The following is a 106220-nucleotide window of genomic DNA, read 5'->3' as shown; positions in this document are numbered from 1 at the left end:
ATGCATGCGCCATTTCTTTCCGCCCGGCATTCAATGGCTAACATCCCATCCTTTTCTGAAGAGCATCTCTAAAAACTCGATTCCCGGGCAGACTCTCCACCGCTGGCCACAAGTTCCCGTATGCGGCGCACACAACATCTTGCCGCACCTGTCCGGCAGGCAGGAAATATTCTCATTTGACAACCGAGGAGCAACAACCCATTGCGGCAAGTTTCGAATTCTTAGAGATGCCCTAAAGAGCGAAGGCTCGGCAACTATACAGCTTTAACATATACCTGTCCATGCTAAATTATCCTCGTATGGGCATGACGACAAAAGGGTTTTTCATCCCCGTTACCTTCTCGCTCCATTGACGTAAGCGGCAGTAAGTTCGTGGGCAGGCGATTAAGAATCTGCCGGCGATGACCAAATTCGACCAGGCATCCGGCATGCCCCTTGACCCAAAAAAATGCCGCATAGTTAACGATGCGGCGCGGCGGTACCAGTCAGCGCATGCTGACGGGAACGAAATATTGTGCTTCGACCAGACCATATACCGGCTCCGAACGGGCAAATTCTATAAAATCCCGAATCAACCCTCTCGGTACTTCTCGCGTTACCAGATTGAGCGGCCGCGACAAAGGGAAAGTACCCTTACGTACATTAGCCACCGTAGCCGCAATGCCGTCCAGCGGCAATAGCTTAATCGCCGTGCCACGCATTATTTCATATTCGGCCGCACCTATTGAAACATAGCTGATGGCATTCGGATTGCCTGCCACGGTCTTTATTCCCTGTGCATTGTCACCGATGATCACTTGCGGCTTGATATCCCTGTTCCTTAATTTCAAATAGCTCAAAAACAGCTCAAGTGCTGAGCGTCCCTCGGCTTTGTTGACCACGGTGATGGGTGCATCCCACCCACCTACAGTCTTCCATGTGGTGATTTTTCCGGTATAAATATCGATAAGCTGCTGCCGGCTTAGCGCGGTGATCGGGTTGTTCGCGTGCAGGATAATTCCGACGCCATCCCACGCAATCGTATGCACATGAAGATCATACTCTTCCGGTTTCAAAGCACGGGATACCATGCCAATGCTGGCAAGTCCGTTGCGGGCATCGCTAATGCCACGCGCGGAACCACCGGTCTGCACATCGACTCGCAGGCCGGGATGCAGTAACTCGAAGCGCCGGGCGATCTCTCCCGCTAACGGGGCAATCGTGCTGGCACCGGTCAAAACCAGTTTTTGTGAAGCGGCATTACCAGACAGGCTCCAGCCAGATCCCAGTAGTAACGCCGCTGCTAACATCGCATACTGCGTTGTTGACAATATTTTCATGCCCCTCCTGCTAACCTCGCCGCCAAGTGTGATATTTTTCCACCCAATCAAGCAGGCGACGTGGCACATGTGCACGCCTCCATTCGCCTGCGGCGTATTTGTTGGCCTCCGACCAAGTCGGATAAGTATGGATCGTGCTGAGTATTTTGTTGAGGCCGAGACCATGTTTCATCGCCAGCACGAATTCTGCCAGTAGGTCACTGGCGTGCTCGCAAACAATGGTCACACCTAAAATGCGATCTTTACCCGGCACGCTGAGCACCTTGACAAAGCCATGTGCCGCTTCATCGGCAATAGCGCGGTCAAGGTCCTCCAGTCCATAGCGTGTCACCTCATAGGAAATACCCAGCTTCTTCGCTTCATCCTCCGATAACCCAACCCGGGCAACTTCCGGGCTGGTAAACGTGGTCCGGGGAATCACTGAGTAATCCACCTTAAAGCGTTTCACGGCGCCAAACAGCGCATTCACCGATGCATACCAGCCCTGGTGCGCCGCAACATGGGTGAACTGGTATGGCCCGACCACATCGCCGCAAGCGTAGATGTTGGGATAAAGCGTCTGCAGCCACGCATCCGTTTCAATGGTACGCTTGGGTGAAATTGGAATTCCCAATTCCTCCAGTCCAAAACCCTCGGTCCGGGCAGTTCTTCCCACTGCGCACAGCATGGCATCAAACGGAAGCATTTCTTCGGTTCCGTCCTGGTAACGCACCATCAAGCATTGCTGACCGGAGTCGCGCTCACAACGAATAGCCTCGGTTTGCGTCAGTACACGCACGCCATCGGCGCACAACGCCGCTTCAATCAGCGCAGCGGCATCCGCATCTTCACGCTCCATCAAACCCGTTCTCACCACTTGCGTGACCTGACAGTCAAGGCGTGCAAACGCCTGCGCCAACTCGCAGCCAACCGGTCCTCCTCCTAGCACGACGAGCTGCTCCGGGCGTTCAGTAAGTGACCAGATAGTGTCGGACGTATAATAGCGCACCTGCTCCAACCCCGGAATCGAGGGGATAGCGGGAGAGGCGCCGGTGGCGATAACGATAGCGCAAGTGGTTATGGTCTGTCCATTGACCTCCACCGTCCAGGGCGAAGTAATGCGCGCATTGCCATGAATGACTTCCACCCCCAGTTCCGTATAGCGCTCCACTGAATCATGCGGCTCAACCGTGCTGATGATTCGATGCACGCGCGCCATCACGTCGCCGAAATTGTAGTCGACGGTTACACTGGCGATGCCAAGGTCTTTGGCGTGCCGAGCCTGTCGCAGAAAGCTGGCCGAACGAATCAGTGACTTGGAAGGTACACACCCGAAATTGAGACAGTCGCCCCCCATCTTGTAGCTTTCGATCAATGTCACCTTGGCGCGCGTGCTGGCTGCTATGTATGAGGTTACCAAGCCCGCCGCACCAGCCCCGATAACCACCAGATTGCGGTCGAATCGGCTTGGCCTGGACGACCTGGACCAATGTCCGTGCACTCTGCTCTCCTTGACACGCTCCAGCCCCAGCCGTGCCAGCCACGGGAAGGCAGCCAGCAGAATAAACGATCCGATTAGCGATGGCGACAAAATGCCGGACAAACTTGTGAGCGTGCCCAACTGGGTCCCGGCGTTAGCATAAACCGCGGTGCCAGCAAGCATCCCTAATAGGCTGACCCAGAAGAATGTGCCGCTCCGGATGACGGTCAGCCCCATCAGGAGATTGATCACGAAAAAAGGAAATACCGGTACCAGACGCAAGGTGAAGAGGTAAAATGCGCCGTCACGCTCAATGCCGGCATTGATTGCAGCCATATGGCCGCCGAAGCGCTGATGCACGGCGTCGCGAAAAAGATAACGTGCCGTCCAGAAAGCCACGGTTGCACCGATACTGGCGGAGATGACTGCCACTGGAATCCCCACCCACGGCCCGAAGATAGCACCGCCGGCCAACGTCATCAACGTTGCACCGGGCAGGGAAAGCGAGGTTATGACAATATAAGCTGCGGTATAGAGGCCAATAACCTGCAATGGCCGCACCTGAAAGGCTTGTTGCAATTCATCCCGGCTGCTCTTGAGCATTTCGAGACTGAGAAACCGTTGGAGATCAAAGGCAAAGAACAATCCGGCCAATAGCACCAGCACGATGAGTAACCACCAATGTTTCATCTTGGGCGTCTCTGAAAATCAAAATTCGCGGACAGCAATTCATTTTCCCGTTTTCATTTCGCTACAGGTGGCGCCATATTTGAAACAGCTATGGCAGCGATGGTGCTTCATGCTCACAGGTATTTGCAGAGCTTCCGTCAACGTTTCACCGAGGATGTAATCCGGATCGTCATCAACCAGGGTGCATGCATAAACCCGCATCCGGCCGCCACTCTTTGCCACCATCTTGCTGAATGCACACATGAATGAGCGCCGTGTCTCCTCGGTCTGGAAGGCCGTCATACAGTGTTCAGTAATTTGTGGAGGGGTCACGCGCGCGCCAGGCGGGTGAAATTCGGGGAATTCGATACGCGGCAGATCCTCGGGTAAACCAGCAGCGCGAAAAATGCCGGCAAAACGCGCCGTAGCCACATCTGGCGCAATGCCAGACAAGAGCTGGTTCGCCACCGATACCCGGAACCCCATGTCATGAAGTTTTCGTAAGCCCTCCAGCGCGCTTGCAAACATTCCCTTGCCGCGCCCCGCGTCATGCCGTGCGGCGTCAGGATAATCCAGGCTAATGCGGAAGCTCAGCGCATGCGGCCGCTCACGTAATGATTCCAATTGTTGCAGACGCTTGAGTAACGGTTCGGTTGCGTTGGTCAGCACCAGGCAAGGCCGATGCATCAATGCGTAATCGAGAATACCTATTATGTCCTTATTGATGAAAGGTTCGCCCCCAGTGAAGGAAAATTGCTTGACACCAAGATCGAACGCCTCGTCCACAAACGGGATGGCGTCGTCAAGCCGCAACAGCTGCAAGCGATCATCTCCCGGTCTTGAGCCTTCAAGACAGAAAGGGCAGGCGAGGTTACAGGCGGTACCCGTGTGAAACCACAATTCCTCCAGCGCATGCGGCTGGATGAAACCGCGCGGTTCATCGCCTGGTGTACGCTGCCAGTATTCAGACCGGCCGGGCTGTGCGGCGCTGGTGGGAATGACTTTCATGGTTTACTGCTAGCAACATCCGCCCGTACGATTATTTTCGGCATCGTTTGCGGTGTCGTTATAGGGCAGTCCTATACCGCAGCCGGCGAAAATGCCATAGTGCCGCTCAAAGTTACCGTAGAACTCAAAATGTTCAGCAAACCGGGTATCGTGCAGCATGCGCCAGGTGTTGCCACAGACCGGGAAATGCTTTCCGGTTTCTATGCGGTGGTGCTTGTCCAATACAAACAAGTGGGGATGATGCGGTATCGTGCCGCGATAAACCACCGACTGGCCATAGTCTTCGCAGGCCGGCTCAAGATTGTCCAGCTTGAATAACCGGTAGGTAGCGGAATAGAAGCGGATGTTCCCGGTGCGCGCCGCCAGTTCCGCTTTGCCAATGGTAATTTTACGATCATCCACCAGGCGCGGATCGGCAAAGCCCTGCTCACGGGAAAGCTGGTTAAAGTCATTCCAGTAGAGCGCTCCACTCAAGCATTCGCCGTAGAGTACCGGGTCGCGGGTAAGCCCCTCGGGTACGCGACGATCGGTATAAATATCGGAAAAATACAGTTCACCACCTGGCTTGAGGACACGCCAGGCTTCGCGTAACACCGCCGCCTTGTCGGGCGCAAGGTTGATCACGCAATTGGACACGATGACGTCCACACTGCTATCCGCCAGCTCGAGCTCGCACAGGCGCTCGATATAGCCATGCAGAAAAAGCACATTACCGGCGGCATGACCAAACGCCTTGCGATGATATTCCTCATGCCGGCGTGCGATTGTCAGCTGCTCTTCAGTCATATCCACGCCAATTACCTTGCCACGCTCCCCCACCAGTTTGGATATCATGTAGACATCACGACCCGCGCCGCAACCCAGATCGAGTATGGTCAGACCTTCCAGAAATTCGGGGAGCACCAAACCGCAGCCGTAGTAGCGCGTCAGCACCTCATTGTGCACCTGCGCCAGTATCGGCTTCACATAATCGGGCAAGCCCGCGTCGGGCTTGCAGGCGCTGGTCTGGAGATCATGCGAACTGGTCAGGGTTTCGCCGTAATATCGTTGGACAATGTCATGCATGGTAATCGCCTCGTGATGGAAATCAGGTCGTTGTAGAGCGGTAGCGAGCTGCAAGTTGATCAGGTGCGGCGCCGCACGCAAAGGCCAGCGCCAGATTGCGATTTACCCAGGTACGACGCCACCAGCCATCGCGATGCCAGCGGCGCGGATCGACAAAGAGCGGCTCACGCAAGGGTAAAAAGCCCCCCAGGCGACGCAACCCGCGCACCAGGGATACCTCTTCGAACAAGGGCCAGGGCGAATGGCCGCCAGCACCGGCATAGGCCTGACGTGTCATGAATAGCCCTTGGTCCCCATAAGGAACACCAAACCGGCAACGGAATGCGATAGCCGGTTCCAGCAGGAATGCTGGCCAGGCGCGAGGAGAATCGAATCGAAATCGAAAATAACCTCCCACTGCGCCACGCTTGATAGCGAGGTCCATTGCCATCACCGGATCGGGTGGCAAGCGGTTGTCAGCGTGCAAAAACCATAGTACGTCACCTTGGGCCAGCGCCGCTCCCGCCAGTAGTTGCCGCCCCCGGCAGGGTTCGCCCGCCAGCCAGCGTGCGCCATATTGATCGCACACTTTGCGGCATGCCTTGTTGTCGGCGCCATCCACCACCACGGTTTCCAGCGGCCGATGTGGCAGGCTCTGCAGCTGGTTGAGCAGATCGCCCAGTTTCGCCTCGTCGTGGTAGCAGGGGATGATCGCACTAAAACTCGACATGGTTCGCTTCTCTCTGTTGGCCTTGTTGGACGAAATCACAAGCCAACGCGTGCAATATACGCCGTGCCGGACGTTGATCCGTCCTCAGCGCCACCGCCAATCGAACAAGATCGTCGTGTTCGTCCACATCGAAACTACGCCCAAGGATAGCAACGGACTGCCCCGCCGCACGGCAACAATCTGCCAGTGCTGTACCCAGGCGGGCAGTGCTCCACGGCAAACCACCCAGCATCGGCCACTCATGGCGGCTTGCCATCAGCACCACGCCGCCGTCGTCCGCTGGTATCAGCACGCTGTCATGGAAAGGCAAGGCTTCGTTGACTGCGGCATAATCGGACGCCATAAGCGCGGGTGCATCACTGCCGATATAAACCAGTTGTTCGAGTCCCATACCGCGCAATTCGCGATCCAGAATGTTCAGCCGTTGTCCCAGGTTACCCGCCGCTTGCGGCTGTATGCGCACGCTCTGTCGCGACCGCGGCAAAAGCGTATCCGCCCAGGCATGATCCGAAGGATGCGCCGGGGCAATAACCACCGGACCGGCCCAATCGCCCGCATCCTCCAGCGCACAGGCGAGGAGTGCTTCGGCGATTCGCGTCGCCGCCTCCCTCCCCAAGCTTGCGGCGAGCCGTTGCTTCGCGATGCCTGATGCCGGTCGCTTGCAAACGAGTATCAGAGCAACCTCAGTCACGTCAGTTGCCTGTTGATGAACTTGACGTAGTAAATAAAGCCGTTGATCGACAGCATGGATCTCTCATGAGTCTCCTTACCCACTACATGGGTGTCATCAGAATCATATGAATGCCTTATGGTGAATCGCAGGTTTCCTACATGATAGACAGCATTTTCCCCTGAAGCACGGAATTTTTTCCTTCGGCCTTGGATCCATGCCGGTATTCCCAAGACATATCAGTAAGCGCAAAACAGAGGTGCCCCTCGCACGGCTGAATTGAGGCTAACGCTGGCAATTATTCGGGAGACGCTGAATGAGTTCCCAAGTTCACCAAGGAGTATGGCGGCGACCGGTGCTGGCTCCCGAATACATGGGACGCTGCCGGCGCAGGCTACAGTCCACGTAATGGCAGGACGCCGGAAGCTCAACCAACGGGTGTCAAACTAAGGATTTGGATGAAAAGTAATAGCTATGACTGTTTGTGAATTTGCCGCTGCCGGTACCACTGCTCCAGCATCATTAAGACCCAAACCATGGTGCCGTGATAACCTGCATGCTCATCCAGATGATATCCAAGCAGCTTGTCGATAAAATCGGCGCGTATGACATTTCGTAACTTGAGGTCACTTAAACTATCGGAAGCCAGGGCCTGCAATGGTTTGTGATGTTGGAGCCACACACCGAAGGGCAAGCCGAAACCATGTTTTTGCTTGGCGATAATTTCTTCCGGCAGAAACCCTCGCAACGCTTCCTTGAAGAAATAACGTAACTTCGTACCTTTAAGCTTAAGCTGGGGCTCAAGTCGTAAAGAGAACGCGGTAATCTCGTCGCTGATAAGAGGGAACCCCACGTCTATTCCCGCCAATTCGCAAGCTTTTGCCACTTTAGGCAAATCATTGTCGGCGAGCGTGAACTTGCGATCAAAAGCAAGCATGCGGTTTATCAGGCTGTTAGCATCGCTCTGATGATAGACTTCATCCAGGAGGCTAGCGGGATAGCCTGCATTGACAGTATCCAGGAACTCCCGGGTAAAGACTTCCCCATGACCATAACGCTCCAGCAGGTTATAAGTTTCTGTGCGCGCCGGCATCGCAATTGATGCCTGCTCGATGTAACTGCGGGCCTTGCGCACCAGAGGCAGGGCAGCTCCGCCGGGCATGCCAAAAACCAGCGGCTCGACCACTCCCTTGCGCATCACTGAAGGCACTTGTTCATAAAGGGAAAAAAGATATTGTTTAGCGTAGCGCACATTGCCGCCGAATAACTCATCTCCCCCGTCGCCACCCAGTATTCGGCTCAGACCGTCTTCTTTAGCCATACGCGCGCAATAGAAAGCGGGTATGGCGGAGGAATTACCGAAAGGCTGATCAAAAATCGCGGCAACCTGCGGAATAGCAGTCACGATGTCATCGGGAGTGACATAGTATTCTTTATGCCGGGTGGAGAAATGCCGCGCCGCAATACGCGCGTACTCCATTTCGTCATAACCCGAGGCATCGAAACCAATGGAGTAAGTCCGGGCTGGCTGGCCGCTGACTTCTCCCAGTATTCCGGCGATCGTCGAACTGTCGGTCCCACCGCTTAGAAAAGCTCCGGCTTCCTCGTCTCCAATTGCCTCCCGCACGCTTGAGCGCAATACAGTCAGAAAATCCTGCTTAAGTTCCTGAAAGGGACGCTTCTCATCCTCAAGAAATCGCATTTCCCAGTATTTATGAGTCTCTATGCGCCCCTTTCGGTAGACCAGGTATTCACCAGGCAAAAGACGCTTTTGTTCCTGATAAATCGTCCCGGGACCGGGCACCATGTGAAAATAAACATAGTTATAGATGCCCTGCGGAGAAATTTCGGACTTTATTTGCGGATGCAAAATGATGGTATCCGCCGATGAACCGAACACCAGGCATCCACCTGAGATCTGGAAGGAAAGCGGGTGAATACCCATGCGGTCTATGGCTACAATGGCTTCATTTTCCCTTTCATGCAGGATACAAAGGGAAAATGCCCCTGTCAGACTCTCTAAGACTTTCTCTCCTTTTTCCCGCCAGTTGTCAGCCAGGATTTTTGCCATGCCATCGGTACGCACAAGCTGGTTCAGACGGGGGTCGTTAAAGCCGGCTCGTCCCCATATTGCCACGAGAAGCCCTTCCTTCTGATAAACCTGCGCGCCATCGCCAGTTGCAGCAACCGCCAGGGCGCTATTCCCCCCGGCCAATGTTCGAGCCTCGCCGCCATCAAAACGGGTCAGCGGTCCAGCCATTCGCTGGACAAGCTGCAAGTTCTCATTGATGTGGGTGCCGTAGCCTATCCAGCCACACAACCCACTCAAAATAATCCCCTCATTTTCCTCAGCATTACCGTTCCATTATTTTTGGTTAATGATTATTTGATGCCGCACCTGCGGCCACGGCATACAACATGCATTCTCTTCCAGATGGGTAAACATTTTATTACGGACAGCTTAGCAGCCTAGACCAACACTTCAATGGGTGCGGGATGGCTGAGGAATGCGGTAGGGCTTGCGGTCAGGCCGTAGGCGCCTGATTGAAAGACAACCATCAGGTCCCCCATCTCGGCCTTGGACATTTCCATCTGATCCGCCAAGAGATCCAGCGGGGTGCAGAGCGGACCCACCACCGAGACAATTTCACGTTCATTACCGTGCACCTTGTTACCGACAACAACCGGGTAATTTTTGCGGATTACCTGGCCAAAATTACCCGAGGCGGCGAGGTGATGATGCAACCCTCCATCCGTCACCAGGAATACTTGTCCTCTCGACTCCTTGCGCTCCAGCACACGGCACACATAGATACCGGCCTCTGCAACCAGATATCGCCCCAGTTCGATTACGATGTGTGCCTCGGGAAGTTGCCGTTTTACTTCGGGTAGCAGACGCCGCAAGTTCTTGCCCACCGCTGCGACATCTAAAGCCTCGTCGCCGGGAAAATAAGGAATACCAAAGCCGCCGCCGATGTTCAGCAGACGAACCGGGGCGGGCGCATACCGAGCCAGAGAAATACCCAGCTGGAAGGTTTTTTCATGAGACTCCTGGATGGCCGCCACTTTCAAGTTTTGCGAACCGCTGAAGATATGAAATCCTTCGAAATCAAGTTCAAGTTTACCGAGCCGGGTGAGCATGGCGGGGACGCGCTCCGCATCCACACCGAACTGCTTGGGTCCTCCACCCATCTTCATGCTGGAGGACTTGAGCTCGAAATCAGGATTGACGCGAACCGCCACTTTCGGACGGATGCCGAGTTGAGCGCCCAGACTCGCAATACGTTCCATTTCCTGCTCGGACTCCATATTCAGGACAATGCCCGCGGCAATCGCGCAAGAGAGCTCACCATCGCCCTTTCCCGGCCCCGCAAAACTGATCAGATGCGGCGGCAGGGGCGTATCAAGCGCAACCCTCATCTCACCTGCCGAGGCCACATCAATTCCATCCACCAGGCTCGCCATGTGCTGTACGATTGCAGGCATGGGATTTGCCTTCATGGCATAGTGAAGGTGAATCTCGGCAGGCAGATGCTGACGCAGGAAAGCAACCCGTTCAGTAATTCGCTGCCGGTCATACGCATAGAAAGGTGTCCTGCCCACCCGTTGCGCCAGACGTGTAAGGGACATGCCCCCAATCTGGAGGCAGTTATCATGAATTGGAAACTGCGTCACGGGAGCATGCTTTGGACGGGTATTACTCATGCGCCGTTTTCCATAAAAGCATTTTGTAACGTCTGAGCGAGTAGTTTACGGTCTATCTTGCCGTTGGGATTGCGCGGTAAATTACCTTCCCTGGACTCGATCCGGCTGGGCAGCATGAAAGCGGGAAGATGAAGTTTGCAGGCCGCCAGCAATGCATCGTGGTCCAGCGTTGCATCGTTTCGCGACGTTACGACCAGAACGATGGCCTGACCCAGCACTGGATGAGGAATTCCAATGGCGGCAGCTTCTCCCACGAGTTCCGTAGCATAGATCACTTCTTCCACTTCCGTGGGACTGACACGATAACCCGATGTCTTGATCATTTCATCACGGCGGCCAATGAAATAAAGAAAGCCTTCTTCATCCATGCGCACCGTATCTCCCGACCATACCGCCAATTCCGGAATGGGCAGCCCGGACTGACGGGAAGGGACGGGTTTAAAACGCTCGGCGGTCTTTTCCCGGTCATTCCAGTATCCCATGGAAACCAGGGCTCCACGATGCACCAACTCCCCTGGCTCTCCAGCCGCGCACAGCGAGCCATCTTCGCGTAGTACCAGCACTTCGGCATTGGGTATGGCCTTACCGATGGAATCGGGGCGCCTATCCACTTCCTCCGGAGGTAGAAAGGTCGAACGGAACGCCTCGGTGAGGCCATACATCAGAAATACCTTGGTATTGGAAACTTTGCTGCGCAGCAAATCAAGAGTCGCTCGCGGCATTGCTCCGCCCGAATTCGTAATATAGCGTAACAAAATGTTCGCTGGCCAATTCAACTGGGCCAGTTGAATCCACAAGGGGGGCACCGCGGCGAGGCCCGTGATACGCTCCCTCTCGACAATCTCTATGATATCCCGCGGCAACAGATAATTCATCAGAACGCTCGTCGCGCCTACATGAAAAGCGGTGGTCAGTTGACTCAGCCCGTAGTCAAAACTCAGCGGCAGTACTGACAGGATCCGGTCATCGGGATCATTTCTCAGGTACTGAGCCACACTCGCCGCCCCGGCTACCAGGTTGCGATGGGAGAGGACCACACCCTTTGGTTTGCCGGTACTGCCGGAAGTATAAAGAATCGCAGCCATATCACTATCGATACTGTGATGCGCCTTGCCATGCCCGCCGACAGTGAGGGCATCATCCCAGGATATGACATTCAAGCCGGCGATAGCCGGCGCAATCGCCCCTGCGTTGACCACCATCACGGTATGCAGATCATGGCACTGCGATAGAGCCGCGGCAAGCAATCTCAGCCGGTCGGCCGACGTGATCAGGATTCTTACATTGCAGTCGCGCAGGATATAGGCCACCTGTTCCGGCTTAAGAAGAGGGTTCACGGGTACGAAAACACCTCCAGCGGCCGCGGCACCGAACAGCGCGGCAACTGTTTCCGGGCGTTTCTCAAGATAAACCGCGACGCGTTCCCCTCGATCAAGTCCCAAAGCAAGCATAGCCTTACCAGCCGAGTCGATCGTCCTGGCCAGAGCCGCATAGTCTATCCGCGTACCGTGATAAACCAGCGCTTCGCTGTCAGAAAAGTGATCTGCGGACTTAAAAATGAGCTTATGAACAAGATCTGCCATTGAAAAAAGCCTGTCTATCAAATAGTGATGGGGAACAAATTATATTAAATCCGGTAGCCGGGCAGGTGGAAGGTACGATTTTTGAGGTTGCCGGGCAAGGCGCAACGACGTGGAATAGGGTTATCCCATTCCAGGGCATTGCGAACAATGCGCCATATGCCGCAAAAATCTTGAAACTCGGCCTGGAGCGAACCCACCATAAAGGTGAATGGCACGTGATGCAAATAGTATTTGTATATCATAGCGCCGAGCTTGACAAAATGAGTGAAAATTAAGCGACCAACTGCCGAATCTAGGATTACTGATCAGGGGAAGCTTGCTTACTTTAACCCGTAGCGGTTCATTAGATCATAAATGGTGGGACGGCTGACACCTAATAATTCCGCCGCCTTGACAACGTTGCCATCCACTCTTGCCAGCGCTTTCATCAAGGCATCACATTCCGCCTTTTCACGGATCTGGCGCAGGTTAATGGGTTCCATCGGAGTAATTGAAGCCTGCAGCCCGAGATCTTCCGCGTTTATCACGGGACCATCGGCCATGATAACGGCACGCTTGATGCAGTTCTCCATTTCTCGGACATTGCCTGGCCACGGATGGCCTTCAATCGCGGCGAGCGCCTCTTGGCTGAAATTCAATGAGGGGCGTTTTTCCTGAACCGAGAATTTATTCTTGAAGTGATGCGCCAGCAACGCGGCGTCACCCACTCGCTCCCGCAGAGGAGGAATGGTAATGACGATTTCACTCAGGCGATAATAAAGATCTTCACGAAAGCGCCCTTCCTCTATCAATTTCTTCAAGTTCTGGTGCGTTGCACATACGATACGCACGTCCACCGGGATCTCTTTTCGTCCGCCAACTCTTTCAATCACTCTCTCCTGCAAGAAACGAAGAAGTTTTGCCTGAAGCGACATGGGCAGATCACCCACCTCATCAAGAAAGAAAGTGCCCTCGTTGGCAAGCTCGATCTTACCCAGCGTCAGCTTGGCTGCGCCCGTATAAGCGCCTTTTTCATAGCCGAATAATTCACTTTCTAAAAGTGCTTCGGGGATCGCCGCGCAATTGATGGCCATGAAACGTTTCCCCTGCCTGGCACTCGAATGGTGAAGAGCTCTTGCCAGAATTTCCTTTCCCGTTCCGCTCTCGCCCAGCAGGATTGCCGTAGCGTCCGATGAAGCCACTTTCTCCACATTGCGGCATACTTTAATCATCCCCGGATCACGGGTGATAATGCCATTTATGGGTAAATTTGTCTGAATCTGCAATAACCTTCGATTCTCCTGCTGCAATGCATACAGATAGAAAGCTCTTTCGACTACCAGGCCCAGCATCTCGGGGTCGAAAGGTTTTTGGTGAAAATCGTAAGCGCCCAGACCAATCGCTTTTAACGCATTCCCATGATCCTGATTACCCGTAAGAACAATCAACTTGGTGTCCGGCGCAAGCTCAAGTATCTGTTTTAGCGTAGCCAATCCTTCGGATGCCCCATCCGGGTCGGGGGGAAGTCCCAAATCCATGGTGACAACCGCTGGCTCATGCCGTCGAACCAGCGCAAGCGCACTTTCACGATCTCCCGCCACCAATACTTCATAGCCATCAAAGCTCCAGCGGAGCTGTTTCTGCAAACCGGGATCATCCTCGATCACCAGCAAACTCCTTTTATCCTGACTCACTCGCGCCTCTCGTTCGTTCATTTTCGGACTTCATTGCATGAATTCAATCTTGCCATAATTTCGGAGCGCCTATCCGCAGAGAAGCCACGCAATACCATCGCTTTTCCAGAATTGACAGTCATGGGAAAACTCACCTTTGCTGCCACCAGAAGTTATCCAGTTTCAACTTAAACACCGGAAATTGAATAAAAGTTGATCTTACCTAATGACTTCAGCCGCACGGTCGTTTTGATGAAGAGGCAGGATTACACGGAAAATAGTGCCCCCTGATTCACTACTGACAACCTCAAGTTCTCCTCCCAGTTCAGACACATACTCCTTACTTTCAAACACTCCTATCCCCATGCCTGCTGACTTGGTCGTCTCGAAAGGCTTGAAAAGCTTCTCGCGAATGAACTCTTCGCTCATACCGTGTCCTGTGTCCTTTATTTCAACTATCGCAAAACCTTTTTCTCTTCTGAGCCGAACCCGAACCTCGCCGTCTCGCGGGGTAGCCTCAATTGCGTTCTGTATGAGATGGCCTATGACTCGTTCAAGACGCGACGAGTTGGCATATACCGCCACGCTGGAATCCAGTATTTCAAGAATTGGCTTGGGTTCGGTAGTGGATTTACTCTTTGCCGCCTCTTGCAATAACCCGGCAATAAACAGCGGGGCGGCTTTCTCCGAGGAATCACCACTACTTAATTTTTCTAGAAGGCGCTTCATTTTCTGCACGGATAAATATACCGTTTCGAGCATATCCTTCTGAAATTCCGGATTTTTTTTATGTTTTTCAGCATTGGAAAGCAAGAGCGATAACTGGGAAACCAGATTCTTCAAGTCATGCACCACAAAGGTTGACATGCGATTAAAGGATTCAAATTGACGCGCCACCAGCAACGCGTTGGCCGCCTCGTGTTGTGCAAGATAACTTGCCGCCTGATTACCGGCAACCTTAAGCAGATCGCTCACTTCCCAGTTCAGCTTAACGCTACTTCTCGGTTCAGCCAGCACGACAAAGCCAAGTAATTTCCGGTGCTGAATTAGCGGTACTACCAGCCGTGCTTTGGGAATGGCCTGTAACCATTGAGGCAAGGTGATTGCCAAGTATTTTTCCGGATTAGTCGCATATTCCTGTAATTCGATGACCCATTCCTTCTGTTCCAGAAACTTGCAGAATGAACTATTAATAGGTTCAAGCCCTCCCGCCATGGGCATATTCCAATGAGCCACAGGTTCGCAATCGCCGGATTCCCGGCTGATCCACAAGCCACCGCCAGGACTTTCCACCAATTGGGCCAGGGCCTGGATGACACGCTCACCCAGCGCATGCTCACCCCTCGAAAGCGTACGCGTAAAATGTAGCCATTCCTCCCGATAGTCGTAGTTATAGCTGAAAAAATGTTTACTGATGAAGACCCTGAGCCAGGAGCGTAAGGTACCGGAGAACATCACGAGCAACAACAGGACCACAGCACCAAACAAGAAAGTGACCTGCATGACCGTGCCCCAGCTTCCACCAAAAAAACGAAGGTAGTAACCGGCGGCAGCCATCGCCAGTAAATAGGCGGCAGCGCCAAACAGCGCCACTGAATAGAACAGAATACGGCGCGATACCGTGATGCCCAATGACCATTGTGGATTCCGCGCAGCCGACACGGCAATCAGCGGAACAACCAATGCGTTGACGATGCCACGCGCCGTCCAGATCTCGGGGTTCACATGTTTGAGCAGCAATGCATCGCTGTATAGATAAAAATCATAGACAAAAATTCCGCCGATTCCGAGGCAGGCGAACTTTATTCCCCATCGCTGTTTTATCGGGGTATTTCTATAAAGCTGTTCCACCAGGATCATGCCAACGATTGCCATTGCCACGCTTCCAGCAATGCTATTATTAAAATCGATGGTTTGATGCGACGAAAGATTGAAGTCTCCGTGAGCGTAGAGAGCCACGGCGAGGCACGCCAGGTAAAGCACTACGATAACCGCTATGGCCGGCCTGATCCTTGAAATAATGGAGGAGGATTCTACCTGCCGATAAGGTCCCAGCAGTACTATCAGAAAAGCAGTCCAGCCCGCGTTTCTGAGGATCTCCACAATATCTGTCAGAAGTGAAAGGGAAGGCGGCTGATTGGCCTGATAAGCAAGCGTTGCCGCCCAAAGAGCGGAAAAGAGGCACGCGACGGGTAGTATGATTCCGTGTAACCGGCCCCGCCAGCGAGTTAACAAAAGCACAGCCAGAAAAAAATATGCCGCAGCGGACATTGTGTAACTGGCTGTCGCGATAGTGGTCAGCATGGCTTGTTGCCGCGTCCGGGAATCATCTCCCGCCCTTGCCGAGAACCACAACCTCAATGGTATCTATCAAGATAATGATATCAAGGAACAAACTGTGGTTCTTCACATAGTACAGATCATACTGAAGCTTTTCTATGGCATCTTCCAGCGAGGCGCCATACCCATAGCGAACTTGAGCCCATCCGGTTATCCCCGGCTTAATGCTGTGTCTTACATTGTAATAAGGAACTTCCGTGCAGAGCTGATTCACAAAATAGGGTCTTTCCAGACGTGGACCGACAAAACTCATCTCGCCATTCAAAACGTTGAATATCTGAGGAAGCTCATCAATTCTCAGCTTCCGGATAATCCTGCCCACCCGGGTTGTTCGAGGATCGTCTGCAGCCGCCCATTGGGGTTTTCCACTCTTCTCCGCGTCATTTCTCATACTGCGAAACTTTAGAACCATGAAAGTTCTCCCTCCTTTGCCGACCCTCTCCTGCCGGTAAAAAATAGGAGCACCATCCTCAATCAGAATACATAGGGCGGTAACCAGCATTACAGGTAACGTAATGACCAGAAGGATCCCGCTTGCGATCAAATCGAAAGCTCGCTTGATGCCCGATCTAAGAGGGCTCTGATCGAACCCTCCGCCAAAAACCAGCCAGCTCGGGTAAAGAGAATTTACTCGAATCTGGCCATGCTCGCGCTCAAAAAAAGCCGCTGAGTCTGTCACTTTGATCCCGTTCAACTTGCATTCCAGCAAATCCTGGATAGGAAAGCAGCCGCCACGCCGCTCCTGAATCGCGATGATGATTTCGCTCGCACCGTATCGGTTAGCCAAGGATATCAAAGGCTCAACCTTCGGCAAGACCGAGGAGGATGGCACCTGGAGATCTTCATCCTGCAGCGGAACAAAACCGATGATTTTGAATCCCCCGCGGTGAGGATCTTTTTTGATTTGGCTGATGAACTCCTTTGCCTTATTACCGATGCCGAGCACGATGGCCCGCGACTCCAGAATTCCCAGGCTGGACCATTTAAGAAACGCCGCTCGTGTCAGAAGAATCCCGGACAACGCAAGTAGCATCACCAGCCCGAGTATGCCGCGACCGGAATAAAGATCGGGCAGCAGATAAAAAATCAAAGTCATGATTCCAAATCCCAGCAGCATCGACGGCATGAGACGGAATAAAGTGTCTTTGATATCCAGCCGGGAATCCAGTTGATACATTCCCATTGCCGCCATGCTCAGAATCATGACGGAAGTGAAAGTACCGGCCACTGGAAACAAGGAAGAGAGGGAGAAAGGCAGCAAGTCGATTTGACTAAAGAACCGAAGGCCGGTACCCAGGTAAAACACCACCATCAGCACAAAAACCTCTGTACTGACAAGCAAGACTGTAGTTCTGGAAACGTAATGATTATAAATACGAAACAATTTTGGGCCCCTCCTGGTACCTTGCAGACAAATAAGGCACCCCTGCCACATTCTGGTATTCTTATCGGTGAGCCGCAAAATGAAGTACCCGGCGTATGGCCTGCTAGCAGGCACATGCGTGAGATTCAACTCTTCAATCTGTGGAATAGTCGATCCTAAAATTCTTGCATTTGTTGCTGACGTGCCCGCCAATCACGCAAAAGAGTGATTAATGCATACCCTGCTATGTAAGCCCATGCGAATTTTTTCCTCGGAAAAAATTGTTTAACGCACCCATCACATCGCTTATGCAATCGGGCGGATAAGTTGCTGCAATGATCATCTGCTTCCCCTATTGCGCATTTTCAAGCATTACGTCAGCTACAAATAAGCACACTTCGATTTCGGGATAAGTCATCCATATTAGATACTCCATACTGAATGATCCTTTAAGGAGCAGCCCTCGTTGCGACCGACCGTATCCGCATCATATCAATTTCGTCGGCAAGAACAATTGGACTTTAGTACGCCGATCAAGGACTGGATAAGTGTTATCGAGCGATGATCGGGAATGGGTGACGCTCAATACAATTCGCCGGACGGCGGGAAAAAAACAGTTTAAACTAAAAAAGTTTCGGATATTTGAACAGCTGAATACTTGGATATGTCCGGAAATGAAAAACCGGGATCAGTGTCCTATACTTGTCGAATCCCGAGGTGGCATGGAGCCCTTCACAATTAATGCGAGCTTGAGCCGATCAGCAACGTCCAGCTTACGAAAAACTTCGGTCAAATGCGCCTTCACCGTACGCTCGGTAATATCCAGCCGTCGTGCAATTTGTTTGTTGGATTCGCCGTCCCCGACAAGCGTGGCGATTTCATATTCACGCCGCGTAAGATTTGCAAGCAAATCGCTGACAGCTTGCTTGATTTTGTTCTTCTCCTGCGTAATCACCACCAGTTCGTTCAGGAGATGCCAGCTGAGTGTACGCCGAATCCATAATTCACCTTGCTGGACAGCTTCAACCACGCTTTTAAGCTGCCCCGGCTCAATGTCACCTCTACAACAGCCTCTTATACCCGTCCTGAATAACCCCCATTCGATCTCATCAGAAATGACATGACTTAAAACAATCACTTTGGTTTCCGGATTCAATTTCATCAGACCCGAAATCCCGTTCGGCCCATCCAGCTTAGGTAAATCATGATCAAGCAGGAGAACTTGCGGCTTTATCCGCACCAATTCACTCCTGACCGAGTCCAGATTGGTTGAGCAGAAAACAGGAGCAAGACCACGTACGCCCTGCTCCCAGCGAAACAGGTCATCCTGAGATGGGCTCGCTAGCAAGATCAAGTATGTCTCCCATCAATGTTCATGATTAGTGCAGTACCTTGTCCATGATTTTACCAAGCATTTTGCGGGTCACCCAGATCTCGCCTTGATCAACGACACGCACCGCCTTTAAGAAGTAAAGCGGATCCGCTTCATGGTTCAGACAACCGCGTGCACCATTAGCCAGCGCCTGTAGAATCTGCTCGTCCTGGGCCGATTTATCGGTTAATAATACTACAAGCGTTTCAGGACATTCGCGCTGCAAGGTCCCTAACAGGGCGAAGTTGTCCTCGGTCAACTGGTCAAAATTGATAAAAAGAATACGGGGGTTGAGCTGACGGATTTTTGCAACCACTTCTTCAACTGATGTCATACCTGCATGAGACTCAAGTTGAGGGTTTGCGGACGCATCGCTTTCATCCAGTATAGTATTTTTAAGCACCTTTATGCCTTGCCCGCCTTGCAGGGAATGTTCCAGTTTTGCGCGTCTTCCCGGATCCGTATCGGCGATTGCCACAGTAACCGTTTGCATGGATTCTCCTCCCCGCTCATTCATCGTTATCATCGCTATAAAGGCAGTTAAGCCAGTTCCATTTTTTCGCAGTCAGCTTCCAGTTATTCTTGTCCAATCGACAAGACGGTCTTTAACGCTTTCGACACAATGATATCGTACCTTATGCCGGAGATTTTGATAACCGGCGGATCGAGATTACGCCGGTCAGATTAATTATAAAAGCGCCTTGCGGATTAAGCTCGGATTTTCCATTTATTACTGTTTGCGCCGCAACAATTCAAGAATGTAGTTTCCGGGAATAGCGTAGGTTATGCCACTTGGATTGCTGAGCGCCGCTTCTTTCTTCCCCTTTACAAATACCATGTTGACAACACCGTATACAAGCCCGGTTGCGGGGTCGTAGAGAGGGCTCCCGCTGCTACCCGGATAGGCGGTGCCATCGAGCTGAAAGACCGCATAAGCGGATTTTTGTAGCTGCCCGATCAATTTTGCATTGAGTTGCCTTGAATTGTGCGCGGGCAATACAATGGGCGTAATCGAGGAAACCATGGCGCGATGCGTGACGGGATAAAATCCCAGAATCATCCCAATCGGAAATCCCGTGAAAATCAGAGTCTGCCCCTCCCGGACTGCGCTGGCGTCCCCGATCTTCATGGCGGGTAATGCCGGGCCACTGATTTTCAGCAAAGCCAGATCATGCTCCTTGTCGACATCAACAATAATCGCATTTCTGAGTTCCGGCTCTTTTCCCTTGCCGGTAATCACCGTATACGACTCCTTGTTCGCGACGTCCAGCACCTCGGGGATAACATGAGCACTGGTGATGACATGAAAACCATCGTCCAGCACAAAACCGGTGCCCAGGATACTAACCGGCGGTGAACGTGTTCTCTGAACGGTTCCTACCCCCACAATCGATGGTTTGGTGTATTCGATAGTCTTGACAAGGTCGCTGGCCCAAAGTGGAGTAACGAACATTAACCCCAAAATTGAAAAGCTTTTGATACGAGCAGGGGAGAAAGGCGGGAATGCGCGCCAGGCATTCATGGTCTTTTAATATCCGTTTCCACTTTCACCGGCATAATTTTTTTCCTGGATACGAGATCAGGATTATTTGCAGCCTTCCATCTTGTAGATGAAATAACCGTCCTTGTTTATTGCATCGGCAACGTTATTGGGTGCACTCTGACTGTGGCAAAAACTACATTCTTTGCTGGTAACGGTCGCATCATCTTCACCAATTGAAGTCAGCCATTGCTTCGCATACTCGACCGCCTTCTTATCATCCTTTACCGCTGTAAACACATCAAAATGCATCGTGTGGCCATCTTTTGCCTTGACGTAAGTGTCGTATACATGAATTTCCATAACGATTCCTTTTTTTAACGGTGAGAGGTCTTGGAAGAAATTAAGGGAGCTTCTCGATAATTCAAATAAACCCATACATAGACTATCACGGCGGCGGAAAAAGTGGAATGCAGACGCTGCTAATAGGAATGGCGGCATGGGTAATCCATTCGACTTGCTGCACGAGCGAAATCCCGATAATGGCTGGGCGTCTGCTAGTTCCATCGCATCATTCCTGTCATAAAACTGTTACAAAATTGCAATAAAAGTTACATCTGGTTCCATTAGTCTTGGTTTGGTTCCATAAACAACCGAGAAGAGAGCGAATCAGATGAAGTTATCCAAGCTTGCGGTAGCGATAGCGGCCATTTTAGGCGCGGGTGTGTCATTCGGGGCCTATGCCATCGACCTGTATGTTGATACCAAAACTGAACAAATTTATGCAAAACCCGGGCCTGGCCGCGTCCATATGGGTTCTTTTGTGAGACAGGACGCGCAAGCGAAGGTGCCAGACAACACGGCGAGCAGTGCAGCGGCGGTTATCCCCGTGGACAAAACCGATGCGGCGGAATTAACCGCGGTGCGCCGGGATATAGAATTGAAAGCCAAAATGATGGGCGCGCGGCTTACCAGTGATCTGGCATCACTCGAAGAACGAGTCAAGGAAACCGAAAAAGTCCATATTGAATTCCATGAGGGGGCTCCGCATTTTGCAAGTAAAGATGGCAATTTTACGTTTGCAATCAATGGTCGAATGCAGGTGGGTTCGCAATATAATTTCATCAATGACGTTTTACCCGCCACGGGCGCCAACCTGCCTAACGAATTGAATAGCGGCGTGACACTTCGCCGTGCCCGTCTTGGTGTTGAAGGTACTTTTTACAAGATCTGGGATTACAAATTCGAGTATGACTTCAGCCGGGGTAATGGTTCGGTGGAGTCCGGAATAACCGATGCTTTCCTGCGGATGAATGTCACCAAGCCATTCTCGGTAAAAGTCGGCTCATTCAAGGAACCGTTCAGCCTGGAGGAAGCCGCCAGCAATCGCTTTCTTACATTCATTGAACGTCACATGTCGGTTAATTCGTTCGTTGACAATCCCAATACCTATAAAACCGGCATAGGCGCCAACTATGCGGTGCCGCGTTTCCAGTTTGGAGTCGCTTTTCAGACCGAGCCGGTTGGCGCCTGGTCCGCCGCTTCCACCACGGTCAATGCCGCCGGTAATAATAGCCGCAACAACGGCTCGGGTGATCAAGGTTGGGAAGGCATTGGCCGGATAACGGGAAGACCGTGGATGGAAGATGAAACCAAATTTTTGCACGTAGGTATTTCAGCGGGACATACCCACGTCAATACCCAATACCTGGCTAATGGCACGATCAATGTAGGGCCCAATCAAACCGGTGGGGGCGGTGGAATGGCATTCTTTGCCTTTCCCGGAACGAATGTAGACCGTACCAACGTGCTGAATACCGGCAACCTGAGCATCGGAAATAAGGGCGCACCGGGCTCGCGCCGAATAGACAGTTATGACCGCTTCGGTGCGGAGGGCTGGCTGGTTCACGGCCCCTTCTCGGCTCAGACGGAATATTTGCGAACCAATATAAATGGGCAGGGCTATGACGGCGAACATTTTACCGGCTATTATGGTTTTCTCAGTTACTTTTTAACCGGCGAATCCAAAGCCTACCACGTTAGAAATGGCGCCGCGAACCGAATAAAACCCAAGCAGAATTTTCAATGGAATGGCTCGGGCTGGGGGGCTTGGGAAATCGCCGGAGGCTATGATTATATTAATCTGAATAGCGGGGTGGTTAGAGGAGGAAAGATGGATATGGTCCGGTTTGGCTTGAACTGGTACCCCCATACGCATGTCAAAATCCAGAACAACATTACCTACGTCTTGAACGTGGACACAAGCGGATCCCCCATTCCTCGTACCGCCGGCTTTAATAACGCCGACTTAAGCTCCTTCCTCACACAGGTTCAAGTCGACTTTTAAGAGACAGCGGGTGGCTAGCCTAACCTAACCTGAGCCTTAGGAGGTTTCCGAACGATGCCCGGATATCTCCTCAAAGTCAAAAGAATCTCTACCTGAGCGAGAATTCCACGCGGCTACCGGATTTCTTGCCGCCGGCTTCAGCCTCGACTTTGGGCTCCAGTATAAACATGCGCTCAGCGGGCACACCACCCTGCTCGACCAGCCAAACCTGTGCGGCCAAGGCACGACGCCCGGCAAGATCTCGCATTTCGCTGTCACCGGCATTGATGTTGGCCAGCATCAATTGCTCCATTTCCGGCACCGGCAGGCTTTTCGTTAGGCCCACCACATTTTTTGGTTTAGCGAATTTTTCATCTTTGTAAGCAAGTGTCAGATATTTGGCATATTCCTCAGGTTTCAGTTCGATATCTTCCAGCGAGCCACTCGCCTCACCTTTTTTTACATTTTCCGACAGCTTTTGGGCTTTTACCTTGCGCTCAAGTATCGTGCGCTTCAACCCTTCAGGATCGTGTTCCGGGTCAGCCCTGCCCGTAATCTCGAGCTTGAGCGCCGGCCGGTCCGTGAGCGCCTTGGATAATGCCTGAAGGCGTTTTTCGGCTTCGGGTGTAATTTGTGCCCTGCCGGATGAATAGTCTATCGTCGACAACTCTTCACCATCGCCGAGGAGTGAACCCAATAATGCAAAAGGCGCGGTAGCCGCCTTCGTCAGCAGGTTAAGGATCACCTTGATAATAAGTCCGCCAATACTGAATTGCGGGTCGTTGATGGAACCGCTGATCGGCAGATGGACATCGATTTCACCATGCCTGTTCTTTAGCAATGCCAAAGCAAGGTTTATCGGGATCGACAGTGCGTCCGGACTTTCAATTTTTTCGCCCAGAGTCAACTGGTCAAGAAAAATATTGTTCTCGGCCCTCAGCTCACCTTTTTCAACGTGATAATGAATATCGACCGATAACTTGCCCTTCTCGATGGCATAACCGACGTACTTGCCCGAATATGGACTGAACGTCGGCATATCGATGCCCTTTGCGCTCGCGGTGATGTCAAGGTAGAGCTCGCTGCTTAACGTATCGATCTTGCCGGCAATTTTCAGCGGAGCGGTCTTGTCCACCGCCCCGCGAATATCAATTTCTCCCGGCTTTTTCGGATCCAGTGGCCCCACGCGCCCGGCAAGACCCGTCAAATTTGCTCGATAATTGGGCTTGATGAATTGATCGTTGAAAATAATATTCCCACCCTGCATCATTACTTGGCCGATACGAGCAGACATGGGTTTAGCTGCCGGCGCCGGAGAAGAAATTGGAGCAGCGGAAGTGGTTTTCTGGGCGGCGCCGGATGGAGCAGCCGATGCGGTTTTCGCGGGTGGTCCTCCCTCATTGTCTTGCGGAACGATATCCTGGAGATTGAGTTTGCCTTCCGGGGTAAGTATGACAAAGGCAAAGAAATCAGCAATCGCGACCGAATTGATGTTGACGCGCATCGGTTCGTTGACAAACTCGATGCCGCTAATGTCAAGACTTCGCCAGCGCATAAGATTCGTCGCAGTTACCTTGTCGAGAACGCTAAAGTTCGTAAATCGGGTGTCGCCGTTCAACGCCACTTTCAAGGGCGACCCGTCCATCTTGACCTTGCCCTGGAAGGATGCGGCGCCACGCGTGAGCAGGGCATTGAACCGGTCACCGGCCCAACCCTGCAGCGCGACAAGATCTATGTCCTTGGCATCTACAGCGAGATCAATCGCCAGCGGTGCCCAGGCCAGGGAGCCATTTGTTTCAAGACTGCCCTTCTGATTTACCAAGGCTTTTAGCACCAGCTTCAGTGGCTTGGCGCCGGTGAGATCAATATCGTCCACGGTTAAATCCAGCGGATCTACCACCATTGGTGCAACTTTTGTCAGTGTACTGTCTTCAAAACGCAATGCGGCGGCCACCAGCTTCAGTGTTCCAAGTCGGGCTACCCATGGCTTGCTGGCGGCCTTCGCCTCGATAGGTGTCGCTGCCGGTACCGGTACGATCTTCTCGGGAGTCGGCGCAAAAAATTTAACCAGATCAAGACGGCTATCGGCTTCGCGGCGCACTGACGCTTTAAACCGGTCGAATGTTACCGTGCCGACCACGGCGCTTTGCTGCGCGGGATCGATCACAGCGTCTTCCACGCTTAGTTTCGGCAGGCTCAGTACCGCCTCCGAATCACTCTTGCGGATCATTGCCGCATCCGCCAGAACCAGTCCGGCCAGCGAGGGCTTCTGGCCATTCAAATTGATCTCAGTCAATTTGACGTCGAGCCGGTCGAATTTTGCGGCATAGGGGACTTCCACCGTCTGATTTTCGATCTCGAACTTGCGCAGTGCAGCGTTGCCTGTCAGAACCATGCTTGGCGGTTCACCATCCACCTGGGAAAATGTCAGTAACAGATCACTGTCAAAACGTCCCGAAAGCAGGCTGATACCCACCGGGATCGGCGAATACTCGTCGATCCGGGTCAGATCGATATCATTGAGCTTGAGTTCAAGTGTCGCTTCGCGATTCTTGGTAAACGGACGCACCTTGCCGTTGAGAGCAAGCGGCGCGCCATTGATCCGGGCGCTGAAATGCGGCTCGACCCAGGTTTTCTCATCGCTTTCAAAATTAGCAACGAACGGTATCCCCACACGGATTTCGGAAATTTCCTGATGGCTATTCTTGACCCGGTCGACGAATTCGAAACGACCACCTTCAATGGTGATGTTACTCACTGAAAACATCGACTTACCGCCATCGTCTGGACGTTTCTTGAGATCTTCTATCAAGTCCGTGATATTGAAACGTTGCTCGCCTTCACGGATGATACGCACCGCGGGTCCCTTCACCGACAAAGAACTGATCACCGGAGCCCGCCGGGCGATAGAGGCGATGCTAAGGTTGGTATACAGTTCGTCGATGGACAACAAGGCTTTGCCGGCGTCAACACTCGCCTCTTTTTCACCCACACGGAAACCACGTACCGTCAGTTCCAGTGTATAGGGCTGAATATCAATTGACTGTACCGTCACGGGCCGCTGGACAGTCTCTGACAGCAGCGTTTCAAGTTTGGTCTTGGCGTAACCCGGCAGCCACAAATAACCAAGCAACCCGAAGAGAATGATGATCGCGGCCAGGACACCTAAACCCATTCTCAAACGTTTGTTGGAAGCGAAGCGACGGAGAAATGAAGTCATGGTCGTGCAATTTTCTTGTTGGAATGAGTGATTGGGCAGCGTGCAGGGATAGGAACTTCACCTTTCAACTTTACGCGCAGCGGGAGAATGGGTCAATGACCAAGAAAGGAATCAGATCGAAGAGGAGGACCAGGACTTGCGATGACGCGGTGGAAATAGCCTGAAAGTAATTGCGACCAGAAGCGCAAATAGCACATAGACGGTCGTCAGCACCCACTCCGGAACATCGTAGAAGAGGATGCGATGCAGCCACCGCTGAATGAAATTATCACCGGTTTCCGCGCGACGCAACGAATCTTCCCATAAGGTAAGCGGACACGCCATACCAATGAGGGATTCGCCAACGACAAACAGGATAGCTGCCAGATGCGCAAGCCGAAATCGAAGATTTCGCACAAAACCCCACCCCATCCACGCGCCGATCCAGATTAATGGCAAGCTGCCAACAACGAACATTACAAACCCAAAATGAATGATCAGTATGATGTCGGCGAGCGGCATGACGGTCCCCCTGATTTGTCCGGATTAGCCTAAATCCGGCGGTAGCGAACTCACCAAAGAAATGAAGCCAAGTGACGTAAAAATCTTTCTGGATCATACACCAAACTGAAAAATGAACGGTGAACGCCGGATTCAGAATTATTAGTTTTATACAAAACTTGCTGGGAACTCATTCGCGTGAAATACCACATGCGTGTTTGCTCTTCCCGGAATCTCCCTTAATCAAAAAGAATAAGCATATTCTATTAGGTTATTTCGATTTGTTTTCGCCTGCCGGTATAGTTCCCCGCAAATAAATGAGGACGAAACGCGGTCTATGAAAATTCGCAACCTGGATCTGACACAAAATCCTATCAATCTGGAACATGAGCAGCTGGGGCTTCCCCCGGTTGAAGAACCCATCTCCCATCCTGCGGGAACGCACCCGCTTCTCCGCACCGCAATGTGGTTCATCGTTCTGGTATTAATGGCGCTGATACTGTTTTTGACAGGCCGCTTTTTTCTTTCCAATAATTGGTTGGGTGGCTGGCAAATTATCGGCGAGACGCTTGGTGGAAGCATCTTCTGGAGCGCGGTAACGGTTGGATTTCTTGCGCAAGTTGTAGATGGTGCCTTGGGCATGGCCTATGGCGTTACGGCGACCACATTTCTGCTGGCAACGGGCGCCAGCCCGGGGGCGGCAAGTGCCAGCGTTCACATTGCGGAGATATTCACAACCGGAGTTTCGGGCCTCGCCCACGCCAGATTCGGCAATGTGAATAAACAGCTGTTTATACGCTTGCTGGTACCGGGTATTCTGGGCGGGATATTAGGGGCTATTCTGGTGACCCAGATCGACGGCGCCATGTTCAAGCCCTATATCTCCGTTTATCTATTACTATTGGGAATATATATCCTCAGCAAAGCATTTCGGCCGCTGCGTCTACGCACGCACGCCCCAAGGCATGTGGGAAAGCTCGCGTTATTTGGGGGATTCGTCGACGCCGCTGGCGGAGGCGGCTGGGGACCTGTAGTAACGTCAACTCTGGTGAGTTCGGGTAACGATCCGCGGACCACCATCGGCTCGGTCAATTTCGCGGAATTCTTCCTGACATTAACGAGCGCAGCGGTCTTTACATTGTTGATGGAGACCACCACATGGCCCATCATCGTGGGCCTGGTATTTGGAGGACTCTTTGCCGCACCGTTCGCAGCGGTGCTATGCAAGAAACTTCACGCACGAACGTTATTAATACTGGTGGGAACATTGATCATCATCACCAGCCTTTACAATCTTTACCGGGCGATTGCTGTGTAGGCAAACAAAGGCAGCTAACCGTAAACATACGATCTTCACAACCGGTCCTTGATTAAAGTAGAATAAATACCGTTGCTCAAGTCATTCCGGGTTGAGCTTCAAATTACGACCAAATCAAGCAGGACGCTTCTTATTCATTAAAACAAGTACTTTGAGTACGCGAGAAGCGATAGGGTCATCTTCACAAAATTCCCACATCCACACGATGTTTTCTTGACATGTATTATGTTAGTTTTCCAGCATGAATTCATTCGTGTCATTTTTAAGTAAAGATACAGGCGCCGGAAACAGCATGAGGCGTTGGCGGAGTAACGGGAGCTTAAAACTCCCATCCTTTTAATGAAATTTTTTTGATATCAAATAGAGAAGGGGAGAATCAGGTGCTGAATAAAATACGTATCTCAACGGCATTAGTGCTATCAGGCCTAGTACTTTCAGGTCCAGCTACGGCTCAACAGTTTGCGGATGATGTGTCGGATTTTGCAGTATGGGGAAACATCACGGCTACGGGAAATTTTGGCGCTTTCAATCCAAACAACCCGACCTTGGCAAAAGTCAAATGGTGGGCTGAAGGACAGGGACGCTTTGCCGACGATGCATCGAAATTTTCCCAGGCAATCGTACGTCCTGGCGTAGGGTACCAGCTTACCGAAACTACCAGTATATGGGTAGGGTACGCATGGACACCGACTACAACTCCGTATGTCAAGAATACGTACGATGAGCACCGCGTCTGGCAACAAGTGCTATGGAGCGATAAATTTTCATGGGGAAGACTTACCGCCCGCGGCCGCCTGGAAGAACGTTTTGTTCCCGACCATATAGGGACAGCGTCCAACCCAGGGGATCCATCGCCCGCAAATTCGACGATGGCTGCACGTTATCGGCAATTGATAAAAGCATCGATCCCCCTCTCCTTTGCGCCAGGCTTCAGCTACATAATCCAGGATGAAGCTTTCGTGAGCCTTAACGATACCGATTGGGTTCCGCGGAGAGGTTTTGATCAAAACCGGTTCTTTACGGGGCTTGGCTATGCCTTCACTAAGCAAATTACAGGCGAGGTGGGTTATATGAATCAATACATTATCCGGCGAGGGGCCAATTATATGGGACATGTTTTATCGGTTAACCTGCTTATGAATTTTTGAACATTGCTTTCACCGGAGTTTTCAAAGAGAGAGGAAGTTTATTCTTCCTCTCTCTTTTTACTTATTGAGTAAACTTATAACCCTGGCTTCATCCATTTCCGCCAGTGTGAGGCTTAGTTCGTACAGCTCGACTGTCGCGGAGAAGTATCCCAATAGGACTGGTATCTGAGAATTTAAAAAGGGTAAACTTTATGAGTTCATATGTATCCACAGCTCCTGCTCTCATCGAAAAATACAAATAAAAATCCCCGCATCACTCTGACTCTTCGGGGAGGGACTCTGTTGATGCTTCTGGTATCAACGAATCTACCTGCCGGGAACTTTCCTGATCCAGGCGGTTACGATCTGTGTATTCGGGAATCCATGAAGGGAATAACCAGCGATCGCGCTGCCGCCATCGCCATGCGCGCTTGCCGCGAGGAGTCGCCGGAGAGCGAGCTCACCGAAACCGACCTCCCGGCCGATGCTTTCAGTAAGCTCGTCACCCATGCCGGCTTTGGTTATGGCGCCTTCAGCGGCAGCATTTACAATGGCAACGGTGATTATACGGTCACCCAAGTTACCGTTCTTATCGCACCCGTAGCCCCAACGAAAGGGGCTGAGGCATCTGTAAACGGCAAGGAATATAATATTAAATTAACCGTGCAACCGCTTGGCAAAGGCGCACTTTCGATGCTGATTCCATCGGATAATACGCTGGAATACTCATGGAAGGTAGTGAAAGCGCGCGGCTATAAAACCCGATAATTTTGCAACCAGCTTTATCTTTACAACAGCGGCTTGATCATGGACTCAAGCTTGCTGTGACTGAGGCGGCCCAATTTAGTGCCGATGATATTTCCGCCGCGGTCGATAACGACGGTAAAAGGCAGTGCTCCCTGGCGATTTCCTGCCGCGCCAGCCAGATCGAGGGCTCTCATATCACCCACCAACACCGGATAATTGATGCCAATCTCCTTACTGAAAGCGGCTGTTCTTTCTTGCTGATCCACAGCAATACCGATAAATACCAATCCCTTAGCGCGGAATCTTTCCTGGAGTTCAATGAACTCAGGAATTTCGTCACGGCACGGTTCGCACCAGGTCGCCCAGAAATTGATCACCATAACGTTGCCACGCCATTGTGAGATAGATTGATTCTTGCCTTGCAGGTCGGGCAAGCTCGCCGCGAATAATGTCTCGGCTCCGCCATTTTCAGCAGATTGAGGGTTACTGGTTAGCTGCGCACGCAACAATAAACCGGCCGTCACTGCCATTATTGCAACACCCATGTACATGATCACCTGCTGTGATTTCGTCATTTAACCTAAATCCGGTAGTGGTAGCGAATTCACCATAGAGGTGAAGACCAAGTAATGCAAAAAGTCTGGTTGATCATAGTACTAAACATAAGAAACGAACGGTCGGCTGACGGGCGCCATGGCGTCTCTAACCATCGACCCTAAATCAATACTGCATTGAGCACCGAGAGAAAACTTTCTGTGTCCTGATATCCAATAAGCCTGATGCGTGAAATTTCACGTCCCTGACGATCGATAAAGAGGATACCGGGAGGGCCGAATAGCTTAAAACGTTTAAGCAGCGCCGTATCATCAGATGTACCGGCGGTGACATCAACCTGCAGCAATACCACATCTTTTAGCCGGGACTGCACTCTCTCATCGGTAAATGTGAAGCGCTCCATTTCTTTGCATGAAATGCACCAGTCGGCGTAAAAATCCAGCATCACATACTTATCCCGCGCCCGGAGGATATGCTGTTCAAGCTCCGCTACCGATTTCACACGCTGGAATGGCAAATGCTCGGTTTGCACCATGCTCTTCTTCGTTCCACCCCCATCAACATTCGAAACATTCAATTTTGAGAGAGGTTGCAAAATGTCGCGGCTGCCAGATAAAACACCTACCAGCAGGGCAACACCGGTCAGCAGCGCGATCATGCCCAGGCCTTTCAGAAACTTCCGAAAACCCGAAGCATCGGGCCGTAGCGGATCAACGGCATGCAAATAAATGGCCGAGACAATCAATAGCGCCGACCACAATAGCATATGCGCAACCGCCGGAATGACTGGCGATATCAGCCATATGGCCACCCCCAGCAATAATACGCCAAAAAATTGTTTGACTGACTCCATCCAAGGCCCCGCTTTGGGCAACAGGGCCCCGGCGGATGCCCCCAGCAGCAACAGCGGCACACCCATACCCAAGGCCATGACGAATAACGCCGAACCACCCAGCATCACGTCCCGGGTCTGGCTGATGTAAAGCAGCGCTCCGGCCAACGGAGCGGCTACACACGGTCCGACAATTAATGCGGACAGCGCTCCCATACCAAATACACCCGTCAGTTGCCCCCCCTTTAGATGCCCCGCCTCCACGGAAAGTTTGCTTTGAAGCGAAGTAGGTAATTGCAGTTCGTAGAAACCGAACATGGAAAAAGCCAGTGTTATAAAGACCAGCGCAAAGGTGCCCAGTACCCAGGCATTTTGCAAAGCCGCTGACAGCATCGCACCGGAAAGTCCGGCTGCGACACCTGCGGCAGCATAAGTGATCGCCATCCCCATGACATAGGCTAGCGATAAAATGAACCCGCGGGTCTTGGTAATGTGCTCACCCTGCTTGGCGATAATACCCGACAGAATGGGGAACATCGGAAAGACGCAAGGCGTGAATGACAGAAGCAGGCCGATGCCGAAAAAACCGGTCAGAATCAGCCAGAAGTTGCCGCTTTCGAACATTCGCTCTATTTTGAGAGATTCGGTCTCAATCGCGGGGGATCGATCCGGGGACGCAAACAGGTCCGCAGCGGCGTCGGGTTTTGCAGCCGAAAAAGGGGCTGCCGCCACCGCGTCATTGCTTACCGCGCTGGCGACGGCTCCTACCGCCGCCTTTGCGACAGGGAGCGTCAGTTCGATTACTTTATTGATAGGCGCATAACAGACACCTATAGGTTCATTACAGCCCTGATAAGTGGCGACAAGGGTTAATTTATTGGTTGAGGCCGCACCCCGCTTCAACGAAATTACTGCTTCGAACGGCTTATGAAAAACCTCCACCTGGCCGAAAGTCAAATCGCTTTTTACGGCTCCCTGAGGCAGCGAGATTTTCTCGATTGAAGTTTCAGCATCTTGCGGTTTGAACGCAACCTTATCCCGATAAAGATAATAGTTTTTTGCCGGCTCGAATTGTGCCACCAGCGTATTCTCGTCGCGCACCCTGACCGTCAGCTTGAAAGCCTGATCCGGCGGCAATAATTCCTGTTCGTCCTGATCGAAGTTTGCGCCGAGTTGCTTCAACCCCGAAAGGAAGCCGGACGATGCCCTCTCTTCGGCGAAGGTATTCATACCGAAAAAACAGAGCAATAATAAGATATACCGGATCAAGCGCACGGGTAACCTGGCAGCGTTCATTTTTTATCTGAGACCAACGTTTCGTCGGCAATCCACTTCAAATAAGCGGGCAAACCATTCGTTACTGGGACAGCAATGATTTCGGGTAGTTCGTAAGGATGCATCGACATTATCAACTGCTCTAACCGGGCGTAATGCTGCGCCAGGGTTTTGATGAGAACTGGCACCTCGCTGGCGGTTTCGTTTTTCCCCTGCCAGTGGTACACGGAAGTACAATCTGCCATCACATTGACGCACGCTGCCAGTCGCTCCTCTATCAGCCTGTGAGCCAGTGCCATGGCCCGTTCTTTATCGGGCAAATGGGTAATGATAAGTATGAATTCCATGGCAGGGCAAAATTTTACCGGCAGTGATCATTAAACGATTTCGTTAGAATCAATCGGCAGGCGGAATTTTACCTACTTTCCGCAACCATTGCTGCGCTGCTCGTAATACATCCGGCCACGGTGGGATAGCGCAGGTTTACATGCAATTCATGCTTTATGCGGGTATTCGCGAGCCGCCGCGATTCCCGCATGAACGATAACATGCCGGGGGATATTAAGCCTTCGGCCTGGGCGCGGGCAATACGCGGTGGTCTCGGCAGATCGAATCGATCCGCTATCAAATCAAAATATTCACCCATTTTCAAGTTCGAATCATCGCAGGCATGATAAATTCTGCCTGGTTTCGCGTGGCGCAAGGCGGCAAAAATAATGCGGGCAAGGTCGTCAGCATGGATGTGGTTGGTATAACTATCCTCTTCCGGCAATAGTGCCGGGGAAGCGTCGCGCAAACGGCCAAGCGGAAGACGGTTCGATGCGTAAATGCCGGGTACCCGCAAGATCGAGACATTCGCATGATTGCGCAGACCCCAGCTTCGAACCTGCCTCTCCGCATCAACACGACGCAATGCACGTCCGGTTTGAGGATTGATCAATCGAGTCTCATCCACCCAGGCTCCATTGCAATCGCCATACACCCCGCTGGTGCTGATGTAAATAAGCCGTTGTGGTAACATTGCCCCCTTTCTCTTTGGCCGCTTTGTCAATGCTGCCAGGAGATTCGCGGTGCGGGTATCTCGTTCACCATGATCAGGCGGGGGTGCCAGATGCAGTACCGCATGCGCCATTCCCGCAAGCTTTCCGAGGCTGCCGGAGTTGTCGAGATCTCCGGACACGGGTGTAATGCCTTGCAAACGCAACGCGGCACGATTTTCCGGTTTCCGGCAAAGGCCCAGCAACCGGTATTGCGCCTGCAACAAGGGCGCCGCGCGCAAGGCAATATCGCCGCAACCCACAATTAAAAGTGTTCGTTTCATCGTATTTATTTTATTTACTGCCCGTAATTTTTTATCTTTTTTGACTCACTCGTAACCGAATGTCGCATCGGATAACCATTAACCCCAGCGGGCACGTTTTATCTGCCCAGCCTGGCGAAACAGTGCTACAAGCCGCGCTACGCGAAGGATTCCCGCTCCCCTACGGTTGCCGCAACGGAGCCTGCGGCACTTGCAAGGGCAAAATCATACAGGGAACAGTCGATTTCGGCAGCCATAATGAAGACACGTTGACGGAAATAGAGAAGCGGGCGGGCATGGCATTGTTTTGCTGCGCCGTACCGTTGTCGGAACTGGTAATCGAGTGCCGCGAAATCGGGGCGATCAAGGATATTAAGGTTAAAACCCTGCCATGCCGCGTACATAAGCTGGAACGCGTCGCGCCTAACGTAATGGTTATTTCCCTCAAGCTTCCCACCAACGAACGATTACAGTTTCTCGCCGGGCAATATATCGATATTTTCATGAAAAACGGAAAACGTCGGAGTTTTTCGCTGGCTAATGCGCCTCACGATGATGAACTGCTGCAGCTGCATGTCCGCAACTATTTCGGTGGCACGTTCGCCGAACATGTGTTCACACACATGAAGGAACGGGACATCCTTCGTTTTGAAGGACCGCTCGGTACATTCTTTCTGCGCGAAGATTCAGACAAACCGATTATATTCGTGGCCAGCGGTACCGGCTTTGCACCGGTCAAAAGCATACTTGAACACGCCTTCTACGTGCGGAATCTGCGTGGCAGCGAACGGCAAATGGTACTTTACTGGGGCAATCGCACAAAAGCCGATCTGTATATGGCGAATCTGGCAGGAAGCTGGCAGCAGGAGCACGACAATTTTACTTTTATCCCGGTACTATCGGAAGCACTGCCGGTGGACAACTGGCCCGGAAGAACCGGCCTGGTGCATCAAGCCGTATTGCAAGACTTCGAGGATCTCGCCGGATATCAGGTATACGCCTGCGGCGCGCCGGCAATGGTCGAAGCCGCCCATGAGGATTTCACCAGACTGCGCGGCCTGCCGGAAGATGAATTTTTTTCCGATGCGTTTACCGCTTCCACTGCTTCGACAGGCACACCAGGATCCTAAGTTTTTAGCTCGCTCGTATTCCGCTGGACTTATCCCATATGCTCCAGCCGCTTCAACGCAAGTTCCAATCCTTTACTATAGTGATTCTTTGCCAACTCGGGCCTGCCGATCTTCTCATTTAATTGCGCCAGCATGAGATGGGTTGGATGGCTGGGTTCCACCGACAGGCTCGCTTCCAGATAATTCTGGGCTTTACCCCACAGTTCGCAATGAACGCAAAGTTTGCCGAGAGCAAGCAGCAGACACGCGTCATTAGGGTGAGACTCAAGCCATGCCTCGGCGCGCTCAATCTGCCTGATTGTATCGGTTTCCAGGCATTCCGCATACAACCCTACCAATTCGGAATCCCATTGTCTATCCAGACTTTGCTCGATAATCTGATGAGCGGTTACACAGTCGCCTATCGCCGTACACGCACGGGCCGCGGTAGCGGCCACTTTGCTGTCCTTCTTATCCACCGAAGATATCGTTTGCCAATACTCTTTCAATGCGTGCGGATTCAATATCCTGCTTTTGAGATTCTCGACATGGGCGCTGCATCGTAATTGTTGTATCAGCGCCTTATCGAAAGCATTACGCTGTTCCAGCTGCCGGAGCAGATCCAATACCGCATCCCAGTTTTTCGACCCCTGCTGCGCTTTCAATTCCAGCCGCAGTGCAGCAGTGTGTTGACGCGCACCCGTGGTACGTAGGGATTGCAGTATTTTCAGCGCTTCTCCCGGCCGGCGTTCATCCAGCAGTAGTTCGGCTTGCGTCATAAGGCGTAGCACTACTTCTTCTGGCGCAATATTTTCCGCGATGGCAATAAACTCATCACGCTGGGAATACTTTCTTAGTTCATGCGCAGAACGCGCGGCGACCATGGCATTGATCGCACCAGCCATGGGCGACTCTCGCAGCTCCAGCGCGGCAGCGGACGCTTTCTCCGCCTTGGCGTAACGGCCCTCAAGGAAGGCCTTGAGACCATCCAGCAACATCTCCCGTGCTTTTTCGCGGCGCCGGCGCAAGCGGAACTCGCTTACCTCGGTGGGCAGTCGCAGGGCGATGATCGCCAGCCGTACTACAAAATAGGCAATGAAAACCAGCACTACCAGCAAAACCGCCAGCAGATTGAGCGATAGCTCGACACGATAAGGCTGCGCCACCACCAGCACATAACCAGTGTTGTATCGGGTTGCAAGCGTTACCGCTACCGCCACGGCAAACAACGCCAGTAGCCAGAGCACCCACTTCATCCTAAATCCGGCAGCGAACTCATCACGTCAGTGAAGGTCAAGTAACGTGGAAAATCTTTGTGGATCATAATGCTAATCTGATAAAAAAGCGATCAAGCGCCGGGTTCAGGATCATCTATTTCCCCGTTCGTGCGCAAGACGATAATTACGCACCGCATCGAGGCTCGCAGAAATACGGGGCAATTCGATGCCAATTTGACTGTCTTGCAATTGATGCAATACTTCCAGCATATTGACGACCGCTTCCGATTTGCTGTCGTAATACCGGTTGATCCAGTCAAGGGAGGTGTTGATATCAACCTTGAAGCTGGTCCCATCGCGGGCAAGTAGCGCATGCCGGGCAGACAATAAGCGCAACTTTAAATTCTCACGCAAAAAATAAGCCTGGGAGGGAGATAACAGCGCAACGTCCGGCTTATCCATGCGCTGGATACGCACTAACCGCTTTATGTCCTCCCATGCTTCATGCAGAAACTTGAGCCATGCATTTTCCACTGCTGGAGCCTGAGCCAGGGAGGAGCCGGTTTCCGGCGGACGAAGCTCCATCGCCAATGGCAATGTTTCGGATGCGGCAGCGAGATTATCCAGACGCAGGCTGATTCCTACGGTATCGACATATGGCGCTGCTTTCAGGAGATCCATGTCTTTTGCCAGGATTTTACGCAAGGGGGATAACTGCGGGCGGTCAAGACGTTGCAGGCGGGCATCGGCCTCTTGCATCGCGATCAGGGCGGCCTTGACATTACTTGCCAGCTGCAGCTGTTGACTGGCGATAAGCAGCAATTGCTCCACTTCCTCCAGCGTCACCTCGTCACGATTACGTGTCAGCTCCTGGTAAAGCGCCTCCAGGGCGAGTTGCTGACTCTGCGATTCGGCCAACTTGGCTTCGAGCAGACTGAGTTTTGTTTCCGCACGGCGCCCTGCCTCGGTCGCTTCGGTTGCAAGATTGCGCGACTCTTTACCCGAAGTATTCGCCTCAGCCAGACGTTTTGCCAACTCAAGTTGCAAACCCGCAATCTGATCACGGGTGTCGTACCACTGCCACGCTACAATGAGGGTAAAAATCAGGATAAAAATCAAAACAGGATTGATGCGCTTTGGCAATATCTTAGGCATTCCCTCGCGCAATCCCCGCGGTTTATCGGTCTCGGCCTGTTGAGTTTCCGCACTCATGGTTTTCTTGAAGGACAATCGCCGACGCTGGCTTCTGGCTGGAAGTAATTTAACAAGCCTTGCAGCAGCCCTTCATCTCCGGCAGCGGTAAGAATGACTTGCTCCAGTCCGAGTTTTCTTGCAGTTTGTGCTATGCGCTCATGGGACACGAACAACGGTGTTTTCCTGAGCCATATTAGACCCTGCTCGCCAACCATATCGAATAAATTACGTAGCCCTTCACTACTTGTTATGGTAATTGCATTTATCTCGCCTCTTGCCCCGGCTCGCAGTAGCGGGGCAGTATCGGTACCAGGCTTGACACGACGATAACATTCCGCATATTCCAGCATGGCACCCCGTTTCAGCAGGCTATTCCCCAGCAACTCACGGCCGCTGTCTCCGCGAAAGATGACGACGCGTTTGCCTTGAGCATGTTGCAATTCGGTCATTTCGAGTAACGCTTCGCTATCAAAACGTAAGGCTGGCGCGATCACCTCAGAGACGCCAAAATTTCCTAGCGCCCTGGTGGTTCCCTGGCCAACCGCCGCGACTTTCAGGGCTGGCGGCAATGACCGTTTTGCCCGGATCAGGCTCATCGCTTTGTTGACCGCGTTGGGACTGATAAAAATCGCCAGATCAAATTCGTCGAGGCGCGCAATCAGATTCAGTAACGGCCGCTGGTCCCCTATGTCGAGGATTTCAAGTAATGGAAATAAGACCGGGTTACCCCCCGCAGAACGAATCCTGGCGGCAAGACCATCCGCCTGGTGCGCCGGACGCGTGACCAGGATACTGATCCCGGTCAGCGGCTTGCTCACGGGTGGCTCACGGGTGCAACCATGGTCGATTCCAGCGCCGCGAGAATTTCTGCCGCTCCTTGCTCCTTCAGATTTCGCGCCAGTTGTGCGCCCATGCCCGTGCCCGTGTCAGGCTCGCCGCTTAATTCATTACTTATCATGCGGGTTCCATCGGGGCTCGCGACAAACCCGCGCAGCCGCAATACTCCAGCAGTGATTTCCGCAAAACCACCCAGCGGTACCTGACAACTCCCACCCAGCACCCGGCTCATGGCGCGTTCAGCCTCCACACACTGAGCGGTTTCAGGATGATGTAATGGCTGCACAAGCTTGATCAAGTCCGCTCGATCAGCCCGGCATTCAATTCCTAACGCTCCCTGGCCCACGGCCGGCAAACTTAGTTCAGGGCTCAATAGTGCGGTAATGCGATCGGCCAGTCCCAGTCGTTTTAGTCCTGCTGCGGCCAGAATAATCGCCGCAAACTGTCCTTCATCCAACTTGCGCAAGCGGGTCTGCACGTTGCCACGCAGGGGCTGCACCTGCAAATGCGGAAAGTGTGCGCGCAACTGGCTTTCGCGCCGCAGGCTGGAAGTCCCCACCACGCCGCCAGGAGGAAGCTCGGAGAGACTGGTGTACTGATTGGAAATAAAGGCATCACGCGGATCTTCGCGTTCGGCGATGGCGGCCAGCACAAATCCTTCCGGCATATTCATCGGTACGTCTTTCATCGAATGTACGGCAATATCTGCACTGTTATTCTCCAGCGCCTGTTCCAGTTCCTTAATGAACAATCCCTTGCCGCCGATCTTGGAGAGGGATATATCAAGTATCTGGTCGCCACGAGTAGTCATCCCGAATATGTTGAACTCGGTTTGTGGGTATAATTTCGACAACCGCTCCCGGATGAAATTTGCCTGCCACAAGGCAAGAACACTTTCCCGTGTAGCGATAACGATTTTTGCGGGGTTGGATGAATTGGACATTATTATTACAGTAAGTAAATTACGGGATCATTTCCAATGTTTATTTTAGCATGCCGGCCGCGGCCTGGATTGAAGTGCTTAGGGCATCCGTTCGCCCGTGTGTCGCAGGGAGAAATTGAGTTATGAGATCTCCTGCTACCCAGAATGGGGGTGTCGATAGAAATCCTACCGATGATAAAGACAGACCGGTAAAGGATGATCCCTTGCGCGAGGATATCCGCCTGCTGGGACGCATGCTGGGCGACACATTGCGTGAGCAGGAAGGGGAGCCTACTTTCGATCTGATCGAAAATATCCGCCAAACCGCGATTCGCTTCCGCCGCGAACAGGATCCCAAGGCGCGACAGGAACTGGACACGATACTCAATCAGTTGAGCAACAAGGCTACTGTGGCGGTCGTACGCGCATTCAGCCATTTCTCTCAACTTTCCAACATTGCCGAGGACATGCATCACAATCGCCGCCGCCGTACCCATCTTCGAGCGGGATCACCGCCTCAGGCGGGCAGTGTGGCACTGGCGCTTGATCGAGTCTTCTCCAGCGGAACCGATGGTGCCGCATTAACCAGATTCTTTGCCAAAGCGGTGGTTTCGCCGGTTTTGACCGCCCATCCCACCGAAGTACAACGCAAAAGCATACTTGATTGTCAGTTGACCATTGCGCACCTGTTGAATGAACGTGATCGCATGCAACTTACGCCCGACGAATTTCGAAGCAACGAAGAAGGGTTGCGCTGCGCCATTCAGATATTATGGCAAACTCGCATGCTGCGTCCGGAACGCCTTTCTGTGTATGACGAAATCAAGAATGGTCTGGCCTATTACCGATATACCTTTCTTACCGAGGTACCGCGTCTTTACGCGGAGATTGAGGATTTGCTTGAACGCCGGATGGGCGCGGGTGTACCGCATATCCCGCCGTTTTTACGCATCGGTAGCTGGATAGGTAGCGACCGCGACGGCAATCCCTTCGTTACACATGAGGTAATGTTGCACGCGGCTGAACGTCAATCGGCGCTGGCATTGGATTATTACATGGGTGAAGTGCACCAGATTGGCCGCCGGCTAAGCCTGACGGAACGCCTGGTAGGTGTAGACGACGAGTTGGCGGCATTGTCTGAGATATCTCCAGACCGCGCTCCCAGCCGCGTCGATGAACCCTATCGGCGCGCATTAATCGGTATTTATGCGCGTCTTGCCGCTACCAGCCAGGAACTTGGCCACGTCATCAGGCAAAGGCGCCCCGTCGGGCCCGCCGCACCTTACGCGGAAAGCATGGAGTTTGTTCATGATCTCGATATCGTCATTCACTCGCTCAAGCGGCACAAGTCGGACTTATTGGCACGCGGGGATTTACGTCATCTGCGCCGCGCCGCAGAGGTCTTCGGTTTTCATCTCGCCGCGCTTGACATGCGCCAGCACAGCAATGTGCATGAACAGGTGGTGGCGGAATTGTTCGAGTACGGCGCACATCAAAAAGGCTATTCCGGGCTGACCGAGGCGGAACGCATACAGTGGCTGCTGAATGAAATCAGTAGCCCTCGCCCCTTGCGTTCGCCTTATCTGGATTATTCCGAGCTTATCCAGGGCGAACTATGCATACTGCAAGCGGCTGCGGAAATTCAACGCCGCTTCGGCCGCGCGGCGCTGCCCAATTACATTATCTCCAAGACCGACGGTATCTCCGACATTCTCGAGGTCGCATTGCTGCTGAAGGAAGTGGGGCTGCTGCGAGCCGGAGAGACACCCTGTCTGCATGTCAATATCATTCCCTTGTTCGAGACCATCGCGGACTTGCGCGATTGCAGTCGTGTTATGGACGACTTGTTCTCACTGCCCTACTATCGCAAGCTCCTGGATTCGCGTGGCAATGTTCAGGAGGTTATGCTGGGCTATTCCGATAGCAACAAGGATGGCGGCTTCCTTACTGCCAATTGGGAACTCTACAAAGCCGAAACCGAGCTGACCAAGGTATTCGCCAAGCATAAGATTGAATTGCGCCTTTTTCATGGACGCGGCGGCACGGTCGGACGTGGCGGGGGTCCGAGCTATCAAGCGATACTGGCCCAGCCTCCGGGGAGCGTCAATGGTCAGATACGCATCACCGAGCAGGGTGAAGTTATCGGCAGTAAATACGCCGATCCGGAAATCGGGCGGCGCAATCTCGAAACGCTGGTCGCCGCCACGGTCGAGGCCACGTTGTTAAGTCACGATCCCCTGGGCGAACGTGCCGCCGAATATTACCTGATCATGGAGGTGCTTGCGCGCGATGCGTTCGCCGCTTATCGCAATCTGGTCTATGAAACACCGGGCTTTAAACGCTATTTTCAGGAATCCACGCCGATAAGGGAAATCGCTGGGCTTAATATTGGCAGCCGCCCGCCATCACGCAAGCAATCCGATCTGATAGAAGATCTACGCGCCATTCCCTGGGTTTTCAGCTGGAGCGTCAATCGGGCAATGATTCCCGGCTGGTACGGCTTTGGCACAGCCGTGGAAGCGTTTCTCCAGCGCGAAGACCAGGGCGGAAAAGGACTGGAATTTCTACAGGAAATGCACCGCACTTGGCCTTTCATGCAAACGCTGCTTTCCAACATGGACATGGTGCTGGCAAAAACAGATATGGGTATTGCCTCACGCTACGCTGAACTGGTTAGCGATATTGAACTACGTGAAGAAATTTTCGGCCGCATCCAGGCGGAGTGGGACCGCAGCGTAAAATGGTTATTCGCGGTAACGGGCCGCACAGAATTGCTACAGGACAATCCTACTCTGGCTCGCAGTATTCGTAACCGCACCCCCTATATTGATCCACTGAATCATCTGCAGGTAGAGCTGTTACGCCGTTATCGCTCGGGGGATGCCGCTGATACAGTAAAGCGCGCCATACAACTCACCATTAACGGGGTGGCTGCCGGGTTGAGAAACAGCGGTTAACCCATTCTATGATACTCCACGTTTTTATCGCGGTTGAAGCCACGATGCCACGCCCATCAGCAGCGGCATTTAATAAATTGACGAGACTTTCAGTACAGTCATGGTAAAAAAACTTTACATTAAAACCTTTGGCTGTCAGATGAACGAATATGACTCGGATAAAATGGCGGATGTGCTGCATGCTGCGCAAGGCATGGAGAAAACCGACAATCCCGCCGATGCCGACATAATCCTGTTCAATACCTGCTCAGTAAGAGAGAAAGCCCAGGAAAAAGTATTTCATGATCTGGGACGCGTCCGGCATTTGAAAAAATCCAACCCCAATTTACTCATCGGCGTAGGGGGATGCGTCGCCAGCCAGGAAGGCGCCGAAATTGTGAAGCGCGCGCCATACGTAGATCTGGTATTTGGCCCGCAAACCCTGCACCGGTTGCCACAATTGATTTCAGCACGCCAGGTTACCGGCCGTCCACAGGTGGATATCTCCTTTCCCGAGATCGAAAAATTCGACCATCTGCCGCCTGCACGATCCGAAGGTGCGACCGCCTTCGTTTCCATTATGGAAGGATGCAGCAAGTATTGCAGCTTTTGCGTGGTGCCTTATACGCGGGGTGAGGAAATCTCACGCCCTCTGGGCGATGTGCTGGTGGAAGTTGCAAGACTGGCAAATCAGGGAATCAAAGAGGTGACGCTGCTGGGGCAGAACGTGAACGCATATCGAGGCGCAATAGAGCACGCGGAAGAAGATGAAATTGCGGACTTGGCGCTGTTGCTGGAATATATCAGCGAAATTCCCGGTATCGAACGCATTCGTTACACGACGTCTCATCCCAGAGAAGTCACTTCACGGCTGATTGACGCCTATATCAAGTTGCCGAAACTGGTGAGTCATTTGCATCTGCCGGTTCAGTCGGGCTCGGATCGGATACTGGTGGCAATGAAACGTGGCTATACGACGCTGGAATACAAATCCATCATCCGCAGGCTCCGGGCCGCCCGTCCTGACATTTCTCTTACATCTGATTTTATTATCGGCTTTCCCGGTGAAACTGAAGCCGATTTCGAAGCAACCATGAAGCTGGTTGAAAGCGTAAACTTTGATGACTCCTTCAGCTTCGTTTATAGCCCGCGCCCCGGCACGCCGGCCGCGGGACTGCTTGACGATACTCCCTACGAAATCAAACTGGAGCGCTTGCAACGCTTGCAGGAGAAGATCGAACAGCAGGCGCAAGCTATCAGTCAACGCATGATTGGTTCAACACAGCGCGTTCTGGTGGAGGGCATATCCAAAAAGAATGCCGACGAGCTTTGTGGGCGCACCGACAACAATCGCATGGTGAATTTCCCCGGAGACCCGGTAACAATCGGTCATTTCATAAACATTCAAATTACTGCCACGCTATCCCACTCGTTGCGGGGTGAAATCGTGAATAGTCAATGCTAGCAGCCTGTGGGACTTGAAGGATCAAAGCGGAAAAGTGACTGGGCAAGGATAGGTTTTAAGGATTTTGAAGGCTAATAGTTGTCTTCACTGACCGAAAAAGTAGTGAAATATGGACCGGTCAGACGTTTTTGCAGCCGATTTCCTTCAAGTCAGACAGGTTGCAAGCCCAGATATTTCACCAGCCGGCCCAAAAATTATCGTAAGCGGCATGAGGTAATCGCATTGGGTGAATAGTGTTGAAATCCAGTTTGGATCGCCGGCTTCCGGTGAAATATCCGGGCTAGACTTTCATTTCTTGCAAAGTGTGCCGGTCACTGCGAGAATTAAGCCCTTACAATTGCCGCACCGAGCCTTTGAAACCCCAGCCTGTCGAAATTTCATTTTCTCCGATCGATAATCAGCGCCTCGCCAACCTGTGCGGGGCGCTTGACGAGAATCTCAAGCAGATCGAAACCGTGCTTGATGTCATCATTGCACGACGAGGAGAACATTTCAGTTTGCGTGGCAAATCGGCCCAGACTTTGCTTGCTGCGGAAGCGCTGCGAAATTTTTACAGTCAGGCACAGCAGCATCTGGGTATTGAGCAAATTCAATTGGGCTTGATCGAGGTGATGAATCCTCATCATTCGGTAAAGCATGCCGCTGCCGGCGCGCTGGCGGAAGAACCAGCCGTGCCGGTGCTGATAACCCGGCGCAGTGATTTGCGCGGCCGAACACCGCGTCAGGTGCAATATCTGCAACAAATCCAGAAGTATGATATTACGTTTGCCATTGGTCCGGCAGGCACCGGAAAAACTTATCTCGCTGTGGCAAGCGCGGTTGATGCGCTTGAACGCGACATGGTGGCGCGCATTGTTCTGGTGCGCCCCGCGGTGGAGGCTGGCGAACGCTTGGGTTTCCTGCCGGGTGACCTGGTGCAGAAAGTGGATCCTTATTTGCGCCCGCTCTATGATGCGCTTTACGATCTGATGGGGTTCGATAAAACCAGCAAACAGTTTGAGCGCAGCGCGATTGAAATTGCGCCACTGGCTTTCATGCGCGGGCGCACGTTGAATAAATCTTTCATCATTCTTGATGAAGCGCAGAACACGACGCCGGAGCAGATGAAAATGTTTCTGACTCGTATCGGTTTCGGCTCCAAGGCAGTAGTAACGGGTGATGTCACGCAGATTGATCTGGCCAAGCATCAGAAAAGCGGCCTGGTAGAGGCCAAACAGGTTCTCGGAAAAGTGCGTGGCATCTCGTTTACCCATTTTGGTGCTGAGGATGTGGTGCGTCATCCGCTCGTACAAAGAATTGTCAACGCCTACGAGAAATATGAAAGGCAGGAGTAACGTTTCCGAGCTTTCCGAAGAAATGACTCACAAGGAAGCAAAACTGAAATTGACAACACAATACGCAACCCATGACAGGAGCGTTCCCGCCCGGCCGCAATTCCGCAAGTGGGTCAAAGCCGCGCTGATGCAAGATGCCGAGATTGTGCTGCGCATTGTGGATGAACCCGAGGGCCGCAGCCTCAACCAGGATTTTCGCGGCGGAGACCACGCTACCAACGTGCTGACTTTCGTATACAACCATACTCAGCCCCTGTCTGGCGATATCGTGCTGTGTGCTCCGGTGATAGTAAAAGAAGCCGGTCAGCAGAATAAAAGCCTGGCGGCACATTACGCTCATCTCACCGTGCATGGCGTCTTGCACCTACAGGGCTACGACCACGACAATGATGCCAGCGCAATGGTAATGGAACAACTGGAAACTGAAGTTGTCATGAGGCTGGGATATGACGGCCCGTACAAGGATATCAGCGGATAAACTGAAGACTCTGATTTCGGGCGAAATGACTGCTTGATTCATGCGGCCCCCAAGTTTACTTCTTACTTACCTACCGGCACATCAATATGGATGACCCTCCCAAGCCAGGCTGGCTCGAACGCTTCAGTGCTCTGGTTCTGCGCGAACCAGGGGATCGGGAACAACTGACGGCATTACTGCATTCCGCCTATGAGCGAAATCTGTTCGATTCTGACGCGCTGAGCATGATCGAAGGGGTAATACAAGTATCCGAAATGCAGGCGCGCGATATCATGATCCCGCGTTCGCAAATGAATGTGATCGACATTAGCGAGCCTCCGGAAAGATTCATACCCTCGATTATCGAGACCGCGCATTCACGCTTTCCTGTCATCGAAAACGATAAAAACAATGTGATCGGAATCCTTCTGGCGAAAGATTTACTGCGCTATTACGCCGGAGAGGAAACATTTAACGTGCGCGAGATGCTGCGGCCGGTGGTATTTATTCCCGAATCCAAGCGACTCAATGTGTTACTCAAGGATTTTCGCAGTAGTCGCAATCACGTCGCCATCGTAGTGGATGAATACGGTGGCGTGGCGGGGCTGATAACCATCGAAGATGTACTGGAGCAAATCGTCGGCGACATTGAGGATGAGCACGATTTTGACGAGGTTGAAGACAATATCGTGCCGGATCCCGGCGGTCATTACCGTGTCAAAGCGGTGACGGAAATTGCGGATTTTAACGAAAGGCTTGGAGCAGAATTAAGTGATGTGGATTACGACACCATAGGCGGCCTGATACTGAACAAATTCGGCCGGCTCCCCAAACGGGGTGAATCGGTTACCATCGGCACTTTCAAATTCATCGTGCTTCGCGCCGACAGTCGCAGGTTGCATACACTGCTGGTGGAAAAAAATGAGGGTGCGGTCCGGGAGCCTGGTTGAGATACGGCCAGCGTCCAGGGGATTCGGACGGTGAATGACGCGGACGATTGCCCCCCGCACGTAGACCATGGGATGCCGTCCGAACCCCCGGTAGTGGAGGTGGTAATCGAGGTTCCACAAGGCAGTTTCCTTAAACGTGGCTCCACGGGCGGCATTGATTTTATCTCTCCCCTGCCATGTCCCTTCAATTATGGCTCCGTACCGAATTACGTGGGCCTTGAGGGTGACCTTCTCGATGCAGTGGTGCTCGGACCACGCCTGCCGTATGGCACGCGGATACGAGTCAAAGCCTGGGGAGCCATCATTTTGACAGACCGCGGCATGACGGACGATAAACTCATCTGTAGTGACCAATCTCCGGACCTGCTGCAACGCCAGCGGGTCATACAATTTTTCCATTTCTACGCGAAGTGCAAAGGGTTGTTGAATATCTGGCGAAGCCGGCCGGGACGCAACGCGTGCGAGGGTTGGTGCGACGCAGTTCAGGCGCTCGCTCGCGCGCGGCCGCGAGACGGTACGTGGCAGGGGCCACCGCTTGATTTCTGATGAAGCCTGCTCCGTCAACGAACGAATCACAACCGGAAGCAGAAGAATAGATTTTTGCCAAGGCTTGCCAAGCATGGCAGAATTGCGCCCCCTGTTAATTATGCTGAAGTAGCATTTCCCCCATCATGCCTCTCCTCACTCTCGAAAAAGTCAGCCTTGCTTTCGGACATCATACACTGCTTGATCACGTGGATTTGCAGCTGGATTCCGGCGAGCGCATTGGCCTGATCGGCAGGAATGGTGGTGGTAAATCAAGCCTGCTGCGTATTCTGGCAGCCGAAAACAGACCGGACGATGGCAAAATCTGGCGCGCACCCGCCTTGAGGCTGGCTTACGTGCCGCAGGAGCCGGAACTGGATACGGCTCTCACGGTATTTCAGGAAGTATCCAAAGGATTGGGTGCAATCAGTCAAACGTTATTCGAGTATCACGAGGTTTCTCATGCCTTGAGCGACGACACGGGAGATACCAGCGAGCTTCTTTCCCGTTTGCAGGATTTGCAAGCCGAGCTGGAGACCCAGGATGGGTGGCGCATCCAGGGAAGGGTAGAAACCGCCATTGACAAACTTAATCTTCCCACCGATGCGTTGATCGGACAGCTTTCCGGCGGACTAAAAAAGCGTGTTGCGCTAGCCCGCGCATTAGTGGTATCTCCCGACGTGCTACTGCTGGACGAACCGACAAACCATCTGGACTTTCTCTCTATCGAATGGCTGGAAGGACTCCTTCGAGATTTTACCGGAAGCGTACTATTTGTTACCCATGATCGTCGCTTTTTAAATAACGTGGCAACACGAATTATCGAGCTCGATCGAGGAAATTTAACCACTTTCCCCGGTAATTTCGCTGAATATCAGCAGAAGAAAATGGAATTGCTGGAAATCGAGGCAACCCATAATCAGAAATTCGACAAGGTGCTGGCACAGGAAGAAGTGTGGATACGCAAAGGAATCCAGGCGCGCCGTACCCGAAATGAGGGTAGGGTACGGCGGCTGGAAACATTGCGGCTGGAACGCGCCGCTCGCCGCGAACGAGTAGGGACCGTTCGTCTCAACGTGGACGAGGGCGCGAGATCCGGGCGAATGGTCGCCGAATTGGAGCACGTCAGCAAAAGCTACGGCGATAAAACTGTCATCGAAGATTTTTCCTGCCGCATCCTGCGCGGCGACCGCGTCGGATTGCTGGGCCCCAACGGTGCGGGAAAGTCCACCTTGCTCAAACTGATACTGGGTGAGCTGCAGCCTGATACCGGCAATGTGCGGCAGGGGACCAAGCTCGCAGTCGCCTATTTTGATCAGATGCGCGAACAATTGAATGAGGAAGCGACCTTGATCGAGACTATCAGCCAGGGCTCCGATTTTATCGAGATCGGCGGAGTTAGGAAGCATGTGATCAGTTACCTGGAGGATTTTTTGTTTGCGCCCGCGCGGACGCGCTCGCCGGTAAAATCGCTCTCTGGCGGAGAGCGTAACCGGCTATTGCTGGCACGCTTGTTCACCCGCCCTGCTAACGTACTGGTTCTGGATGAGCCAACGAACGACCTGGATATTGAAACGCTGGAACTGCTTGAGGTATTGCTGCAAAACTATTCCGGCACACTGTTCCTGGTAAGCCATGATCGGGAATTTCTTGATAATGTGGTAACCCAGGTGATCGCATTCGAAGGGGATGGCGTATTGCGGGAGTACGTGGGGGGCTACGAAGATTGGATCCGGGCAAAAAATATTTTAAAAACAGTGACAAAACCGCAATTAGACAAACAGCAACCCGCGATCTCAAGGGAGAGAATGCAAGAACCGGCCGCTCGCGTCAAATTGGGTTACAATGAAACGCGCGAACTTGATGAGTTGCCATCAAAAATCGAGACGCTGGAGCGTGAGCAAGCCGAAATTACCCGCCAGTTATGTTCTCCGGCCATTTACCGCGATTGTCCGGATGAAGCCAGAACCCTGCAAGGACGCCTTGCTGCCATTGAAGCGGAACTCCTGACCTATCTCGCCCGATGGGAGGAACTGGAAGCGAAACAAGCGACCCCAAGACAGAAGAAATAATGATAAGTTCCCATATATTCTGCTACTTTATTCGTTGACCGGGAATGGTACATCGTTTAGAGTCGCTCTTTTTGAAAAGAGGGCACTCATAATGAAAAGACCAGCAATAATGAATATATTGGCATGGGGTCTGCTCCTGGCATTCACCGGCGCCGCTCAAGCAGCCGGTGACCCGGTGGCGGGCAAGCAGAAAAATGCCATGTGCGTCGGTTGTCATGGTATAGAAGGATACCGGACATCCTATCCCACAGTTTATCAGGTCCCGAGACTAGGCGGCCAACATGCTGAATACCTGATCAAGGCTCTTCAGGCATATAAAACCGATGCCCGCAGTCATCCCAGCATGAAAGGTATCGCTGCCACCCTTTCCGACCAGGATATGGAAGACCTGGCCGCTTATTACGCCGGTTCCGGAAAATAATTTATTCATTACGCAAGGAAGGTCTTATGAAAAATTTTATTATTGCCGCAGTAAGCGGCGCATTGCTTCTGATTTCCGGTCAGGGGATAGCAGCCAATATTGAGGCTGGGAAGAAAAAGGCGGCTGAAGTTTGCGCCGCATGTCACGGCCCTGACGGCAACAGTCCCGCTCCAGCTTTTCCCAAGATTGCCGGGCAGCATGCGAGCTATATCGAAAAATCCCTGAATGAGTATAAGTCAGGTGCCCGCAAAGATCCCATCATGGCCGGTATGGCTGCGGCGTTGAGTAAAGAAGACATTGAAAATCTGGCGGCCTATTTTGCCAGTCAATCTGGTTTGAAAACCAAATACTGATGAGGTAAGCGGCCAGGAAAGCTTTTTTCTGTCCGCTTGTCCAGCGTGTAATAAGCAAGACAAAGCGTCTCATCAAGTATCGATCAATTCTCCCATCGATCCAGGCATTCAAAGTAAACGGTAGAATCGAACGCTGATTGGCTGCGTTGCGCTTGCCAGATCATCTCCGCCAGGCACTCCATGATTTGATGCATTACGGCATGTTCATCGCCGGTTTTCGTCAGCAGCCGCTCAAAGCGTTGGCGAATTCCCACAGGCTGGTCTATCGAAAGCTGTTCCCTGATGGCGATATGCATGCTCATATGCAGAAATGGATTGGTATCGCCCATTTCAGGCAAATAGTCCTTGTCTTGATAGCGCGCTGTGTCATCAAGCATGGCATGGTACTCCGGATGCAGCAAAATGACCTCGAGCGCTATGTTTTCCATCGCCGAAAGCATTTCTCTCTGCCGGTATTTGCGCCATGCGTCGAAGAAAAATTGACGCGCTTGTTCTCTGGAAGGATTAAACATTTAACCTGAATCCGATAGTTGAACGAGGGATGGAGTGTTCAATCTTTGGAATACGGGGCAAAGCAGCATCCAATCGACAAGGGATATTCTTCATTAAAGATTTTTGTCCTTGTACTCGCATAAATCATTAATGACGCATATGGCGCATTTTGGTTTCCTCGCTACACATACGTAGCGCCCATGTAAAATAAGCCAGTGATGAGCATCGTGACGGAATTCTTTTGGAATATGCTTTAGCAGTTTCAACTCCACCTCCAGCACGGTTTTCCCGGGTGCGATTCCGATACGGTTGGCGACACGAAAAATGTGGGTATCCACTGCGATAGTGGGTTCGCCGAAGGCAGTGTTCAATATTACATTGGCCGTCTTGCGTCCCACACCGGGTAATTTTTCCAGCTGTTCCCGAGTTTGCGGCACCATGCTGCCGTGATGCTCAATAAGCAGGGCGCAAGTCGCCAGAATATTTTTTGCTTTAGTTTTATATAATCCGATGCTCTTGATGGCATCTCGCAAACCGGCTTCACCCAGGGCGAGAATTTTCTCCGGCGTATTGGCCTTGAGAAACAGTTTGCGGGTTGCGAGATTCACGCTCTTGTCAGTGGCTTGGGCGGAGAGCACTACCGCTACCAGCAACTCGAATGGTGAGCTGTACTCCAACTCGGTAGTGGGATGAGGATTAATTGTCTTGAAACGGGTAAAAATTTCACGGCGAATGGTTGAATTCATGAGTTTTTGGGGGAGAAGCTATTATCGACCAGTGCTATTATATGATTCAGTTACCCAGCCCGGCCAACGTTGGCACGTTCCAGCGCAGCCTGGATAACGGCTTTCTTGAAATCACTGTTTGAGGAACCGCTTACGGATCTCACTACTCCGGTTTTTTGTGCAAGCCTCTCTTCCCGCTCCTGTTTCTCGCGCTCAAGCCTTTGTAGCCTGAACCGGTAACGCGCACGCGCGCGATCGGCGGTCTTTCTTTTCTGATCTTCGTGCGCCGGCAGGTCCTCGATCGGCGCACAAGATTCAGCCCTGGCGCTACTGACGGGTTGCTTAAGGGGAATCATACTGATGCAATCCACCGGACATGGCGCGATACACAGCTCGCAGCCAGTACATTCCGCGGCAAATACAGTATGCATTTGCTTGGCCGCACCCACAATGGCATCGACCGGACAAGCCAGGATACAAAGCGTGCAGCCAATACAGGCCTGCTCGTCGATAACCGCTACCGCCTTCGGCTTTGTCATGCCGTGCTTGCTATTCAGCGGGATAGGGCTCACTCCCAGCAGCTCCGCCAATTTGCGTATCCCCTGCTCACCGCCGGGAGGGCACTGGTTAATGGCGGTGCGGCCTTCCGCGATGGCCGTCGCATAAGGTTCACAACCAGAGAAGCCGCATTGGCGGCACTGCGTTTGCGGCAGGATGGCATCGATTTTCGCGATAAGCGAATCTCTGTTCATCCTGAACCCGAGCGTAAAAGATCTGGCACAGGCGATGCGCAAAGCGCACGTGCCACTTCGCTTACCAGACGAGGACCACGATAAATCAGGCCGCTGTAAATTTGCACCAGGCTTGCCCCCGCATCGATTTTTTCCTTTGCGTCCGCCGCGCACATGATGCCGCCCGCGGCGATGATGGGTATCGCCCCTTGCAACACAACGTGCAGATGACGGACAACCGCTGTGGCGCGTTCTTTAAGCGGGGCGCCGCTTAACCCGCCCTTCTCGCCGGCATGAGGCAATGCTTCCGCACCAGCCCGGGAAAGCGTGGTATTCGTGGCGATAACTCCGTCAATCTGATGTTTCATCAGCAGGGCCGCGATGGATACAATTTGCGACGGCTCCAGATCAGGAGCAATCTTTACCGCCAGGGGCGTGTATTTGGCATGCTCATCCGCGAGTTCCATTTGCTTCGATTTCACTAGGCCCAATAAATGATCGAGCTCCTCAGCGTTTTGCAGTTGACGAAGATGGGGCGTGTTGGGGGAAGAAATGTTGACGACAACGTAGCCGGCGTGGCGATAGACTTTGCTCAGACAAATCAGATAATCATCCGCGGCTCTTTCCACCGGCGTATCAAAATTTTTACCGATGTTAATACCGAGTACGCCGTGGTAATTCGATCGCCTGAGATTCGCCACCAGGTTGTCCACTCCCTGGTTATTGAAACCCATGCGGTTGATAATGGCGTTTGCCTCGGGGACGCGAAACAAACGTGGCTGGGGATTACCCGGCTGGGGGCGGGGGGTAACGGTGCCGATTTCGATAAAACCGAAGCCGAGCGAGGCAAGCGTCTCAAGGTACTCGCCGTTCTTGTCCATGCCGGCGGCCACCCCGACAGGATTGGGAAAATCGAGACCCATGACACTGCGCGGCTGGCAGGGTATCGGGCCACCGGTAAGCAACCCAAGCCGACGAACTTTCTCGACCGCGCTGAACGTGAAGCGATGGGCCGTTTCGGGATCAAGACTGAATAGCAACGGACGGAGTAGTGAATAGAGCATGGAACCCATTTTAACCCGGAACTGTAGTGAGTCTGTTAAACGATATTCCGGGATTGGTAACAACAAACGTAAAACAGTGTCTATCCGAAAGGAACGGGAGATTGCACCTCGGGTGATATCCGCAAAGATCTTGCGTGGTACACGTTATCGCAAACCATCCAGAGTATCCGGTTGCACCCGGTCCAGCTATTTCTTCTGATGAATTGAATTCACGGATCATTCGTTATTATCTGCATGGTATAGGGGGATGCGCTTATGAAGCGGGCTATTTTTTCTTTTGTTCTCATTCTCGTGGTGATTGGCGGACACGCTCAGGCCGCTGCGGAATGGGAAATGCTCAATTCGGAGGTGGAATCCCTTTATCAGCAGGGAGACTATATCCAGGCCACCTCAGTGGCGAAGAAGGCGCTGCAAACAGCCGAACAAACCCGGGATCCCCTTCATCCCGACGTGGCCACGAGTTTGAATAGCCTTGCCTTATTGCATAGTGCACAGGGTCAATATACCCAGGCCGAACCGCTTTTCAAGCGTGCACTGGCCATTTTTGAGAAATCGGCTGGCCCGGAGAGCCCCGAAGTCGCGGCGAGCCTGAATAATCTTGCGACGCTGTACAGAAATCAAGAGCAATATGCGCAGGCCGAGCCGCTCTACAAGCGTGCGTTGGCGATTGATGAGAAAACCCTCGGCCCGGATCATCCCAATGTCGCCATCAGCCTGAACAACCTCGGCCAGCTATACGAGGCTCAGGGACAGTATGCGCAGGCTGAGCCGCTTCTCAAACGCGCGCTGGCGATTTTAGAAAAGGCGCTCGGCCCAGATCATCCCAATGTTGCCATAAGCCTGAACAATCTGGCTCAACTATACCAGGCCCAGGAACAATATGCGCAAGCCGAACCGCTTTATAAGCGCGCATTTGCCATTTCAAAAAAAGCGTTCGGCCCGGATCATCCGAACGTGGCACTCAGTCTGAATAACCTGGGAGGATTGTATAGAGACCAAGGGAAATTCGCGCATGCGGAGCCGCTTTTCAAGCGCGCGCTGGCGATTTCTGAAAAAACGCTTGGCCCGGATCATCCCAATGTTGCGACGAGCCTTGAAAACTTGGCGCAGCTATATCGTGATATTGGCTATGCAAGCAAAGCGACGCCTTTGGAGAAACGTGCGGCAACCATACGGAAAATGCAACGATAGAACACCACGAGACATTTGATTATCATCGCGCATGGCATAGCGCAGTTTCTACACGAAACTTCTGCTTTGTATGTTACTCAACGGCTCCCATTGCCCATCAGTCAAGCCTTGTAACGGCCTGAAACCGGCTTTGTATGCCATTTTTCGGCTTTCCTTGATCCAATATCCTAGATAGAGATAGGGAAGTCTTAGCGCAAGACACTGTTGCGCTTGCCACAGGATATTGTAAGTGCCAAAGCTCGCCCCCGGCACATCCGGATCGAAAAAGGTATAGACAGACGATATCCCGTCGGGCAGTTTGTCGATGATGCTGATCATGCGCAGTTGCCCGTTTTCGTGGAACTCAACCAGCCTGGAATTGACGTTGCTTGGCAGCAGAAAATGGCGATATTGTTCGCGACTATCGCGATCCATGCCGCCACCATAATGACGTTGCGTCTGATAGCGCAGATAGAGTGCGTAGTGGTCCGGGTGATAATACAGATCGTGCTGCGTTGCAACCAGGTGCTGGTGCCGTTTCCAGGAGCGGCGATGAGTGCGCCTGAGAACCAATTCATCAACGGCAATCCGTACGGGTACACAAGCGCGGCAGTTATCGCAGTAAGGACGATAGGTAAATGCGCCGCTGCGGCGGAAGCCGGCCTTTACCAGTTCGCCATAGACACCGGTATCGATCAGATGACTGGGTGTCGCCACCTGTGACCGTGCTAATTTTTCCGGTAGATAGCTACACGGATAAGACGCGGTAGTATAAAACTGTAGTACCGATGAAGGCAGATCATTCAATTGGCTCATGATCGAAGCACCATTTTTCAACTCGCTCGGTATAGTTTACCAATTCTTTTAATTTCTGACCAAATTCCTCCCGGGAAATTTCACGCCCGCCGAGGGAAGCGAGATGCGTGGTTTTCATTTGGCAGTCGATCATGTGGAAACCCCAGCGTTCCAGTTGTTTTACCAGATGCACGAATGCAATTTTGGAAGTATCCGGGATGCGGGAGAACATCGATTCTCCAAAAAATACCTTTCCCTGAGAAACGCCGTATAGCCCACCCATTAACTCGCCGCGCATCCAAACTTCGACGGAATGGGCCACCCCCATTTCATGCAACGCAGTGTAGGCTGAGATCATTTCCGCGTGGATCCACGTCCCGGGTTGCTCCCCGCGCGGCGCGGCGCACGCTTGCATAACCTCGCTAAAAGCGTTATCGACACGAATTTCATAGTTATCCTTCTTCAGCGTTTTTCTTAGCGATCGAGAGATTTTAAGCTCACCTGGAAACAGCACCATGCGCGGATCGGGGCTCCACCATAGAATCGGTTCACCCTCGTTAAACCAGGGAAAAATTCCGCGGCGGTAGGCTTCGATCAGACGCTGTGGCGAGAGATCTCCACCTGCGGCAAGCAGGCCGCTGGGCTTGAGAAGCGCAGTGTCCAACGGGGGAAAATGAGATTCAGGAGTGAGCCAGGGAATCATGCAGGAGGGAATGATCAGTACGAGTTATCGCTGAAATTCTCAGATTTCCGGTCATCAATCAAATTAAATGCCAAGTGATACGGTGGGCAACAAATCATGGCCCCTCATTTTCAGCTCAACACCATGAGCTGAAAAGATTTTTGCAGCACTTCCTATTCCCTTCGGAGGCGTGTTTCCCATCGTAGCAAACTTATCAAGGAATAAAGATTAAATAAAGAAAAAATCTTTGTGAATCATGATACTAAAATAAAATATAGCCAGTCAACCGCCGGATTCGGGTTTGTAACGTGTCACATCCGGCACATCCGCTGATTCAAACCCCGCTTGGCGTAATCGGCACGAATCGCATACGCCGCAAGCCAGCCCTGCTTCATTCGCTTGATAGCACGACACCGTCAGGCTGTAATCCACGCCCAGCGAAATTCCCTGCAGAATAATCTCCGCCTTCGACAAATTGATGAGCGGCGCATGAATGCTCAGCCTGGCACCTTCGATTGCGGTTTTGGTGGCCAGATTCGCCATTTCTTCAAATGCCGCGACGTATTCCGGGCGGCAATCCGGATAGCCGGAATAGTCCACCGCATTCACGCCAACAAAAATATCGCAGCTTTTGAGTACCTCGGCCCAAGCCAGGGCAAGCGACAGCATGATGGTATTTCGGGCTGGGACGTAAGTAACGGGGATACCCGTTTTCGTTCCTTCGGTTGGTACAGCAATGGATTTATCAGTGAGCGCCGATCCGCCGAACGTGCTCAAATCGACTTTTATGATTTTATGCTCACAAGCGCCAAGGAACCGCGCCACTGTCGCAGCAGCAGCCAGTTCCGATCCGTGGCGCTGTCCATAGTCCACGCTTAAAGCATAACACTCATATCCGCTATTGCGGGCGACGGCGAGCGTGGTGGCGGAATCCAGCCCGCCTGATAAAAGCACCACTGCCTTTATCATAAGGATAGTGCTAAGAACACGGGCTTACGAAGCATACCCGTCTGCTTATCATCGCCCCGGCCCCTCACCCCACAGCAGCTTGTGCAGCTGGATCTGTACCCGTACCGGCAGACGATCACGTAGCACCCATTCCGCGAGTGTTGCGGGAGCAAGCTTGTCGTAAACCGGCGAGAATAAGAGGGGGCAGATGAGATCCAGTTTACGCTCACGTATTACTTCAACCGCCCATTGATAATCCGCTTCATCACACAGTACAAACTTGACTTCATCGTGGCGGGTAAGATGGTCGAGATTGGACCATTGGTTTTTCTCCGCTTCCCCGGAACCAGGGGTTTTGATGTCCAGAATTCGGGAAACACGCGCATCCACCTTGGAAACATCCAGTGCACCGCTGGTTTCAAGTGAAACCGAGTAACCGGCATCGCACAACAATCGGAGCAGGGTCAGGCATTCTTTCTGCGCCAGGGGCTCGCCACCGGTGACCGTAACATAATGAGGCGCATAGCTGGCAACCTCCGCCAGAATGGCGGAAATTGATAGGCTCTTACCCCCGTAGAACGCATATCCGGTGTCGCAATAACCGCAACGCAAGGGACATCCGGTAAGGCGCACAAATACTGTGGGCAACCCGGCACGGCTAGTCTCTCCCTGCAGAGAAAAAAATATTTCGCTGATGCGTAAATTTACCGCATCGGCAGGTTGCGTAATGGTGTGTTGCGACGGAAAAGGAGTATGAACCATCTAGAGGGTGCGCCATCACCACGAAAGCGGATTCTGGTGCGCTATTTTCTGCTGGCCAGCCGCTGCTTGGCCTTTTGTGCCGCGTCGCTCCCCGGATATTTGGCAATAAGATTTTCCAGGGTCTTCTTGGCAGCAGCTTTCTGATTCATTTCCTGCTGGCTACTGGCAATGTTAAGCATCGCATCGGGAGCCTTGGAGCTAGCGGGGAACGTGGCGATCAGTTTTTCCTGAGTACTGATAGCGTTCTTGAAGTCACGCTTCGCGTAATAAGCATTACCGGTCCAGTAATGAGCGCTCGGCACAAGGCTGGACCCCGGGTAGCTTTTGATAAATTGCTTGAACTGGGAAATGGCATCTTGATATTTGGCATTCTTGAAGAGGCTATAGGCCGCTTCGTATTCACGGCTCTCCAGGGTGTCCGTTGGTGCGGCACTTGCCGGGGGTGGAATCACCGCGACAACCCTGGCAGGCGTCTCGATGCTAGGTTCCGGTGCGGCCTCAGACTTGGTGGCGGGCGGAGCGGGAGATTCTGAAGCGGCGGATTCATCCGGCTGCTCCAAGCGCCTCAATCGACTATCCAGATCAATGTAAAAATCCTTCTGCCGCTTCTGCGTCAACTCGTTCTCATTGACCAGAACTTCAATCTGACCCTGCAACTTGTTCATGTCGAGCCTGAGCGTCTCGATCTGGTTGTGGAGTTCCAATAGCGGCTGATCGTTGAGCGTTTCTTCAAGTTTGACAATACGTGCTTCCAGCGTCCGCCCTTGATTGCGCAGATCTCCAATCAATGCCTGCTGTGCCGCGATCTGCTTACGCGCTTCCTCGTCGTCGAATAGTCCGGCGTAACTGGCATTACAACCGATCAGTAACGATAACCAGAAAGCGCGCAACCGCACGGTTACTCGCCCTGATAGCGGATATCAGTGCGGCGGTTCTCGGCCCACGAGGATTCATCATGGCCTGTCGCCCGGGGTTTCTCCTCACCCAGACTGACGGATTCGATCTGGGATTCCTTGGCGCCCGACAATGTCATGGCGTTCCTTACCGCATCGGCGCGGCGCTGACCCAGTGCGAGGTTGTATTCCCGGCTGCCGCGTTCATCGGCGTTACCTTGCAACAGCACTCTGGCATTTCCATTGTCGCGCAGATACTGGGCATGGGCCTGCACCAGAGATCGATATTCATCCTTCACGACGTAGCTATCGAAGTCAAAGTAGACGCTGCGTTTGGAGAGGATATTGTTTGGATCGGTAAGCGGGTTCAGGTTGGGTACGGCCCCGGTTGTAGGACCGCCGCTTTCCACCGCCCCCGACTGGGTGCCGATGGACTTGTCCTCCACCTCAGCGGAGGGCTTCGTACTCTGGCTGGAGCATGCCACCAGCAAACTGATCAATAACACGCCAAATATGTTTTTCATGTGCATTCCTTTATAGTTGACTAGATATGGCATTCGGAATTATTGCAGCCCTGGCAAAGGGCCCCACGCCGGCTCTCTTACATCACCAGCTTGTGTTGAAAGCTGTTGCCTTGTTCTGCCATCACTTGATACCGCAGATAATATACCACGGCCCTTTACCTCGGTCGCATACAAAATGATCCTGCCGTTGGGCGCAAAACTGGGAGACTCATCGAATCTCGAATCAGTTAGCAATTGCACCTGACGGGTTGCCAGATCCTGTGTCGCGACATTGAATTTATCACCGTTACGATGAATAAAGGTAAAGCTTTTTCCATCCCGGCTGTAATCGGGACTGACATTATAGCTGCCCTCGAAGGTAAGGCGCTCCGCCATTCCCGATGGGCGTCCCGTTATTTGCATACGATAGATTTGCGGACTGCCACCGCGATCGGAAGTAAAAATGATCGACTGGCCATCAGGCGAAAAGCTGGGTTCAGTATCGATTCCGGAACTCTGGGTGAACCTTTGCAAGCCGCTGCCATCAGCGTTAATCAAAAAAATCTGCGAGCCACCCACCAGAGATAGTACCACCGCCAGTCTCTTTCCGTCCGGCGACCAGGCCGGTGCGCTGTTGCTCCCCTTGAAATTGGCCACCGCCTTGCGTGTCCGCGTTGCAAGGGTCTGCACATAAACTACCGGCTTCTTGTTCTCGAAGGATACGTAGGCCAGTTGCTTGCCATCCGGTGACCACGCGGGCGAAATAATCGGCTCGGTATACTCAATCACCGGTTGAGCATTAAACCCATCGGCATCCGCTACCTGTAATGAATATTTTTTACCTTCTTTCACCACATAGGCGATACGGGTGCTGAATACCCCTACATCACCGGTTAATTTTTCATAAATCAGATCCGCTATTCGATGTGCGGCGGCACGCAACTGCCCTACGGGAACGGTTTCAGTATAGCTGGCCAATTGCACCTGTTTTGCGACGTCCAGCAGACGGACACGCACGGCTACCTGGCCGCCGGGCAGGGCCGTGGTGCTGCCGATTACCAGCGCATTGGCGCCGCGATTGATCCATTCTGAATAAACGACTTCGACGGGCTCGTGCGGCGCAAGGCCGGCCGGATCAACCATTCTGAACAAGCCACTGCGCTGCAAATCTGCAGCCACCACCGGTGTAATACCCTGATTGAGCTTTTCCTCCGCGGCGAAGGGAACAATAGCGATAGGAATCTGTGTCGCACCCCCGCCAAAAATTTCGATGTCGAGTGCGGCATGGGCGGGCGTGCCAATCAGCCACAGGAACAAGACAAGGACATATGGGAAAAATTCAGGCGAGCGAATCTGCATAGAAATAACTCTTAGGAAGTTCGCGATGGTGCGGTGAATTATACCTCAGTCATTCACGATAATGTACCTTGAGGCTTAAATTACGGAATTTTGGAAATAATGCGGGATCGGGTGGCAAGGGAAGTGGTTTGGCCAGAAAAATGGCGCGCTCCACCGCGCTGTCGAAAGCGGCAAACCCGCTGCTTTTACGCAACTTGACATCGAGAATGTCACCGCCGGGCAACAGTGTAACGTCGAATTCCGCGACCGGGTTGCCTGGTAAATCGGGCGGCATGATGATATGGCTTTTGATTTTAGCCAGTATTTTGGCCTTGTATTCCGCTATTTCATTTCCCAGGCGAGACTGCGCCGCCGCCTGTGCCTGAAGCTTGTTATTCGCTTCCTGCTCTCGCTGAAGCTGCTCTACCTCGGCGGCTACCCTTGCTTGCTGGTCCTTCAATTCCTTTTCTTTCTGCGCCTTCAGTTCTTGCTCTTTCTCCTTTTTCTCTTTTTGCTCCTTTTCTTTTTGTTCCTTTTCTTTTTGCGCTTTCAGTTCTTTTTCTTTCAGTTCTTTTTGATCTTTTTCTACCGGTTGCTTCTTTTCCAAGGGCTTAGGTTTCTCAATCTTTTCCTTGAGTGCGATATCCGGCTTGGGGGGCGGGGGTGGCGTCTGTGGTTCCGGTGGCCGCGGCTTTACTTCGGGCGGCGGCTGGACAGGCGCGGGTGCCGGGGGTGGCGGCGTTGTTTGGGTAACCGGTGGCTGCGGCTGCGGTTGGGGCAGATTACTCCATAAATCCACCATCATGACGTCCGGCGGATAAGTTTTCCAGTTGAGACCGAAAATCATGAACGCGAAAAAAATGATATGTACCAGCACCGCCAGCACGCCTGCCGGTATGCGCCCTGGCTCAACATGCGGGGAGCCTCGCAATGCCATCCCGCCGGTCAAGATTTCGGCCTGGCCAGCAGCCCCACCTTCTTCACCTGCTGCTGTTGCAGAATATCCATCACATTCGTTACTTCTTCGTAACGCACACTTTTGTCGGCGGCGATCACTACCGCCTGCTCAGCGTTTTGCGCCTGCTTCCGTTTGATTGCATCGACCAGCTCGGTCCGGCTAACTTTTTGTTCACCGCCTGACGTGGCGCGATCGTGCAATCTCAGGCTACCGTCGGCTTTGATGATCACTTCCAGCGGCGCAACCGGGGGCGTGAGTGACTTGCCAATTTGCGGCAATTCAATCTGACCAGGACTGATAAGCGGCGCCGTAATCATGAATATCACGAGCAATACCAGCATTACGTCGATGTACGGCACGACGTTTATTTCATTCATCAGACGGCGTTTGGCGCGGCGCTCAGTCACAATATCTGTCCTTCGAAATCCTTATCCGGTTGCTTGCCGCTGTAACACATTGGACAATTCTTCCATGAAACTCTCGAAACGGGTCGCCAGCCGATCTATGTTGTTAGCATAACGATTATAGGCGATGACCGCGGGAATCGCCGCAAACAAACCCATCGCGGTCGCTATCAATGCTTCCGCAATGCCCGGTGCGACATGAGCAATGGTGGCCTGGGTAACGTTGGACAGTCCCCGGAAAGAATTCATGATTCCCCAGACGGTGCCGAACAAGCCGACGTAGGGACTTACCGAGCCCACCGTCGCCAGAAAGGAAAGATGCGATTCGAGACTGTCCATCTCTCGCTGATAGGTGGCCCGCATGGCCCGGCGTGTACCATCCATCACGGTACTGATATCCATCCCCGGCTGGCGCTTGTGTTTGATGAACTCACGGAACCCCGCCTCAAAAATCCGTTCCATACTCCCTGCCGTATGACGCGCGCTGGCGGCGCTTTGGAAGAGCGCATTGAGATCGGGGCCTTTCCAGAAAACATTCTCGAATTCATCGCTCTGCTTTATCGCCTGACGGATGACAAATAGTTTGCGAAAGATAAACCACCACGACAAAAATGACGTCACCAGCAATAACGCCATCACCAGTTGCACCGGCAGGCTGGCGCTGCCGATGAGGTGGAAAAGGGACATATCCTGCGTTACCGATGCGCTCATGAGAGTTTTCCAAGTTTATGACGCAGCGGCGCGGGCACGCTTACTGGTTTGAGGCTGTCGGCGCCCACACATACCGCATGGACAGTGGCGCTGGCCACAGTGACTTCGCCACGCAGCATATGCTGGGAGAGTGTTATGCGGCATCTGCCTAGTTCGGTAGGCTGCACGGCCACTTGTAACAAATCATCCAGCAAAGCTGGTTTGAAGTATTCAATATTGAGTGAACGTATCATGAAAATTACCTTGTGAGTCTGAATCAATGAATGAATATCAAATCCCAGTTCCCGCAACCATTCGTAGCGGGCGCGCTCCATGAAATCAAGATAAGTTGAATGATAAACCACTCCGCCCGCATCGGTGTCCTGATAATAAACCCGGACCGGCAGGGTGAAAATAGTCTTGTCTGAATTTACCATCAAGTCGTCATCTTCTGCCGTTGTTCTCATATATTTTCAAAAGATTTGCGAATCTGAATTCGCAAATAAGAATGCTGGAATGGATAAATAGAGTGAATCTCTAAAATATTTTCTTACCGATTCCCACGTTCTACTGATGACCAGGACTGCTATTGACTATCTTCCCATAACTCGCCGCTCAACCCGTTCTTCGGTAGCGCCATGCCGAAATGCCGATAGGCGATGACCGTGGCCATGCGGCCACGCGGGGTGCGCTTCATATAGCCCTGCTGGATCAGGTAGGGTTCCAGCACGTCTTCGATGGTGCCACGCTCTTCGCTGATAGCGGCGGCGAGATTATCCACGCCCACCGGACCCCCGCCGAATTTTTCCATGACGGCCAGCAGCAGCTTTCTGTCCATCACGTCGAGGCCGATGAGATCCACATCCAGCATGATCAATGCCGCATCCGCCACCGGACGGGTAATGTAACCGTCGGCTTTCACTTCAGCGAAATCGCGCACCCGCCGCAGCAGGCGGTTGACGATGCGTGGCGTGCCGCGCGAGCGGCGCGCGATTTCCACCGCTCCATCGGGAGAAATTTCAACATTCAACAACCCCGCCGAGCGCGTGACAATTTTGGTCAGCTCTTCCACTGAATAAAACTCCAGCCGCGAAATAATGCCAAAGCGATCACGCAACGGGTTGGTCAGCATGCCCGCGCGCGTGGTGGCGCCCACTAGGGTAAACGGTGGCAAATCGAGCTTGACCGATCGCGCCGCGGGACCTTCGCCAATCATGATGTCAAGCTGATAATCCTCCAGCGCGGGGTAAAGAATTTCCTCCACCACCGGTGAAAGACGGTGAATTTCGTCGATAAACAGCACATCGTTGGGTTCAAGATTGGTCAACAGCGCCGCCAGATCACCGGGACGCTCCAATACCGGACCGGAAGTCTGACGCAGGCTCACGCCCATCTCTCTCGCAATGATATGGGCAAGCGTGGTTTTGCCCAAACCAGGCGGGCCGAACAGCAGCACGTGATCGAGCGCTTCCCGGCGTCGCCTTGCCGCTTCGATGAATATCTGCAACTGCCCGCGAATTTTTTCCTGACCGACGTATTCATTCAGGTGCTTGGGACGCAGCGCACGCTCCAGCTCTTCTTCCTGAAGAGAAACGGGTGCAGAGGCGATTAATCGATCGGTTTCAATCATTCAAGTAGCAGGTTTCGCCCGATTTGCACATCGGGGATAAATAAATTCTTCTTAATAAGAGGGCTTCCCACGCTACGCTTATCCATCCTGCGTGACTACCTCAACCTTCGATCTTCAGCAGCACACTACTTATCTTTAGATAAGAACTTCAACGCCTGCCGTATGCCGTCGGAGACGGCAATGCCCGCAGGTAATTGCCTGGTCGCCCAATTGGCTTCACGCTCATTATATCCCAGAGATAATAGGGCATTGAGCACGTCACTGCCATCTCTTGACGCCGAGACTCCTCCTCCCGCCGCAGTTGCGCCAGTCATGCCGGCATCGAGCTTGTCGCGCAATTCCAGCAGTAAACGTTCGGCGGTCTTTTTACCAATACCGGGGATTTTGATCAGCCGTCCGCTATCCTGAGCTGCCACCGCTTGATGCAGATCGGCTACGCTCAAGCCAGACAGCAAGGCCAGCGCGGTTCTCGCGCCGACACCGGAAATCTTTACGAGTTGACGAAAGGCTTGCCGCTCTGCTTCGGTGGCGAAACCAAAAAGTAAATGCACGTCTTCGCGAACTACGAGATGAGTGTGCAGCGTGATTTGCACACCGATGGCGGGCAAATTATAGAACGTGCTCATCGGTACGTCGATTTCATACCCCACACCCTGAACGTCGACCAGCACCAATGGTGGAAACTTTTCCAGCAACAGTCCCGTTATTCTGCCGATCATCCTAAACCCAGCGGCTGAACAGGGAATTCATCATGAAAGTGAAATTCAAGTAGCATAAAGTATCTCTGTACATCATGGCGCTAAACTGGAAAATGAGCGATCGGCCGCCGGATTCAGGATCAAACGAGCCGCCCGCGTTTCATGCGGTAGCCTGCTGTCGAAATTCCGCCCAACCCCAATCCGCCGTGGGCATGGCAGATAGCGCAGGCAAGCGCATCCGCTGCATCTGCGCTGGGGCTGCCGGCAAGCTGTAACAACCGCATCACCATGTCCTGCACCTGTTCTTTCTTCGCATGACCTTTGCCTACCACCGCCTGCTTGATCTGTAGCGCGGTATATTCGGCAACAACGAGATTATTCAATACCGCCGTGCAGATCGCGGCTCCGCGCGCCTGTCCGAGCATCAACGTGGATTTTGGATTGACATTGACAAACACCTGCTCCACCGCGACCTGATCGGGACGGTGCTGCGCGATGACTTCATTCAGATGGTCCATTATGGACTTCAGGCGCGACGGCAGTTCGCCGTCCAATGTCTTGATACATCCGCTGCCGACATAGGCTAGCTTGTTGCCCGTCTTATCGATGACCCCGAACCCAGTAATACGCAAGCCGGGGTCTATGCCAAGAATACGAATACGCTGGACTCCTTTTTCACCTGCCGGATATAAATCTATTCATCAATCACCGCCGTCGTATAGACCTCCTGCACATCGTCGATACTTTCCAGCGCGTCCAGCAGTTTTTGCATTTTCACCGCCTCGTCGCCCGCCAGCGTGGATTCGTTGGCGGGTTTCATGGTCACTTCGGCGAGTTCCGCCTTGAACCCGGCTTTCTCCAGCGCCGCCCTGACGCCAACGAACTCATACGGTGCGGTAATGACTTCGATGCTGCCATCGTCATTGCTGACCACATCTTCCGCGCCCGCTTCCAGCGCCGCTTCCATCAGCTTATCCTCGTTGGTGCCGGGTGCAAAAAGCAGTTGCCCGCAGTGCTTGAACATGAACGCAACCGAGCCGTCGGTGCCAAGATTGCCGCCATACTTGGTGAAAGCATGACGCACATCCGCGACCGTGCGCACACGGTTGTCGGTCATGCAATCGACCAATACGGCCGCCCCGGCGATTCCGTAACCTTCATAACGTATCTCTTCATAATTCACGCCCTCCAGATCACCGCTGCCGCGCTTGATTGCACGCTCCACGTTATCTTTAGGCATGTTTTGCTCGTATGCTTTATCGACCGCCAAGCGCAACCGGGGATTACTGGCGGGGTCCCCTCCGCCGAGCCGCGCGGCGACGGTAATTTCCTTGATAAGCCGGGTGAAAATCTTGCCACGCTTGGCGTCCTGCGCAGCTTTCTTGTGTTTGATATTAGCCCACTTGCTGTGACCAGCCATGATGCGTATGCCTTATGTCTCTTTGTTGGAGTGAGTGCAATGTTACCATCCCGCATGCCGTGGATAAAGCGCGAGGAAACCATACTCAAGGCAACATATGCCCCGGAAGGAATTATTCTCTAATGTTCATGCCGGCCATCGATAGGGTGTAACGTCCAGCGGCTGGGGCTTGTTCAGAATCATGTTGGATACAAGTCGCGCGCTGCCTGGTGCCATGGTAACACCGTAACGGTAGTGCCCACTGTTCAGATACAGGTTTGTAACGAAGGGATGACTGTCGATAACCGGTATATTCCCTGGCGAACCGGGACGCAGACCCGCCCAGTGACCGGCTAGCATTTCTTCGGTCAATGCAGGCACCAGCCTATGCGCCTTTTCCAGCAGTTCCTTCCGCACAGGAACGGTTGTGTGTTTATCGAAGGCGACTTCCTCCACCGTGCTGCCGGCCAGAATATAACCGTCTCGGCGTGGTATCAGATAAAAATTATCGGGTTCCTGTAATACAATCGTGGCGAGCAAACCGGGCTGTGCCTTGAACAGCAGGATCTGCCCCCGCACCGGCCAGATATCAAGCTTTAATGCATATTCGTGCAGAAGCTGACGGCTCCATGCTCCGGCGGTAACGATATAACTGGCCGCTGCATACTCCTCGCCACGGCTGGTGGCGACCGACTGGATGCGCTCTTGTGCTATCTTCCAGCTGGTGATTTCAGCATGTTCGATGATGGTGCCCCCATTCATCTCCACAGCGAGTACCAGCGCCTGTAGCAGGCGCGGATTGCGCACCTGGCAGACTTCGGGTAGCCAAAGCGCCGGTTCGTCGAGCGCCAGTGCCGGCGCAATTTCGTGAGAGTGAACCATTCTCGTGGCAAGATCATGTCGAGCGCACCAGGTTTCGGCTATGCGATGGCGAGCATCCTGTCGCGCGACTTCTTCCGGGTGGTTAGAGAATCCGGGCAGCACCAGCATGCCGCTCGCATGAAACTCCGGATCGATGCCTGTTTCCGTGTGCAACGCCTGGATAAACCCGGGATACAAGCAGTTGCTCCATTGCGTCAATTGCGTTACCGGATCGGAGTAATCCCATGGCAATAGCGGCGAAAGTATGCCTCCCCCCGCCCAAGATGACTCTTCCCCGCAGCGATTGCGCTCCAGTATGGTTACATGCGCTCCCTGCCGTAACAATTCGAGTGCTGTGGCCAGTCCGGCAATCCCTCCGCCTATAACGATAACGTCGTTCAAAAATTGATTCCTCGCATACCGCCAGTTTAAAGCAAATTTTGCGGCGAAACGGGACCGGTGGGCGATCACCGGGCTAGCCTGATCCAAAAAACTTTGTATCGGGGGAGCGAGTCGGTATAATGCACGTCCCTTGCGTATCTTTGGGTCGTTAGCTCAGCCGGTAGAGCAGCGGACTTTTAATCCGTTGGTCGCCAGTTCGAATCTGGCACGGCCTACCAATACAAACAGAAGCTTAGAATATTAGGGGTTTTGGTTATTAACGTTTAGTAGCTGCATAGTAGGCTTCATGTTAAACGTTGTTACCTAGAAATAGACGGAAAGCATAGTTTAAACACATGTTGGGGTCTTGACGTGAAACTCCTCAGCCACAAGAAGGACTAGACCGGAATTTTTATATCTGCCGGTTCGGGTTGCGGTACCTCGGCTGGGACGGGATCGAAGCAACCAATTACTATGTTTGCCCCTCGAAGCTTTTCAAGGCAGCTCCGCCTCCAGGCTTGAAACCAGGGCTCAGCTTGCAACGGATGGCGCTGGATAAATTTTTCCCCCATGCCAGCAAGCAACATAGCTTCGAAACGGCTAAGCTGTCCCAGTCTGGTTCCGGAAATCAATCTGGATAGCAGGTCGTGATCATACTTTCTGATGCACTGGTCGACCTGATCAAGCGAGGTGAAGCCGAGCCGAAGCAGAAGTCGAACGGTCCAGTCATAAGAGAAGTCTGTCATGCGACCATCAGTTCCCAAAGTCTTATCGAGGTACGTCTTAAGCGAGCTAGGCGTGATCTCAACAGTCTCAAGCTTACCGGCAGAGATGAGCGTTTCGGCTCTCGCAGTGAGGTCCCTATCTGCATCCTGAACGGCCTGAAACTCACGGTCGGCAATCTCCAATAAACCAGCAAGTGACATAAATCGCCTCTTAATGTCGCGAGGGATGGTCGCGGATGACTTGTACTGAATATCGTGCTCGATCTCCGCCCACGCATGCTGCAAGATTGTTCTTACTTGAACTTCCACCTTGGCGTCCTTGAATCGCTCATATTCAGGTAGTGGCGTGCGAACATCACTTAGCGTTATCAGGTAGTGGACGCTTTGATAGCCGAATCGTTCTTCCTCGATAAGGCTCTCTCCCTTATCGAAGTGTTCGAAGACTGCGAACTCACTCCGCAGCATTTGGTCAATTTCTTCAATTGTGCGCGGGAAGAAGGTAATGATCCTGATGGCAGCCTTATCATTTATTTGCTCTATAGGATTTGGGTACATTGGTTGATTTGGATCGTGCTTTGAAGGCTTAGCCGCCTTTCGACCAAAGCTCGCAGCGTCCTTTGCTCGCGCCTCGATCGAGTGAATCCGAATTTCCCGACGCTTCAGTGCCTCCTCCGCAATGTTCTTAGTCGCTCCGGCAAGATCAGAGTAATAGCTAGCAATCCGGAAATAGCTTGAGACGGCCGCCTGCTCGTGATGTGAGAAGTCGAATTTTTCAGCTTGTTCTTGAATTATTTCGGTCATTAGTGGGCACGATGAGCCTAACGTATTAGCGAATGACGCCGCTTCATACGCCGGTCCGGATAAGTGAATGATTAGTTAGACTTGATTAAAGGACTTTCTCGGGTGACCTTGTTATTTGGCTTATACTTGTTTTGGGTAAAACCACTAACGTCAAACTCAAACATCGGGGAGCCCTGTTGGTAAACGTTTGCCGCGATACGCACCTGTTTTGCTTTTAGCATTTTCTCAACAAATCTGCCATAGTTACGAATAAACACGGTCTCAGTGCTGTTGTCTTCAGCACCAGCCGCCGTATAGTTTATAGGCTGCTCATCGTCGAATCTCACAAGAACTATGCAATCTTCATAAGAACGACAGAGAAATTGCCCTTTCTCAATACTGAAAATTATGTCTTTTCCATAGCGGGGATGGGTCCTTAGCGTTAGCGTTGCATGTTGCTTTCCTGCATAAGGAAAGTCGAACTCTACTGTATTTGAGCTTGCAACCTGAGCCTGAAAGACGGTGCCTTTGCCCATCGGATCATCACTCAGATGGTAGGACCACTGTGACCCTTGAATTACGGGTTTAGGCGTCGAGACATTATGAACACCGGGAGCGGAATCCCCTGCCTGAGAAGAGGTGTGGCTTCCCTTACTGGAGGATTTAGTGCTTGAAAAGGTAGAATTAATTACTATTCCTACGCAAATCATGCCAATGAGCATTCCCCAACTCACTAGCTTGGTTTCAACCCGTGCGCCGCATTTTGGGCAGGTTTTAGCCTTTGAACTTACCTCTGTCCCGCATTCTTTGCACTTAATGAGTGCCATTGTAGTTTTCTTGTCTGATAACTGGAACTAAAGGTGTACTTGCGTCGATTGGTACGGATTTAAAAAAAGCTTGATTATATGTGTGCCACAAAGATGATCCCATATGCTCTGCTGTACTTCTAATTTAATTTACTCCACAGCGCAGTGTAGGCTGACCGCTTTGGATCAACGCGCTATCTTACCGATTTGTTTAGCTAAAGCTATTGCCTTAAGGTACACCTAAGTATGAGTAGGGGTATTCATGCGGGACATAAAATTTTCCCAGTCATTAAGAGACATAAAATAGAAAAATGATTGTTTCTCGTTGGGAGAATCGTCTTCATTTAAGCCTTACCGTACAGTTATTGACAGCGGGAAATAGAGGAAATAGGGGACAGACCACGGTTTTAGAATCTAATCGGGTTTTGGCAACCGCGACGGCAAATCCATTATCTTTGGCGAATACCGGCTAGTCTCAGGTATTCCCGCATCACCTACGTTTTCGGATCGTGGCGGACAAGCGCGCTTCCCGATAATTTGCGCAGGGCGACATAGAACACAGGCGTGAGGAACAGCCCGAACAGGGTTACGCCGATCATGCCCGCGAACACGGTAATCCCCGTGGCTGAGCGCACTTCCGCGCCGGCACCCGTGGAAAGTACCAGCGGTACCGAGCCGGCGACAAAGGCGATGGAGGTCATGACGATCGGTCGCAGGCGCAGGCGGCAGGCCTCCAGCGCTGCTTCAACGATCCCCTTGCCCTGGAATTCCAGTTCACGCGCGAATTCGACGATCAGGATCGCATTCTTGCAGGCCAGGCCCATCAGCACGACCAGCCCCACCTGCACGAATATATTGTTGTCGCCACCGGTCAGCCACACGCCGAGCAAGGCGGCGCACATGCATACCGGCACGATCAGGATGACGGCAAGCGGCAGCGTCCAGCTTTCGTACAGTGCGGCGAGCACGAGAAAGGCGAGCATGACGGCAAGCGGAAATACGATCAGCTTTGCGTTGCTTTGCGTCACCTGTTGATAGGTCAGGTCCGTCCATTCGAGCATCATGCCGTCCGGCAGCATTTCCCCGGCCATTTCCTTTAGCCGGGTAATGGCCTGTCCCGAGGATAACTGACGCGGATCGGAATCGCCAATCAGATCGGCAGCCGGATAACCGTTGTAACGCAGCACCGGATCGGGACCATAGGTCGGCGTGATCGTCGTCATCGCGCTCATGGGTATCATATCGCCCCTCTCATTGCGTACGCGCAATTTCTCAATATCTTCAATGCGTTGCCGTTTACCGGCGTCGGCCTGGACAAAAACGCGATAGACCCGGCCGAACAGGTTGAAGTCATTCACATAGGCTGAGCCCAGGTAGATTTGCAGCGTATCGAACAGCTCGTTCAGCGGCACGCCCTGCGCTTTGGCCTTGGTGCGATCGACCTTGATTTCAAGCTGGGGAATATTTGCCTGATAAGCGCTGACCGGATAAGTGAATCCTGGGGTCTGCGCAATCTTGCCCTGGAATGCTTTGGTCGCATCCTGCAGTGCGCCATAACCCAGACCGGCGCGATCCTCCACGTACAGCGAATAACCGGAACCATTGCCCAATCCCTCGATTGGCGGCGGCATCAACGCGAAGGTAATACCCTCCTCAATGGAAGCGAATTTCTCGTTGAGCTCCGCGACGATGGCGCTGGCGCTGCGGCTGCGCTGATCGAACGGCTTGAGGATGACATAGGCGGCGCTGAAATTAGGCGTGTTGGTCAGCTGCAAGGCGTTGAGGCCTGCGTAGGCTGCCACTTTTTCCACGCCGTCTGTGCCAAGGGCGATATCGATCATCTTGCGCACGACCTCGTCGGTGCGTGCAAGCGAGGCGCCCTCGGGCAGCTTGGCGCCGGTGAAGAGATAGAGTTTATCCTGTGTCGGGATAAAACCATCCGGCACCTTGCCGAACAGCAGCGCGGTGCAGGCAAGCAGCATGAGGTAGACGCCAAACACGAGCCCGCGTTTTGTCAGGGCGTGCCCGACGGTACGATGATATCTCTCGGAGCTGCGCTGGAAGAAACGGTTGAAGGGACGGAATACCCAGCCGAGCAAACGCTCGATCACGCGCGATAGCGCATCTTTGGGCGTATCGTGGCTTTTGAGCAGCATGGCCGCCAATGCGGGCGACAGGGTCAATGAATTGATGGCCGAAATCACCGTGGAAACCGCAATCGTCACTGCAAACTGCTTGTAAAATTGGCCGGTTACGCCCGTCAGGAAGGCCATCGGCACGAATACCGCGCACAGCACCAGCGCAATGGCAATGATGGGGCCCGATACTTCCTTCATCGCCTGGTGCGCGGCGGCGAGCGGCGTTAGCCCTTCCTCGATGTTGCGCTCGACATTCTCGACGACGACAATGGCATCGTCGACGACGATGCCGATCGCGAGCACAAGACCGAACAAGGTCAGAGTGTTGATCGAAAAACCGAGCAGGTACAGTACGGCAAAGGTGCCCACTATCGACACGGGTACCGCGATCAGGGGGATGATCGACGCACGCCAGGTTTGCAGGAACAGAATCACGACAACCACGACGAGTGAAATGGCTTCCAGCAGCGTGTTCTGCACGGCGCGGATGGAATCGCGCACAAAAACGGTGGGGTCCCATGTCGGATCGTAGACGACGCCCGGCGGGAAGCGCTTGGATAGCTCATCCATCTTCGCATACACCGAGTCCGCTACCGCCAGGGCATTGGCGCCCGGCGAGAGGAAGACGCCTACCGTGGCGTTGGTGTTCCTGTTGTTATACGCGCGCACGGTATAATTGCCGGAGCCAAGTTCCACGCGCGCCACGTTTGACAGGCGCACCACTTCCCCATTCGGGCCGCTCTTCAGTATGATGTCCCCAAACTCGGCCTCCGTGCTCAGCCGGCCGCGAACATTGATTGAAACCAGGAAATCCGGTTTGTTCGGCGAAGGCTCGGCCCCGAGCTGGCCGGCCGATACCTGCACATTCTGTTCGCGCAGCGCGTTGAGTACGTCACCGCTCGTCAGGCCGCGCGAAGCGACTTTATCCGGATCGAGCCAGATTCGCATCGCGTAGTCGCCCGAACCGAACAGCTGCACATCGCCGATGCCGTGCAGGCGGGATAGCTCATCCTTGACATGCAGCACCAGGTAGTTACGCAAGTAGAGCGAGTCGTAGCGCCCGTCCGTCGAGAACAGGTTCATGTACATCAACGGCGTCGGGGATTGTTTTTGCGTCGTCACGCCATATTGCCGAACCGCCTCCGGCAGGCGCGGCAGCGCCTGGCTCACCCGGTTCAGTACGCGCACCGCGGCGATGTCCGGATCCACGCCCGGCGTGAAGGTGATCACTACCTGCAGGGTGCCGTCGGAACTGGCGATAGACTTCAGGTACATAATGCCTTCAACGCCGTTGATGGCTTCTTCCAGTGGCACGGCTACCGATTCGGCGATCTCTTTCGGGTTGGCACCTGGGTAGTTGGTGCGTACCAGAACGGTCGGCGGGATGACTTCCGGATATTCGCCGTTCGGCAGCAGGGGGATTGCAATCAGGCCGGCGGCAAAAATCACGATTGACAGCACCGCCGCGAAGATTGGCCGATCGATAAAGAATCTGGAGAAATCCACGAAAGGTTACCTAACCGCGCCTTACAGCGCAGCCATCGGGATTTCATTGGGTTTAACCGGCATACCGGGGTGGATTTTCTGCTGGCCGGCGACGACGATCTTGTCGTCCGCCGCAAGACCGGACTGTATCACGCGCAATCCCTCCGCCATGCGGCCGGGCACGATGTCCTTGCGTTGGACTTTAGCATCCTTGCCTACCACGTAGACGTACTTGCGGTCCTGATCGGTCATCACGGCCTTGTCATCAATCAGCAGGACATTTTCCTTCCTGCCGCTGACGAATTGCACGCGCACGAACAAGCCGGGGGTAAAAATGCGATCGGCATTGGGGAGCACGGCGCGCACGCGTATGGTTCCAACAGCGGAATTGACCTGGTTGTCGAAGAAGTTGATCGTGCCCGCGTGGGGATAGCCTTCCTCGTTGACCAGGCCGACACGTACCGAGGTGCCTGCCGGCGTGCCTCCGCCATCGCGCGCCTGTTCGCCGTAGCGCAGGTAGCTGTTCTCGTCGACGTCGAAGTATACATATATCGGATCCTGCGACACTACCGTGGTCAGTATGGTCTGGTCGGCAACGGCCAGATTGCCGGCGGTTACCAGGGCACGGCTCGTTTTCCCGTCGACTGGCGCGCGTACCTCAGTAAATTCCAGCTGGAGCTTCGCATTGGCTACCACCGCCTCGGCAGCATCGATATCCGCGGCGGTCTGCGTGTGCGTGGTGCGGCGCGTGTCCGCCTCTTCGCGTGAGATTGCTTCAGCATCCATCAGCAGCCGGGCATTGTTGTCCAGCATGCCCGCGAGCTGTTTCGCCACGCGCGCACGATCGAGCTGCGCCTGCGCATTGGCCAGCGCTGTCCGGTAGGGGCGCTGATCGATGAGGAACATCAGATCACCCTGCTTCACGTCCTGACCTTCCTTGTAAGCGACACGTTGCACATAGCCGCTCACACGGGCTCGCAGTTCAACGGTATCGATCGCGCTGATACGCCCATTGTATTCATCCCATTGTTGTACCGGTTTGGAGAGCACCTGGGCAATGCTGACTTCCGGCGAAGGTGGCGCCTGCTCACCCCCAGCCTGCCCGCTGTCACAACCTGCCAGCACCAGCGTCAATGCGATGATTACGCCTGGCATCATCGACCGTGTACGATACACTCTACCGATTTGAGAGTGACGCATGCATATTCCTCTTGGCTATTGCAACAAGGCGACAAGGTAGGAACTTGTCCCCCATTATCAGAGTCAAGATTATCCCCTGCCTATCAACATTTGAAAATCATGCGTAGCTGATGAGTATGATTGCACAAACCGGTTGCCAAATGAACGTAATAAAGCAACCTAAAGGGGTCAGCTCACGAAACGGAAAAAATCGTACGTTAGCAGAATATAAATGGTCACGGGGATGCAGGAAACTTTCTTCGCATGGCCCGACCATCGAGTGCTAAAGCGAAAATTTCGTGAATCAAGGGCTCATCCGCCCAATGACGGTGTCGATGGCTTTTATCGCTACCGCTTTTAGGCAACGAGTGCCGCTGATTTTTACTCAGCTGACTCGGACTTACTAAGAGAGAGCGGAACAGTCAGGTTTGGGGTGGTGATAACAAGACATAGCTCCCTTGGCAACCTAGCCGGATTCCACCCAACACCCTTTGCAAACCGAGATCCTACTGCGCCGCGCAGTTAATTGAGGGTAGCAGGTCACTGCCGACCAAGTAATTTTTCCTGTCTCAGGTGGAAATCTCCTTCTTGGAAACTGTGTATCTAAACGAATTGGGCTTCAACTTTGACCATCTCATTGTCGAAAAATTTTACACTATGGTTCGCCTCGAATAAAGGTGCACGTGCAACTCTTTTAATATTAATGATATTTTATTTATGGCATGAAAAATGCTTATAAAACAATATGAATGAGATGGGTTCATAGCGCTCCTCTAAAAAACAGGAATAAAAAATGAGATTCACACCCACGACGCTGCACCAAAAAATCACTCTCGCATTGGGTGCTTTGGTGCTAATCCCGCTGCCGGCCAGTGCGCTTCTGATTAATACTTCCCCAGCAGGCTTTAGCAACTCCGCAAGCGCTACCGATACCGAGGGCGGAAGCGCCAGCAACAATAACGGTGCCAGCCTGGGGACCAGCACCATCAGTCAGTTCAACTCGAATCAGGGTGTGCTGATAGGCACCACCCTGAATCTCACCTCGACGCGGACCCAAAGCACTTGGACTCGATCCACAGATGGCGCCAATACTGGCAGTAACACTACGGGTACCACGAGTGGGACCGGCAGCAGCACCGCCAGTATCTCGGGACCGGGCGTAAATGCCACCTTTTTACCGGCTATCAATGGTAGCGATTCATGTTCGGACAATCGCAGGGGTGCGTGTACCGGCGCCGCTACCACAAGTTCCTCTACTACTACCAACCTGAATCAGGCTGTATCTTCTGCTAATCTGGATAGTTATGTCGGCAACGGCGATGTAACGCTGGCACGCACGGCCCCGACACTGACGGCAACTCAGACCAGCGCCCAATTCACGGGGACAGAGACGACGCAATATACGGTCACCTGGGCGGGCGATGTCGGCGCCACTTATGACTACCTGCTGCACGCCGCGCCGTCCTTCGACGGTTCCTCAACAATGCTCACCCTGAACCTGGATTTCGGAACTTTCTTCGTGGGTGATGCTGCCACCCTTGGATTCAGCCTCTTCAATCTGGCTGATGCCAACCGGGTCGGCCTTGATCTCGACAGCATCTTCGGTAGCGGCGACATCGGCACGCTATTAACCGACTTGGGTAGCTTCGGCGGCCTGGGCCAAGGTTCAAGCCATGACTGGCTGGCCATGCTGGACACCTCTTCAGCCGGAATTTTCAGCGCCAGGTACCTATTAAGCCTGTCGGATGCGGACGTCGGCGCGGCATCCAGCCGGGCTGCCTATAGTCTCACCCTGAATCTGACTGGCAGGGTAAACGATTTACCCAATCCGATAGCGCAGATCGATGCGGTACCCGAGCCTGCCACTCTTGCACTTCTTGGCCTCGGCCTGGTGGGTCTGGGTTTGAGCCGCCGCAAAAAATCGTAAAACCAATTTACACGTTAAAACAGACCCGCTTCGGCGGGTTTTTGTTTGCAGCAGGCAGAGTATGCACGATATGTTTCACTCAAAATTCTCTCGCTAAATAGGAAAGATATGAGATATCCGTCAGCTGAAGAGTGGAACTGCTGCTGCGTTGCATCCCCGCACCGGCTTTGCAATCGGCTGAAAACAGCTCGCCATAACTGATAATGAGCTCCGCATGTTATTATGTGCAATCGATTCTAATAGCTCATTGTGTTGTAGCTCATTGATCAACTTGATCTTTATTGGCCATTGGTTGGAATCTGCCAATGTCTGATGTCTGATAAGACTTAGCGTGAAAATCTCCACCCTCCGTTTACGCGCAAAACCCTACATGGCCCCCACATGGCTGCGGGGGGGACATGCGCAGACCATCTATCCCTATCTGCTGTCACGCCCCCTGGTTACTTACCGGCGCGAACGCTGGGAACTGGATGATGGAGATTTCATTGATATCGACTGGCTGGATAATCCTGCCAATGCGCCGCTGGTGATACTGTTTCACGGGCTTGAAGGAGATTCGTGCAGTCATTACATTCTGAGTATGATGAGCTTACTGCAGGATCTGGGCTGGCGCGCCGGGGTAGTGCATTTTCGCGGCTGTTCGGGATCGCCCAACCGCTTGCCGCGCGCCTATCACGCCGGCGACTCGATGGAGATTGATTGGATACTGCGCAGGATAAGCGGACAAAACAAGCTTTCGGGTTCCGCGCCGCTCTATGTGGTGGGGGTATCACTGGGCGGAAATGCTTTTCTGAAATGGCTGGGTGAGCAAGGTCAGCAAGCCTGTCAGTTGATCGACGGTGCCGCGGCGGTTTCCGTGCCGCTGGATCTGGCCGCCGCGGGGAGCGCTCTGGCGTCGGGCTTCAACCTGCTCTATACCCGTCACTTTCTCGATACGCTGAAACGCAAGGCGCTGGAGAAATTTGGCCGCTTCCCCGGCCTGTTTGACGCAGCCGCAGTAGCCGCATGCACTACGTTATATCAATTCGACAATCTCGTGACGGCACCGCTGCACGGCTTTCGAGATGCCGAAGACTACTGGCACCAATCCAGTAGCAAGCCATGGCTCAGGCATATCCAGGTTCGCACCCTCGTCATCAATGCCTTCAACGATCCTTTTATGCCGGCCTCCGTATTGCCTGAATCGCATGAGGTATCATCCGCAGTCACGCTGGAATTTCCCGAAGAAGGGGGGCACGCCGGATTTCTGAATGCGCCTTTTCCGGGCAGGCTGACATGGCTCCCGGAAAGAATTATCAGTTTCTTCGCGGAGCAAGGCTCTGAAGTTTATCGCAATTCCCAAATGGATTTAATCGAGCTCAGAAGCTCTTAACCCGGATATTTCATAAACTCCGTGAAAAGAGTGGCGTAATTATTCAGACGCCCGACTGAATAAAATTTCCAAAGAAACAGACATCAGTGGGAGATGCGCGAATTTATGAAACATCCGGGTTAGATATTCCCTCAAGTTTGGGAATGGGGCAATTGGTGTAAAATCGACTCCCGATTTTCAGTATTTAGTTTTGAGTGTCGAGCCGGCAGCCGGGCCCATAGGATTGAATGCCGTGGCCAGCCGCTCATGCCAAACATCAAGCCAGGATCACGGCAACATGTCTACATCTCCCACTTTTGTTCACCTGCGCATGCACAGCGAGTATTCCATCGTGGATGGTATTGTGCGTATCGACGATGCGGTGGCAAAAGCGGCGTCCGACAGTATGCCGGCATTGTCGCTGACAGATCTTTCCAACCTGTTCGGTATGGTGAAATTTTACCAGGAGGCGCGCGCCAAAGGCATAAAACCGATTATTGGCTGCGATGTCTGGATAAGTAACGAAGATGACAGGAACAAGCCCGCACGTATTTTATTGTTGTGCCAGTCCAACCCGGGCTACCTTCTGTTGTGCCGGCTGTTGTCACGTGCCTATCGTGAAAACCAGCGCCAGGGGCGGGCGGAAATCAAAAAGGCCTGGTTTGCCGAGAGCGGAAGCGGAACAACGGGACTGATTGCCCTGTCCGGGGCGAACCTTGGCGATATTAGCCTGATGTTGATGCAGAATAATTTAGTTCAAGCGGAAATACTGGCGCGAGAGTGGGCGGGTTTATTTCCGGACCGTTTTTATATCGAAGTGCAGCGAATAGGGCATCCCAATACCGAGACTCTCGTGCAGAGCTCACTGGCGCTGGCATCCGCATTGCATTTGCCGGTAGTGGCGACGCAATCGGTACAGTTTTTAAATCCCGATGATTACAAGGCACACGAGGCTCGAGTATGTATCGCGGAAGGTTACGTGCTGGGCGACCGCCGCCGCCCGAAGCATTGCACCGAAGAACAGTATTTCAAGACCCAGGAAGAGATGACGGCATTGTTCGCCGATATACCGGCGGCGCTCGCCAACACAGTGGAGCTTGCCAAGCGCTGTAATCTCGCGCTGGAATTGGGGGTCAATCGTCTCCCATTATTTCCTACGCCCAACAACCAGAGTCTGGAACTGTATCTGCGCGCTCAATCGGAGGCAGGCCTTGAAGAGCGCATGGAGGCACTCTATCCCGATATAACTGAGCGCAATGCGCAGATGCCAAAATATCGCGCGCGGCTGGATTTCGAGGCCTCCACCATCGTACAGATGGGATTCGCCGGTTATTTTCTGATCGTTGCCGATTTCATCAACTGGGCCAAGCACAATGGTGTGCCTGTGGGCCCCGGCCGAGGCTCCGGCGCGGGTTCGCTGGTCGCTTATTCCCTAGGCATTACCGACCTCGATCCGCTTCGTTACGATTTACTGTTTGAACGCTTCCTTAATCCGGAACGTGTTTCCATGCCTGATTTTGATATTGATTTCTGCCAGGACGGGCGCGAACATGTCATAGATTATGTCAAACAGAAGTATGGTGCCGAGAGTGTTTCGCAGATCGCAACTTTTGGCACCATGGCGGCAAAAGCGGTGGTGCGCGACGTTGGACGGGTGATGGATTTGCCTTATAACTTCGTCGATCAGCTGGCGAAGCTGGTACCGTTTGATCTCGGCATGACGCTAAAGAAGGCGCGTGCAGAGGAGCCACAACTGAATCAGCGCGCGCAAGCGGAAGAAGAAGTGCGCAATCTGCTGGAACTGGCCGAACGCCTCGAGGGACTTACACGCAATGTTGGCATGCACGCCGGGGGGGTGCTGATCGCGTCGGGAAAGATTACTGATTTTTGCCCCGTTTATTGCACTGATGCGGGTGATTCGGTAATCAGCCAGCTGGATAAAGATGATGTGGAGAAAATCGGCCTGGTGAAGTTCGACTTCCTCGGGTTGCGGACGTTGACCATACTCGACTGGACCGTCAGATATATCAGGCAGCGAAATGCACACCCCGCCGAACAGGTGTCCGGGCGCGCGGCAACGGATGTCGATGGGGATATTACTGAAACCGGAATCGGGATCGTCAAATCCTTTTCCCTGGAAAACCTGCCTCTGGACGACCCGGCTACCTACGCGCTATTGCGGCAGGGAAACGCCGTAGGAGTGTTCCAGTTCGAATCGCGTGGCATGAAAGATCTATTGCAGAAAGCAAAGCCCGACTGTTTTGAGGACATCATCGCGCTGGTGGCGCTGTATCGTCCGGGGCCGATGGCCCTAATTCCCGAATTTACCGAACGTAAGCATGGCAAGCGCGTGGAGTATCTTGATCCACGTTTGCAACCCATACTTGAGCCCACTTATGGCGTGATGATTTACCAGGAACAAGTCATGCAAATCGCGCAGGTAATAGGCGGCTATAGTCTCGGGAGTGCCGATCTGCTGCGGCGTGCAATGGGTAAGAAAAAAGTCGAAGAAATGGCCATGCAGCGCGATATTTTCGTTGCCGGCGCCACCAGGAATGGTTTGACGGAGCGCGATGCGACCGAACTGTTCAGCCTGATGGAAAAATTCGCGGGCTACGGTTTCAACAAATCGCACGCGGCGGCTTACGCCCTGATTGCATTTCAGACTGCCTATCTCAAGACGCATTATCCCGCTGAATTCGTGGCTGCCACGCTATCCGCCGATATGGACGATACGGACAAGGTGCATGCGTTTTTTGAGGATGGCATTGCCAATGGGCTCTCCATCCTGCCGCCCGACATCAATCTTTCCAGTCACCGTTTTATTCCGGTGGATAAAAAAACCATACGATATGGCCTGGGAGCAGTGAAAGGGACGGGAGAATCGGCGATTGCAGCAATCATCAAGGCACGTGATCAGGATGGGTCCTATACCGACCTGTTCGATTTCTGCCGGCGGGTGGACAAGCGCATTGTCAACCGCCGCGTGGTGGAATCGCTCATCCGCGCTGGCGCGTTTGATTCTGTCAATAACCATCGGGCAGGCTTGCTGGCATCGGTTGGCATTGCACTCGAATCGGCCGAACAGGCGGGCCGTGCAGTCAATCAGGTGAGTTTATTTGGCGAGATTGACGACTCGATGGAACAGCAGAGTTTGATCAACGTGCCGCAGTGGGTGGAAAAGGAGCAACTGAAGAATGAAAAAATGGCGCTGGGATTCTATTTGAGCGGCCACCCATTCAACGCCTGTGCGGAAGAGCTGAAAGGCTTTGTGCGCACGCGGTTGAATCGATTGAATCCCCAGCGGGAACCGCAACTTCTGGCGGGAATCGTCTACGCTATACGCACGCAGATGACCCGGCGTGGCAAGATGGGGGTGATCGTATTGGATGACGCCAGTGCACGGGTGGAGATAGTTGTATACAACGAGTTATTCGAATCTGTCCGTAATTGGCTGAAGGAAGATCAGCTGCTTTTGGTAGAAGCCAAGGTGAGCAGTAAAAGAGGGGACGACGGGAATGGCGATGAACTGCGTATTTCCGCCGATCAGCTCTATAATCTGGACAGCGCTCGCTCGCGCTACGCAAAATGCGTGAGACTCCACTGCAACGGGCTGGCAAACGCGGCCAAGCTAAAGGAATTACTTGCGCCCTATCGTATGAATGCGAACACCGCCAATGCCGGCAATAGCCAACATGGCGATGGGTACTGTCCGGTATCGGTGATTTATCGCAATAAGGATACGGTTTGCGAACTGAAGTTGGGGGATGCGTGGCGCGTAAGCCTGCAAGACAATTTGCTGCAATCCCTGTCAGCGCATTTCAAGGCAGAAAATGTCAAAGTGATTTATTGACGGGATGGTACCGGTGCTGTTATCCGGGTGCCTTTATTCTTGACCGAATAGTTCAGTAGCTCTACTATGCTTCCGCTCACTCAATATTTTTGTATCCTCGTAGAGAACATTGCGTAGCTACAGATCAATTAAAGATCCACCTATGAGCCCCCGGTTGGGTGCTTATGTAGAATGGATAAAAGCGTAACCAACCATCAAAACCCGGACATAGATAACACACCGGCTCAATTTCCTCACTGAGGGCTATTTCTCATGCTGGATTGGACCAAAAGCAATGAGTAAAGAAGCGATGGGGATTGTAAAATAAGATAAGCCAGATGATGGATTGCACGCTTCGCTTCACCCATCCTACTGAAAATCACATGGAAGCATCATAAAAAGGTAAAAAATGGAACCCAACAGAACAACCATTGCCTCGGGCTTGGAGAAAGTAAAAACTCGCATAAGGGAGATTGCGGACAAAACGGGCCGGCAACCCGAAGCCATTACCCTTTTAGCTGCAAGCAAAACCAATCCCGCCGAGTGCCTGCGTGAAGCCTTTGCCGCCGGGCAGACGATTTTCGGGGAAAATTATCTTCAGGAGGCGCTGGGGAAGATCCCGGCGCTCGCCGACTTACCCATCGAGTGGCATTTTATCGGTCCCATACAGAGCAATAAAACAAAACGCATCGCAGAGAATTTTTCCTGGGTGCATAGCATAGACCGGAAAAAGATTGCCGATCGCTTGTCGAAGGATAGATCCGAATCGTTGCCTCCCCTTCAGGTATGCTTGCAGGTAAACGTGAGTGGAGAAGACAGCAAGAGTGGTGTGGCACCGGATGAGGCCGCCGATCTGGCAGCACATATTGTGGGGTTGCCCCGCCTGAAACTGCGGGGAGTGATGGCCATTCCCGAGCTTACCAAAGCCACCGCTCTGCAGCGCAGCCAGTTCCGCATGCTGAAAGAAACGTACGATCAGCTTAAACAGGCTGGCTATGAGCTTGACACCATCTCGATGGGTATGTCGGAAGACCTGGATATCGCCATCGAAGAAGGCGCAACCCTGGTTCGCATCGGCACGGCGATCTTTGGACCAAGACGCTACGCTATCCCTGAGGAGCTTGCTATCCAGCAAGGAAAACCTGAGTAACTCCCCGATTTAATTGACACCCTGCCTGCTACGCGGAGGATTTGCTCAGAGGTTGCCGAGGGCAAGATACTTTTCGTGTAGTTGCGCTTTGGTCTCAACAATATCCGGATTAAGGATGATGCAGTCCACCGGACAGACTTCCACGCATTGTGAAACTTCGTGATGCCCCACGCATTCGGTGCAGAGGTCAGGGGCTATTACATAGATTTCTTCCCCTTGCGAAATGGCATCGTTGGGACACTCCGGTTCGCATACATCGCAGTTGATGCATTCATCAGTGATCATTAAGGCCATATCAACCTCAAATATTACAGTTCGATTTTCATCCGTAGCTGTGCGGCAACCAAAGGATGCACAAATCTGTCCACGTTCCCGCCCAACAGCGCGATTTCTCGCACGATAGTGGCGGAAATAAACATGTATTGTTCCGATGGCGTCATGAATACGGTTTCAATTCCAGGATTTATGCTACGGTTCATCCCCGCCATCTGAAATTCGTATTCAAAATCGGACACTGCGCGCAAACCGCGCAAAATTACCCTCGCATTCTGCTGTTGCGAGAATTCCATCAAGAGACCCGAAAAAGCGATTACCTCGACATTGGGGCAATCGGCCAGTACCTGGCTTCCCATCTTCACTCGTTCATCCTGATTAAAAAACGGCTTCTTGCCGCTACTTGTAGCCACCGCAACCACCACCCGGTCGAACAACCCCGCTGCACGCCGGACCAAATCCTCATGTCCCCGCGTGATAGGGTCGAATGTGCCAGGGTATATCGCTTTATCCATTTTTTGCGGATTTCAATAGTTGATAATATACCTTACCTGCCTGTCCCTTGCGCCAAACAAGCCAGTCCTCACCGGACCCCAGAAAATTATCGTCTTCTACATAGACCAGTCCATCTTCCGTAAGGTGTGGGGGTAGCAGGGCCAGCAGTTCAGGCAGCAGACCCAGCCGATAAGGAGGATCAAGAAAAATCACGTCAAACCGCTGTCGATCGGAATCCATGAATTTTAACGCATCCATTGCCATCAATTGGACTTGGGTCGCTCCCAGTTTTTGCGAGTTGGCTTTCAGCGCCTTCAATACTTCGGGATCGAGTTCCACCATAAGCACCTGCGCTGCTCCTCGGGATGCGGCTTCAAAGCCCATCGCCCCGCTGCCGGCAAACAGGTCAAGGCAGGTTTTGCCGCTCAGATCCTGTCCCAGCCAGTTGAACACGGTTTCGCGTATTCGGTCAGGTGTCGGCCGCAAATCCGCACCATCAGGAAAAGTAATAATGCGACTGCGCCATTCGCCGCCGATGATGCGGACTTTGTTTCTCATTCCAGGAAGTACGCGACAATAAATTGAATAAAAGTACTTTTTCTATTTCTTTTCCATCGCCCCCACCACAACACCCACCATCCCTTCAGGCTTGATACGGCGCTGAAAAGCATCCTTGATCTGAGCAACCGTTACATTCCCTACCGCTTTCAGGTAATCATCCAAATAAGTGAGTGGCAGATCGTAAAACCCGATCACGGAGAGATATCCGAGAATTTTCCTGTTGCTGTCTAGGCGTAATGGGAAACTGCCGATAATATTTTGTTTAGCTGCCACAAGTTCTTTTTCTGTGGGACCACCCGCCACAAAGTCCGCCAGAACTTTTCGCGTGAGTACCAGCGCCTCTTCCGACTGCTCTTTTCTGGTCTGCAAACTGATTTCAAACGGCCCCTTTTCTCTGAGCGGCGAGAAATGGCTGTTAACACTGTAAGCCAGTCCGCGTTTCTGACGAATCTCTTCCATCAGACGCGAGGTGAATCCACCACCGCCAAGTACATAATTACCGACGAGCAGGGGAAAATAATCAGGGTCATCGCGGCGCAGTCCCGGATAGGCAAGCAGAATATGACTTTGTGTTGCGGGATGAGTAATTCTTTTGGTTTCCGGAACGGGTTCCGTCACTGCCGGTACAACATACGCGGGCACGCTCTGTGGCAGTTCGCTCGTTAGTGATTCAGCAATAGCCGCCGCTTCCGCACGGCTTACGTCGCCCATGATGGACACGACCGCGCCCGGGGCGGAATAACGAGACCGGTAAAAATCCATCAGATCATCGCGCCGCAATGCACCCACCGTCTCGATCTCGCCCGAACCTCGCAATCCGTAAGGATGGCTGCCATAGAGCATCTTCATCAGCGCACGATCAGCGATGCTATCTGGTTTGGTGTCAGCTTCCTTCAGCCCGGCAATTATCCGCTGCTGCTCCCGCTCCAGTACGGTGACTACAAATTCAGGATGCTGTATGACACGGCCGAGTATATCGAGTGCCTGTTTCCGTTCCCGCGCACTACTCAGAGTGCGTAGCGTAACGCCCGCGCGGTCCTGATCGAAATGGGCGCCCAATTGGGCACCGATGTCAGCTATCGCTTTGGCAATCTGATCTTCGGACAGCCCTCCCGCACCAAGGCTCAGCAGATACAGTGCGAGGCCGGCGCGGCCGGATTTATCCGGCGTGTCGGTACCGCTGCCCGCGCTGAAATCCACGCTGACATCGAGTATCGGTAAATCACGGCTTTCGACAAAATACACTTGTGCACCCGAGGCCGCCTGCCAATGCTGGATCGGCAGGGTAGCAAATACCCATTGGGAACAGGTGCCCAAAAGCAGAATAAATACGCAACGTATCACTTGCATTAAAACCTCTCCGAACAATTCTGAATTACTTTTCGAACTTGATGATCGATTGGCGTTACTTGTCGATCGAGGCGACAGAAGAAAATACTTTTCCAATCAATCGTAATCAAGGCCAGAATCATGCCGCTCAATGACGCAGTCCACCAGGAGGCACGGCAAAAGGGGCTTTCTGTTGTTCCAGTGGCTGCGGATCGAGTACCGCAACCGTCAGACTGTCATCCTTCAAATATTTTTTTGCCACCTCGCGCACTTGTTCGGCGGTAACAGCTTGGAGTTTTTTCAACATCGTATCCACATCGCGGTGGGACATACCAATACTTTCCAGTTGGCCGATCTGCATCGCTTGATAGAACATCGAGTCGAGCTGAAAGACATGCCCAGCCACAACCTGTGCCTTGATTCGCGCAAGCTCCTCTTCAGTGACTCCCTCGCGTATGAGTTTTTCCACTTCCGCACGTAACGCAGCTTCCAGATCGGCCACCGTTTTTCCTTCACTGGGCGTACCGTCAAGATAAAACATGCCGGGGCCGCGCGCGGTGGAGTCGTAACCCGCGCCTGCCGAACTGGCAATGCGTTGCTCGCGCACCAGTTCCTTATTGAGCCGGGCGGATTCATTGCCGTCCAGCACCCCCGCAAGCATTTCCAGCGCATACGGCTCCCAGTCCGTGCCGGGATTGCGTACTACCGGCGCATGATAGCCCATTGCAAGATACGGTAACCGCGCGGGCGCTTTCACCGTCAGCCGCTTGATGCCGATTTGTGGCGGTTCGGTCTGCGGCTTGCGCTTATCCAGCGGCAATAGCGGGCGAGACCGTATAGCACCGTAGTACTTTTGCGCCAAAACGAATACTTCCTTCGGGCTTACATCACCCACCACCACCAGCACGGCATTATTGGGTGCGTACCAGCGGTCATACCATTCCTTGGCGTCCCGGAAACTCATGTTTTCCAGATCGTTCATCCAACCTATGACGGGATGCCGGTAAGGATGCGATTGAAAGGACGTGGCGGTCATTTTCTCATGCACCAGCGCGCGAGGCTGGTCATCGGTGCGCAGGCGCCGCTCCTCCATCACTACCTTGATTTCCTTGGCAAACTCCCCTTCCGTCAACACCAGATTACGCATCCGGTCGGACTCCAGTTCCATTGCCAGCGGTAGCCTGGATTTTTGCAATTGCTGGAAATAAGCGGTGTAGTCACGGCTCGTGAATGCGTTTTCGCGCCCGCCTGCCGCCGCGATACGCCTGGAAAATTCACCGCCGGGAACTTTATGAGTTCCTTTGAACATCATATGTTCCAATACATGGGCGACCCCTGTAGTCCCATTCAACTCATCAATACTGCCCGCCTTGTACCAGATCTGTGAAATGACCACGGGAGAGCGATGATCTTCCTTGACGATCAACTTGAGCCCGTTGGCAAGGGTGAACTCATGTGTAGTGGCGGAGGCTCCCGAAGCAACCAGGAACGCCAGTAGCGCTACTATTTTTACAACCGGCCGCGAAACGAAAGAAGGAGCGGTGTCACGACAATGAACTCTCATTTTTTTAATAACCTAAATCTGAGTAAACGGAATAAAATTCCGGAATTAATCCTAAATCCGGTAGTTGGACGGTGAAATGCGCGGTTTGGGATGCAGAACAAGGCGCAACCACGCGGAATGACTATTTCATTCCAAGGCGTTGCGAACAACGCAGTCATGTGCCTAAAGACTGTGCTATTCACCCCGCAGCAGCCTCGCTCGGAAGGTGAGCGTTAAATAATACGAAATATTGTTATTGATCATAACACCGATCCATTAAATGAGCGGTCAACTACCGGATTTAGGATAGTATTCCGCTCACAAGTTTTCGCCACGTGTTTCGACAAAGGTAGACAGCCTAACAGAATGCCAAGTTTCTTCAAATCCAAAAATAGTGCTGCACCCGCCGGCGTGCAGCCAGCGAATTGGACAACCAGGGTTCGACAAGGCCTTTCCCGCACCCGGAATAATCTGGGCAAACAGTTATCCGGGTTATTCGGCGGGGGTAAGATCGATGAAGCTCTCTACGAGGAACTGGAAACCATACTGCTGACAGCCGATACCGGCGTAAATGCGACCACCTGGCTGCTTGACGAACTGAGGAGGCAAGTCAAACGCGATGGCCTGACTGACGCGGCGCAACTCAAGGGCGCGCTACAGCAAGCACTCGTCGACCTGCTTACGCCGCTGGCGCAGCCCCTTGATACGGACACGAATAAACCCTTTATTATTATGCTGACAGGTGTAAATGGGGCGGGTAAAACCACCTCAATCGGCAAACTCGCCCATCATTTTCAGTCACAAGGGAAAACGGTGCTGCTCGCTGCGGGCGACACCTTCCGCGCCGCCGCACGCGAACAACTCATGGCCTGGGGTGAGCGTAACAACATTGCCGTTATCGCGCAGGAAACCGGCAATCAGCAAAAGGGAGATCCCGCGGCGGTGATATTCGATGCGGTGAGCGCCGCTAAAGCACGCGGGATAGATATTGTACTGGCGGACACCGCCGGACGGCTCGCCACTCAACTGCACTTGATGGAAGAAATTAAAAAGGTGAAGCGCGTAATCGCCAAAGCCGAGCCGGATGCGCCTCATGAAGTGCTGCTGGTGCTCGACGCCAACACCGGACAGAATGCGGTCAATCAGGTGCAGGCCTTCGATGACGCGCTCGGTCTTACCGGCCTCATTATTACCAAGCTTGACGGTACTGCCAAGGGGGGGGTGATTGCCGCGATTGCCAGACAACGCCGGCAAAAACTGTCATTACCAATACGTTTCATCGGGGTAGGCGAAGGCATCGATGATTTGCGGCCATTCAACGCGAGTGAGTTTGTCGAGGCGCTGTTTGACTGAGCGCGATATGGCTCGACGCCATGGATTTGTTTCAACCTGAAATCGGCAGTTGGACAGGATGGAGTGCATGGTTCTTGGGTGCGGCGCAGGGCGCAATGACTGCAATCGCCATCCCATTCCAAGGCGTTACGAACAACACAGCCCTGTGCCACAAAAACCTTTCGATCCGCCTTATAGCTCACTCCCCATAAAAGGTGAGGATCAAAGGGTCCAAGAAATCTTGGTGAATCATGGTGCCAACTGAAAAATGACCGGTCAATTGCCGGATTTAGGTTCAATCCTCAAGGGACGCAAGCACGCTTGACGGGTTAAAATGAGTCCTTTGCGGTGAAGGCTTTTCCATGATCAGCTTTAATCAGGTCTGCAAGCGTTATCCCAATGGTTTCAATGCGCTCAAGAATATCGGGTTTACGCTCGAGGCCGGCGAGATGGCATTAATCACCGGCCATTCGGGTGCGGGCAAAAGTACGCTATTGAGGCTCATTGCGGCCATCGAGCGCCCTACTTCCGGCAGTATTATTGTTAACGGCCAGAATGTCAGTGCGCTCAAGAGCGGCGCCATCCCATTTTTGAGGCGTAATCTCGGTCTGGTATTTCAGGATCAAAAGATCCTGTTTGACCGTTCCGTATTCGATAACGTGCTGCTGCCTCTACAAATCAGCGGATTTGATTCCCGAGCGGCAACCGGACGGGTACGCGCCGCACTCGATAAGGTAGGATTGCTGGGCAGGGAAAAAACGCGGCCCATTACACTCTCCGGAGGTGAGCAGCAACGCCTTTGCATCGCCCGCGCTATCGTAAACCGGCCTTCCATACTGATCGCCGATGAGCCAACCAGCAACCTTGACGCTGATTATGCAAGAGACATCATGACGATGTTCAAGTCATTTCATCAAGTGGGCGTAACCGTCCTCATAGCCACCCATGATGTGGAATTACTGGGCAACACGCCACTGCGTATTTTCGCGCTCAATCACGGCGAACTGACGGTATGAACGTGTGGCTGGCTCATCACTGGTACGCTTTCGTCCTGGCGCTTAAGCGGTTGGCGGGCGCGCCCATCGGGAACCTGCTCAGTATTATCGTGATCGGGATTGCCTTCAGCCTGCCCGCTGGAATTTACATGCTGCTGGGAAATCTTCAGGCATTCTCCACTCAGGTTTCGGGTGCGCCGCAACTGAGCCTGTTTCTTGAACTGGATGCGAACGGCGACGAGGTGGCACAAATTGGAGCACGCCTTAAGGAACATCCGCAGGTAGCGAGCTTCGAGTTCATTCCCAGAGACAGCGCTCTGGAGCAGCTCAAGCAAAGTAATGGATTGGCGGATCTCGTGGACAGTCTTGAACGAAATCCGCTACCCGACGCTTTCGTGATTAATGCCAAAAGCCTCTCGCCCGCGGCGCTGGAAGAGCTCCATGCGGAATTGCAAAAATGGCCCCGGATCGAACACGTGCAACTGGACTCGGCATGGGCAAAGCGGCTGGACGCTCTGATTAATCTGGGTCGTCTGGCGGTGCTGATGCTCGCCGCATTACTGAGTTTCGCGCTGGTCGCCGTGACTTTCAACACCATACGTCTGCAGATTCTCACCAAACGGGATGAAATAGAGGTGTCGAAGTTGATCGGTGCGACTAACGGTTTCATCCGCCGTCCTTTTCTGTACTTCGGCGCTATTCAGGGAATGGCCGGGGGAATGGCAGCATGGCTTATTATCTCCCTTGGAATCCACCTGATAGATGATGAACTGAGGAATTTGACGCGGCTCTATGTGGTGGATTTTCCTCTCTATCATCTTTCCCCGGAGGACAGCCTGACTCTGTTATTACTGTCGGCATGTCTTGGCTGGCTGGGGGCGTGGTTGTCGGTGGCAAACCATCTGTGGCAGATAGAACCAAGTTAATTCATAAGGTTAGGAATTTCCCCAGGGAACTTTTCAGGCGATTGACTTTCTTATCAGGAAAGGTTATTTTTTATAGGATCCAAGGAGGACATATGACTTTTGCTTTAGCCATACCCTCAGCTGGCGGCAGCATTGAAAGTTACATTCAGTCTGTTAATCGCTTTCGCATTCTTTCTCAGGAAGAAGAAGTCCGTTTGGCACGATCCCTGAGGGATGAAGATAGCATCGACGCGGCCCGCCAACTGGTTTTATCGCACTTGCGCGTAGTAGTCGCCATTGCTCGCGGTTACAAAGGCTATGGTCTGCCTCAGGCAGATCTGATTCAAGAGGGCAACATCGGCCTTATGAAAGCGGTCAAACGCTATGATCCTGAGCGCGGTGTAAGACTGGTATCGTTCGCGGTGCACTGGATCAAGGCGGAAATTCATGAATTCATACTGCGCAACTGGCGGCTGGTAAAGATCGCCACAACCAAGGCGCAACGCAAATTGTTCTTTAACCTGCGCAGTATGAAGCCAGTTCTGGACACCATGAATCCTGAGGAAGTTAATGCCATGGCCAAGCAATTGGGCGTCAAGGCCGAGGAAGTGGTAGAAATGGAAACCCGTTTCAACGGACGTGATATTTCGCTGGAACCGCTATCTGAAGACGAGGATGAGACATTCAGCCCCATTGCTTATCTCACCGACGGCTCAGAACCGCCAAAACTGCTGGAAGCCGAACAAACCACCCGCTTGCGCGGGGAAGGGCTGGAACAAGCGCTGGCGAGCCTGGACGCACGTAGCCGGCACATCATCGAAGCGCGCTGGCTGCGGGAAAACGATACCGCAACGCTGCATGATCTTGCCGACGAGCTGGGCGTATCCGCCGAACGCATTCGCCAGATTGAAGCCAAGGCAATGGAGAAAATGCGGGGGGCGATGGCAACGGCCGCATAGACAGGCGCAAGCTTGCGGAACTAATATCTACTCGACAAAACTTACCACCATTTTTCCGGTAAGCCCGTGCTCTACACGCCAGCCAGGTGTAATACTACGCCTGGCTGTTTTCTGCCCACTGTTCCGGTGTCAAGGTTTTCATGGACAGGGCATGAATCTCCTGCTTCATCCTGTCGCCAAGTGCGCGATAAACCAGTTGGTGTTGCTGCACCATATTCTTTTCGCGGAATTCAGCGCTGACAATGACGGCACTGAAGTGACGACCGTCATCGCCCTCCACATGCACCAGCTCACATGGCATGGAGGTTTCAATATGATTTTTTATGCTTTCCGATGTGACCATTTTTTCTTCCTTTATATTAATGATTTCTTCAGCCTAGATCCGGCAGGCAGACAAGATGATTCGGGTTCAATGCCGGCAATTATTCCGATTCCGAATAATTGCGACTCTGGTGATGCGTTTTCGATCCGTGGACTGTGCGCACGTTAAGCAAGCGATTTATCAATCTGCGAAACAGATCGTCACAACAGTTGGATTTTATGATGCCTTAATGGCGGATCTTATAACCTGCCCTAAGCATCCGCAATGTCAGCCATGATACCGCCAAAAAGCACGCCGCCACAATCCCAAGGCTGGCATAGGGTGAAATATCCGACACGCTGAAAAAACCATAGCGGAAACCGTCAATCATGTAAAAAAACGGATTCAAGTGCGACAATCCCTGCCAGAAGGGAGGCAACGAGTGGATCGTGTAAAACACCCCGGATAGAAATGTCAGGGGCAGAATGACAAAGTTCTGAAAAGCAGCCAGCTGATCAAACTTTTCCGCCCAGATACCGGCAATAATGCCTAGTGCCCCCAGCAATGCGCTGCCCATCAGGGCAAACACGAATACCCATAGAAATGAGCTCACCGGTAGTTCGAAAAATCCGAGCGTCACCAGGTAGACCCCCAACCCCACCGCCAGGCCGCGTACGACGGATGCCAGTACATAGGCCAAGAATATTTCCTGGTAAGAAAGCGGGGATAACAGGACAAAGACGAGATTGCCTGAGATCTTCGATTGAATCAAGCTGGATGACGAGTTGGCAAAAGCATTCTGCAACATGGCCATCATCACCAGACCCGGAACCAGAAAGACGGTGTATGCCACGCCCGGATATGCCTGTACGTGTTCTTCCAGCACGTGAGAAAAAATCAGCAGATAGAGCAGCGTGGAAAGCATCGGCGCGAATACGGTTTGTAACCCGACTTTCCAGAAGCGCAGCAACTCCTTGTGGAGCAGAGTAAAGAACCCGGTCATCGGGATACTGGCTGCGGATTTTCGGTATGGCCCATGATTTTCACGAACACTTCTTCCAAATCAGGTTGCAACACCTGCATTTCCAGGACTTGCACGTCCGCCATGCGCAGCGCCGCCATGACATTCTCGAGCTGGGAATATTCCCCGATTGCCAGGATGCAGTATCCGTCCTCATGGCTACTCAATAAGGGTTGTAGCGGCAAAGGGAGTGTATCGGGCGACAACCGCAATCGCACCGAGCATCCGGAAATACTATTGACGAGATTTTTGATGCTGTCGAGCGCGACGATATTCCCTTGTTTGAGCATCGCCACGCGGCTGCATAAAGCTTCGGCTTCCTCAAGATAATGCGTGGTGAGCACGATGGTGTGGCCATTGCGGTTCAACTGTTTGATGAAATGCCAAAGCGCCTGGCGCAATTCCACATCCACTCCCGCGGTGGGCTCGTCCAGAACGATCACCGGTGGCTTGTGCACCAATGCCTGGGCCACAAGCACGCGCCGCTTCATGCCACCGGACAGCGTGCGCATGTTGGCGTCGGCCTTGTCGGTGAGATCCAGATGGTGGATGATCTCCTCTATCCAGGAACCGTTATTCTTCAGGCCATAATAGCCCGACTGGATCGCAAGCGTTTCCCTGACGGTAAAGAATGGATCGAATACGAGTTCCTGCGGCACCACACCCAGCATACGCCGCGCTTCACGGTAATCGGCAACGACATCATATCCCATCACTCTGGCGCTGCCGCTGCTCGCAAGAGTCAGCCCCGCTATGATGTTAATGAGAGTGGTCTTGCCCGCGCCATTCGGACCGAGCAGTGCAAAAAACTCACCGGTGCCGATTTCAAGATCGACACCGCACAACGCCTGTAATGCGCCGAAGCGTTTGTGCATCTGCTTGACTTCGATTGCCAGTGTCATCGGGAAGAAACAAGGATAAGGAGTATCAGGGGTATGCGTAACGGGCTTGGATAGGGGATTTTTAAGTATGCCCCATACGAGTTACCCTCGATTGGCCGGAAAGCGCCAGTTTCTGGCACTTCATTCCGCCATCACCCATTTATGATTTACGCTTGAAGGATCAATTCGGAAACGCCATACAGCTGAGTCAAACCTCGCAGGTTTTGCGGCATGTTGGCAAAACACATCCGGTGGTGGCGGCGGCCAGCCTCGCGCTGCCATTCCAGCAACAGGCTGACAGCTGACGAGTCCACTTCAACCACTCGCGTTAGATCAATTACCAGATCATCATGATTAAACAACGCAATGCCCCGCTCGACCACCGCAACCACATTATTGAAGGTGATTGATCCCTCGACGCTCAGTTCGCCGTCCTTGGACAGAACTACTTCGGCCATGCTACATCCGGTAGTTGAAGTTTAAAGTCAAAATGGTACAAAACATCGGTGTAAATCATGGCGCCCATCTAAAAAATGAGTGAAAAATGAGCAAGTCAACGGGCCGGATCAGGATCACGGATTACCGCGCATCGGCCTTTTTATCGGCAGCTATCAACGAACGATTTTTATCCACCAGGGTTTTAAGTAGTTTATCCACTCCACCGTCGCGAACCTGGTTATTGAAAGTGCTGCGGTAATTGGTTACCAGACTAACTCCCGCAACCGTTACATCGTACACTTTCCAGCCATCGCCGGTTTTTTCCATGCTGTAATCGATGGGAACCGGCTGCTGACCAGAATCTTGCATCACTTTCGTTTTGACCGTGGTATCGGTATCATCCGCCGCGACTTTGAGCGGTTCAACCTTGATGGTATGGTCACGATAATCAGTCAATGCGTTGGAATAGGTGCGAACCAGGAGGGTACGGAACTCCTTCACCAATTGCTCCTGTTGATCAGGCGAGGCCTTGGACCAATTCTTGCCCATCGCCAGCCGGGTCATCCGGTTGAAATTGAAATGAGGCAGTATCTTGGCCTCCACCAAATCGAGAATCTTGGCGTGACTGCCTTGCAAGCTCTTGTCCTGCCTGACAATTGTAAGCACCTCCTGAGCGGTGTTATCCACCAGTTTATCGGGACTGGTGACCTCCATTGACCATGCAGGCAGCGCAGGCAACCACACCGCCAGCAATACAAAGATACCAAGGTATTTTTTCATGATTTCCTCATTAAAATTAGTTGAACTATCCATTTTAAACTGCATCATAAGCCAACGCATGCCTCACCGCGAATATATGGCTATTTCTTGCCGTCATCGTCGCTATCGCCGTCTTCTGACGCCTTGTTCTCCGATGCTTTATCGAATAGGAATCGCCCGATCATTTCTTCCAGAACCATCGCGGAATTGGTTTTCAGGATTTTATCGCCATTCTTCAGTACTGTCTCGTCGCCACCCGCCGCCAGGCCAATGTATTGCTCACCCAGAAGTCCCGACGTGAGAATGCTTGCGAAGGTGTCCTTGGGAAATTGGTAGCGACGGTCTATGTTCATGGTCACCGCGGCATCGTAAGTCTCGGTGTTGAATTGAATATCCGTTATACGTCCCACGACCACACCGGCGCTTTTTACCGGGGCTCTAACTTTCAAACCCCCGATATTCTCAAAATTTCCAATCAGTGTATAGCTCTCTGCTTCGCTATAAGTGCCCAGATTTCCCACTTTCAAAGCCAAAACCAGCAATGCGCCGATTCCAGCCATGACAAATACGCCTACCCACAAATCCATTGTTGTTCGCTGCATCAGCTCATTCCCCTGAACATGACCGAGGTCAAAACAAAATCCAGTCCCAGAATCGCCAGCGAGGAAGTCACCACGGTGCGGGTGGTCGCGCCGGACACCCCTTCAGCCGTGGGCGACGCATCATAACCCTCGAACACCGCAATTGCCGTTACCGCCACACCAAAAACACAGGTCTTGATGACACCATTGACGATGTCGTACCGGAAATCCACCGCGTTTTGCATCTGCGACCAGAATGAACCCTCATCCACCCCGATAAGTACCACCGCTACCAGATAACCCCCAAACACGCCAACCACCGAAAACAGCGCCGCCAAAAACGGCATCGAAATTACGCCCGCCCAGAACCGGGGAGCCACCACCCGGGCAATTGGATCCACCGCCATCATTTCCATCGCCGCCAATTGATCCGTGGCCTTCATCAAGCCGATTTCAGCAGTAATGGCGGACCCGGCACGGCTGGCGAACAATAGCGCCGCCACGACAGGCCCCAGTTCCCGAACGAGCGACAGCGCCACCATTGTACCGACAGCGGATTCTGCACCGAATCTCTGTAACGTTTCATAGCCCTGTAAACCCAGCACCATGCCGACGAACAATCCCGACACAACGATAATAATCAGCGACAGCACGCCCGTAAAATAAAGCTCACGGATAATCAGGCCAAAACGTCGAAAGCTGGTACCCGACTTCAGCAGTGTCAACAGAAAAAAGCGGCTGGCGTAGCCCAGCCGCCAGATACTGTCTATCACGCGATGACCCACACCCCGAATACCGACAACGATACGCCTAGGCAAAACTACCCTCCAGTTTCAGATCGTTCGCGTAAGCTTCCGCAGAGTAGTGGAACGAAACAGGGCCGTCTTCTTCGCCATGCACGAACTGATGGACAAAAGGCGCAACCGATTTGCGCACTTCGTCCGGTGTACCATGCGCCGCGATCACGCCCCCTGAAATGAAATAAACATAGTCCACGATTTTCAAGGACTCCTGCACATCGTGGGTTACCACAATGGAGGTCATACCGAGTGCATCGGTCAAGCGACGGATCAAATTTCCGATGACAGTCAATGAAATTGGATCGAGCCCGGTAAACGGTTCGTCATACATGATAAGTAGCGGATCCAGCGCAATCGAGCGAGCTAACGCCACCCGCCGCGCCATTCCTCCCGAAAGTTGCGCGGGCATCAGATCGTGCGCCCCACGCAAACCGACAGCCTGTAGTTTCATCAGCACCAGATCGCGAATCATCGATTCGGGTAAATCGGTATGTTCACGCATCTGGAAAGCCACGTTGTCGAATACCGACAAATCGGTAAACAGCGCGCCGAACTGGAATAACATGCTCATTTTTCGGCGCATCTGGAAAAGCTCATCCCTTTTGAGCTCATGTACTACCTTGCCGGCAACCTTGACATAGCCGGAGGATGGGCGAACCGCTCCACCGATAAGACGCAACAGCGTGGTCTTGCCGCTACCGCTGCCGCCCATGATGGCGATGACTTTACCCCGTGACATCGTCATGTCGATCCCCTTCAGGATGGAACGCTCCCCATAGGAGAAGTTCAAACCTTTGATTTCAATTAACGTCTCAGGGATCATTTTGCTTGAAGGCGACTGCTGGATTTGGCGGGATTTCAATTTTAATTCAAATGCACTGCGAACACAGCCCATAATTTTATGGGGTCCAATCCCGTTATCGGCGTAAACCGTTTGATTCCGGTGGATTCAAGTTGTATAAACCAATCCCGGATAAAACAAAAACTGACCCGCTATTCAGCAATGCTGATTTTTGCGGCGGTGGAATGGTACATCCCAATAGCTCGCAGTATTGTTCCAGAAACGGCCTGGTAGCGGGGGCGATAACAGAAAGCTGGGCGCGATAAAAGTAAATGGCCTGGGCGGCCAGCACAACAAGCAAAAACAGACTCGCAAAGCCCCATGCGAGGGAAGTCTTGCGCGATGGTGCCGCATTGAAGGCATACTCATCCGTATAGTCGTCCGGTGGGTAATTTTCCGCCGGGTTGCTCTCCGGTGCGCGGGTTACGTGCGGTACTTGCAGGACCGGTTCTTTCACCACCGACGCTTCCGGTTCTGGCGCCTCCGTAGGTGGGCTCTCCAATGCTGCTTCGGTCTGCGCCGTTTCGTTACCGGTAGTCTGGGAGGACACTTCTGGATCGGTTAAAGCCGTGATGGGCGAATCACTTATGGAAGGAATCTCCGGGCTTTGCGGTTTGTCCGGCACCGTCTTCCCGGATAAATCATTGGCTTCCGGCTCTTGCATTGTCGCAAGTGTGGCAAAACCGTTAAATATATGTGCGCAATGTCCGCAGCGCACATCCCCGCCGTGCGCCTGCAACTGCATGGGGGTTATACGGAAAGCGGTGGCACAGTCAGGACAACGGGTTATAAGCGCCATAGCCGTTATTTTTCAAGAAAATTCAAATTCACTTCCTGGTCCCGGCCAGCAACACCCAGCCCTCCCGCACCCCGGCAATATGCATATTGAACCATTGCTGATAGACATGACTGACTTCCTCCGCCTGTTCCATAAGTATGCCGGAAAGTACTATATGGCCCCCCTGCCGGGTAGCGCGCATCAGTATCGGGGCCAGCATGATCAAAGGATTGGCAAGAATATTGGCGACAACCACATCCGCCCAGGCTTCGCGTGCCGGATCTGTCCAAGTCGCAAAATGCGCCGTATGAAACTCCATTTCTGTTTCGTCACATTGATTAAGCATGGCATTTTCGCGACTGGCTGCAACCGCCTGCGCATCTATATCTACGCCCACCACATGGCGCGCACCGAGCTTCGACGCGGCGATAGCCAATATGCCGGAGCCACAACCGTAATCAAGAACATCTTCACCCCCTTGCAGGTTTTCGTCAAGCCAGGCAAGGCATAGTTTTGTGGTAGGGTGACTGCCGGTGCCGAAAGCCAGTCCGGGATCGAGTGTCAGATTGATCGCGGTGGGATCGGGCGCCCGATGCCAGGTGGGGACAATCCACAACCGTGACGATATTTGTATCGGATCGAATTGCGATTGCGTAATCCGCACCCAGTCCTGCTCTTCCACATGCGTCAGGTGGTAGACGGGCGGAATGGGAAGCTGAGCCACTTGCGCCGCAGCTTGCACAATGGACGTTATGTCGGCATCCGCTTCGAATAGGGCGGTAAGTTCCGACACGGACCAGATTTCCCCAGCCGACTCACCGGGTTCATCGAATAACGACTGCTCTCGTTCAGTGCCCGCAGCCGCATCGTGTATGTCCGTTGATAACGCACCGAGTTCAAGCATCGCATCGCTCAGGATTTCGGCATGCGCGTCATCGGTTTCCAGGGTGAGAGAAATCCAGGGCATATATCGCAATACTCAGGGAAACTCGCCGCAACACGGCTGGCCGCTTTTAGCCCGGCTTATTGTAATTGGCAAGCTTCTGCTCAAGGTAGTGGATGCTGGTACCGCCCGTCAGAAACGCGGCGTCCGACAACAGATCGAGATGCAATGGGATATTGGTGCTGATGCCTTCAACCACCATCTCCGATAGCGCAATGCGCATTCGGGCGATTGCCTGGTCGCGGTTATCCCCATAAGCAATCACTTTGGCGATCATGGAATCGTAATAGGGCGGCACCACGTAGTTATGATAAATATGAGAGTCGACCCGAATGCCCGGACCGCCGGGAGCATGATACTGAGTGATACGACCGGCGGAAGGCGTAAGCTTATAAGGATCCTCGGCGTTGATGCGGCATTCGATGGCATGCCCCTTCCATGTAACATCTCGTTGGCGAATGGTCAATTTTTCACCGGCGGCAACACGAATTTGTGCTTTTACCAGATCTATCCCGGTAATTGCCTCCGTAACGGGGTGTTCCACTTGTAAACGCGTGTTCATTTCGATGAAATAAAATTCGTTTTTCTCAAACAGGAACTCGAACGTTCCCACTCCCCGATAACCGATACGCCGGCACGCATCGGCGCACCGGCCACCTATCCTGTCGCGTAATCTGGGGGGAATGCCCAGGGCGGGTGCTTCCTCGAGGATTTTCTGGTGGCGGCGCTGCATTGAACACTCACGTTCCCCCAAGTGGATTGCATTGCGGTGTTCATCAACCAGCACCTGGAATTCAATATGACGAGGATTTTCCAGAAATTTTTCCGCATAAACCGTTGGATTACCGAACGCCGCCTGTGCCTCGTTGCGGGTTATTATGACCGCATTCGACAACGCGGCCTCGGTGTGAACCACGCGCATTCCACGCCCGCCGCCGCCCGCTGATGCCTTGATAATGACAGGATAGCCAATCGCACGGATGATCGCACGGATCTCATCAAGAGATTCCGGTAATGCGCCGTTGGACCCCGGAACACAGGGAACACCCGCTTTTTTCATTGCGTTCTTGGCGCTGACCTTGTCGCCCATCATGCGTATCGTTTCGGGGCGAGGGCCGATGAAGACAAAACCGCTACTTTCCACACGCTCGGCAAAGTCGGCATTTTCGGAGAGAAAACCATAGCCGGGATGAATCGCTTCCGCATCGGTTACTTCAGCTGCGCTGATAATGGCGGGCACATTGAGATAACTCTGGGCCGACGGCGCCGGCCCAATACACACGGACTCATCGGCGAGCTTCACATATTTTGCATTGGCATCCGCCTCGGAATGCACCGCCACTGTTTTAATTCCCATCTCACGGCAAGCACGCTGAATACGCAGAGCGATTTCACCTCGATTGGCTATTAGAATTTTTTCAAACATGGGATATCCCTATTAAACGACAGAGGCGCCTGCCATCTGTTCTATTGGTATCCCTTGTAAAGAAAGATGGAAGATAGCGCTTAAAATCATTCGATCACAAATAGCGGTTCGCCGTACTCGACTGGCTGGCCGTTTTCCACGAGAACCGCTTTGATAATCCCGTCCTTGTCCGATTCAATCTCATTGAGCAACTTCATTGCTTCAATGATGCATAAGGTATCGCCGGCCTTCACCGTCTGTCCTACCTCTACGAACGGGTTCGCCCCAGGGGTGGAGGTACGATAAAATGTTCCCACCATGGGCGATTTCACCACATGGCCTTGCGTCAATAACTCGCTTGGTGCCGAGGTGGTTGCCACGGACTCTGGGACGACAGCCGGAGCGATCGCCTGCATGACGGGTGGCGCGGTTACATAAGTCTGAGTGGAGGACGCAGACTTGCTGATGCGAACCTTTTCCTCGCCTTCTGTAATCTCCAGTTCGCCGATACCCGATTCTTCCACCAGCTCAATCAGTTTTTTAAGTTTTCGCAGATCCATAAAGACCTCCCCGGAACAATGCCCTTTTGGGCATCTTTAACCATCTAAACCTGCCATCATCAATATAGGATTCTGCTGCTTGCAGCATTCCATCTGCCAGAAAGCCAGCGAGAATGGATCCTATCTTCTGTCAATTTCATTCAGTGAACACAGGCACCCGTCAAAACATAGAGAATTTTTCGATTTTGAGGAATGCACACTAACGGGCTGTCAGCGCATATTTCAAGGCCAGCTCATAGCCTTTGGCGCCCAAACCACTAATAACGCCAAGCGCCAGATCAGAAAAATACGATTCTTTGCGAAAAGACTCGCGAGCAAAAATATTGGAGAGATGAACTTCAATGAATGGCAATCTTGTTGCAGCAAGCGCATCACGCATGGCAATACTGGTATGAGTATAAGCCGCTGGATTAATAATAATGAAATCGACGTTGTCACCCATTGCCTGCTGAATACGATCAATTAATTCGCCCTCAGCATTACTTTGGAAAGCAACTAATTTTATGTCAGATTCTTTAGCTAAATTCAGTAAATTCTCGTTAATTTCTTCTAACGTCACGGATCCGTAGACTTCAGGCTCGCGCTTGCCTAAAAGATTCAGGTTCGGACCATGAAGCACTAAAATATTTTTTGGCCGAGATTCTTTGGTTTTCATCCGATAAGTGTGCCGCAACCGGTAAAAAATGTCCAGATGTTAGATGACAATCGACGAAAATAGAGGAAAATATCTATACTTGACCGTGCAGATAAAGAAATGGTGTGAAAGGTGGCCACTATGGCATTAAGGCCTCGCCGCACGCTGCCTTGCGCGTCCTTTCCTATCTTCTCGATAAATCGGGGTGATAAGTCCGATCGGTGATGAAAGGATACGGGCTTGTTTCGGGAGTGCGCGCGCGGTATCTCCGCGGATTGAGCCAGGGGTTTGCGAACTGCCTGCACCTCTCTGGCGTCCACGCCATTCAGGCATTTGATTTCAGATGTCAACCAATTTGCCCGCGGTTTCCCAAACCTCTATAATCGTAAATTCGATTTTTTCTTCGAAGCTGTTGTAGCTCAGTTGGTAGAGCAACTGATTCGTAATCAGTAGGTCGGAGGTTCGACTCCTCTCAACAGCACCAGTCATTTCAAGCGCTTACTGACAAATCTATTCGTCCCTGGATTGGATAGAGGCACATGGGGGCCACGTTGCCGCCTAATTCAGCCCTTACTGGGTCGTTTTTCTGCTACCTATTATCCGGTGACTCTCTTACGCTATGACAATAGCGTGGGATAATTTCCTGACATACAACTCACACTGAAGAAACTATCTCGCGATGCACAAAAGGTACAAGAACCCATTATGACCGGAAGCACCGCTCGGCTGCGACACAGGCCAACAGAATTTTCGCGTCTAATTCGCGAACTTGATTTTCTACGGGGATAATAAGAGTTGAGCAGAATTTTTCATATTTCCCCAAAATTTCAAATTAATGCGTTTGAATTATAGGCACGAGGTTAAGCCTCTTTTATTTTCCAATACATCGCATCGATCAGAAAACGCCTTAAAAAGCATGGGATTGCTTGAAATGGCGGCAATTTCATGGTTGAGCCAGAATGATGGCCTCGTCCAATTGAAGCTACCAAAAATGGACCAGACCTCATCGTTATCCTCCACTAACACAAACTTGAGGTGCATTGGAAGATCTTCAGGATCTCTGATCCGCCTGAACTGGACGTTGGCGGCGAGCAGCCGCTGCTCCACCTTTGCAGTGACTCGCTTTGGTGCTGCATCTGCGAATATCTCTAACGCCACGCCTCGATGGGCGAGTCGAAGCATAACATCTACAGCACTCTCCGTTCTAATGTGGGATGCTACGATACGGACACGAGCATTGTCGCCCACCTGGCTCAAGAACTTCACCACCGGATGTGGATGCACCCGGGGCCAGAAGTAAATAGCGGTGTCTGGGCCATTAACCGTCCGATTTGCCTCTGCGGAAAACCGATAAGTGAGTCCCGGAGGGAACCGCTGTAACTGCCGAGCATGTTTTACCAGTTGCTCAATCAGCATTGCGTCGGTAAACCCGACAAGCACGTTATGGCCCCTGTCCTGGTCGCCTATCTCTCGGTTGATCTCCCGCTTTTCATCCGACATGTTTCCTAATGGATTGAAAGAGCCGATGAACGCGATGGGTTTGGGGTGCGAGAAACAGTAGAGTTTTTCATGTAATTGTGGTTTCCACGATCTGCCTCGCGGTGCCGGTATACCCGGCAGAGTTACCACGCTAAGTCCTTCATCCAGACCATCAGGACCGGAGAGCATAGCGATCACCGCGTCATTGGCAGTAGGGATGCGTGGCCTGCCTGCCAGGGTCAAACCAACCTTGACCCCCCGCCTGTGAGCCTGAACAAGCGCCTCGGCCAGCCTCAGATCACGAAAATAGTAGGTAACCCAATCGATCGATCCGCCGCATGGAACCGCAGCGATACGCTCTGCCAATATATTGCGCAGGTAACCTGGAGGCTGGTCGGGACCGCCGAAATATGTCTCGAAGAGAGACTTTGTCTCCACAATTAACTCTGAAGGCATTTGTCCTTTTTACCGAACGGGATCATGTGGATTTGATCCGGATCTTGTCTGCCTGCACTTCTATCAAAGCCACATAACGAGGCGATACACCCTGTACGAGAGGCTAAAGAGCAACGCAAGCGCGAGAGGGAACAGGATAAACGGGATCGGGAGCTCGGTAAAAAAGCACGGGGTTCTGTCTTACGTAGAATAACAGCACAAACAATGTTTGATCTATTCGGGAAAAAATCGCCAGATAGAATTTGGGGCATAGACGGTTTAACCAGATTGATCTTGCTTAACTGTCAACCTATCATATCCAACATTTTTCACGCTACACTTATTAATGACAAATGTACATAATCTAAATGGGCTATGCTCATCGCCTTGAATGAGCCTGTCACGCGAATGCTCTCTGTTAAGCTTAATGCCGGTTGCGGGGTTTTTCTCCCATAGCCCCGCAGATATCGCCCATCCAAATATGCCGGATATCAACACGTTAACCCGGTTTGTAGTGCTTGGATGACCTGCCCTAGTTATGCTGCCGCGTATCGAAACAACATGTGCGCGGTCAATGACGGACAATTTTTTGTTTCCTAAGCGTTTGCAAAGTGGTTGGCGTACCACGACTCATCCTCTTTCCATACCCACTTGTTTCTTTTAGAATGCCGTTAAGATATTCAGCGAACAGACCGGAAACATCCACTTATTTATCCACTTATTTCTAGCCACTGCTGATAGCTATAGTGAACTGCGGAGCAATATCTCTGCAGCATTAACTATATATTATGGAGATCTGTGAGTACGGAGCGAGGAAAGGTTACTGTTTATTATGATGGCGCCTGCCCAAGTTGTGTCAAGGACAGGCGGAGTTATGAACGGCTCGCGGGCAGAAATGGGGATGATGTGGTCTGGGTCGACATTACCGGCAAAGACAACGAGTTGCGCCAGTGTGGCATCGATCCTCACAAGGCGTTAACGGAGCTGCACGTCAAAGACGAAAGTCAGAGGGTTTTTTCCGAGCTGGATGCCTATATTGTCCTCATGAGCAAGGTCTCGGTATTGAAGCCGCTGGCCTGGTTTATTGGATTGCCCGTCATTCGGCCGTTACTTAGCCGTTTTTATCATTGGCAAGTTAATCGAAGGCTTCGGCGCGACAAACGGCTATAGCGATGTATCTGAAACGCCCTGCGCTAATGTGTTGCGGTATGGAATGCTCCACATCTTAACCAACAACAAAAACGCAGGGCAGAATTGCCGCTTCCGGATTTCGGTGCGTAAGCGGGTAAGTAAACGGGTAATAGTCCAGCGGTAGGCTTATGCGGGGGGATTTTCCTTCCGTTGCGTCGCCGCCGCGGACAGCCGCCGTTCCCGCCAGAAGCACATCACTATCATATTGATGCATTGGGTCAAAAAGCTGAGGGTATATGAAGCTGCCGACTCGAGAATTGTATGCATTATCGGGTTTCCTTTTTAAGTCGCTGTCTGTGCCAGCGAACCGATTAAAGAAATACCAGGAAAGAATCAAGCTACTTGTGATACTAACGTTCTTGCCTGAAATAGGTTTACGTCATGATTGCATCTTACGGGTTTTGTGAGCGTTGCCTATTGGACCGTAGTACTAACCGGATGTTCATAAATTGACGCAGCCTCGCTGGTCTTTCGTTTTCTATGGAAATTTTGCTCAATCGGGCGTATGAATAACTACGCCCTCTTTTATAAAATCCCAGAAAAACAAAAATCCTGCGCAATCTTCACGCAAACTTATAAAACGACCTGACTAGAGAATCTGCTCGAAATAGGGGGATAACATAATAAGATTATTGAAGGGGCTGCGTTCATGCCCCTAGAGGATCAATCATCGCACCTTACGGCAGGTGTCAGCCGGCGTGAGGTTTGGTCGTGGGCAATGTTCGATTTTGCCAATTCGGGCTATACAACGGTAGTCATCACTGCGATTTTCAATGCTTATTTTGTCGGGGTGGTAACAGGCAACCAGGAATGGGGAACATTTGCCTGGACTGCGGCACTGGCGGTTTCGTATGCGCTAATCATACTAACGGGACCGGCATTGGGCGCCTATGCTGACGCATATGCCGCGAAGAAACGCCTGCTTCTCCTTACGACCATAGGTTGTGTCGTATTTACCGCGATGCTTTCGCTGGTGGGACCAGGGGATCTGTGGCTGGCGGTGGTACTCATCATTCTTACCAATTTTTTCTTCGGTTGCGGCGAGAATTTGATCGCCGCATTTCTGCCTGAACTTGCACAAGGTGAAGCGCTGGGGAAGGTATCTGGCTGGGGGTGGAGTCTCGGCTATATCGGCGGACTGGTGAGCCTGGGTTGTTCGCTTGCGTACGTGACGTGGGCGCAGGGGGAGGGAATGCAAGCTGCACAGTTTGTGCCGATAACCATGCTGATAACCGCTGTATTGTTTGCGATCTCCAGCGTCCCCACCTTTCTTTATCTGAAGGAAAGAGCCCAGCCTCAGGCGCATCTTGCCGGACGCAGCGTGGTGCGTGAAGCATTTTCCCGCCTGGGCGAAACATTCAGCCATGTGCGGGATTACCGTGACTTGGTGAGATTTCTTGCCTGCCTGGTGTTTTATCAGGCGGGAATCCAGACGGTAATTACGCTGGCCGCGATATACGCTCAGCAGGCAATGGGCTTCAGCACGAGTGATACCATGCTTCTGGTTCTGGTAGTCAATATCACCGCCGCGGCGGGCGCATTCGCGTTCGGTAGTCTTCAGGACAGAATGGGCCATATTCCCACCATAGCGCTGACCCTCATCGGCTGGATTATCATGGTGCTGGTGGCGTGGATGGCGGATAACAGCGCTATGTTCTGGCTGGCGGCCAACATCGCAGGCCTGTGTCTTGGCGCCTCCCAGTCAGCGGGAAGGGCGCTGGTGGGGTACTTCAGCCCCGGTCTCCGCCGCGCGGAATTTTTTGGGCTATGGGGACTTGCGGTAAAGCTATCGTCGATTTTGGGCCCTGTGACATATGGACTGGTGAGCTGGATTTCAAGCGGCGATCATCGTCTTGCCATGCTGATTACCGGCATCTATTTTATTATCGGGCTGATAATACTAATGGGCGTGGACGTTAAGCGGGGACGACGAGCCGCGCTACAAGGCGAAACAGCTCCGGAAAGATAAACCTGAATCCGGGAATTGATCGCTCATTTGTCAGTTTAATTCCATGACCTACAAAGATTCTTTACGCTACCTGACCTCATTCTTTTGGTGAGTTCGCTAGGGAGCGGATTCAGGATAAACGGGTATCAATTTCGATATTGCGTGCGTGGTGCACAGTCGGTTTTTACCCCTTCCAGACTACGACGCCCCTTTCTAACCGGAGTGTCCTCAATGATCGTGATGATGGTGGCCACCGTGCTCGCCCGCTGATTCCTTGCCGGTTCCAGTCTTTTCCGCAGGTTTCTTGGCGGTTGTCTTGGACTTTGGCTTGAGCGGGGTAAAACGGGCGGACTGGGCCTCCTGATCCGGCAGCTTGACGAATACGATAACTACCGTTTCGGGAGTGAGGGAGAAGTCTCCGGCACCCTTGAGCGTGTTATCTCCTCCTGACTCCAGTTTGATCGAAGTTTTGGGCTTCGCCTTTCCAACTTGAAAAGCTACCTTGCCTACGCCACCTTCAGTGCTGATTTTATTATCCGCGTGATCCATGACATAAAGCACGATTTCATTCTCCTTGGTGACAAGCTCCAGATGGTAAGGTCCCGCCATGCGCATCTGGCCGCCATGCGGCGCAGCGATGGAATCGAAATATGCTTCGGTATGCGCTCCGGCGGGCGATGACACGGCCAACGTAGCACTAATTAGAACGGCGGCCATCGATTTGTTCATTTTTTTACTCTCCTTGACTGACTGTTAACCAACTTTTCAAAAACAACTCCTGACTTACAGGCAATATTGCTATCTATATCTCTTGAACGTTTCAATGCACATGATCGCCGGGCGGGGGGAGGATTTCCTTTTCGCGGTTGAGCTGGGCGAGCTGCTGCATGAGCATGCCGGTATTGTCCCAGCCGGGGCCGTCGGCTTCAGGGATCCAGCGCGCGCGCAGGTAGCCGAAGCGGTCGACCAG

97 protein-coding genes and 2 tRNA genes are annotated in these 106220 nt (G+C 52.6%); 29 read left to right on the top strand and 70 right to left on the bottom strand.

What is annotated here, in order from left to right; all coding sequences use genetic code 11:
* Nucleotides 1-268, top strand: a 268-nt coding sequence (locus tag BLO43_RS16940) for a hypothetical protein (protein WP_217628073.1), incomplete at its 5' end; no start/stop codon positions are given.
* Nucleotides 269-485: 217 nt separating this feature from the next.
* On the opposite strand, the gene BLO43_RS13305 is transcribed toward BLO43_RS16940, so the two are convergent.
* The 9 genes from BLO43_RS13305 to BLO43_RS13265 form a co-directional block, all read right to left on the bottom strand.
* Nucleotides 486-1319: a phosphate ABC transporter substrate-binding protein gene (locus BLO43_RS13305; protein WP_217628072.1), complete on the bottom strand. Its 834-nt coding sequence runs from the start codon at nt 1317-1319 to the stop codon at nt 486-488.
* A 10-nt stretch (nt 1320-1329) separates the two neighbouring features.
* Nucleotides 1330-3468: an FAD-dependent oxidoreductase gene (locus BLO43_RS13300; protein WP_090907465.1), complete on the bottom strand. Its 2139-nt coding sequence runs from the start codon at nt 3466-3468 to the stop codon at nt 1330-1332.
* A gap of 39 nt (nt 3469-3507) precedes the next feature.
* Nucleotides 3508-4455: a radical SAM protein gene (locus BLO43_RS13295; RefSeq protein WP_090907464.1), complete on the bottom strand. Its 948-nt coding sequence runs from the start codon at nt 4453-4455 to the stop codon at nt 3508-3510.
* Between the two features lie 9 nt (nt 4456-4464).
* Nucleotides 4465-5520 carry a methyltransferase domain-containing protein gene (locus BLO43_RS13290; protein ID WP_090907463.1) on the bottom strand — a complete coding sequence of 352 codons (1056 nt, stop codon included), beginning with the start codon at nt 5518-5520 and terminating at the stop codon, nt 4465-4467.
* A gap of 22 nt (nt 5521-5542) precedes the next feature.
* Complete coding sequence (locus BLO43_RS13285; RefSeq protein ID WP_090907462.1) at nt 5543-6229, bottom strand: TIGR04283 family arsenosugar biosynthesis glycosyltransferase; 687 nt, start codon at nt 6227-6229, stop codon at nt 5543-5545.
* Entirely contained in the window at nt 6216-6920 is a 705-nt protein-coding gene (locus BLO43_RS13280) for a TIGR04282 family arsenosugar biosynthesis glycosyltransferase (RefSeq protein WP_090907461.1), read from the bottom strand. Before BLO43_RS13280 ends, BLO43_RS13285 begins: the two co-directional genes overlap by 14 nt.
* A 451-nt stretch (nt 6921-7371) precedes the next feature.
* Nucleotides 7372-9228: an asparagine synthetase B family protein gene (locus BLO43_RS13275; RefSeq protein WP_090907460.1), complete on the bottom strand. Its 1857-nt coding sequence runs from the start codon at nt 9226-9228 to the stop codon at nt 7372-7374.
* Nucleotides 9229-9368: 140 nt separating this feature from the next.
* Complete coding sequence (locus BLO43_RS13270; RefSeq protein WP_090907459.1) at nt 9369-10604, bottom strand: pyridoxal-dependent decarboxylase, exosortase A system-associated; 1236 nt, start codon at nt 10602-10604, stop codon at nt 9369-9371.
* Nucleotides 10601-12187 carry an acyl-CoA ligase (AMP-forming), exosortase A system-associated gene (locus tag BLO43_RS13265; protein WP_090907458.1) on the bottom strand — a complete coding sequence of 529 codons (1587 nt, stop codon included), beginning with the start codon at nt 12185-12187 and terminating at the stop codon, nt 10601-10603. Before BLO43_RS13265 ends, BLO43_RS13270 begins: the two co-directional genes overlap by 4 nt.
* Here BLO43_RS13265 and BLO43_RS13260 point away from each other — a divergent pair.
* The gene (locus tag BLO43_RS13260; RefSeq protein WP_090907457.1) at nt 12187-12462 is read left to right on the top strand and encodes a hypothetical protein; all 276 of its coding nucleotides are present in this window, start codon (nt 12187-12189) and stop codon (nt 12460-12462) included. The genes BLO43_RS13265 and BLO43_RS13260 overlap by 1 nt on opposite strands.
* 45 nt (nt 12463-12507) lie before the next feature.
* Here BLO43_RS13260 and prsR read toward each other — a convergent pair whose 3' ends face one another.
* The 7 genes from prsR to BLO43_RS17110 form a co-directional block, all read right to left on the bottom strand.
* Nucleotides 12508-13860 carry a PEP-CTERM-box response regulator transcription factor gene (prsR, locus tag BLO43_RS13255; protein ID WP_090907473.1) on the bottom strand — a complete coding sequence of 451 codons (1353 nt, stop codon included), beginning with the start codon at nt 13858-13860 and terminating at the stop codon, nt 12508-12510.
* A 198-nt stretch (nt 13861-14058) separates the two neighbouring features.
* Nucleotides 14059-16143 carry an XrtA/PEP-CTERM system histidine kinase PrsK gene (gene prsK / locus BLO43_RS13250; protein WP_090907456.1) on the bottom strand — a complete coding sequence of 695 codons (2085 nt, stop codon included), beginning with the start codon at nt 16141-16143 and terminating at the stop codon, nt 14059-14061.
* 22 nt (nt 16144-16165) lie between these two features.
* Nucleotides 16166-17521 carry a TIGR03013 family XrtA/PEP-CTERM system glycosyltransferase gene (locus BLO43_RS13245; protein ID WP_254773470.1) on the bottom strand — a complete coding sequence of 452 codons (1356 nt, stop codon included), beginning with the start codon at nt 17519-17521 and terminating at the stop codon, nt 16166-16168.
* Between the two features lie 709 nt (nt 17522-18230).
* On the bottom strand, nt 18231-18896 hold the full coding sequence (locus tag BLO43_RS13240; protein WP_074630761.1) for a response regulator transcription factor: 666 nt from the start codon (nt 18894-18896) through the stop codon (nt 18231-18233).
* A gap of 25 nt (nt 18897-18921) precedes the next feature.
* Nucleotides 18922-19407, bottom strand: coding sequence for an ANTAR domain-containing protein (locus BLO43_RS13235; RefSeq protein WP_254773469.1), 486 nt, complete (start codon nt 19405-19407; stop codon nt 18922-18924).
* A 237-nt stretch (nt 19408-19644) separates the two neighbouring features.
* Nucleotides 19645-20436, bottom strand: coding sequence for a S1 family peptidase (locus tag BLO43_RS13230; protein ID WP_090907453.1), 792 nt, complete (start codon nt 20434-20436; stop codon nt 19645-19647).
* A 63-nt stretch (nt 20437-20499) separates the two neighbouring features.
* Nucleotides 20500-20961, bottom strand: coding sequence for a DUF2024 family protein (locus BLO43_RS17110; RefSeq protein ID WP_254773468.1), 462 nt, complete (start codon nt 20959-20961; stop codon nt 20500-20502).
* Nucleotides 20962-21067: 106 nt separating this feature from the next.
* Here BLO43_RS17110 and BLO43_RS13220 point away from each other — a divergent pair, with 106 nt between their 5' ends.
* On the top strand, nt 21068-22741 hold the full coding sequence (locus tag BLO43_RS13220) for an OprO/OprP family phosphate-selective porin (protein ID WP_090907452.1): 1674 nt from the start codon (nt 21068-21070) through the stop codon (nt 22739-22741).
* 88 nt (nt 22742-22829) lie between these two features.
* Here the strand turns inward: BLO43_RS13220 and BLO43_RS13215 are convergent, their stop codons facing one another.
* On the bottom strand, nt 22830-25940 hold the full coding sequence (locus BLO43_RS13215; protein ID WP_090907451.1) for a DUF748 domain-containing protein: 3111 nt from the start codon (nt 25938-25940) through the stop codon (nt 22830-22832).
* Between the two features lie 111 nt (nt 25941-26051).
* The gene (locus BLO43_RS13210) at nt 26052-26441 is read right to left on the bottom strand and encodes a DUF2784 domain-containing protein (RefSeq protein WP_090907450.1); all 390 of its coding nucleotides are present in this window, start codon (nt 26439-26441) and stop codon (nt 26052-26054) included.
* Nucleotides 26442-26757: 316 nt separating this feature from the next.
* Here BLO43_RS13210 and BLO43_RS13205 point away from each other — a divergent pair, with 316 nt between their 5' ends.
* The 3 genes from BLO43_RS13205 (at nt 26758) to BLO43_RS13195 (ending at nt 29633) form a co-directional block, all read left to right on the top strand.
* Nucleotides 26758-27738 (top strand): sulfite exporter TauE/SafE family protein, encoded by a 981-nt coding sequence (locus tag BLO43_RS13205; protein WP_090907449.1) that lies wholly within the window; start codon nt 26758-26760, stop codon nt 27736-27738.
* Nucleotides 27739-28118: 380 nt separating this feature from the next.
* Nucleotides 28119-28886 (top strand): DUF2490 domain-containing protein, encoded by a 768-nt coding sequence (locus BLO43_RS13200; RefSeq protein ID WP_090907472.1) that lies wholly within the window; start codon nt 28119-28121, stop codon nt 28884-28886.
* Between the two features lie 285 nt (nt 28887-29171).
* Nucleotides 29172-29633 carry a hypothetical protein gene (locus BLO43_RS13195; protein ID WP_139149280.1) on the top strand — a complete coding sequence of 154 codons (462 nt, stop codon included), beginning with the start codon at nt 29172-29174 and terminating at the stop codon, nt 29631-29633.
* 20 nt (nt 29634-29653) lie between these two features.
* On the opposite strand, the gene BLO43_RS13190 is transcribed toward BLO43_RS13195, so the two are convergent.
* The 4 genes from BLO43_RS13190 to BLO43_RS13175 all read right to left on the bottom strand — a co-directional run bounded on the left by BLO43_RS13190 (nt 29654) and on the right by BLO43_RS13175 (nt 33595).
* Nucleotides 29654-30187, bottom strand: coding sequence for a TlpA family protein disulfide reductase (locus tag BLO43_RS13190; RefSeq protein WP_090907447.1), 534 nt, complete (start codon nt 30185-30187; stop codon nt 29654-29656).
* Between the two features lie 140 nt (nt 30188-30327).
* Nucleotides 30328-32295 (bottom strand): protein-disulfide reductase DsbD, encoded by a 1968-nt coding sequence (gene dsbD / locus BLO43_RS13185; protein WP_175443960.1) that lies wholly within the window; start codon nt 32293-32295, stop codon nt 30328-30330.
* Nucleotides 32292-32621, bottom strand: a complete 330-nt coding sequence (gene cutA, locus BLO43_RS13180) for a divalent-cation tolerance protein CutA (RefSeq protein WP_090907446.1) — start codon at nt 32619-32621, stop codon at nt 32292-32294. The genes dsbD and cutA overlap by 4 nt, the downstream gene beginning before the upstream one ends.
* Nucleotides 32622-32689: 68 nt before the next feature.
* On the bottom strand, nt 32690-33595 hold the full coding sequence (locus tag BLO43_RS13175) for an SDR family oxidoreductase (RefSeq protein ID WP_090907445.1): 906 nt from the start codon (nt 33593-33595) through the stop codon (nt 32690-32692).
* A gap of 59 nt (nt 33596-33654) precedes the next feature.
* On the opposite strand from BLO43_RS13175, the gene BLO43_RS13170 reads away from it, so the two are divergent.
* A complete protein-coding gene (locus tag BLO43_RS13170; protein ID WP_090907444.1) occupies nt 33655-34704 on the top strand; it encodes a CDP-6-deoxy-delta-3,4-glucoseen reductase in 1050 nt (349 codons plus the stop codon).
* A gap of 29 nt (nt 34705-34733) precedes the next feature.
* On the opposite strand, the gene BLO43_RS13165 is transcribed toward BLO43_RS13170, so the two are convergent.
* The 4 genes from BLO43_RS13165 to hemC all read right to left on the bottom strand — a co-directional run bounded on the left by BLO43_RS13165 (nt 34734) and on the right by hemC (nt 38874).
* Nucleotides 34734-35939: a heme biosynthesis HemY N-terminal domain-containing protein gene (locus BLO43_RS13165; protein ID WP_090907443.1), complete on the bottom strand. Its 1206-nt coding sequence runs from the start codon at nt 35937-35939 to the stop codon at nt 34734-34736.
* Nucleotides 35940-36050: 111 nt separating this feature from the next.
* On the bottom strand, nt 36051-37112 hold the full coding sequence (locus BLO43_RS13160) for a uroporphyrinogen-III C-methyltransferase (protein WP_254773467.1): 1062 nt from the start codon (nt 37110-37112) through the stop codon (nt 36051-36053).
* Nucleotides 37109-37912 (bottom strand): uroporphyrinogen-III synthase, encoded by an 804-nt coding sequence (locus tag BLO43_RS13155; protein WP_090907441.1) that lies wholly within the window; start codon nt 37910-37912, stop codon nt 37109-37111. The genes BLO43_RS13160 and BLO43_RS13155 overlap by 4 nt, the downstream gene beginning before the upstream one ends.
* Nucleotides 37909-38874 (bottom strand): hydroxymethylbilane synthase, encoded by a 966-nt coding sequence (gene hemC / locus BLO43_RS13150; protein WP_090907440.1) that lies wholly within the window; start codon nt 38872-38874, stop codon nt 37909-37911. Before hemC ends, BLO43_RS13155 begins: the two co-directional genes overlap by 4 nt.
* 122 nt (nt 38875-38996) lie before the next feature.
* Here hemC and ppc point away from each other — a divergent pair, with 122 nt between their 5' ends.
* The 9 genes from ppc (at nt 38997) to BLO43_RS13105 (ending at nt 49366) form a co-directional block, all read left to right on the top strand.
* Nucleotides 38997-41810, top strand: a complete 2814-nt coding sequence (ppc, locus tag BLO43_RS13145; protein WP_090907439.1) for a phosphoenolpyruvate carboxylase — start codon at nt 38997-38999, stop codon at nt 41808-41810.
* Between the two features lie 100 nt (nt 41811-41910).
* The gene (gene miaB / locus BLO43_RS13140) at nt 41911-43254 is read left to right on the top strand and encodes a tRNA (N6-isopentenyl adenosine(37)-C2)-methylthiotransferase MiaB (protein WP_090907438.1); all 1344 of its coding nucleotides are present in this window, start codon (nt 41911-41913) and stop codon (nt 43252-43254) included.
* A 353-nt stretch (nt 43255-43607) separates the two neighbouring features.
* The gene (locus BLO43_RS13135) at nt 43608-44588 is read left to right on the top strand and encodes a PhoH family protein (protein ID WP_090907437.1); all 981 of its coding nucleotides are present in this window, start codon (nt 43608-43610) and stop codon (nt 44586-44588) included.
* A gap of 22 nt (nt 44589-44610) precedes the next feature.
* Complete coding sequence (gene ybeY / locus BLO43_RS13130; protein WP_254773471.1) at nt 44611-45066, top strand: rRNA maturation RNase YbeY; 456 nt, start codon at nt 44611-44613, stop codon at nt 45064-45066.
* Nucleotides 45067-45152: 86 nt separating this feature from the next.
* The gene (locus BLO43_RS13125) at nt 45153-45995 is read left to right on the top strand and encodes an HlyC/CorC family transporter (RefSeq protein WP_090907435.1); all 843 of its coding nucleotides are present in this window, start codon (nt 45153-45155) and stop codon (nt 45993-45995) included.
* A gap of 30 nt (nt 45996-46025) precedes the next feature.
* On the top strand, nt 46026-46541 hold the full coding sequence (locus BLO43_RS13120) for an inorganic diphosphatase (RefSeq protein ID WP_254773466.1): 516 nt from the start codon (nt 46026-46028) through the stop codon (nt 46539-46541).
* A 125-nt stretch (nt 46542-46666) separates the two neighbouring features.
* The gene (locus BLO43_RS13115; protein WP_090907433.1) at nt 46667-48592 is read left to right on the top strand and encodes an ATP-binding cassette domain-containing protein; all 1926 of its coding nucleotides are present in this window, start codon (nt 46667-46669) and stop codon (nt 48590-48592) included.
* Nucleotides 48593-48683: 91 nt separating this feature from the next.
* Nucleotides 48684-49013, top strand: coding sequence for a c-type cytochrome (locus tag BLO43_RS13110; RefSeq protein WP_254773465.1), 330 nt, complete (start codon nt 48684-48686; stop codon nt 49011-49013).
* A 26-nt stretch (nt 49014-49039) separates the two neighbouring features.
* On the top strand, nt 49040-49366 hold the full coding sequence (locus tag BLO43_RS13105) for a c-type cytochrome (protein ID WP_041513966.1): 327 nt from the start codon (nt 49040-49042) through the stop codon (nt 49364-49366).
* An 83-nt stretch (nt 49367-49449) separates the two neighbouring features.
* On the opposite strand, the gene BLO43_RS13100 is transcribed toward BLO43_RS13105, so the two are convergent.
* The 4 genes from BLO43_RS13100 to BLO43_RS13085 form a co-directional block, all read right to left on the bottom strand.
* Nucleotides 49450-49878, bottom strand: coding sequence for a DUF1841 family protein (locus BLO43_RS13100; RefSeq protein ID WP_090907431.1), 429 nt, complete (start codon nt 49876-49878; stop codon nt 49450-49452).
* A 93-nt stretch (nt 49879-49971) separates the two neighbouring features.
* Nucleotides 49972-50604: an endonuclease III gene (gene nth, locus BLO43_RS13095; RefSeq protein WP_090907430.1), complete on the bottom strand. Its 633-nt coding sequence runs from the start codon at nt 50602-50604 to the stop codon at nt 49972-49974.
* A 50-nt stretch (nt 50605-50654) separates the two neighbouring features.
* Complete coding sequence (gene rsxB, locus BLO43_RS13090) at nt 50655-51335, bottom strand: electron transport complex subunit RsxB (RefSeq protein ID WP_090907429.1); 681 nt, start codon at nt 51333-51335, stop codon at nt 50655-50657.
* Nucleotides 51332-52378: a quinone-dependent dihydroorotate dehydrogenase gene (locus BLO43_RS13085; RefSeq protein ID WP_074634101.1), complete on the bottom strand. Its 1047-nt coding sequence runs from the start codon at nt 52376-52378 to the stop codon at nt 51332-51334. Before BLO43_RS13085 ends, rsxB begins: the two co-directional genes overlap by 4 nt.
* Before the next feature lie 255 nt (nt 52379-52633).
* Here BLO43_RS13085 and BLO43_RS13080 point away from each other — a divergent pair, with 255 nt between their 5' ends.
* On the top strand, nt 52634-53569 hold the full coding sequence (locus BLO43_RS13080; protein WP_090907428.1) for a tetratricopeptide repeat protein: 936 nt from the start codon (nt 52634-52636) through the stop codon (nt 53567-53569).
* A gap of 48 nt (nt 53570-53617) precedes the next feature.
* Here the strand turns inward: BLO43_RS13080 and BLO43_RS13075 are convergent, their stop codons facing one another.
* From BLO43_RS13075 to thiO, 16 genes are all read right to left on the bottom strand, one after another.
* Nucleotides 53618-54364: an arginyltransferase gene (locus BLO43_RS13075; RefSeq protein WP_090907427.1), complete on the bottom strand. Its 747-nt coding sequence runs from the start codon at nt 54362-54364 to the stop codon at nt 53618-53620.
* Complete coding sequence (gene aat, locus BLO43_RS13070) at nt 54348-55046, bottom strand: leucyl/phenylalanyl-tRNA--protein transferase (protein ID WP_090907426.1); 699 nt, start codon at nt 55044-55046, stop codon at nt 54348-54350. The genes BLO43_RS13075 and aat overlap by 17 nt, the downstream gene beginning before the upstream one ends.
* 261 nt (nt 55047-55307) lie before the next feature.
* Nucleotides 55308-55994 (bottom strand): 7-cyano-7-deazaguanine synthase QueC, encoded by a 687-nt coding sequence (queC, locus tag BLO43_RS13065; protein WP_090907425.1) that lies wholly within the window; start codon nt 55992-55994, stop codon nt 55308-55310.
* A 48-nt stretch (nt 55995-56042) separates the two neighbouring features.
* A complete protein-coding gene (gene queE, locus BLO43_RS13060; protein ID WP_090907424.1) occupies nt 56043-56735 on the bottom strand; it encodes a 7-carboxy-7-deazaguanine synthase QueE in 693 nt (230 codons plus the stop codon).
* Between the two features lie 41 nt (nt 56736-56776).
* Nucleotides 56777-57631: a tol-pal system protein YbgF gene (ybgF, locus tag BLO43_RS13055; RefSeq protein WP_090907423.1), complete on the bottom strand. Its 855-nt coding sequence runs from the start codon at nt 57629-57631 to the stop codon at nt 56777-56779.
* 2 nt (nt 57632-57633) lie between these two features.
* Complete coding sequence (pal, locus tag BLO43_RS13050) at nt 57634-58152, bottom strand: peptidoglycan-associated lipoprotein Pal (RefSeq protein ID WP_175443959.1); 519 nt, start codon at nt 58150-58152, stop codon at nt 57634-57636.
* Between the two features lie 39 nt (nt 58153-58191).
* Nucleotides 58192-59490 carry a Tol-Pal system beta propeller repeat protein TolB gene (gene tolB / locus BLO43_RS13045; protein WP_074630726.1) on the bottom strand — a complete coding sequence of 433 codons (1299 nt, stop codon included), beginning with the start codon at nt 59488-59490 and terminating at the stop codon, nt 58192-58194.
* Between the two features lie 49 nt (nt 59491-59539).
* Nucleotides 59540-60406: a cell envelope integrity protein TolA gene (locus BLO43_RS13040; RefSeq protein WP_090907422.1), complete on the bottom strand. Its 867-nt coding sequence runs from the start codon at nt 60404-60406 to the stop codon at nt 59540-59542.
* 8 nt (nt 60407-60414) lie between these two features.
* Nucleotides 60415-60834, bottom strand: coding sequence for a protein TolR (tolR, locus tag BLO43_RS13035; protein WP_254773464.1), 420 nt, complete (start codon nt 60832-60834; stop codon nt 60415-60417).
* A 21-nt stretch (nt 60835-60855) separates the two neighbouring features.
* Nucleotides 60856-61542: a protein TolQ gene (tolQ, locus tag BLO43_RS13030; RefSeq protein ID WP_074630725.1), complete on the bottom strand. Its 687-nt coding sequence runs from the start codon at nt 61540-61542 to the stop codon at nt 60856-60858.
* Nucleotides 61539-61958 (bottom strand): tol-pal system-associated acyl-CoA thioesterase, encoded by a 420-nt coding sequence (gene ybgC, locus BLO43_RS13025; protein WP_090907470.1) that lies wholly within the window; start codon nt 61956-61958, stop codon nt 61539-61541. Before ybgC ends, tolQ begins: the two co-directional genes overlap by 4 nt.
* Nucleotides 61959-62107: 149 nt before the next feature.
* The gene (ruvB, locus tag BLO43_RS13020) at nt 62108-63151 is read right to left on the bottom strand and encodes a Holliday junction branch migration DNA helicase RuvB (RefSeq protein WP_074630724.1); all 1044 of its coding nucleotides are present in this window, start codon (nt 63149-63151) and stop codon (nt 62108-62110) included.
* A 125-nt stretch (nt 63152-63276) separates the two neighbouring features.
* Nucleotides 63277-63870, bottom strand: coding sequence for a Holliday junction branch migration protein RuvA (gene ruvA, locus BLO43_RS13015; RefSeq protein WP_090907421.1), 594 nt, complete (start codon nt 63868-63870; stop codon nt 63277-63279).
* A 119-nt stretch (nt 63871-63989) separates the two neighbouring features.
* Nucleotides 63990-64508, bottom strand: coding sequence for a crossover junction endodeoxyribonuclease RuvC (ruvC, locus tag BLO43_RS13010; protein WP_074630722.1), 519 nt, complete (start codon nt 64506-64508; stop codon nt 63990-63992).
* 35 nt (nt 64509-64543) lie between these two features.
* A complete protein-coding gene (locus BLO43_RS13005) occupies nt 64544-65269 on the bottom strand; it encodes a YebC/PmpR family DNA-binding transcriptional regulator (RefSeq protein WP_074630721.1) in 726 nt (241 codons plus the stop codon).
* Nucleotides 65270-65395: 126 nt separating this feature from the next.
* Nucleotides 65396-66511 (bottom strand): glycine oxidase ThiO, encoded by a 1116-nt coding sequence (gene thiO / locus BLO43_RS13000; RefSeq protein ID WP_090907469.1) that lies wholly within the window; start codon nt 66509-66511, stop codon nt 65396-65398.
* A gap of 142 nt (nt 66512-66653) precedes the next feature.
* Here thiO and BLO43_RS12995 point away from each other — a divergent pair.
* Nucleotides 66654-66729, top strand: a tRNA-Lys gene (locus BLO43_RS12995).
* Between the two features lie 159 nt (nt 66730-66888).
* Here BLO43_RS12995 and BLO43_RS12990 read toward each other — a convergent pair.
* The 4 genes from BLO43_RS12990 to BLO43_RS12975 form a co-directional block, all read right to left on the bottom strand.
* Complete coding sequence (locus BLO43_RS12990) at nt 66889-68016, bottom strand: GTP pyrophosphokinase (RefSeq protein ID WP_090907420.1); 1128 nt, start codon at nt 68014-68016, stop codon at nt 66889-66891.
* A 71-nt stretch (nt 68017-68087) separates the two neighbouring features.
* Nucleotides 68088-68822 (bottom strand): zinc ribbon domain-containing protein, encoded by a 735-nt coding sequence (locus tag BLO43_RS12985; RefSeq protein ID WP_090907419.1) that lies wholly within the window; start codon nt 68820-68822, stop codon nt 68088-68090.
* Nucleotides 68823-69295: 473 nt separating this feature from the next.
* On the bottom strand, nt 69296-72445 hold the full coding sequence (locus BLO43_RS12980) for an efflux RND transporter permease subunit (protein ID WP_090907418.1): 3150 nt from the start codon (nt 72443-72445) through the stop codon (nt 69296-69298).
* A 21-nt stretch (nt 72446-72466) separates the two neighbouring features.
* Complete coding sequence (locus tag BLO43_RS12975) at nt 72467-73624, bottom strand: efflux RND transporter periplasmic adaptor subunit (protein WP_217628071.1); 1158 nt, start codon at nt 73622-73624, stop codon at nt 72467-72469.
* 772 nt (nt 73625-74396) lie between these two features.
* On the opposite strand from BLO43_RS12975, the gene BLO43_RS12970 reads away from it, so the two are divergent.
* The 4 genes from BLO43_RS12970 to BLO43_RS12955 all read left to right on the top strand — a co-directional run bounded on the left by BLO43_RS12970 (nt 74397) and on the right by BLO43_RS12955 (nt 81863).
* Nucleotides 74397-75530 carry a PEP-CTERM sorting domain-containing protein gene (locus BLO43_RS12970; protein WP_090907417.1) on the top strand — a complete coding sequence of 378 codons (1134 nt, stop codon included), beginning with the start codon at nt 74397-74399 and terminating at the stop codon, nt 75528-75530.
* Nucleotides 75531-75900: 370 nt separating this feature from the next.
* Entirely contained in the window at nt 75901-76902 is a 1002-nt protein-coding gene (locus BLO43_RS12965; RefSeq protein WP_175443958.1) for a YheT family hydrolase, read from the top strand.
* Between the two features lie 277 nt (nt 76903-77179).
* Nucleotides 77180-80734, top strand: coding sequence for a DNA polymerase III subunit alpha (gene dnaE, locus BLO43_RS12960; RefSeq protein ID WP_090907415.1), 3555 nt, complete (start codon nt 77180-77182; stop codon nt 80732-80734).
* 388 nt (nt 80735-81122) lie between these two features.
* A complete protein-coding gene (locus BLO43_RS12955; RefSeq protein ID WP_090907414.1) occupies nt 81123-81863 on the top strand; it encodes a YggS family pyridoxal phosphate-dependent enzyme in 741 nt (246 codons plus the stop codon).
* Between the two features lie 45 nt (nt 81864-81908).
* On the opposite strand, the gene BLO43_RS12950 is transcribed toward BLO43_RS12955, so the two are convergent.
* The 5 genes from BLO43_RS12950 to BLO43_RS12930 all read right to left on the bottom strand — a co-directional run bounded on the left by BLO43_RS12950 (nt 81909) and on the right by BLO43_RS12930 (nt 86085).
* Nucleotides 81909-82157, bottom strand: a complete 249-nt coding sequence (locus tag BLO43_RS12950) for a YfhL family 4Fe-4S dicluster ferredoxin (protein WP_074630710.1) — start codon at nt 82155-82157, stop codon at nt 81909-81911.
* A 14-nt stretch (nt 82158-82171) separates the two neighbouring features.
* Entirely contained in the window at nt 82172-82651 is a 480-nt protein-coding gene (coaD, locus tag BLO43_RS12945) for a pantetheine-phosphate adenylyltransferase (protein WP_090907413.1), read from the bottom strand.
* Complete coding sequence (rsmD, locus tag BLO43_RS12940; protein WP_090907412.1) at nt 82644-83189, bottom strand: 16S rRNA (guanine(966)-N(2))-methyltransferase RsmD; 546 nt, start codon at nt 83187-83189, stop codon at nt 82644-82646. The genes coaD and rsmD overlap by 8 nt, the downstream gene beginning before the upstream one ends.
* Before the next feature lie 42 nt (nt 83190-83231).
* Nucleotides 83232-84542, bottom strand: coding sequence for a M16 family metallopeptidase (locus BLO43_RS12935; protein WP_090907411.1), 1311 nt, complete (start codon nt 84540-84542; stop codon nt 83232-83234).
* Between the two features lie 127 nt (nt 84543-84669).
* Nucleotides 84670-86085 carry a M16 family metallopeptidase gene (locus BLO43_RS12930; RefSeq protein ID WP_090907410.1) on the bottom strand — a complete coding sequence of 472 codons (1416 nt, stop codon included), beginning with the start codon at nt 86083-86085 and terminating at the stop codon, nt 84670-84672.
* 345 nt (nt 86086-86430) lie between these two features.
* On the opposite strand from BLO43_RS12930, the gene ftsY reads away from it, so the two are divergent.
* The 4 genes from ftsY (at nt 86431) to rpoH (ending at nt 90255) form a co-directional block, all read left to right on the top strand.
* Nucleotides 86431-87417: a signal recognition particle-docking protein FtsY gene (ftsY, locus tag BLO43_RS12925; RefSeq protein ID WP_090907409.1), complete on the top strand. Its 987-nt coding sequence runs from the start codon at nt 86431-86433 to the stop codon at nt 87415-87417.
* Nucleotides 87418-87758: 341 nt separating this feature from the next.
* Nucleotides 87759-88412, top strand: coding sequence for a cell division ATP-binding protein FtsE (gene ftsE, locus BLO43_RS12920; RefSeq protein WP_090907408.1), 654 nt, complete (start codon nt 87759-87761; stop codon nt 88410-88412).
* Entirely contained in the window at nt 88409-89317 is a 909-nt protein-coding gene (ftsX, locus tag BLO43_RS12915) for a permease-like cell division protein FtsX (RefSeq protein ID WP_090907407.1), read from the top strand. Before ftsE ends, ftsX begins: the two co-directional genes overlap by 4 nt.
* A gap of 92 nt (nt 89318-89409) precedes the next feature.
* Nucleotides 89410-90255, top strand: a complete 846-nt coding sequence (gene rpoH / locus BLO43_RS12910; protein ID WP_074630702.1) for an RNA polymerase sigma factor RpoH — start codon at nt 89410-89412, stop codon at nt 90253-90255.
* Nucleotides 90256-90349: 94 nt separating this feature from the next.
* On the opposite strand, the gene BLO43_RS12905 is transcribed toward rpoH, so the two are convergent.
* From BLO43_RS12905 to aroQ, 13 genes are all read right to left on the bottom strand, one after another.
* Nucleotides 90350-90598, bottom strand: coding sequence for a BolA family protein (locus BLO43_RS12905; RefSeq protein WP_090907406.1), 249 nt, complete (start codon nt 90596-90598; stop codon nt 90350-90352).
* Nucleotides 90599-90803: 205 nt separating this feature from the next.
* Entirely contained in the window at nt 90804-91559 is a 756-nt protein-coding gene (locus tag BLO43_RS12900; protein ID WP_090907405.1) for an ABC transporter permease, read from the bottom strand.
* On the bottom strand, nt 91556-92479 hold the full coding sequence (locus BLO43_RS12895) for an ABC transporter ATP-binding protein (protein ID WP_090907404.1): 924 nt from the start codon (nt 92477-92479) through the stop codon (nt 91556-91558). Before BLO43_RS12895 ends, BLO43_RS12900 begins: the two co-directional genes overlap by 4 nt.
* A gap of 146 nt (nt 92480-92625) precedes the next feature.
* The gene (locus tag BLO43_RS12890; protein WP_090907403.1) at nt 92626-92916 is read right to left on the bottom strand and encodes an STAS domain-containing protein; all 291 of its coding nucleotides are present in this window, start codon (nt 92914-92916) and stop codon (nt 92626-92628) included.
* 121 nt (nt 92917-93037) lie between these two features.
* On the bottom strand, nt 93038-93676 hold the full coding sequence (locus tag BLO43_RS12885; protein WP_090907467.1) for an MlaC/ttg2D family ABC transporter substrate-binding protein: 639 nt from the start codon (nt 93674-93676) through the stop codon (nt 93038-93040).
* 80 nt (nt 93677-93756) lie between these two features.
* Entirely contained in the window at nt 93757-94257 is a 501-nt protein-coding gene (mlaD, locus tag BLO43_RS12880; protein WP_090907402.1) for an outer membrane lipid asymmetry maintenance protein MlaD, read from the bottom strand.
* Nucleotides 94257-95054, bottom strand: coding sequence for a lipid asymmetry maintenance ABC transporter permease subunit MlaE (gene mlaE / locus BLO43_RS12875; protein ID WP_074630697.1), 798 nt, complete (start codon nt 95052-95054; stop codon nt 94257-94259). Before mlaE ends, mlaD begins: the two co-directional genes overlap by 1 nt.
* On the bottom strand, nt 95047-95859 hold the full coding sequence (locus BLO43_RS12870; RefSeq protein WP_090907466.1) for an ABC transporter ATP-binding protein: 813 nt from the start codon (nt 95857-95859) through the stop codon (nt 95047-95049). Before BLO43_RS12870 ends, mlaE begins: the two co-directional genes overlap by 8 nt.
* 94 nt (nt 95860-95953) lie before the next feature.
* Complete coding sequence (locus BLO43_RS16840; RefSeq protein WP_175443957.1) at nt 95954-96676, bottom strand: zinc-ribbon and DUF3426 domain-containing protein; 723 nt, start codon at nt 96674-96676, stop codon at nt 95954-95956.
* Between the two features lie 28 nt (nt 96677-96704).
* Nucleotides 96705-97622 carry a 50S ribosomal protein L11 methyltransferase gene (gene prmA, locus BLO43_RS12860; RefSeq protein ID WP_090907401.1) on the bottom strand — a complete coding sequence of 306 codons (918 nt, stop codon included), beginning with the start codon at nt 97620-97622 and terminating at the stop codon, nt 96705-96707.
* A gap of 46 nt (nt 97623-97668) precedes the next feature.
* A complete protein-coding gene (gene accC, locus BLO43_RS12855; protein ID WP_090907400.1) occupies nt 97669-99024 on the bottom strand; it encodes an acetyl-CoA carboxylase biotin carboxylase subunit in 1356 nt (451 codons plus the stop codon).
* Nucleotides 99025-99110: 86 nt separating this feature from the next.
* Entirely contained in the window at nt 99111-99563 is a 453-nt protein-coding gene (accB, locus tag BLO43_RS12850) for an acetyl-CoA carboxylase biotin carboxyl carrier protein (RefSeq protein WP_090907399.1), read from the bottom strand.
* A 199-nt stretch (nt 99564-99762) separates the two neighbouring features.
* A complete protein-coding gene (gene aroQ / locus BLO43_RS12845; RefSeq protein ID WP_074630691.1) occupies nt 99763-100218 on the bottom strand; it encodes a type II 3-dehydroquinate dehydratase in 456 nt (151 codons plus the stop codon).
* A 387-nt stretch (nt 100219-100605) separates the two neighbouring features.
* Between aroQ and BLO43_RS12840 the strand changes: the two genes are divergently transcribed.
* A tRNA-Thr gene (locus tag BLO43_RS12840) sits at nt 100606-100681 on the top strand.
* 362 nt (nt 100682-101043) lie between these two features.
* Here BLO43_RS12840 and BLO43_RS12835 read toward each other — a convergent pair.
* Nucleotides 101044-102132: a phospholipase D-like domain-containing protein gene (locus BLO43_RS12835; protein WP_090907398.1), complete on the bottom strand. Its 1089-nt coding sequence runs from the start codon at nt 102130-102132 to the stop codon at nt 101044-101046.
* A gap of 777 nt (nt 102133-102909) precedes the next feature.
* Here BLO43_RS12835 and BLO43_RS12830 point away from each other — a divergent pair.
* Entirely contained in the window at nt 102910-103281 is a 372-nt protein-coding gene (locus tag BLO43_RS12830) for a thiol-disulfide oxidoreductase DCC family protein (RefSeq protein ID WP_090907397.1), read from the top strand.
* Nucleotides 103282-103951: 670 nt separating this feature from the next.
* Complete coding sequence (locus BLO43_RS12820) at nt 103952-105271, top strand: MFS transporter (RefSeq protein ID WP_254773462.1); 1320 nt, start codon at nt 103952-103954, stop codon at nt 105269-105271.
* 207 nt (nt 105272-105478) lie between these two features.
* Here BLO43_RS12820 and BLO43_RS12815 read toward each other — a convergent pair whose 3' ends face one another.
* A complete protein-coding gene (locus BLO43_RS12815) occupies nt 105479-105979 on the bottom strand; it encodes a hypothetical protein (RefSeq protein WP_090907394.1) in 501 nt (166 codons plus the stop codon).
* Between the last annotated feature and the right edge of the window lie 241 nt (nt 105980-106220).

Source organism: Nitrosospira sp. Nsp13 (assembly GCF_900101945.1).
In the GTDB taxonomy this organism is placed as follows: Bacteria; Pseudomonadota; Gammaproteobacteria; order Burkholderiales; family Nitrosomonadaceae; genus Nitrosospira; species Nitrosospira multiformis_D.
Note: the sequence above shows the minus strand (reverse complement) of the source record. Positions and strands in the feature narration are given on the sequence as shown.

Bases quoted from the DNA above. Each gene is read 5' to 3' on its own strand.
- BLO43_RS12990 (WP_090907420.1), bottom strand. From the start codon at position 68,016: ATGACCGAAATAATTCAAGAACAAGCTGAAAAATTCGACTTCTCACAT.
- BLO43_RS12870 (WP_090907466.1), bottom strand. From the start codon at position 95,859: ATGATCCCTGAGACGTTAATTGAAATCAAAGGTTTGAACTTCTCCTAT.
- rsxB (WP_090907429.1), bottom strand. From the start codon at position 51,335: ATGAACAGAGATTCGCTTATCGCGAAAATCGATGCCATCCTGCCGCAA.
- BLO43_RS13295 (WP_090907464.1), bottom strand. From the start codon at position 4,455: ATGAAAGTCATTCCCACCAGCGCCGCACAGCCCGGCCGGTCTGAATAC.
- BLO43_RS12985 (WP_090907419.1), bottom strand. From the start codon at position 68,822: ATGGCACTCATTAAGTGCAAAGAATGCGGGACAGAGGTAAGTTCAAAG.
- aroQ (WP_074630691.1), bottom strand. From the start codon at position 100,218: ATGAAAACCAAAGAATCTCGGCCAAAAAATATTTTAGTGCTTCATGGT.
- BLO43_RS17110 (WP_254773468.1), bottom strand. From the start codon at position 20,961: ATGGAACTAGCAGACGCCCAGCCATTATCGGGATTTCGCTCGTGCAGC.
- BLO43_RS12950 (WP_074630710.1), bottom strand. From the start codon at position 82,157: ATGGCCTTAATGATCACTGATGAATGCATCAACTGCGATGTATGCGAA.
- aat (WP_090907426.1), bottom strand. From the start codon at position 55,046: ATGATTCCCTGGCTCACTCCTGAATCTCATTTTCCCCCGTTGGACACT.
- BLO43_RS12970 (WP_090907417.1), top strand. From the start codon at position 74,397: ATGAGATTCACACCCACGACGCTGCACCAAAAAATCACTCTCGCATTG.
- coaD (WP_090907413.1), bottom strand. From the start codon at position 82,651: ATGGATAAAGCGATATACCCTGGCACATTCGACCCTATCACGCGGGGA.
- dnaE (WP_090907415.1), top strand. From the start codon at position 77,180: ATGTCTACATCTCCCACTTTTGTTCACCTGCGCATGCACAGCGAGTAT.
- ruvB (WP_074630724.1), bottom strand. From the start codon at position 63,151: ATGATTGAAACCGATCGATTAATCGCCTCTGCACCCGTTTCTCTTCAG.
- ppc (WP_090907439.1), top strand. From the start codon at position 38,997: ATGAGATCTCCTGCTACCCAGAATGGGGGTGTCGATAGAAATCCTACC.
- BLO43_RS12935 (WP_090907411.1), bottom strand. From the start codon at position 84,542: ATGCAAGTGATACGTTGCGTATTTATTCTGCTTTTGGGCACCTGTTCC.
- BLO43_RS13300 (WP_090907465.1), bottom strand. From the start codon at position 3,468: ATGAAACATTGGTGGTTACTCATCGTGCTGGTGCTATTGGCCGGATTG.
- cutA (WP_090907446.1), bottom strand. From the start codon at position 32,621: ATGGAATTCATACTTATCATTACCCATTTGCCCGATAAAGAACGGGCC.
- ybeY (WP_254773471.1), top strand. From the start codon at position 44,611: ATGACTCACAAGGAAGCAAAACTGAAATTGACAACACAATACGCAACC.
- BLO43_RS13100 (WP_090907431.1), bottom strand. From the start codon at position 49,878: ATGTTTAATCCTTCCAGAGAACAAGCGCGTCAATTTTTCTTCGACGCA.
- prsK (WP_090907456.1), bottom strand. From the start codon at position 16,143: ATGCTGACCACTATCGCGACAGCCAGTTACACAATGTCCGCTGCGGCA.
- BLO43_RS13085 (WP_074634101.1), bottom strand. From the start codon at position 52,378: ATGCTCTATTCACTACTCCGTCCGTTGCTATTCAGTCTTGATCCCGAA.
- BLO43_RS13105 (WP_041513966.1), top strand. From the start codon at position 49,040: ATGAAAAATTTTATTATTGCCGCAGTAAGCGGCGCATTGCTTCTGATT.
- nth (WP_090907430.1), bottom strand. From the start codon at position 50,604: ATGAATTCAACCATTCGCCGTGAAATTTTTACCCGTTTCAAGACAATT.
- tolB (WP_074630726.1), bottom strand. From the start codon at position 59,490: ATGCAGATTCGCTCGCCTGAATTTTTCCCATATGTCCTTGTCTTGTTC.
- BLO43_RS12820 (WP_254773462.1), top strand. From the start codon at position 103,952: ATGCCCCTAGAGGATCAATCATCGCACCTTACGGCAGGTGTCAGCCGG.
- BLO43_RS13080 (WP_090907428.1), top strand. From the start codon at position 52,634: ATGAAGCGGGCTATTTTTTCTTTTGTTCTCATTCTCGTGGTGATTGGC.
- hemC (WP_090907440.1), bottom strand. From the start codon at position 38,874: ATGTCCAATTCATCCAACCCCGCAAAAATCGTTATCGCTACACGGGAA.
- BLO43_RS12815 (WP_090907394.1), bottom strand. From the start codon at position 105,979: ATGAACAAATCGATGGCCGCCGTTCTAATTAGTGCTACGTTGGCCGTG.
- BLO43_RS13270 (WP_090907459.1), bottom strand. From the start codon at position 10,604: ATGAGTAATACCCGTCCAAAGCATGCTCCCGTGACGCAGTTTCCAATT.
- ruvA (WP_090907421.1), bottom strand. From the start codon at position 63,870: ATGATCGGCAGAATAACGGGACTGTTGCTGGAAAAGTTTCCACCATTG.
- BLO43_RS13165 (WP_090907443.1), bottom strand. From the start codon at position 35,939: ATGAAGTGGGTGCTCTGGCTACTGGCGTTGTTTGCCGTGGCGGTAGCG.
- BLO43_RS13040 (WP_090907422.1), bottom strand. From the start codon at position 60,406: ATGGCATTGCGAGGCTCCCCGCATGTTGAGCCAGGGCGCATACCGGCA.
- miaB (WP_090907438.1), top strand. From the start codon at position 41,911: ATGGTAAAAAAACTTTACATTAAAACCTTTGGCTGTCAGATGAACGAA.
- prmA (WP_090907401.1), bottom strand. From the start codon at position 97,622: ATGCCCTGGATTTCTCTCACCCTGGAAACCGATGACGCGCATGCCGAA.
- BLO43_RS13265 (WP_090907458.1), bottom strand. From the start codon at position 12,187: ATGGCAGATCTTGTTCATAAGCTCATTTTTAAGTCCGCAGATCACTTT.
- BLO43_RS13170 (WP_090907444.1), top strand. From the start codon at position 33,655: ATGTCGCATCGGATAACCATTAACCCCAGCGGGCACGTTTTATCTGCC.
- BLO43_RS13125 (WP_090907435.1), top strand. From the start codon at position 45,153: ATGGATGACCCTCCCAAGCCAGGCTGGCTCGAACGCTTCAGTGCTCTG.
- BLO43_RS12835 (WP_090907398.1), bottom strand. From the start codon at position 102,132: ATGCCTTCAGAGTTAATTGTGGAGACAAAGTCTCTCTTCGAGACATAT.
- BLO43_RS13210 (WP_090907450.1), bottom strand. From the start codon at position 26,441: ATGCCGCTCGCCGACATCATACTGATCATTCATTTTGGGTTTGTAATG.
- BLO43_RS13205 (WP_090907449.1), top strand. From the start codon at position 26,758: ATGAAAATTCGCAACCTGGATCTGACACAAAATCCTATCAATCTGGAA.
- BLO43_RS16840 (WP_175443957.1), bottom strand. From the start codon at position 96,676: ATGGCGCTTATAACCCGTTGTCCTGACTGTGCCACCGCTTTCCGTATA.
- queC (WP_090907425.1), bottom strand. From the start codon at position 55,994: ATGATAAAGGCAGTGGTGCTTTTATCAGGCGGGCTGGATTCCGCCACC.
- BLO43_RS13175 (WP_090907445.1), bottom strand. From the start codon at position 33,595: ATGAAACGAACACTTTTAATTGTGGGTTGCGGCGATATTGCCTTGCGC.
- BLO43_RS13220 (WP_090907452.1), top strand. From the start codon at position 21,068: ATGAAGTTATCCAAGCTTGCGGTAGCGATAGCGGCCATTTTAGGCGCG.
- BLO43_RS13285 (WP_090907462.1), bottom strand. From the start codon at position 6,229: ATGTCGAGTTTTAGTGCGATCATCCCCTGCTACCACGACGAGGCGAAA.
- BLO43_RS13195 (WP_139149280.1), top strand. From the start codon at position 29,172: ATGCTTCTGGTATCAACGAATCTACCTGCCGGGAACTTTCCTGATCCA.
- BLO43_RS12905 (WP_090907406.1), bottom strand. From the start codon at position 90,598: ATGGTCACATCGGAAAGCATAAAAAATCATATTGAAACCTCCATGCCA.
- BLO43_RS13075 (WP_090907427.1), bottom strand. From the start codon at position 54,364: ATGAGCCAATTGAATGATCTGCCTTCATCGGTACTACAGTTTTATACT.
- BLO43_RS13215 (WP_090907451.1), bottom strand. From the start codon at position 25,940: ATGACTTCATTTCTCCGTCGCTTCGCTTCCAACAAACGTTTGAGAATG.
- mlaD (WP_090907402.1), bottom strand. From the start codon at position 94,257: ATGCAGCGAACAACAATGGATTTGTGGGTAGGCGTATTTGTCATGGCT.
- dsbD (WP_175443960.1), bottom strand. From the start codon at position 32,295: ATGAACGCTGCCAGGTTACCCGTGCGCTTGATCCGGTATATCTTATTA.
- BLO43_RS12885 (WP_090907467.1), bottom strand. From the start codon at position 93,676: ATGAAAAAATACCTTGGTATCTTTGTATTGCTGGCGGTGTGGTTGCCT.
- BLO43_RS12955 (WP_090907414.1), top strand. From the start codon at position 81,123: ATGGAACCCAACAGAACAACCATTGCCTCGGGCTTGGAGAAAGTAAAA.
- BLO43_RS13235 (WP_254773469.1), bottom strand. From the start codon at position 19,407: ATGCAAACGGTTACTGTGGCAATCGCCGATACGGATCCGGGAAGACGC.
- rpoH (WP_074630702.1), top strand. From the start codon at position 89,410: ATGACTTTTGCTTTAGCCATACCCTCAGCTGGCGGCAGCATTGAAAGT.
- BLO43_RS13230 (WP_090907453.1), bottom strand. From the start codon at position 20,436: ATGAATGCCTGGCGCGCATTCCCGCCTTTCTCCCCTGCTCGTATCAAA.
- BLO43_RS13005 (WP_074630721.1), bottom strand. From the start codon at position 65,269: ATGGCTGGTCACAGCAAGTGGGCTAATATCAAACACAAGAAAGCTGCG.
- BLO43_RS12930 (WP_090907410.1), bottom strand. From the start codon at position 86,085: ATGAGAGTTCATTGTCGTGACACCGCTCCTTCTTTCGTTTCGCGGCCG.
- BLO43_RS12965 (WP_175443958.1), top strand. From the start codon at position 75,901: ATGGCCCCCACATGGCTGCGGGGGGGACATGCGCAGACCATCTATCCC.
- BLO43_RS13305 (WP_217628072.1), bottom strand. From the start codon at position 1,319: ATGAAAATATTGTCAACAACGCAGTATGCGATGTTAGCAGCGGCGTTA.
- tolQ (WP_074630725.1), bottom strand. From the start codon at position 61,542: ATGAGCGCATCGGTAACGCAGGATATGTCCCTTTTCCACCTCATCGGC.
- BLO43_RS12895 (WP_090907404.1), bottom strand. From the start codon at position 92,479: ATGACACTGGCAATCGAAGTCAAGCAGATGCACAAACGCTTCGGCGCA.
- BLO43_RS13290 (WP_090907463.1), bottom strand. From the start codon at position 5,520: ATGCATGACATTGTCCAACGATATTACGGCGAAACCCTGACCAGTTCG.
- accB (WP_090907399.1), bottom strand. From the start codon at position 99,563: ATGGATCTGCGAAAACTTAAAAAACTGATTGAGCTGGTGGAAGAATCG.
- ftsY (WP_090907409.1), top strand. From the start codon at position 86,431: ATGCCAAGTTTCTTCAAATCCAAAAATAGTGCTGCACCCGCCGGCGTG.
- BLO43_RS13160 (WP_254773467.1), bottom strand. From the start codon at position 37,112: ATGAGTGCGGAAACTCAACAGGCCGAGACCGATAAACCGCGGGGATTG.
- ftsX (WP_090907407.1), top strand. From the start codon at position 88,409: ATGAACGTGTGGCTGGCTCATCACTGGTACGCTTTCGTCCTGGCGCTT.
- BLO43_RS12900 (WP_090907405.1), bottom strand. From the start codon at position 91,559: ATGACCGGGTTCTTTACTCTGCTCCACAAGGAGTTGCTGCGCTTCTGG.
- pal (WP_175443959.1), bottom strand. From the start codon at position 58,152: ATGAAAAACATATTTGGCGTGTTATTGATCAGTTTGCTGGTGGCATGC.
- ftsE (WP_090907408.1), top strand. From the start codon at position 87,759: ATGATCAGCTTTAATCAGGTCTGCAAGCGTTATCCCAATGGTTTCAAT.
- BLO43_RS13115 (WP_090907433.1), top strand. From the start codon at position 46,667: ATGCCTCTCCTCACTCTCGAAAAAGTCAGCCTTGCTTTCGGACATCAT.
- queE (WP_090907424.1), bottom strand. From the start codon at position 56,735: ATGGTTCATACTCCTTTTCCGTCGCAACACACCATTACGCAACCTGCC.
- ybgC (WP_090907470.1), bottom strand. From the start codon at position 61,958: ATGGTAAATTCAGACAAGACTATTTTCACCCTGCCGGTCCGGGTTTAT.
- BLO43_RS12975 (WP_217628071.1), bottom strand. From the start codon at position 73,624: ATGCGTCACTCTCAAATCGGTAGAGTGTATCGTACACGGTCGATGATG.
- BLO43_RS13190 (WP_090907447.1), bottom strand. From the start codon at position 30,187: ATGACGAAATCACAGCAGGTGATCATGTACATGGGTGTTGCAATAATG.
- BLO43_RS13110 (WP_254773465.1), top strand. From the start codon at position 48,684: ATGAAAAGACCAGCAATAATGAATATATTGGCATGGGGTCTGCTCCTG.
- accC (WP_090907400.1), bottom strand. From the start codon at position 99,024: ATGTTTGAAAAAATTCTAATAGCCAATCGAGGTGAAATCGCTCTGCGT.
- BLO43_RS12890 (WP_090907403.1), bottom strand. From the start codon at position 92,916: ATGGCCGAAGTAGTTCTGTCCAAGGACGGCGAACTGAGCGTCGAGGGA.
- rsmD (WP_090907412.1), bottom strand. From the start codon at position 83,189: ATGAGAAACAAAGTCCGCATCATCGGCGGCGAATGGCGCAGTCGCATT.